The following is a 112811-nucleotide window of genomic DNA, read 5'->3' as shown; positions in this document are numbered from 1 at the left end:
GCGGTCATCGTGCTCAACGACCCGGCCAGCAACTACCCGGTGGCCGTGCTCGAAGGCAGCCTGATCAGCGCCTGGCGGACCGCGGGCGTGACCTGCCTGGCCGCCCGGCACCTGGCGCGCGAGGGGTTCACCGACGTCGCCCTGGTGGGCTGCGGCGTCATCGGCGCCACCCAGATCACCGCGCTGCTGCAGCAGTTCAGCAGCGTCGAGCGGGTCCACCTGCACGACCAGCGGCCGGAGGCGGCGCACGCGCTGGCCGAGCGGATCGACCGCGAGCACCCGGCCGTCAAGGCGCACGTGACCGAGACCGCCGAGGAGTCCGTGCGGGCCGGTGACCTGGTCGTGCCGTGCACCGTCACCAGCGAGCCCTACATCTCCTCCGACTGGCTCAAGCGCGGCGCGCTGCTGTGCAACGTGTCCATCATGGACGTGCACAAGGAGGTCTTCCTCAAGGCCGACAAGGTCGTGGTGGACGACTGGGAGCAGAGCAACCGCGAGAAGAAGATCATCAACCAGCTGGTGCTGGAGGGATCGTTCTCCCGCGAGCAGCTGCACGCCGAGCTCGGCGAGATCCTGGCGGGCACCCGGCCCGGTCGCACCGATGACGACGAGATCATCGTGCTCAACCCGATGGGCATGGCGGTGGAGGACATCGCCTGCGCCGGTGCGGTCTACGAGCGTGCCCGGGAGCGGGGCGTCGGCACCTGGCTGGACCTGTACTGATGCAGGTGGAATCGGCCGAGCTGGTCATGCGCGACCTCGTCGACGTGCTGCTGCAGGAGGAGCTGGTCGAGCTCACCGAGGAGGCGCCGGGCTGGGGCCGGATCCGGCTGGCGACCGGCTCGGTGAGCGTCCCCGTCCGGCCCGGCGGCGCGTTGCAGCGGTACCGCTTCGACTGCGGCCCGGTCCTGCTCGACGGTTCCCGGCCGCTGACCCCGGCGGAGCTCCTCGAGCTGGTCAGCGCGGACTCAGCAGAGGTCGCCGGGGACCTGCGGGCGGCGGTCGAGCACACCGAGGTGCTGCGCGAGCAGCGGGCCTCGCTCGACCTGGCACCGCGCGATGGGCGGTTGCTGGCCGGGGAGCGGCTGGCGGCGACGCGCAACCGGCCGTTCCACCCCACGGCCCGGGCCGCCGCGGGGTGGTGCGCCGAGGACGTCGAGCGGTGCGGGCCGATGCGCGGCGAGCCGCTGGGGCTGGACTGGGTGGCGGTGCGCCGCGACCGGCTCGCCCACGGCGGCGACCCGCTCTCGCACCACCTCGCCGAACTCGTCCTCTCCCCCGCTGAACAGCGGGTCGTCGACGAGGCCGGGGACGACCACCAGGCGATCCCGGTCCACCCGTGGCAGTTCGAGCACGTGCTGGAGAAGTGCTTCGGCGAGGAGCTGGCGGACGGCTCGGTGGTGCCGCTGGCGCGCGGGCTCGGCGGGTTCCACCCGACCTCCTCGATCCGGACGCTGACCAGCGAGCCCGAGTCGGATCGGCACGTCAAGCTCCCGCTCGGGGTGGCCACGCTGGGGGCGACGCGGCTGCTGCCGCCGCGCTACCTGGCCAACGCCGAGCGGGCGCAGCGGTGCATGGCCGACGTCCTGGAACGCGATCCCGCGCTGGCCGGGCGGGTCGCGTTGTGCGACGAGCGGATCTGGGCCGGTTGGCACGACCCGGACGACGAGTTCGGCGACCGGCCCGGCCAGCTCGCCGCCCAGGTCCGGGTCTACCCCGAGCTCGACGGGCTGGTGCTGCCGATGGCGGCGCTGGCCGCGCACGAGTGGGACGTGCTGGCCCCGGCGATCTCCGACCGGTTCGACCCGGCCTGGTTCTTCGGTGACCTGGCGCGCTCGTTCTGCGAGGTGGCGTTCGGCTTCCTGAGCCGAGGGGTGCTGCCGGAGCTGCACGGCCAGAACGTGGTGGTGCAGCTGCGCGGCGGCCGGGCGGAGCGGTTCGTGCTCCGCGACCACGACACGTTGCGGCTGTTCCCGGGCTGGATGCAACGAGCCGGCACTCCCGACCCGAACTACCTCATCAAACCCGGTGCGCCGCAGTCACTTCGGCTGGACTCCGCCGAAGCGCTGGTCGGCTACCTGCAGACCCTCGGGTTCCAGGTGAACCTCTACGGCATCGCCGACGCGCTGTGCCGCCACTTCGGGCTGGACGAACGCGTGCTGTGGGCGCGGCTGCACGAGGCGGTGCTCGATTGCCTGCCCGGGCAACCGGTCGAGGTGCGCGAGGTGCTGCGGGAGCAGCTGCTGCGGGCAGAGGCGTGGCCGAGCCGCCGGGTGCTGGAGCCGCTGCTGCGGCAGGGCCGCTCCAGCGGGGTGAGCATGCCCGCCGGTGCCGGAGCGGTGCCGAACCCGCTGCTCGTCGGGGTGGTGGCGTGATGTTCTCGCCGGGCCGGACCTATCCGGTGCTGTGCCTGGGTCAGTTCGCGGCGACGGCGGGGCTGACCATCGTCGTGCCGCTGCTGCCGTTCTACCTGGCCGGGATCGGCACGCCGCGGAGCGAGATCCCCTGGTGGACGGCTGTTTCGGTGGCCGCTCCGGCGGTCGTGCAGCTGGTCAGCGGGCCGCTGTGGGGCTGGGTCGGCGACCGGTTCGGGCACAAGGCGATGGTGGTGCGCGCGCACGCCGGGCTGGGCCTGGCGATCGCGCTCATGGCGCTGGCCGACACGCCGGAGCAGTTCCTGGCCTGCCGGTTGCTGCAGGGCGCCTGCGGCGGCGTGGTCAGCGCGACCGCCTCCTACGCGAGCGCGGCGGCCTCGACCGACCGGCGCGGTCGTGCGCTCGGGATGCTCTTCGGCGCCACCGCGGCGGGATCGCTGCTGGGTCCGCTGGTGGGCGGGTTGCTGGCGACCCGGCTCGGCTTCGGGCCGCTGTTCGCGGCGGTGGCGGCCATGCTCGCGCTCTCCAGCGTCCTGGCGGCCGTATCGCTGGTGGAACCACCGGCGCAGCGGCGGGAGCGGTCTTCGCCGCGCGCGGTCGCGGCGCTCCTGCTGCGGCGCCGGGAGAGCCGGTTGATGCTGCTGGCCGGGTTCGCCGCGCAGGCCGCGATCTACGCGCTGGTGGTGGTGTTCGCGCCGCAGGTCGAGCGGATCTCCGGTTCGGTCGCGACAGCCGCGGTGTGGGTCGGCGTGCTGCAGGCGGTGACCTGGACGGCGTCGTGCGCGGGAAGCCCGTGGTGGGGTCGGCGCAACGACCACCGGCCCGCGCAGGCGGGTTTCGCCGTGGCGGCGGCCTGCTGCGCGGTCGCGGTGGCGCTGCAGGGAGTCGTGCCCGTGGAGCTGCTGGTGCCGCTGCGGGTGGTGCAGGGCTTCTGCTTCGCCGCGCTGCTGCAGTCGGTGCTGCACGTCAGCTCCGGGCAGGTCCCGGAGCGGGGTTCGGGCACCGCGTTCGGGTTCAGCACCGGGGTCCTCGACCTCGGGCAGGTTTTCGGTCCGTTGGCGGGCGCGGCACTGGCGGTCCTGCTGCCGCCGGCGGTGGTGTTCTCCCTCATCGGCGCGCTGCTGGGGGTGGCCGCGCTGCTGGCGGTGCTGGGGCGGCCGACGTCCGGTGCGGAGGTTCCCGCTGGAACGTCCCTCCCCCACGGCCCGGTCGAGATTGACGAGAAGGTGTTGCGGTGAACGAGGTCATGGCACGTGCAGCGGCGCGACAGCGGCTGCTGAACTCGCTGGTCAGGGAGGTGGGCGGCGAGGTCGGCGCGGACTCGGTGCGAATCCCGCTGCGGTCGGTCGCAGCGGGAACTGCTCGCCACCTGAGCGTGGAGGTCCGGCACCGGTCGGAGATCGGGCACCACGCGTACGGGGCCGAGGTGTTCCGGGGCGGAACCGCGCTGGAGCACGAGGAGTTCGTGGCGCTGGTGGCCGAGGAGCTGGCCGCGCGGTGCACCGCGGTGCCGGCGGGTGCCGTGGAGCGGTTCCGGCGGCAGGTCGCCAACAGCGTGGCGCGGTCGGCGCGGTACCTGGACCGCACCCCACCCGGGGACCCGGTCGCACCGGAGGAGATCACCAGGCGGGCCGAGCAGTCGTTGCTGCTGGGGCACCCGTTCCACCCGACGCCGAAGAGCGCGGAGGGCATCAGCGACGACGACCTGGAGCGATTCGCCCCGGAGCTCGGGGCGTCGTTCCGGCTGCACCACTGGGCGGTGGCGCCGGAGCTGCTGGTGGAGGACCGGGTCGGCGACGGCCCGTGGCTGCCGGACGAGCACCCGTCGGTGCTCCCGGTGCACCCGTGGCAGGACCGTTACCTGCGGGAACACTCCCGGGTCCAGGAGCTGGTCGCGGCCGGTCTGCTGACCCCGCTGGGCCCGGTGGGGGCCGAGGTCTACGCGACGTCCTCGGTGCGCACCGTGTGCGATCCCGGCTTCTCGACGGCGTGGAAGCTGCCGCTGCACGTGCGCATCACGAACTTCGTGCGCAACAACCCCTTCGAGCACCTCCGCCGCGCGGCCGACGCCGGGAGGCTGGTGGCCGCGGTCGAGGAGGGCTGGAAGCACGAGGGCTTCGAGGTGCTGCCGGAAACCGGGTACCGCGCCTTGGACCCGTCGGCCATGGGCGAGCTGACCGCGGACTTCGCGGTGCTGTTCCGGCGAAACCCGTTCGCGGGCACCGGAATCGCACCTCGGGTGCTCGCCGCGCTGCTGGAGGACCGGGTCGACGGGCGCCCGGAGCTGATCGGCCTCGTCGAGCAGGCGGGGCCGCTCACCGCCGAGCACGCCTGCGAGTGGCTGGACCGCTACCTGCGGATCTCGCTGGGCCCGCTGCTGGCGGTGTTCACCGACGACGGCGTCGGCTTCGAGGCGCACGTGCAGAACAGCCTGCTGCACATCGAGGGCGGTTGGCCCAGCAGGTTCTACGTGCGCGACATGGAAGGCACCAGCGCCGACCGCGAGCGCGTGCCCGAGGGCGTCCTGCCGCCGGGCAGCCCGGTGCTCTACGACGATTCCGAAGCCTGGCAGCGGCTCCAGTACCACCTGGTGACCAACCACCTCGGGCACGTGGTCGCGGTGCTCGGCCGGTTCACCCCGGCCGGTGAGCGGCTCCTCTGGTCGGTGGTGCGGGAGTTCCTGCGGGAGCTGCCCGGGCGCTACGCGGCCGAGCTGCGCGGAGCAGCGACCCTGCCCGCCAAGGCGAACCTGCTCAGCCGGTTCGCCGAGCGCGGCGAAACACCGCTCTACGTCGACATCCCCAACCCGATTCGTGAGGAGAGCCGATGACCGCGGAGCTCGTGCGCGCGGCGCTGACCGACTCCCGCTTCCCGGCGGTGCGGCGCCGGGTGTTCCGCCAGCTGGTCGAATCCCTGCTCTACGAGGGCGCTCTGCGCACCGAGCAGGACGGCGACGAGCACGTCGTCGCCGGCACCGGCGGCGGTGGAGCCCCGGTGCGGTACTCGTTCCGCGCGGTGCGCAGGTTCGGCTTCGAGCGGGTGGGGCTGGCCTCGCCGGTGCTGCGCGACGGCGTCGAGGCCGAGTCGATCACCCGGTTCCTGTCGGAGGTCCAGGACTCGCTGGACGCCGATCCGAACCACCTGAGCGGGTTCGCCCGCGAACTGGAGGAAACGCTGTTCAAAGACGCGCTGTCGGAACACCTCCGGGAAGACCCACCGCGCACCGCGGACCACGACGCGCTCGAAACCGCCATCACCGACGGGCATCGCTACCACCCGACCTACAAGTCCCGCCTCGGGTTCGACGTCGCCGACGACCTCGCCTTCGGCCCGGAGTTCGCCAACCCGCTGCGCCCGCTGTGGCTGGCCGCGCACCGCAGCATCACCGAGGTCAGCGCCTCCGCGTCGCTCGACCGGCAGTACGTGGCCGACCAGCTGGGTGGCGAGGCGACCCGCTTCCACCGCCGCGTCGAGGACGTGGGTGACCCGGACGAGTACGTGCTGGTGCCGGTGCACCCGTGGCAGTGGCGGGAGCGCATCGCGCGAGCCTTCTCCGAGCAGCTCGCACGCGGTGAGCTGATCCCGCTGGGGCCCGACCCGCACGAGTTCCTGGCCCAGCAGTCGATCCGCACGCTGACCTGCCGCGACGCTCCCGAGCGCCCGTACCTGAAGCTGTCGCTGTCGATGGTGAACACCTCCACCAGCCGGGGCCTGGCCGCGCACACCGTGCGCAACGCGCCGCGCATCACCGACTGGCTGCGCGAGGTCGTCGCCGGGGACGCCTACCTGTCCGGCGAGCTGCGGCCGATCCTGCTCGGCGAGGAGCTCGGCGTGTCGGTCACGCCGGAGTCCGGCCTGCTGCAGGCCGACACCTACGGTGCGCTGGCCTGCATCTGGCGGGAGAGCCTGCACCCGCACCTCGAACCCGAGGAGCGGGCGATCCCGTTCACCGGGCTGACCTCCTGCCTTCGCGACGGGACCCCGCTGATCGACGACTGGGTGCGCACCACCGGCGTCGAGGACTGGGTGCGCCAGGTCGTGCGGGTCGCGGCGCTGCCGCTGGTGCACCTGCTGTGCGCGCACGGCATCGCGCTGGAATCGCACGCCCAGAACATGGCGCTGGTGCACCGCGACGGGGTGCCGGAACGGGTGGTGCTCAAGGACTTCCACGACGGCGTCCGCTTCTCCCGGCAGCACCTGGCGCAGCCGGCACCGGAGCTGGCCGGGACCCCGGCGCACCACCAGAACCGCAACTCCTTCGTCGAGACCGACGAGCTGAGCCTGGTCACCGACTTCCTGCTGGACGCGTTCTTCTTCATCAACCTCGGCGAACTCGCCATCTTCCTCGCCGACCACTACCGGCTCGACGAGCGGGAGTTCTGGCGCCTGGTGGCCCAGGAGATCCGCAGCTACCAGCGGCGGTTCCCCGAGCTGGCGGGCCGGTTCGAGCTGTTCGACCTGTTCACGCCGGCGATCGAGGTGGAGAAGCTGACCACCCGCAGGCTGCACCCGGACACCGAGCTGCGGCTGCACGCCGTGCCCAACCCGCTCGCGGAGGTGGAGAAGTGCTGAGGACCAACACCGTCAAGCAGCGCCTCACCGGCACCGGCGAGAGCTACGGGCTGTTCTGCTCCATCCCGTCCCCGGCGCTGGTGGAGATGATCGGCTGCGCGGGCTACGACTTCGTCATCCTCGACAGCGAGCACACCCTGGTCGACCCGCAGCAGCTGGAGAACCTCATCCGGGCGGCCGAAGCCGTCGACCTGGTCGCGTTCGTCCGCGTGCCCGAAGCCGACCCGGGCGCGATCCTGCGTGCGCTGGACGCCGGGGCGCTGGGCGTGGTCGTGCCGCACGTGCGGTGCCGGGCCGACGTGGACGCGGCGATCCGCGCCGCGCGCTACGCCCCGGAGGGCATGCGCAGCCTCAACGGCGGCCGGGTGCCGGGTTTCGGGCGCATCGAGCTCACCGAGTACGTGCGCCGCGCCAACGCCGAGACGATGGTGATCGCGATGATCGAGGACGCCGAAGGCGTCGAGGAGCTCCCGTCCATCCTCGCCGGTGGCGGGGTCGACCTGGTGCTGGAGGGCGCGGCCGACCTCTCGCAGTCCTACGGGGTGCCGTGGCAGACGCGGCATCCGCTGGTCCAGGAAGCGCTGTCGCGCGTGCACGCCGAGTGCGACGCCCACCAGGTGCCGTTCTGCGCGATCCCGCGCACGCCCGAGGACCACGAGGAGTGGCGCTCGGCCGGGGTGCGCACCTTCGTGCTCGGCGAAGAACGCGGCCTGGCCGCCCGCGCGCTGCGCGCCCACCTCGATCGGCACCGGGAGGACCGATGACTGAACGACTCGGAGAACTCGTGCGGCAGCGCGTCGGTGGCGACCCGGTGTGCCTGTTCGCCTACGACCTCGACAGGCTGACCGACCACGTCCGCGCCGTCACGGCCACGCTGCCGCGCCGGTGCCGGATGTTCTACGCGATGAAGGCCAACAGCGCGGATCCGCTGCTGCGCGCGCTCGCGCCGCTGGTCGCCGGTTTCGAGGTGGCCTCGGGTGGTGAGCTGGACAAGGCGCGGGCCGTCGGCGCCGACGTGCCGGTCATCTTCGGCGGCCCGGCCAAGACTCCGGCAGAGATCGAGCAGGCCCTCAAGCAGGGCGTGCAACGGCTGCACGTGGAGAGCCTGCTGGAACTGCACCGGGTTTCGGCCGCGGCGACCCGGCTGGGCGTGACGGCGGAGGTGCTGCTGCGGGTCAACCTGGCGGGACCGTTCCCGTCGGCGACGCTGGCGATGGCGGGCAAGCCCACCCAGTTCGGCATCGACGAGTCGGACCTGCCCGCCGCTCTCGACGCCGCGCGCGGCCTGCCCGGTGTGCGGCCGGTGGGGTTCCACCTGCACTCGCTGTCCAACAACCTCTCCGCCGACGCCCACCTGGACCTGCTGGCGCACTACGGTCGCACGGTCACGGCGTGGGAGCGGGAGTTCGGGCTGCGCTGCGAGGTGGTCAACGTCGGTGGCGGCATCGGCGTCGACTACGCCCGGCTGGACCGGCAGTTCGACTGGCCCCGCTTCGCCCGGGGGCTCCCGGCTGTGCTGGCCGAGTTCCCCGCGCAGGTGGCCGAGATCGACTTCGAGTGCGGGCGCTACCTGGTCGCCGAGTGCGGCAGCTACGCCGTCGAGGTGCTGGACGTCAAGCGCAACCACGGGGTGGACTACGTGCTGGTGCGCGGCGGCACCCACCAGTTCCGGCTGCCGTCGTCCTGGCAGCACAGCCACCCGTTCACCGTGCTGCCGGTGGACGACTGGGACTCGACGGCCCCGCGCCCGGAGGTGCGCGGCCCGGTCACCGTCGTCGGCGAGCTGTGCACGCCGAAGGACGTGCTGGCCCGCGACGTGGAGGTGGAGCGCGTTCGCGCTGGTGACGTGCTGGTCTTCAGCCACGCCGGGGCCTACGGCTGGGAGATCTCGCACCACGACTTCCTCAGCCACCCGCATCCGGAGCACGTCTTCTACTGAGGACTTCTCGTCACCGGCTTGGTCGAGCGGGGGTCGGCGGTCATGCTGTGGGCTGCGCCGAAGTCCCTGGAGGTTGATCGTGATGCCGCGTTCGCGGCTGGCCCTCTGCGTGGCCGCCATCGGCCTGGTGCTGGCCGGGTGCGCCGCCGCTCCCCCGCCGCGACCTACCGGCGAGCAGCCGCCGAACATCGTGTTCGTGCTGGTCGACGACATGGATCAGGGCTTGCTGCAGCACATGCCGCAGGTCCGGCGGATGCAGCGGGACGGCGTGACGTTCTCGAACTTCACGGTCACCGACTCGCTGTGCTGCCCGTCGCGGGCGTCGCTGCTGGCGGGCAAGTACCCGCACAACACCGGCGTGTTCACCAACGAGCCTCCGGACGGCGGGTTCGAGGTGTTCCACCGGCGCGACGAGTCCGACACCATCGGCACCCAGCTGCAGCAGGCCGGGTACCGGACGGGTTTCCTCGGCAAGTACCTCAACGGCTACCAGCCCGGCAAGGAGCTCGGCGGCGAGCGGCCGTTCGTGCCGCCGGGCTGGAACGAGTGGGCCGTGGCGGGCAACGGATACCCGGAGTACGACTACAAGCTCAACGTCAACGGCCACCTGGAGCCGCACGGCCACCGGCCCGGCGACTACCTGACCGACGTGCTGGCCGAGCGCGGCAACGACTTCATCCGCACCAACGCCGCTCAGGGCAAGCCGTTCTTCCTGGAAGTGGCGCCGTTCGTGCCGCACGGTCCGTCGACTCCCGCGCCCCGGCACGCCGACACCTTCCCCGGCCTGACCGCGCCGCGCGCGCCCTCGTTCGACGAGCCGGACCGCTCCGACAAGCCCCAGTGGTTGCGCGCGCTGCCGCCGCTGCCCGCGGAGAAGGTCGCGGCGGCGGACGCGAAGTTCCGCAAGCGCGCCCAGTCGCTGCAGGCCGTGGACGAGATGCTCGCCGGGTTCCAGCGCACCCTCGAGGAGACCGGGCAGGCTCAGCGCACGCACGTCATCTTCACCTCCGACAACGGCTTCCACCTCGGTGAGCACGCCCTGCCGGAGGGCAAGCAAACGGCGTTCGACCACGACGTGCGCGTCCCGCTGGTGGCGACCGGGCCGGGTGTGCCCGCCGGTCGGACCGTGCCGGATTCGGTGCAGAACATCGACTTCCGGCCGACCTTCGCCGAGATCGCCGGTGCCCCACCGCGTCCCGACCTGGACGGGGTCAGCTTCGCCGGGCTGCTGCGCGGCGAGAGCGGCAGCGGCCGCGACGTCGCGCTCGTCGAGCACCACGAACCCCGCGTCTCCCGGGAAGATCCCGACCACCAGGAGCGACCCGACGGCGTGCCGCCGACCTACACGGCCATCCGCACCCCGGAGGGCACCTACGTCGAGTACCTCAACGGCGAGCGCGAGTACTACGACGACCGCACGGACCCGCACCAGCTGAACAACAGCTACCAGCGGCTCCCCGCCGACGAGCGCGAACGCCTGCACCGCACCCTCACCGCCCTGGCCGGTTGCCGCGGCGCCGACGCCTGCACCGCCGCGGCCAGCTCTCGGTGAGCGCGCAACAGCCTCAGCAGGGGACCAACGTCGCTGGTCGGTTGACCGGGGCGGAGAGGCCGCGGCGGGTCCTGGCACGCCGGCGGCGTTGTCGGCCCTCGCCGGTCTGCAGCGCCGACACGGCCGCGTCGGCCAGGCCGCCCGCGCGCAACGCGCGCGCCACCGCCGCCGTGGAGCTGAGCACGATCACCTCGGCGTTGCGGTGCGGCGCGTAGGCGCGTGCGGCGCTGATGAGCTCCAGCCCGGCCACGCCGAGGAAGGTGATGCCGGTGAGGTCGAGGACGATCTTGTGCAGGCCGGTCAGCAGCCGGGGCCACAGCAGGGCGGCCATCCGGGGCGCGGTGGCGACGTCGATCTCACCTGTCGCGACGAGCACGACGACGCCGGCTCCGGGGTAGCGGAGGCGGAGCCGCAGCGCGGTGTCGATCTCGGAGCCGCGTGGGCTCGGGGCCTCGGGAGGGGCATCTGCGCGCGCGAGGACGCGGTCTGGTGCCTGGGCGGTCATGGCGGCTCCAATGGGCCTTCTCGACTGGCCGGAACCGCGAAGGCGACCGCGGATCAGTGGGAGCGCGGTGGGAGCGACCTCGTCGGTGCGCCGATGGGATCGGCGTGCTCGTCCAGCTACTAAGCACTCTACGCCTCCTCCGAGCGAAAAGAACGGCCGTGACCAGGGCGGACGCACTCGCTCAGGCCCGGCGCGATGCGGACTGGAGGGGTGGGGCGCGCACCGGACGGCCGCAGTGGACCACCGAGCGGCGCCACTGTTCTGAAACCCCAAGAGAGGAGGGGGGAACTCCACTTCGCGGGCCAGGCCGATGCCCCGAACGGGCCGATCGGTGCGGTAAGTTCGTTGCCGAGCGAACGAGCGAGGAGCAGCATGTCCGAGACGCCTTCATCGGCGCCGAGCTCAGTCCCGGTCGGCATCGACACGACCAAGGCCAGCATCGCCCGCGTCTACGACGCGGCCCTCGACGGCAAGGACAACTTCGAAGTCGATCGCGAGGTGCTGCGCCAGGTCGGCCAGGTCGCGCCCGAGGTCAAGGACCTCGCGTGGTCCAACCGCAGGTTCCTCAACCGGGTGTGCCACTACCTCGCCGACCAGGCCGGGATCGCGCAGTTCCTGGACTGCGGCTCGGGCCTGCCGACCGCGGAGAACACCCACCAGATCGTGCAGCGGGCGAACCCCGACGCCGAGATCGTCTACGTCGACAACGATCCCGTGGTCATCGCCCACGGCAAGGCGCTGCTGGAGGAGAACGAGCGGACCCACTTCGCCGCCGCCGACATCTTCGACCCGGCCGACGTCCTCGCCCACGACACCGTCCGCCGGCACCTCGACTTCGACGAGCCGGTCGCGCTGCTGCACATCGGCACGCTGCACCACTACCTGGGCGACGACGCTCCGGAGCTCATGCGCGCCTACGTCGACGCCCTGGCGCCGGGCAGCTACGTGGCCATCGCGCACTTCTTCGACCCGGAGACGCCCGAGCACAGCGCGCTGGCCCGCAAGATGGAGGAGCTGTTCATCCACAGCCCGATGGGTTCGGGCCGGTTCCGCACCCGCGAGCAGATCCGCGCGCTGCTCCCCGGCTTGGACCTCCTGCCGCCCGGCCTGGACCAAGCGGCCGACGTCGAGCTCTGCGACCTCTGGTGGCCGAACGGGCCGAAGCACCGCCCGCTGAACCGGGCCGAGCACTGCATCGCCGCCCTGGTCGGCCGCAAGAACTAGACGTCAGGGCACGCCTGGTGACGCCGACGGCGCCCGAGGCGCGCACCCGACGGCCTCGGTCAAGTGACTGAGCGGCGGATGCGGGAGTGCGAACGGACGATCGACCGGTCCTGCGGCGCCTCGTAGCGTCTGCTCCGTCGCCGATCCAGGAAGCGGAGTGCGCATGGGCAAGCTCGACGGGCAGGTCGCGTTCATCACCGGCGCGGGGCGCGGGCAAGGACGCAGCCACGCGATCCGGCTCGCCGAGGAGGGCGCGGACATCATCGCCGTCGACGCGCCGGCGGAGGTCGGCACCGTCGCCTAGGACCTCGCGGAGACCGCCCGCGCGGTGGAGGCGACCGGGCGCCGAATCCTGGTGCGCGAGGCCGACGTTCGCGACTCCGCGGCGTTGACGTCCGCCGCGGACGAAGGCGCCGAGCGCTTCGGGCGGCTCGACATCGTGCTGGCCAACGCCGGGATCTTCAGCGCCGCACCGACTTTCACGATGAGACCTGGCAGGACCTGATCGACGTCCACCTGACCGGCGTGTTCAAGTCGCTCAGGGCCTCGGTGCCGCACATCATCAGCGGTGGCCGCGGCGGCTCGGTGGTCATCACCAGCTCGCTGGCCGCCCTGCAGGTCAACGACAACACCGCGCACTACGCGGCCGCCAAGGCGGGCCTGGTCATGATGATGAGGGTGATGGCGAAGGAACTCGCACCGCACAACATCCGGGTCAACACCGTGCACCCGACGACCGTGGCCACCGAGATGATCCTCAACGACTCGACCTACCGCCTGTTCCGGCCCGACCTGGACGAGCCAGGGCGCGCGGACTTCGACGAGGTGCTGCTGTCGATCAACGAGCTGCCGGTCGCCGCGCTGGAAGCCTCCGACGCCACCGACACCGTGCTGCACCTCGTCCGCGACTCGGGCAGGTACCTCACCGGGACGACCCAGGTCATCGACGCGGGCGGTTCGCTGTGATCACCGGAACGGCGCCAGCTCCGGACGTTTGGCGCTGCGCCCGTCACCCGACGAGCGTCCGGTGATCCGGCGCCACACCCACGGGACGAGGAAGACGGCGGCCCAACGGATTTCGGCCCACACCGCGCGCAGCAGGCCCGGTTCGGCGCGTGCGGGCAGCGGCTCGCTCCAGGACCGGTCGCTGCCGGGCAGTTCCAGCGCGCTGGCGGCAGCGGCGGCGAGCAACGCGTGCCCGTCGGGGTTGAGGTGCAGCCGGTCGGAGCTCCAGATCCTGGGGTCGGCGCACACCGGGTGCAGGTCGACCTCGACGAGGGTCGCGCCGTGCTTCGCGGCGATCTCGCGCACCCGCGCGTTGAACTCGGTGATCCGCGGCTGCCAGCGGCGCGCGATCGGGGCCACCTTGCCGATGTCCGGGTAGGTCACGGTGACCACCCGCGCACCGGTCTCGGTGAACGCGGCGATCATCTTCTCCAGGCGGGCTGCGATCGCCTCGCCGTCACACTCGCTGCGGAGCATGTCGTTGAGGCCGGCCACGACGCTGACCAGGTCGGGTTCGAGCTCCAGCGCGGGCTGGAGCTGCTCGGTGAGCACCTGGTCGATCAGCTTGCCGCGGACCGCGAGGTTGGCGTAGCGCAGGTCGGGGTTCAGCGCGGCCAGCTTCTCGGCGAGCCGATCGGCCCAGCCGCGCAGGCCTCGGAGATCGTCGCCGTCACCGACGCCCTCGGTCTGGCTGTCGCCGATCGCGACGTACCTCGCGTACATGCCCCTCCTCGTTCGACCGACCTGACCTCGCGTGCACGATAGGCCACTCCGGGTTGAAAGCGTGCGAGCAGTGCCGACTTTCGCCCGCGCCAAGCGGAGACCGCGTTCACCGACTGCCGTTTCGCTGCGTGACATCGTCACTACGGGCAGTGTTCTTCTTGAGTTTTTGCTCATGCGGCCGACCGGAGCAACCGAGGATGTGTCATGGTCGTCCACATGGGGATGGACGCACTGGCCACGTGGATCCCGGCAGTCCTGGCAATCATCGCCGCCGGCGTCGCCGGATGGCTGCTGTGGTCGGTCCGCAAGACCGCCGAGGAGACCACGCAGCGCGCCGAAGCCGTGCGCCGGCTGGCGGCCGCCGTCGAGGCCAACGCGGACAAGACCGGACGCGCCGCCACGACCGCCACCGAGCAGGCCGAACACGCCTGGGAGCAGGTGAAGCTGTCCCGCAGACAGCTCGACGACGCGCGCCAGGAGCGCCAGGCCAGCACGCAGGCCGAGCAGTGGGAGTGGGCCTACGCGCTGACCACCGCCGCCCGCGAGCTGGTCAGCAGCTGCCACGAGCTCATCCGCGTCTCGCTGGACTCGCAGGTCGCCCCGCACTACCGCACGGCCGCCGACCGCCACTACCGGCAGGCCGGGCAGCGCTGGCAGGACACCATGATCAAGGCGATCGCCCGCACCCAGCCGCCGCTGGAGATGCAGCAGCAGGTCGCCACCTTCGCCGAGGTGCACCAGCGGCTGCACGGTCACATCGGCGTGCTGCTGCGCGCGGTCGAGACCAACACCCTCGGCGAGGGCGACACGCTCACCAAGCAGGTCCACGGCATGCGCCACGAGCTCAACAACGCGCACCGCAACCTCCAGCGCATCGTCAGCTCGAACCTCTCCACCCCGCAGCAGGCGCAGACCAACGCCTCGCAGCAGACCCAGCTCAACCAGGCCGTCGCCGCTCAGCCCACCGGCCCGCAGGAGACCACTGCGCAGGCCACCGGCCCGCAGCCCAAGGCGAGCCCGGCCATCTCGCCGGCGGAACCCCAGACCCAGCAGATCGCCACCCGCCCGGCCCGGGCCTGAATCAGGGCTTGCGCGCTATCGCCGCGTACATGGCGATGTCGGCCTCAGGGACCTGCGGGGATGCGAGGTCGTCGGGGCGCCACTTGTGCATCTGGACCAGGCCGGGGTCGAGGACCTCGAGGCCGTCGAAGAAGCGCAGCGCCGTGCCGTGGTCGCGGAACTTGAGGGTTTCGCCGTGCTCGCGGTACGCGCGGCGGACCTCCGCCAGGAGCTCCGGGGCGTAGTCGTCGGTGGCGATCGTGGCGGCCACGTAGCTGCCCGGGGGCAGCACGTCGACGATGCGGCGGACCACGTCGAGGGCCTCCTCGTCGTCCTCGATGAAGTGCACGACCGCGATCAGCATCAACCCGATCGGCCGGTCGGGGTCGAGGGTCTCGCGGAACTCGCGCGAGCCCAGGATCGTGTCGGGGTCGCGCAGGTCGGCGTCGACGTAGGCCGTCGCGCCCTGGCCGGTGCGCGACATCAGCGCGCGGGCGTGGGCGAGCACGATCGGGTCGTTGTCGGTGTAGACGATGCGCGCGTCCCGCTTCACCTCCTGCACGACCTCGTGCAGGTTCGGGCTGGTCGGGATGCCGGTGCCGATGTCCAGGAACTGGTCGACACCGCACTCCGTGGCCAGGAAACGGCCGGCGCGGTGCATGAACTCGCGGTTGGCGCGCATGTGCACCGGCAGCGCCGGCCAGACCTGCTGGGACGCCTCCGCGGCGGCGCGGTCGACGGCGTAGTTGTCCTTGCCGCCCAGGATGTAGTCGTAGATCCGCGCGCCGTGCGCCACGTCCGTGCGCATTTCCTGAACGCCGTCGCTCATCGTGCTCCTTCGGCAGGCAACCACCCGATTGTTCCAAAGATCAACACCTGGCGTCCAGGAACCCGGTGCACCCGCGGAGGTCACCACCGCGGCCAGGGCCGCCGCGGCTGCGCCGGACGCACCAACTCGCACTGCGACGTCCGGGTGCTCCAAACGTGCGAATTCCGGCCGTTCACCCCACAGGGCGATCCTTTCTTGAGACCGTGTGCCCAACATGGGTTGATCACCAGCGCAGCCGACCGTCCGGCCCAGGGGAACGCCGACGGCACCCTCGTCGCGTGCCCTCGCGAGCGTTGCGCAACCCGAGCACACCACGATGAGGGGCCCGAGATGGACTACGGGATCGACATCAGCCACCACAACGCCGTCGACGACTGGGCGGCCGTCCGCGGCAACAACATCACCTTCGCGAGCATGAAGCTCACCGAGGGCCAGAGCTGGGTCGACGACGCGGCCGGAGGGCACACCGCCGGAGCACGCGGCGCGGGCGTCGTCACCGGCGGCTACCACTTCGCCCGGCCCGGGGCCATCGACCCGCAGGTGGGGCACTTCGCGTGGTGGCTGGGCCAGCACGGGCTCAAGGAGCCCGGCAACATGTGGCCGATGCTCGACATGGAGGACCCCGAGATCCCCGACCCGAACGGCTTCATCGCCGAGTTCGTCCGGCTGCTGCGCATCGCGACCGGGGTCCGGGGCGTGCTGGTGTACTCGAGCCTGAACTGGTTCCAGAACATCATCGACCCCAACCGGTGGGCCGGTGACGACGTGCTGCTGTGGATCGCCCGCTACAACGGCGACCCCGGCAACCCCGGCTGGGGGCACCCGCGCCTCGCGCTGCACCAGCACAGCGACGCCGGGAAGGTTCCCGGAATCCCCGGCGGAGTCGACCGCAACGCCACCGTGGGCGGCTACAACCTGGCTTCCTTCACGCTCTGAACCGCACCGGATTCCCTCGTCGTCGCGCGACGAGGTTGTCCCCGGGCAGACGACTGCGGCGGCCCCCTTCCGCAGGGGACCGCCGCAGTGGTCAACTCACCCGGAGGTGATCAGGCGACGTAGCCGCGAGGCTGGACCAGGGAGGTCAGCTGGTCGAGGCTGAGCCAGTACTCCTTGTTGCCGCCGAAGTTCGCCGGGTCGGCGATCTGGACGTTCTGCTTCTCGGAGTCGTAGCCCACGATCGACACGTAGTGGTAGATCGTCTGGCTCGACGGGTAACCGGGAGGCTGGTTGCCGGGCGGCGCGACGATGTTGGCGACCATCGCCTTGCCGTCGTCGATGTTGCGGACGGTGTCGTCCCACAGCTCCTTGGTCATCTCCGGGGAGACCTCGCGGCTGCTGAGGTCCTTGGCGACGTAGTGCGCGCCGGTGGAGCCGAGCAGCTTGTTCATGCCGTCAGCGACCAGACCGACGTGGTCGGTGCCGTTCTCGGTGGTGCCGAGCACGCTGGCCAGAGCGGTCTGCGACGGCAGGTCGCCGGTCTTGCTGGACATGGCGATCCGCGTCGCCGCGGGGCCGCACCAGTAGCCGGTCTTCTGAGCCTCGTAGTTGACGGGGAGAGACTTCGTGACCGACTGCGGCTTGACTTCCGCGGGCTTCTCCTCGGCCTTCGGGGCGGCCGGCGCTGCGGGGGCAGCGGCGGGAGCCGACGGGGCCAAGGCGACGGGAGCGGGGGCTTCGGGGATTGCCGGGGACAGGGCGGGGGAGGGGCTCTGCACACCGACCGGTTGCGTAGCGGCGTTCACGCTCTGCGGGGTCGATGTTTCGGCGCTTGCCAATGCACCGAGGCCCAGTGCTGCGGCCAATCCGATCGGGACTACCGCAACTGCGAGCCGGGGCATCTAGGTCTCCGTTTCAAGGCGGGATCATTACAACTTCATATCCTTACGCCAAGCGACGATCCTTTAATGGGCCGAATGGAGCAATCTATTGAGGCCCGCGCCACCATCTCACTCCTCGTCACGTGATCGTCTCCCCTGGTCACAGGCACGGCTAACGATCGGCTCGGGGCGATCCACTTCCCCCGGCCAAAACGGTCCGCACACAGCCGGTCACGCGCAGCAATAATTGCGATGCAGTGCGCGAACCCCCAATTAACGCAGCGTGGCATCCGCGAAGAACCGGTGCGTAATCAGCCGAACACGAGTTGTTCGCGAGTAACGAGCGTCACATTTCCAACGCGGGCCGTTCGCCCTTTTCGACCTTTTCGGCGGCCGCTGGAGCGGGCGGGAAATTCCCATTTGATCAGGCCCCGTTGGCGACGAAGGCCGACGCGGCACGCAGCTGGACGGCCTAGCCGCCCTCGGGCCGAGATCATCGAAACGACCACCCACCAGCGACGACGAGACCGGGACCGCACACCGCCGATTCTGGGAAAGACCGCTGGCGAACAGCCGGAACTGACTCGTGGGCAACACGAACGCGAAATCCCGATGACTAGTATCGCCCCGCCGGATGACCTAGCACCGGCGCGAAAACCGCCTGGACGTCGCTTTTCTCCGGCGTGTCCTGGTCACGAAGGGACTTGGTTTCGTGGATTCATCGTTGCGGTCAGGGCCGGACACCCCGCCCACGACCGACGCCGAGGGCTATTCGAAGTCGCTCGGCAACCGCCAGGTGCAGATGATCGCCATCGGCGGAGCGATCGGCGTCGGGCTCTTCCTGGGTGCGGGTGGCAAGCTCGCCACGGTCGGCCCGTCGCTGGTGGTCGCCTACGCGCTCTGCGGTCTGGCCGCGTTCTTCGTCATGCGCGCCCTCGGTGAACTGGTGCTGCACCGGCCGGTCGCCGGCAGCTTCGTGGAGTACGCCCGCGAGTTCATCGGCCCGTGGGCCGGTTTCGCCTCGGGCTGGATGTACTGGCTGAACTGGGCCATGACCGGCATCGCGGAGATCACGGCGGTCGCCATCTACGTGCACCGGTGGCTGCCGGACCTGCCGCAGTGGATCACGGCGCTGATCGCGCTGGGCGTGCTGCTGGCGGTCAACCTGGTGTCGGTGAAGCTGTTCGGCGAGCTGGAGTTCTGGTTCTCGCTGGTCAAGGTGCTGGCGATCGTGGTGTTCCTGGTCGTGGGCCTGGGCCTGGTGTTCACCGCCACCGACATCGGCGGGGCCCCGGCCGGACCGGCCAACCTCACCTCGCACGGCGGGTTCTTCCCCAGCGGCTTCGGCGTCACCCTGATGGCGATGCAGTCGGTGGTCTTCGCCTACTCGGCGATCGAGATGGTCGGCATCACCGCCGGCGAGGCCAAGGAGCCCCACAAGGTGCTGCCGAAGGCCATCAACGGCGTGGTGTGGCGGATCGCGATCTTCTACGTCGGTTCCGTGCTGCTGCTGGCGATGCTGCTGCCGTGGACGGTGTTCAACGCGGACGAGAGCCCGTTCGTCACCGTGTTCTCCCGCCTGGGGATCCCCGGCGTCGGCGACCTGATGAACGCCGTGGTGCTCACCGCCGCGCTGTCGTCGTGCAACTCCGGTCTGTACTCGACGGGCCGGATCCTGCGGGCGCTGGCCAACGACGGCGAGGCCCCGAGGTTCGCCGCGAAGATGAACAAGCGCCGCGTCCCCTACGGCGGAATCCTGTTCACCGCAGCGGCTTTCGTGCTCGGCGTCATCCTCAACGGCATCGTTCCGGAGCAGGCGTTCGAGATCGCCACGGCCATCGCCTCGCTCGGCGTGGTAGCCACCTGGGCGACGCTGGTGATCTGCCAGATGCGGTTGCGCACCAAGGCCCTTCGCGGCGAGATCGAGCGGCCGAGCTACCGGATGCCGGGCGCGCCGTACACGAGCTGGGCAACGCTGGGCTTCCTCGCGCTGGTCATCGTCCTGATGGGCTTCTCCGACGGCGCCGAGCGGGTCGCGTTCTTCTCGATCCCGGGCATCGTCGCGGTCATCGCGGTGGGCTGGTGGCTGATCTCCCGCGGACGCCACAAGCGCGCCAACGCAGAACCGATGGCCACCATCGGTTCGTAGCAGCCACGAACGCGAAGAACGGCTTCCGGGGCGATCCCGGAAGCCGTTTTTCGTCGCTCCGCCGGCGAATCCGCTCAGGACTCGACGGGCTCCAGCAGCACGACGGGGATCTTGCGGTCGGTCTTGGTCTGGTACTCGGCGTAGTTCGGGAACGCGGCGACCGCGCGGTCCCACCACAGCTCCCGCTCATCGCCGTCGAGCTCGCGCGCGGTGTAGTCCCCGCGCACCGGGCCGTCCTGCAGCTCCACGGTCGGGTTGGCGCGAATGTTGTGGTACCAGACGGGGTTTTGCGGAGCACCGCCCAGCGAGGCGATGACGGCGTAGCGCCCGTCGTGCTCGACGCGCATCAGCGGCGTCTTGCGGATCTTGCCGGACTTGGCGCCCTTGGTGGTCAGCAGCACCACCGGGTAGCCGTGCATCGTCGTGCCCTCGGTACCGCCGGAGCTCTCGTACTTCTCGACCTGCTCGCGGACGAACTCGGTCGGGCTCGGCGCGTACTCGCCGGTCAACGGCATCGTCGTAACCTCCATCGCAGAACCGGATGTGACCACGACAACACCACGAGACCGGTGCGCATTCCACGTCGATCACCCCATCGGGGCTCAGCGACGACGCGGTTTGCGGCCCTTCCCCGGCGCCGGTCCACGACGAGGCGGGGGCTTGCGCGTTGCGGGCTTGGCGGGGCCCTTCTTGGCCTTGCGAGCGGGTTCGGGCTGCTGCTTGCCGCGCGTGCTGTTGGCGGTGCGGCCGCGGACGATCCCGATGAACTGCTCCATCAGATCGGTGGTCTCGCCTTCGATCCAGGTCAGCGCGACGGTGGACTCCGGAACGTCGCTGATCGGCCGGTAGGTGAGGTCCTTGCGGTGGTGCAGCCGGGCCAGCGACTGCGGCACGACCAGCAGGCCGACCCCGGCGGCGACCAGCACGATGGCGTCGGCGGTGGTGGCCGGGCGCTCGACCGCCGGAAGTCCCGGCGGGCGCTCCCAGTCGAGGGTGTCGTCGAGCGGGTGCAGCACCACGTCCTCGGCCAGGTCCTCCGGGGTCACCTCGTCGGCGGCCGCGACCAGGTGGTCCTTGGGGACGACGACCACCGTCTGCTCGGTGTAGAGCGGGATGGCGTGCAGTCCGGTGCGGTCGATCGGCAACCGCAGCAGCGCCGCGTCCACCTCTCCCCCGCGGACCGAGCCGGTCGCCTCGGCGGCCGGGGTTTGCAGGAGGTTGAGCGGAACCCGGGGTTCGCGCTCCTGCCACTTGCGCGCCCACTTGTCGGGCGTCACCCCGGGGACGTAGGCGAGGTCGAAGGCGGTGGCCGGGTCGTTCACGGGGCCAGACTACCGACCGGAGTCGCCGGTTACGCTGGTCGGATGACGTCGCGCAAAACCGTCCAGACGATGAAGCCCGCCACGGCGGCCAAGAAGCTGGGTGTGCTGCTGGAAGCCACCCCCGCCGAGTTCCAGGAGGGCGTCGTCTCGCGCGACGAGCTCAACGCGCTGCAGGCCGACCCGCCGGAGTGGCTGCGCGACCTGCGCCGCAACGGCCCGCACCCGCGTCCGGTCGTCGCGGCGAAGCTCGGCGTCTCGATCAGCGGGCTGACCCGCAACGGCTACGCGGACCCGCTGACCACCGAGCAGATCAACGCGATCCGCGACGAGGACCCCGAGTGGCTCCAGCAGGAGCGCACCACCCGCGTCGAAGCGCGCCGCGAGGAGGAACGCGCCCAGGCGCGCAAGGCCGCCAAGGCCGAGAAGGCGGCCAAGACGCGCGAAAAGCCCTGATCGGCTCACCGGTCCTGGCGAGTTCAGAAACAAGAAAATATGGGGTACGGTCGTGTTCCTGTTACTTCCAGTACAACGTAGTGCGCGGAGGTGTGGACATGACCGCCGTCCAGGACGTGGAGCACGACTTCTCCAGCCGACTGCTGGAGTCGTCGCAGATGTTGTCCTACGACCCGATGACCGAGATCGACTGGGACGCTCCGCTCCCGCCCGACCAGTACGGGTTGAGCCCGGAGTGGAGCACCCTGTACGGCACACCCCTCTGGGACGAGCTGAGCGAAGCGCAGCGGATCACGCTGACCAGGCACGAAGTCGGCTCTATCATGAGCACCGGCATCTGGTTCGAGATGATCCTGCAGCAGATGCTGCTGCGCGATCAGTACGTGAAGAACCCGGCCAACTCCGAGTTCCAGTTCGCGCTCACCGAGATCGCCGACGAGTGCCGGCACTCGATCATGTTCGCCCGCATCTGCCAGAAGCTGGAGCTGCCCCTCTACCTGCCGCACAAGGCGGTCGTCGAGCTGGCCCGCGTCTTCAAGAGCGTCGCGGGTGGTGAGGTCGCCTACGCGGGCACGCTCGTCGCCGAGGAGGTGCTCGACGTGATGCAGCGCGACTTCATGCGCGACGACCGGGTGATCGACGTCGTGCGCACCAGCTCCAAGATCCACGTGGTCGAGGAATCCCGGCACATGAAGTTCGCCCGGGAGGAGACCAAGGCGCACGTGCAGGGCATCGGGCCGCTGCAGCGCCAGGCCAGCGCGCTGCTGATCGCCGGCGTCGCCTACGCGATCATCACCAGCCTGGTCAGCCCGCACGTCTACAAGGCGGTCGGGATCCGACCCCGGGACGGCGTTGCGGCAGCGGCAGCCAACGAGCACCGGAAGTCCATGCTGCGCAACGCCTGCGCGGGCCTGATGGGATTCCTCGACGAAGCAGGCCTGCTCACACCGCCCGCAGTGTCGGTCTACAAGCAGGCGCACATGCTCTGAGCGGTCAGCTCTCGGCTGGATCCGCTTCTGCCAGCGGCAGATCCGGGTCCAGCTCGAGGCCGTAGACCTGCAGCGACTGGTCGAGCAGCTGCCAGGTCCAGTCGCAGAGCCAGTCGGTGAGCTCGTCCAGGGTGAGCCCGTCCGGCTCCTGCAGCCAGCTGCCCGCAGTGGACTCGACGAGCCCGACGATGCCGAAGGCCAGCGGCTGCACGACCGGGATCTGGATGCCGAACTGGTCCAGGAAGTGCTGGAACAGCCCTGTCACCTGGCGGGCGATGACCGTCTTGACGTCGGCGACGACGTTCTGCCCGGACTCGCCGGTCGCCGAGTTCATGCTCAGGTACCGGTAGAGGTTGCCGTGCTCGGCGAGCCAGTTGGTGTGCGCGCCGATCGCGGCGCGGATCATCTCCCTCGGCGTGCCGCGCGGGTTGAACATCGGCGCGAGCTCGGCGGTGACCATCTCGGCCACCCGCTCGGCGATGGCCGCGCCCAGGTCCGCGGTGTCGTTGAAGTACTTGTACAGCCGGGGCCGCGCCACGCCGGCTTCCTCCGCCATCAGCTCGACCGACACGTCGGGGCCGTGCTTGGCGATGGCTTTCAGCGCCGCATCGACCAGCTCTTTCCGCCGCTTCTCCCGGTACCCGGCCCACCGGGCGCTGCGCCCGTCCACCTGCCCTGTCGTTGATGCGGTCACCCACGAAGTCTATCCGCCGGAAAAGAGGGGCTCCGCAACCGCGCATTTATGGGGTACAGTCTGTTCCTGTTACTTCGAGTACGACGAACTGCGGAGGTGCGCAATGACCGCCGTCGGTGTTGCCGGCCAGAGCGCCGAGCAGGACTTCTCCAGCCGCCTGCTGGAGTCCTCACAGACGCTCTCCTACGATCCGAGCACGGAGATCGACTGGGAGAGCCCGCTTCCCGAGGACCAGTACGGCCTCAACCCCGAGTGGAGCACGCTCTACGGGACCAAGCTGTGGGATGAGCTCACCGAGCAGCAGCGGATCGCGCTGACCAGGCACGAAGTCTGCTCGATCATGAGCACCGGCATCTGGTTCGAGATGATCCTCCAGCAGATGATCCTACGGGACCAGTACGTCAAGGACCCCGCGAACTCCGAGTTCCAGTTCGCCCTGACCGAGGTCGCCGACGAGTGCCGGCACTCGATCATGTTCGCCCGCATCTGCCAGAAGCTCGAGGTCCCGGCGTACTTCCCCAGCAGGTTCGTCATCGAGCTCGCGCGGGGGCTCAAGAGCCTCGCGACGGGCGAGGTGGCCTACGGCGCCGGACTGGTCGCCGAAGAGGTGCTCGACGTGATGCAGCGCGACTGGATGCGCGGCGACAACGTCCTCGACATCGTGCGCACCAGCTCCAAGATCCACGTGGTCGAGGAATCCCGGCACATGAAGTTCGCCCGGGAGGAGATCAAGGAGCACATGCAGAGCGTCGGGCGGGTCAAGCGCCACGTCAGCGCCGCGATCATCAGCATTGCCGCCTACGTCATCGTCAACGCCCTGGTCAGCCCGAAGGTCTACGCCGCGGTCGGGATCGACACCAAGCGCGCGCTGGCGGAGGTCAAGTCCAACCAGCACCGCAAGTCGCTGATGCGCAACGCCAGCGCCGGTCTGATGGAGTTCCTCGACGACGCCGGCCTGCTCACCCGTACCTCCACCGCGCTGTACAAGCGCGTGCACATGATCTGAGCCCACGGCGATGACCTACGCGATCACGCAATCCTGTTGCGCCGACGCATCGTGCATCTCGGTGTGCCCGGTCAACTGCATCCACCCCACCCCGGACGAGCCCGACTTCGGCACCACCGACCGGCTCTACATCGACCCGCGCGCCTGCATCGGTTGCGGCGCCTGCGCCGATGCGTGCCCGGTGGACGCGGTGTTCCCGATCGACAAGCTCACCGGTGAGCTGTCCGTGCACGCCGACATCAACCGGGAGCGGTTCTCCGAGGTCCCGGCTGACTACCCCTGGGGAAAGCCGCAGTTCCCACGATCGCTGCCGACGCACGCCGCTGCGCCGAGCGTCGCGGTCGTGGGAACTGGGCCTGCCGCCGGCTACGCGGTGCAGTCCCTGCTGCGCTCGACCGACGCGGAGATCACGCTGATCGACCGGATGACGACGCCGGGCGGCCTGATCAAGTTCGGCGTCGCGCCGGACCACCCCAGCACCAAGCAGATCGAGCACACCTTCGCGACCAGCTACAAGCACCCCCGGGTGCGCATGCACCTGGGCGTGGAAGTGGGGCGCCAGATCAGCCACGCCGAGCTGACCGAGCACCACAACGCGGTGATCTACGCCGTCGGCGCGCCCGGTCACCGCGAGCTCGGCCTGCCCGGTGAGCACCTGCCCGGCACGCTCGCCGCGCGCGAGTTCGTCGGCTGGTGCAACGGGCACCCGGACATGGCTGCCGACGCAGTGGAGCTGTCGGCCGAGCGGGTGGTGATCGTGGGCAACGGCAACGTCGCGCTGGACGCGGCGCGGCTGCTGCTCAGCGACCCCGACGAGCTGGTCGGCACCCCGATCGCCGAGCACGCGCTCGCCGCGCTGCGCAAGAGCAAGGTCCGCGAGGTCGTGCTGCTGGCGCGGCGGGGTCCTGAGCACGCGGCGTTCACGCGCTCGGAGTGGGTCGGCATGCAGCAGCGGTTGAACGGTCGCATCGTGGTCGACGGCCACGGCGGTGCGGGCGCGGCGATCGCCGCCGCCGAGGACGGCTCGACCGCCGCGCTGCTGCGCGGGCTGCCGGTCGAGGACATCGACTGGGGCCGGTCCCCGGCCGGGGACCGCCGCCTGGTGCTGCGGTTCTCCTCCGCCCCGGTGGAGGCGGTCGGTGATCCGCAGGTGCGGGCGCTCCGGGTCGGTGACGGCTCGGGCGAGGTGGACGTGGAGACCGGCATGGTGCTGTGGTCGGTGGGCAGCCGCGGAGTGCCGATCCCGCAGCTCCCGTTCGACGAGGACACCGGGGTCATCCCGAACACGAGCGGCCGGGTTCAGCCGGGCACCTACGTTGTCGGGTGGGCCAAGCGCGGTGCGGCGGGCGGGATCGGCGCCAACCGCGCGTGCGCGTCGGAGACGGTCGACGCCCTCATCGACGACGCGGCAGCCGGACGCCTGCACCACCCCACCAAGGACGGCAAGGCGTTCGCCAAGCTGCTGCGCTCCCGGAAGTAGAACTCCCTGGAGCAGGCCGGTCCTGGTGTGCGGAGCGCACTCCGCTTGAGACGAGAAAAACGCCGGGGGCGCGTGGTGGTCCACGCGCCCCCGGCGTTCGTGCGTTGCGGTCAGTGGGCCGCGGCCGCCGAGGCGCCCTGCCCGTCGGACTTGCGGATGAACAGGGCCGTGACGAAGGCGATCACGCCGACCACACCGGCCACGACGAACGCCGTGCGCAGGCCCGCCGCGTCCGGGATGCCGGCCGGGTTGGCCGAGGTCAGCGACGAGACCGTCACGAACACCGCGGTGCCGAAGGCACCCGCGACCTGCTGCAGCGTGCCCAGGATCGCGCTGCCGTGCGAGTACAGGTGATCCGGGAGCGCGCCCAGCGAGGAGGTCATCAGCGGCGTCATCATCAGGCTCAGCCCCAGCATCAGCAGCACGTGGAAGCCGATCACCGCGCCCAGCGGCGATTCCGGGGTCAGCGTGGCGAACAGCCACAGCGACACGGCCATCGCCGCCGCACCGGGGATCACCAGCGGACGCGGGCCGATGCGGTCGAACAGCCGCCCGACCGGCCGGCCCATCAGACCCATCAGCAGACCTCCCGGCAGCACCGCGAGACCGCTGACGAACGTGCTGGTCTTGAGCACCGTCTGCAGGTACAGCGGCAGCAGGATCGCCGCCGCGCCCAGCAGGCACATGAACAGCAGCGCGGCCAGCACCAGCGACACCACGAACGCGCGGTTGCTGAAGGGCCGCAGGTCCAGCAGCGCCTTGTCGTCGCGCTGCAACCGCAGCTGCCGGGCCACGAACACCGCCAGCGACGCGGCACCGACGACCAGCGGCACCCACGGCGGGACGGCGTGCGAGCCGCCCGACTCACCGATCGCCGACAGCCCGTAGAGCAGGCCGCCGAAACCGATCGCCGACAGCAGCACCGACAGCACGTCCAGCGGCACCGAGCGGGTCTCGCTGTCCAGGCGCATCCACACCGCGCCGATGGCCAGCGCGATCAGCGCCAGCGGCAGCACGATCCAGAACATCCAGCGCCAGCCCAGCGAGGACAGCACCGCGCCGCCGATGGTCGGGCCCACGGCCGGGGCGACCGCGATGACGATCGTGATCGTGCCCATCGTGGCGCCGCGCTTGTGGACCGGGACCAGCCGCATCGCCGAGGTCATCAGCAGCGGCAGCATCACCGCGGTGCCGGATGCCTGCACGATGCGGCCGAACAGCAGCATCCCGAACCCGGGTGCCACTGCGCTGAGCAGCGTGCCGATGCTGAACAGGGTCATCGCGGCCAGGAACACCTGGCGCGGGGTGAAGCGCTCCAGCAAGAACCCGGTGATCGGGATGACCACCGCCATCGTCAGCAGGAAACCGCTGGTCAACCACTGCACGGTCGTGGTGGACACGTGGAGGTCGACGGTGAGGTCGCGCAGCGCGACGCTCAGGATCGTCTCGTTGAGGATCATCACGAACGCCGAGGCGACCAGCACGGCGAGCAGCACGTTGGCTCTCGGCGGCGTGGTCTGCCGGTCAGGATCCGCGATCGCGGCCGTCTCGGACATGGGTTGTCGTGCACCTCGCTCGTGTGGGGCCTGGTCGCGGCCGGTGTTCCTCCCGGCCGGGGTGCCGGCCGGGTTCGCCGCGCTGACGGCGATGTGAGATGAAGTTCTGCGCGCTCGGGTTGCGGAAGCGGATCGCACGCCGGGTCGACCCACGCAACGGGTGGGGTCCGCGACGACTTCGGGTTCGACCGGTTCGGCCGGTCAGATGATCCGGTGCCGGGGAGTCACGTGAACTGTCCCCTTCACAAGCATGCTCGTCCCCCAAGAGCTCCGATCCAGCTTAACGTCCCGTCCGGACGAAAGTTCCCGTCGCGATCTGACGCGACCGCGCGGACGTCGGCATCAACGCACGCGACACCTTCAATCATCCAGGCTGGTCAAGCTGTTTTTCCCGGGGAAGATCGAGGAGCCGTGAGCGCAGGCGGGTTTCGCGAAGCGGATGACGAACGTCACGTTAGCGGAGCGCGCGCCACCGCCCCACCGCCACGTCGATCAGGACGAACACCAGCAGCGAGATGCCCAGCAGCGGCAGAAAGAAGGCCACCGCCAGCGCCACCGCGACCAGCGGCAGCAGCACGCGCAGCGGGACCTGGCGCCAGGCGCCGCGCGCGACCGGGGCACCGAAGGTCCCGGCCGGGCGGCGGCGCCACCACATCCGGTAGCCGAGGACGATCGCGGTCAGCAGCGCCACCACCAGCGCGGCCAGCACCAGCTGGTTGACCAACCCGAACAGCAGACCCATGTGGGCGTCGACGCCCCAGCGCGCGAGCTTGGCCATCAGCGGCCAGTCGGCGAAGCGCAGCGTCTCGGTCACCTGGCCGGACGCGGCGTCCACCGCGACCGAGTCCTGCTGGGTCGGCCAGTGCCGCTGCACCTGCTGCACCACGTAGGCGCCGCCGGAGGTGGGCGGGGTGAGCTCGACGGGCCCGGTCACGCCCTGCGCCTCGGCCGCGCGCAGCACCCGGTCCGGGCCGACGTCCGCCCCGGTGTGCGCGGCGTGGCCGCCGTGACCGTGGTGCCCCTGGTGCTCGGAGGAGGTCGAGACCGTCGGCGTCTCCCACGCCAGCGCCTCGCGCAGCGCGGTGACGTTGGCGCCCGCGTGGGCCGACCAGGTCAGGCCGGTCGCCGACAGGAACAGCAGGCCAAGCGCGGTCCACGTGCCCAGCGCGCCGTGCCAGGACAGCAGCCGTTTCCGCCCGGTGGCGCCGGTTTCGGGCACCAGGAGGTTCTTGCGGGAGCTGCGGCGGCGCCGGAACCACAGCAGCAGCCCGCCGAGCGCCACCACCCACAGCCAGCTGGCGGCCAGTTCGCTGTAGAGCCTGCCGAACTCGCCCAGGTGCAGTCCGCGGTGCAGGTTGTCGATCCACGCGCGCAGCGGCAGCGCCTGGTTGCTGCCGTAGGTCTCCAGGATTCCGCGCACCTCGGCGGTGTGCGGGTCGACGAACACCGTGCGGCGGAAGCTCTCCGGCAGGTCGGGCGCGGCGAAGATGACCTGCGTGGTGTCGGTCGGCGTGGCCGCCGGCCGGATCGACATCAGCGAGGCGCCGGGCTGCGCGGCCCGGGCGACCGCGAGCTGGTCGTCCACCGAGACCGCGCGCGGGCTCGCGGGCACGTGCAGTTCGCGGTCGTAGACCAGCTGCTCCAGCTGCGGGGTGAACACGTACAGCAGCCCGGTGGAGGCGGCCACGACCAGGAACGGGGCGATGAGCAGTCCCGCGTAGAAGTGCAGCCGCATGACCAGCGGCCGCAGCGCCGCCCAGGTTCCCGCGGTCCCGCCGCGCTGCTCGGTGGCCGGGGTGGCCTCGGTGCTCATCTCGTCTCCGTCCGTGGGGCGTCCGGTTGAGATGTCGGTGCCGGGACCGCCCCGGTTCCCGGGCGTTGCCGCCGTCACACCCGCCGCCGCTCCCGGCGGCTCGCGCGCGGGTAACGTCGTCGCGCAGCGCAAGACGAGTGCGGGAGGTGTGGCGAGTGGCGAGCTGTTGCCCTCCGCCGCGTTCCGGTCCGGCGGCCGGAACGGAGCAGCAGATCACCCGGGGCAGCGGTGATCTGGAAGGCATGGTCGTGCTGCCCGGCGGCGTGTTCCGGATGGGCACCGAGGATCCCGACGGCTTCCCCGACGACGCCGAGGGACCGGTCCGCGAGGTCCGCGTGCCCTCGTTCGCCATCGACCCCTGCGCGGTGTCCAACGCGCGCTTCGCCGAGTTCGTCGACGACACCGGCTACGTCACCGAAGCCGAGCGGTTCGGCTGGACCTACGTGTTCGCCAAGTTCCTGCCGGGGCACCTGCGCAAGGAGTCACCGCGCCCGGAGCAGACCCCGTGGTGGTGCGGGGTGAGCGGCGCCTGGTGGCGTCACCCGGAAGGCCCCGGCAGCGACCTCGACGGGCGCTGGGACCACCCGGTGGTGCACGTGTCGTGGCACGACGCCGCCGCGTACTGCAAGTGGGCGGGCAAGCGGCTGCCGACCGAGGCCGAGTGGGAGTACGCGGCGCGCGGCGGACTCGACCAGGCCCGCTACCCGTGGGGCGACGAGCTCACGCCGGGCGGTGAGCACCGCTGCAACATCTGGCAGGGCCAGTTCCCGGTGCGCAACACCGCCGAGGACGGGCACGTGGGCACGGCACCGGTGGACGCCTTCGAGCCCAACGGTTTCGGGCTGCACAACGTCTCGGGCAACGTGTGGGAGTGGTGCGCGGACCGCTTCGCCGAGGGCACCGACAACCGGGCGATGCGCGGCGGTTCCTACCTGTGCCACGACTCGTACTGCAACCGCTACCGGGTCGCGGCGAGAACGTCGAACACCCCGGACAGTTCGAGTGGAAATCTCGGTTTCCGCTGCGCCGCGGACGCCTGAGGGAATTCTTCCGGAAACGCGAACGGCGCCCAATCGGAAGAATTGTTTCCGATTGGGCGCCGAGCGCCTGACTCACATTCCGGTGACGATGACTTCCGCCGGGACTTCGCTGTCGTTGGCGAGCGCGCCGAACAGCGTTTCCGCCTTGTCCTTGTCCCACTTCACGACCGAGGCGCCATCGCTGCTCTCGCCGAAGCCGGACATCGGGACCGTGGTGGTCACGCCCTGGCCGGAGGCGATGCCGTTCATCGCGAACGCCAGGCCGGCGAGGTGCCACACGTGGTCGCCGTTGTCGACGATGAAGGCGCCCGAGGTGTCCAGGATCAGCGGGAACAACCGCAGCGGGTTGAGGAAGACCTCCGGGGAGGAGGCCTTCTCGGTCAGCGCGGCGAGGAACTCGCGCTGCCGCTCCACCCGGTCCAGGTCGCCGCGGGCGGAGGCGCGGGTGCGCACGTAGCCCAACGCCTGCGGACCGGTCAGCTCCTGGCAACCGGCCTGCAGGTCGAGGTTGGCCTTCGGGTCCTGCATCGGCTCCTTGACGCAGATGTCCACGCCGCCGATCGCGTCGGTCATGTCGGCGAAGCCGCCGAGGCCGATCTCGGCGTAGTGGTCCACGCGCAGGCCGGTGGAGGCCTCGACGGTCTGGGTCAGCAGCTGCGGACCGCCGTAGGCGAAGGCCGAGTTGAGCTTGTCCTTGCCGCGCCCGGGAATCGTGACGTAGGAGTCGCGCGGCAGGCTGACCATCGTGGGCTTGCCGCCGCCCTGCGGGATGTGCACGAGCATGATCGTGTCGGTGCGGCGGCCCGCGGTGTCGCCGGTGCCCAGTTCGGCCTGGCGTTCGGAGTCGAGGCCTTCGCGGCTGTCGGAGCCGACCAGCAGCCAGTTGGTGCCGGGACCGTCGGCGGGGCGCTCACCCGACGTGGGCAGCCCGGCCTCGCGCTTGAGCGAGAAGTCCACGTAGATCAGGAAACCGACCAGCGCCAGCACCAGGATCAGCAGCACGGCGAGAATCTTCTTGCCCGCGCTGCGGCGTTTCGGCCGATGATGAGGTGGCCGTGCGTGTACCATTTGTTGCTGAGCGTAATTCATCTGCCATCCGAAGAAGTTGGTTGTCAGGCACGGTTTTTCGCACTCCCCGACCTGCCGCGGCGGGCGAGCATGGCAGATGATCATGCCTCGCGAATAGGACCAATCCCACAGGGTTGAGCAACGATGCGAACACGCCGGAATCACGTGGGAACAACGTTCAGTTTCCGCCGCTAAATTGTTTGGGCGGGGCAACTAATCGAAATTCCAGGTCCCCCTGCGTTGCCGAGGCCCATTCACATTCCCGCGGCGTTGTTCGTGGGGTTCCTCTCAACGCCGCGCATTCATCGCGGGGTTGTTTCCGCCGCATCGGAATGGCCACAATCCGGCACCATGAATTACCCGCCGCCGCAAGGCCACGGCCCGTACCCGCCCCACCAGGGCGGCCCCTACCCGCCGCAGGGCCACGGCTATCCCCCGCACGGCCAACCCCCGCACGACGACTACTACGAGGAGCGTCGCCGCCGCGACGAGAGCTCCGCGCGCGTCGCGCACATCGTCCGCGTCGTCCTCGGCGTGGTGCTCACGATCTTCCTGCTGCACGTGCTGTTCGTCGTCTTCGACGCCAACCAGGGCAACGAGTTCGTCTCGATCGTCTACGTCCTGGCCAAGACCCTGGTCCTGGGCCTGGGTGACGTCTTCACCCCCGACGACGCGCTGCTGGGCGTCGTCCTCAACTACGGCCTCGCCGCCCTGGTCTACGTCGTGATCGGCCAGCTGATCATCAAGTCGCTGCGCCGCTGAGGCACGCACCCCCGCGACCGCGCCGGCCCTCGGTGCGGTCGCGGGAGGCGGCTCAGGAAGCCGGGGTCGGCGCCCCCGCGAAGGGGATGCTCGCCGGAGCGGGTTCGGCCTCGGCTCGCGCGGGGTGCCGCCACAGGCCCTTGCGCTCCAGGACCGGCAGCACTCCCTCGCCGAACCAGTACGCCTCCTCCAGGTGCGGGTGCCCGGACAGGACGAACTCGTCGATGCCCAGCGCGTGGTACTCCTCGATGCGCTCGGCGACCTCGGCGTGGCTGCCCACCAGCGCCGTGCCCGCTCCCCCGCGCACCAGGCCGACACCGGCCCACAGGTTCGGGTAGATCTCGAGCTCGGAGGTGGAGCCCCGGTGCAGCTCCAGCATCCGCTTCTGCCCCTCGGACTCGCTGCGCCCCAGGCCCGCCTGGACCTGCTCGATGACCGACGGGTCCAGGGCGTCGAGCAGCCGCTGCGCCTCGGCCCAGGCCTGCTCGCTGGTGTCGCGGCTGATCACGTGCAGCCGGATGCCGAAGCGCGGCGCGCGGCCCTGCGCGGCGGCGAGCTGGCGGATCCACTGGATCTTCTCGGCGACCTTGGCGGGCGGTTCTCCCCAGGTCAGGTACACATCGGCGTGCTTGGCGGCGACGTCTCCGGCGGCCGGTGAGGAGCCGCCGAAGTACACCTGCGGCACCGGGTCGGGCACCCGGGTGAGCTCGGCGCCCTCGACGCGGACGTGCTCACCGGCGAAGTCCACCCGCTCGCCGCGCCACAGCCCGCGCACGACCTCCAGGAACTCGTCGCAGCGCGCGTAGCGGGCGTCCTTGTCCAGGAAGTCCCCGTAGGCGCGCTGCTCGTGGCTCTCGCCGCCGGTGACGACGTTGAGCAGCAGCCGCTGCCCGGAGTGCCGCTGGAAGGTCGCGGCCATCTGCGCGCCGAGGGTCGGCGAGAGCAGGCCCGGCCGGAAGGCGACCAGGAACTTCAGCCGCTCGGTGACCTCGGCCAGCATCGCGGTGGACAGCCACGCGTCCTCGCACCACGCGCCGGTCGGCGTCAGCGCGCCCTCGAAGCCGAGCTGCTCGGCGCTGCGCGCGATCTGCCCCAGGTAGGCCAGCGTGGCCGGGCGGGCGCCACCGGCGGTGTGCGTGGGCGTGCCGTGCCCGCCGCCGACGAGGTAGCGGCTGTCGCCGTAGGTGGGCAGGAACCAGTGGAAGGTCAAGGACATCTGCTTCTCCAAAAGTCCGATGTGGATTCGATGATCCGGTTTCGAGCGGCGGGAGAAGTCAGCTGGGACATGCCTGCGCGACCACGCGCTGGAGGTCCACGTGGCGACGACGGGTCAGGAGTTGCACGCACGTCATCGTTCGACAGCGGTCCGAGCGAAGTCAACGACCGGACACCAGATCCCACACTGCGGAAGGACTCTCCCATTCACCCTTGACCGCGTCGGAGCGCGGCGGCGAAGCTCTTCCGCGTGCTCGTCCCCGCACTGCTGACCACGCGCCACCACGTCGACCTGCTCCGGGTGGTGTCCGGGTGCCTGACCCCGACACCCGTTTTCAACCGGCCGGGCCCCGGCCTCGGAGGCAGTGATGACCGCGGGCCTGCAGCCTGCTCCGGACGTGCGCGCCGTGTCGCGCAAGGACGTTCGCACCGTGATCACGTCGAGCCCGATGGGCACGACCGTCGAGTGGTACGACTTCTTCCTCTACAGCACCGCGGCCAGCCTGGTGTTCGACGAGCTGTTCTTCCCCACCGACGACCCGGCGGTGTCGACGATGCTGGCCTTCGTGACGTTCTTCGTCGGGTTCGTCGCGCGCCCGCTCGGCGGGGTGCTGTTCGGGCACGTCGGCGACCGGATCGGCCGCAAGCGCACCCTGGTCGATGCTGCTGATGGGCCTGTCCACGGCGGCGATGGGCGCGCTTCCCACCTACGAGCAGGTGGGACTGCTCGCGCCCGCGCTGCTGGTGCTGCTGCGCGTGGTGCAGGGCCTGGCGATCGGCGGTGAGTGGGCGGGCGCGGTGCTGATGGCCGTCGAGTACGCGCCTCCCGGCTAGCGCGCCTGGTACGGCGCGTGGCCGCAGGTGGGTCTCGCGCTCGGGCTCGGCCTGGGAACCGGGTTGTTCGCGCTGCTCGGCAACGTCCTCGACGACGAGCAGTTCCTCGGGTACGGCTGGCGGATCGCGTTCGGCGTGAGCATCCTGCTGGTGTTCATCGGCCTGATGATCCGGTTGCGGGTGGCCGAAACCCCGGCGTTCGAGCGGATGCGGGAGACCGAGGGCGCCGCGAAGGCCCCGCTGGTGGAGCTGTTCCGCGACCCCACCGCCCGGCGGAACACGCTGCTGGGCCTGCTCTCGCGCTGGGCGGAGGGCGCGGCGTTCAACACCTGGGCGGTGTTCTTCCTGCCCTACGCGACCTCGACGCTGCACCTGCCGCGCAACGGCGTGCTGATCTCGGTGATGGTCGCCTCGGGTGCGCTGGCCGTGCTGCTGCCGGTGTTCTGGCGCGTCAGCGACCGGATCACGCCGCGCCGCGCCTACGCGCTCGGCGCCGGGCTGTTCGGGCTGTCGGTGTACCCGGCGTTCCTGGCCTTCCAGACCCGAGACCTGCTGCTGTCCGGGCTGGTCATCGTGCTCGTGCTGGGCGTGGTGCACGCGCTGCTCTACGCACCGCAGGGCACCCTCTACGCGCAACTGGCACCAGTGCGCTCCCGGTACACCGGGATGTCGTTCGTCTACCAGTTCTCCGGCATCTACGCCTCGGGCCTGACAACGCTGGTCATCACCGCGCTCATCGCGGCCGGCGGTGGTTCGCCGTGGCTGGCGTGCGGCTACCTGGTGCTCACCGGTCTCGTCGGCCTCGCCGCCACCGTCGCGCTGCGCCCCGGCGACCTGCACCCGGCCAGAGCGGACTGAGCCTGCCCGCCACGGCTTCTCGTGGTGAGGTGGGGAGCGATGGGAACGCAGCAGCACCGCGCGGTGGCCGTCGGGGTCGACGACTCCGACGCCGGTCGGCTCGCGATGCGCTGGGCCGCCCGGGAGGCGTTGTCGCGCGACCAGCCGCTGCTGCTGGTGCGCGCAGTCCCGGTCCCGCTGGAAGAGCTGACCCGCATCCACCTGCCCACCGAGCATCCCGCGATGCCGCACGGCAGCGCGCAGCAGCAGCTGGCCGTGCTGGCCACCGAGTGCCGCCGGATGTTCCCGCAGGTGCTGGTGCGCACCAGGGTGCAGGTGGGACATCCGGCGACGGTGCTGCGCGAGGAGACCGGCGAGGCGGACGTGCTGGTGCTGGGACCTCCGCCGCTGAGCCGCACCCGGCGCGTGCTGCTGGGATCAACCGCGGGCGAACTCGTGCGGTCCGCGCACCTGCCGGTGGTGGTCGTGCGGGGCCGTGAAGCCGACGGGCCGCTCCGCCGGATCGTGGTCGGTGTGGACGGTTCGCCGACGAGCACCGAGGCGATCGCCTTCGCCCACGACCTCGCCCGCCGGCACGGCGCGACGCTCACCGCGCTGCTGGCCGATGCCAAGCGCGCGCCGGACGCGCTGCCGCCGAACCGCGGCTGGCAGTACGAATCCGACGTCGTCGACGCGAACCGGCGGCTGCTCGCCGAATGCCTCGCGGGCGTGGAGCAGGCCGCTCCGGACGTCGACGTCCGCCAGCGGATCAGCCTGGAACTCCCGACCGAAGCCCTGCTCCACGCCTCGGAGGACGCCGATCTGCTGGTGATCGGGTCCTGCGGGCGCAACATCGTGCGCGTCACGACGCTCGGCTCCACCAGTCATGCCCTGGTGCACTACGCCGACTGCGCGGTGGCGGTCGTCCGATGAATCACAGACCCGTTCGATAGGTGAAACGCGCCTTGCCGACCCAGATCTCGTCGCCCTCGTGCAGCTCTGCGCTGTCCACCGGCAGCCGGTTGAGGTAGGTGCCGTTGAGCGAACCGCCGTCGACGAGCACGTAGGAGTGACCCCGGCGCCGGATCTCGGCGTGCGACTTGGAGACGGTGATGTCGTCGACGACGATGTCGCAAGCGGTGTCGCGACCTATCGTCGTGCGGTCGTTCTCGAGCACGAACCCGCTACCCACCGCGTTCCCGCGGTTGATCATCAGGCGCGGTTTCCCGCTGAGCTCGTCGGCGGAGCGAGGCGCCGGAACCTCATGAGGAGCGGACGCCCGGGCAGCCTCGTCTTGCTTCTCGACTCCGTTCGAAGCGGACGCGCCGATCCTGGCCTGTTCCATGTTCGTCTCCTTGGCCAACAAGCGTGAAACCTCCGTGAGCACCTCCCGTAACCGGGCGGCTACAGACAGCATGCCGAAGGAATGACCACGACCGCTAGGACCAACGTCCTCGATTCACCAGACCTGATGCCCGATGTGAGCGAAATCCCCGCCGAATCGAAAAGCATTTACCGGAAAGGGCCGCCGAAATGTGCGAGTTTTCGACGGCCCACCACTTCCGGATTACTTGACCGCACCCATCGACAGACCCCGCACCAGGTGGTTCTGCGCGACCCAGCCGATGACCATCACCGGCAGCGAGGCCAGCAGCGCCGCCGCCGACAGCTGCGCCCAGTAGAGGCCCTCGCTGGTGATGAAGCCGACCAGGAACACCGGCACCGTGCCCGCCTGGGCGGCGGTGAGGTTGACCGCGTAGAAGAACTCCGTCCAGGAGAAGATCACGCAGATCAGCGCCGTCGCCGCGATGCCGGGCGCCACCACCGGCAGGATCACCCGGAACAGCAGCACCGGCAGCGGCGCGCCGTCGACCCGCGCGGCCTCGACCATCTCCTTGGGCACCTCCAGGAAGAAGGAGCGCATCATCCACACCGCCAGCGGCAGGTTCATCGCGGTGTAGAGGACGACGAGCGCCCAGACGTTGTCCAGCAGGCCGATGTTCTGCGAGATGACGTACAGCGGGATGATCGCCGCCACGATCGGAAGCATCTTGGTGGACAGGAAGAATCCGAGCACGCCCTGCGTTCCCGGCACCGCCGCGATGGACAGCGCGTAGGCCGCTGGGACCGCCAGCAGCAGCACCAGCAGCGTCGAGACCACCGTGACGAACGCCGAATTGCCCAGGTACGGGAGGAAACCGCGCTCCAGGATGCCGGCGAACTGGCTCAGCGTCGGGGTGAACAGCAGCCGCGGCGGATCGGTGTAGGCGTCGGCCTCCTCCTTGAAGGAGGTCAGCACCATCCACAGCAGCGGGAAGACGAACAGGATCGCCACGACCCAGGTGAACGCGGTCAGCGCCCACCGGCCGATCGGGTTCGCGGTAGGCATCAGCGCACCTCGCTCAGGCCGAAGGTCCGGAACATCAAGCGCAGCGCGAAGTTCGCCACGATCAAGGTCAGGATGACCACGACGACGCCCATCGCCGAGGACTGGCCGATGTCGAAGCCCTCGAACGCGCGCTGGTAGATGTAGTACGGCAGGTTGGTGCTCGCGGTGCCCGGACCTCCCTGCGTCATCAGGAAGATCGCGTCGAAGCTGTTGACGATGTAGATCGCCCCCAGCAGACCCGCCAGCTGCAGGTACCGGACCAGCTGCGGCAGCGTGATGGACGCGAACGTCCGCCACCGCCCGGCGCCGTCGACCGCGGCGGCCTCCAGCACCTCCTTGGACTGCGCCTGCAGGCCCGCCAGGATCAGCAGCATCATGAACGGCGTCCACTGCCAGATCACCTGCGTCATCACCGACGCCAGCGGGAACTCGGCCAGCCAGTCGGTGTCACCGCCGAAGACGAAGTTCAGCAGCCCGTAGGTCGGGTCGAACATCGTCGTCTTCCACAGCAGCGCGCCGGCCGCGGGCAGGATCAGGAACGGCGTGATCAGCAGGGTGCGGACCACGCCGCGTCCCACGAACTTCCGGTCCAGCAGGATCGCCAGGCCCAAGCCCAGCAGCATCGAGATGAACACGCACACCACGGTCAGCACCACGGTGTTGAGCAGCGCGCCGCGGAACTGGCTGTCGGCGAACACGTCGACGTAGTTGCGCAGGCCCACGAAGTGCCGCGAGCCGGGCCGCACCAGGTTCCAGGACTGGAACGAGTAGAACACCGTCATCAGGAACGGGATCTGGGTCACCAGCACCGTGAACAGCAGCGCGGGCAGCAGCGGCGCGCGGCGCAGCCAGGCGCTCGACGACGAGGTCGCCCGCTTCGGCGCGACCGGCGCCTGGACTTCTTCGACCACCGTGTGGCTCATCGCGTCTCCCGGTAGGCCTCGCCGACGGATTCGGCGTACTCCTGGGACTGCTCCAGGGCCTCGTCGACGGTGATCCGCCCGGCGATGGCCGCCGACAGCTGCTGGCTGATCCGCGTCCCGAGGTCCTGGAACTCCGGGATGCCGACGAACTGGATCCCCGGGTACGGCACCGGGTTCACCATCGTCTTGGCCTGCTGCGCCTTGTCGATGCCGTCCAGCGTCGGCTTGGCGTAGGCGGAAGCGGCCTGCTGGTACTCCGGGATCTCGTAGGTCGACCTGCGCACGCCCGGCGGGACCCGGTTCCAGCCGAAGGTGCCGCCGACCTGCTTGACGAACTGCTTGGAGGTCATCCAGCTCATGAACTGCCAGGCCGCGTCCTTGTCCTTGGCGACCTTGGGCATCGCCAGCGACCAGGTGTAGAGCCAACCGGCTTCGGGCGTGCGCTCGACCGGGGCCGAGACGTAGCCGTTCTTGCCCACGACCTTGCTCTCGGCCGGGTCCTCGTTGGTGCCGGCCATGACCGTCGCGTCGTACCACATCGCGGCCTGGCCCTGCGCGTAGTGCGTGCCGCACTCGGAGAACCCGGCGCTGGAGGCGCCGACCTCGCCGTGCTCGCGGACCAGGTCGACGTAGAAGTTGGCTGCCGCCTTGAACTCCGGCGAGGTGATCTGGGCGTTCCAGTTCTCGTCGAAGTAGCGGGCGCCGAAGGTGTTGGCGACCGTGGAGAACGGCGCCAGGCTCTCGCCCCAGCCGGGCTTGCCGCGCAGGCAGATCCCGGACACGCCGGCGGCGGGGTTGTCGAGCTTGGCGGCGAAGTCGGCGATCTGCTGCCAGGTCGGGTGCTCCGGCATGGTCAGCCCGGCCTGCTCGAACAGGTCCTTGCGGTAGGTCAGGAACGACGACTCGCCGTAGAACGGCACCGCGTGCATCGAACCCTGGTACGACAGCGACTCCCGGATGCTGGGGATGAAGTCGTTCGCGTCGTAGCCGGGGGTCTTGTCGATGTAGGGCTGCAGGTTCTCCAGCCAGCCGTTGGCCGCCCACTGCGGGGTCTCGTAGTTGCTGATCATCACCACGTCGAACTCGCCGCCCTGGGTGGCGGTGGAGGCGGTGATCTTCGCGCGCGCCTGGTTCTCCGGCAGCTGCACGAACTTCAGCTTGATGCCGGGGTTCTCCTTCTCGAACTCGCCCTTGAGCGCGACCGCGTCCTCCATCTGCGGGTTGGACACGATCGCGATCACCAGGGTCCGGCCGCCGGAGCCGATGGCACCGGCCCCGGCGCAGCTGGTCAGCAGCAGGCTGACCATCGCCAGCAGCGCCAGCCGCACCCGGCCGCGCCGTAAGGACTTAGGCATCCCCACCTCCGGGCAGGACCTGGACCTTCAGACCGGCGCCGCTGCGCATGAGTTCCAGCGCCTTGCCGAACTCCTCGAGCGGCAGCGCGTCGGTGAGCAGCTCGTCGCTGTCGATCGCGCCCATCGCCATCAGGTCGAGTGCGGGACCGAAGCTGTGCAGAACCGCCATCGAGCCGACGACCTTGATCTCGTCGTTGTAGATCCGGAAGGGCGACAACGAGATTCGCGCCTCTGCGGGGGCGACGCCGAAGACCAGCAGTCGCCCGCCGCGACGCAGCTTGTCGAAGGCGGTCTCGATGGCCGGAGCAGCACCCGTGCAGTCCACGGCGGCGTCGAAGTTCGCCTCCAGCTCGCCGGCGTCCTCGACGACGGCGACGGCGCCCAGCCGCTGCGCGCGCGGCAGCCGCGCCGCGTTGCGGTCGGCGACGGTGACCTGCGCGCCCGCGCGCTGCAGCAGCTGCTGCATCAGCAGGCCCATCGTGCCCGCGCCGATGACCAGGAACTTCTCCCCGGCTTCGACGCCGATCTGGCGGACGCCGTGCACGGCGCAGGAGACCGGCTCGACCAGCGCGCCCTGCTGCCAGCTCAGCTCGTCGGGCATCCGGTAGCAGTTGGCCGAGGGCACCGCGACGTACTCGGCGAACGCGCCGTCGACGGTGTCGCCGGTGGCGCCCCAGTTCGCGCACAGGTTGCCGTGCCCGTTGCGGCAGGGCGTGCAGTAGCCGCAGAACAGCGACGGGTCGACCGCGACCCGGTCGCCGACCTCCCACTCTCCCGGGACGTCGGGGCCCACCTCGACGACCTCGCCTGCGAACTCGTGGCCCGGCACGATCGGGTAAGGCGTGGGCGGGAAGTGCCCGTCGGCGATGTGCACGTCGGTGCCGCAGATGCCGGTGGCGCCGACCTTCACCACCAGTTGCCGCTCCTTCGGTACCGGATCCGGTACGTCGCCAACCCGGATGGAACCGGGCTCGTCAATGATCGCGGCGCGCATCACACCTCCGCCTCCAGAGCGCTCATCTGAGCGAACTGCGCTGTACTCTGCCCTGAACTTGCCACGAATTGAAGAGGTTCACTGGTGATGACGTCAACCTTTCATTCAGATTTCGCGATATAGTGCTCATATGAGCACTTCTCGGCCGCGAAGCGGGCTGATCGACACCATGACGGCGGCGTCCATCGCGCACCGGTTCTTCGTGGCAGGCCACTCGAAGCTGGAGATCGCCGAGGAGTTCGGCATCAGCCGCTTCAAGGTCGCCAGGATTCTGACATCCGCGCAGGAGAACGGCTTGGTGAAGATCTCGTTCGAGCTGCCGTTCCCGGTCGACGTGGAGCAGTCCGAACGGCTCCGGACGGCCTACGGGCTGCGCCGCGCGCTGGTGCTCAATCGAGCGCAGTCCAAGGCCGAACGGCCGGAACTGCGCCGCCGAGTGGGCGTGCTGGCCGCGCAACTCCTCTCCGAGATCACCGTTCCGGGCGACGTCATCGGCCTGTCGTGGGCGCGGTCGGTCAACGCGATGGCGGAGGCGATCCGCAGCCTGCCGAAGTGCCCCATCGTCCAGCTGTGCGGCGTCCAAGCGGGCATGGACATGCGGGACCGCTCGGTGGAAACGGTGGGCCGGGTGGCGGCGGTCAGCGGCGGCGAGTCCTACCCCATCTACGGACCGCTGGTGCTCCCCGACCGCCGCACCACCGAGATCCTGCGCAACCAGCCGGGCATCGCCGAGACCTTCGAGCAGTACCAGCACCTGACCAAGGCGGTGGTGAGCATCGGCGCCTGGCAGGAGAACGAGTCCACCGTCTACGACGCGCTCAGCCCGGACGAGCGCGAGTCGATCCGCGAGCGCGGGGCCACCGCCGAGATCGCCGCCCGGCTCTTCGACGCCGACGGCAACGCCCTGTCCACCGGCCTGGCCCACCACGTCCTGGCCATCCCGCACGAGCAGCTGCGCGCGGTGCCCGAGGTGATCGCCGTCGGCTACACCACCCCGAAGGCCCGCGCCATAGACGCGGTGCTGCGCTCGGGCATCGTCACCAGCCTCATCACCGACGCCGAGGTCGCCGACATCCTCCTGCAGCTCGTCACCGAACGCCCCGTGCGCTGAGGGGCGGAGCGAGACCCCCAGCCTCGCTCCGCCCCCTTCTCACCCGTTTCCCGTCCACGCAACGACGGGAAACGGGAAACCGGACCAATCGTCCGCCGCTCAGTTCGGCTCGCGGTCACAATCCGTCGGTGAACGCAGCGCAGCTGACGCGAGCCTGAAGGTCTCCCTCCAGGCCTCGACGGTGACGAGGATTGCGGCGGACATGATGACGACGAGAGCCACCAGGACCGTTCCGGAGGAGTTCAACGAGGCGAGCTCGAAGAGCGCCCATAACTGGACAGCGGTGAATCCCAGCGTCATCGCCACGCCACCGAGCAAACGCCCGGGTGACGCGCTGCGCTGTTCGGGTGTCAATTCGCGGGAGAGGTCGTCGGTCAACATCACTTCTCCTATGGTCAGGCGGAGTTCCAGTCGTGCGACTGGATCCGCACCACCCACCATGTGCGGTGGTCGGCGTTTCCGACCACCCGTTTCCCGGTGCCGGGAGAATCGGGAAACGGGCAACCCGGAGGACGAGTTGACCCAGCGGCCCACACTGTTCGGGGCGGAGCTTCGACGACTGCGGATCGAGGCCGGATTGTCGCTCTCTCGGCTTGCCGGGCTTCTGCACTACAGCAAGGGTTATCTCAGCAAAATCGAAACCGGCGGCAAACCACCGACTCCCGAATTCGCGCGTCGCTGCGACGCCGAACTCAACGCCGAGGGAAGGCTTTCCGCACTCGTTCCCGAGCAGACGCCGGGAGCACCTCCGCCATCCGAAATCACGACCAGCGGTGATGAGGTGTGGGTGTTGCGACTCGATTCGAGCGGAAGCAGTTCGTTCCAACCGGTGGACCGCCGGAGCATGCTGTCGGCCGGGGCCGCCTCGGTGGTGGCCTTCGGCATGGGAGGCACGCACGCGGTCGCGGAAACCGGTTCTGCGGAACCGTTCCGGGTGATGTTCGACCAGTTGCGCAAGCTCGGGCAGACCGCGAGCCCGTCGCTGGTGCTGCCGAGCCTGGTGGCGCAGACGCACTCGCTGCGCGAGATGGCCCGCAACGCCAAACCCGCCCAGACCGCCGAGATCCTCGCCTTGACGGCCCGCTACGCGGAGTTCGCGGGCTGGATGACGCAGGAGGCCGGCGACGATCGCGCGGCGATGTGGTGGACCGACCGGTCCGTGGAGCTGGCCGAGGCCGGCGGCGACCGCAGGCTCGGCGCGCACGCGCTGGTGCGCCGGGCGCTGGTCGCGCTCTACCGCCACGACGCCAGGCAGACCGTCGAGGTCGCCCAGCTGGCGAGGCGGCAGGCGCTGACCGACCGGATCCGCGGCTGGGCCGCCCTGCACGAGGCCCAGGGCCACGCGCTGGCCGGCGACCACGCCAGGTGCATGCGCACCCTGGACGTGGCCCGCGAACACCTCAGCGCCGCGCGGCCGGAGCCCGGACCGACGCTGGGCGCCTCCCACCTCAGCGATCCGGCCACGATGATCGCCGGCTGGTGCCTGCACGACCTGGGGCGACCGCGGGCGGCCACCGAGGTCCTGGACCGCGAGGTCAGCGCGCTGCCCGAGCAGGCGCTGCGCTCCAGAGCCCGCTACGGCCTCCGCCGCGCCCTGGCCCACGCCGCGGCGGGCGAGATCGAGCACGCCTGCGCGCTGACGACCGAGGCACTCCCGGGCGTCGACGCCGTCACCTCGGCGACCGTGCTCACCGACCTGCGCAAGCTCAGCCAGCTGCTGACCCGCCACCACCGCGTCCCGGCGGTCCAAGCCCTCCAACCCGCGCTGGTCGCCTCCCTGCACCACCGGTCCGCGTGAATCCCGCCGCTACTGAACGGATTGCTGTCATGCCCGAGATCTTCGTCAACTACCGCACCGGGTTCGGCGAGCAGGCCGCCGCCCACCTCGAAGACCACCTGTCCCGGCACTTCGGCAGCGAGCGCGTGTTCCGCGACGCCACATCGATCGACCCAGGGGTGAACTTCCAGGAGCGGCTGCAGGCCGCCTCCAGCAGCGCGCGCGTGCTGCTGGCCGTGATCGGCGAGGGCTGGGCGGGGGCCGTCCGCAACGGCCGCATCGCGCTGGAGGACCCCGCCGACTGGATCCGGCGGGAGATCCTCAACGCCCGCGAGGCCGGTGCGCGGATCATCCCGGTCCTCTGCGGGCACAACATGGAGCCACTGCGGTCGTCGGAACTCCCGCCGGAACTGGACTTCCTCGCCGACAACCAGGCCCTGCGCTTGGACCACCGCAACTCGGGCGACGACCTCGACCAGATCACCCGAAAGCTGGGAGAGATCGTGTCCGGGCTGGAGAAGCCGGAGGGTCGAGTGCGCAACATCAACCACGGCTCGGTGAACACGCTGATCCAGAGCGAGCGGGTCGGCGACGTGACCATCGGCGACACGTCGTCGACCACGCACTTCCACGGCACCGTCACCGGGCCGCTGCACACCGGCTCCGGTCCCCTCCACGTCGATCGCACCCGCGAGGAGGAGAAGTGACCGAGGAACCGGGCGAGGAAGTCCCACCGGCGCCTCCCACGTGGACCACGCAGTCCGAGATCGACGGTGACGTGCACGGCCCGCTGCACACCGGCACCGGCGATCTGAACGTCTACTTCAGCACGCACGAGAGCGTGCTCGCGCAGGCGCGCGGTCCGCGACTCACCCACCGCGACGACCTGCACTGGCTGCGAGCGCGCTTCGTGGAACCGCCGAACCTGGGCCACGCGCGGGAGAAGCTGAACTCCACGGGCGCGGTCCTGCTGACCGGCCCGCCCGGCAGCGGGCGCGCGACGGCGGCGAAGATGCTGGTCGACGAATCGGCCGGCGCCCAGAGCCCGTTCAGCGTCCTGGCCGAGGAGGCGGTCGACCTCCAGGAACGGCTGTCGCAGGTCAAGGTCTACCCGGACCACCGGTTCGTGCTCGACCTCTCGGGCAGCGAGCAGGGCGTGTTCACCGCGCGCATGCGCGAGCTCCCCGCGTTCCGCACCACCCTGGCCGAGCACCGCGGCTACCTCGCGGTGGTGGTCCCCGACGAGTTGGCGCACCACCTCGACTCGGAGCTCAAGCAGTTCGTGGAGCGCATCGGACGGCCTCCGGGGCGTCTCGTGCTCCGCAGGCACCTGCGTCCCGCCGACCTCAACCCGAGCGACGACCAGCTCAGCGACGCCGCTGTCGAGGCGTGCCTCGACGCGCCGATGGCGGAGATCGCGGGCGTGGCCGAGCGGGTCGTCGAGGCCCGTGCCGCCCTCCCGGAGCACGACCTCACCCGGTGGCTCGAGGAGGCGGCGACCGCGAAGGCCCAGCGCCGAAAGGAGATCGCGGACAAGCTCCGGGAGAACTCCTCCGGTCGGCAGCGCGCGGTGCTGCTGGCCTCGGCGATGTGCCGCGGTGCCTCCAGCGACGCGGTGTTCTTCGCCTCCCACCGGCTGGTGCGGATGATGGGACTGGACGAGGCCGAGAAACCGCGCCTGGAGCAGGACGGCTACCGCTGGCAGCTGCAGCGGCTCCAGGTCGACGTCTCACCGCGCGACAGCATCGAGTTCCGCAAGCTCTCCTACGACGAAGCGGTCCTGGAGCACTTCTGGGACAACTTCCCCGACCTGCGCGTGGAGTTCCGCCGCTGGGTGGAGCAGCTGATCGCGCTGCCGCAGCTGACGGGCCGGGATCGGCTGAACCTGGTCGACAGGTTCACCGCGCAGGCGCTGCGGACCGGTTCGCCCGAGCAGGTCGGTCTCCTGGTCGAGAAGTGGGTCTTCCCGCGCGACGGCGGAGCGAGCCCGCTGCAGGACTTCGGGGTGCGGGCGCTGATCACCGGCTTGAAGGACGCTCGCCACGGAACGCACTTCCGGCGCATGGTCTACGAGTGGTCGCGCGCCCAGGAGCTGCCCGAGCCGGTCGGCCAGATCCTGGTCGAGGTGTGCACCGAGGTCATCGCGCCGAACTACCCGGGCCAGGCGCTGGTGCGGCTGCACCACCGGGCGCGCCGGGAACCCGGGAGGCTCGCGCGGCAGGCGCTGCTCGACCTCGTCCAGCGCAGCGCGCTCCAATACCGGCTGCTGCTGGAAAGACTGGCCGCGGATCTGCTGAAAACCCCGCAGTGGCAGGTGGATCTCCTGCTGTTCGTCGAGCTGGCCGATCCGCTGCTGCTGTCCGACACCGCCCAGCGCGCCCGGCCGCTGGTCACCGACCGGCAGGTCCGCGCTCAGCTGGTCACCTGCTGGCGCCAGCTGATGCTCGCCAGGAACGACCTGGTCGAGCAGCGGCTGTTCCAGTGGCTGGCCACCGCCGCCCGCGCTCCCCACCCGGACCAGCTGCTGGGCGTTCTCGTCGAGGCGGCGAGCGCCTCGGTGGACCTGCTGGGCGCGCTCTACGCGGCGGCCAGGGATTGGGCGGAGACGCCGGAAGGGCATCCCGAGGTCGCGATCCGGTTGTCGCAGTTGATCGACCAGGCGCAGGGCCTGCAGAGCCAGGACTACTCGTACCCGCGACCGGAGGAGTTCGTGCGATGAGCAGGGAGAATCGGATCCTCTACATCGGACTGGGGATCGCTGCGCTGATCCCGGTGGTGTTCGGGTGGCTGCTGGAATGGCCGGTGTGGGTGGTGGTTCCGCTGCTGGTGGCGGTCGGGTGGGGCGTGTTCCAGAAGTTGGCCGGTGGTCTGCCGACGCCGTCGGACCACGTGGGTATGCTGCTCGATCAACTCGGGTTGCACGGTGAGCGCAACGCGGTTCGGCGGTTGACCGCGCACCGCTTCGCCAAGCTCATCGAGGCGGCCGGGCACCAGCAGGTGGCCGAGGACGTCCGGCGACGTTTCGACTCACCCGATGGACCCTGAAGCGGAAGGTGAATTGGGCACTTCGCACGCTTGACGCGATCGTGATCTTGATCCCGGGCCGATCCGTTGACCTGTTGAACGTTCAACGTTACAGTTCCGCTGTTCGAACGGCCTGAGGAGCTCATTTTCCCAGGTCACGCCCATGATTCCGGCTGCCGGAACCGCGGATGCGTCCGGCGGAAGGGGACCGAGATGACGACCGCAGACCGATCCTCACCGCCCTCTTCGCGGCCCGCCGATCCCCACGCCGCGGAACCCCGGACCGTGGGGCGTCGCGGTTTCCTCGGTTACGTGCTGGCCGCGCCGACGCTGGTGGCCGCCGCCGACCTGAACCTGCGCGCGCCCGCTGCGGAAGCCCAAGGGCTGCCACCGGTTCCGTCGCCCGCGATCGCCGAGATCGCCGACCTCAGCGACATGCTGGAGTACTCGGCCGTGCCCACCGCGAACCTCATCACCGTCACGGTCAACACCGACGGGACGGTGTCCTTCGAGCTCCCGCGCGCCGAGGTCGGCCAGGGCATCACGACTTCGACCGCGATGCTCATCGCCGAGGAGATGGACGTGCCGGTCGAGCGCGTCCACGTCTCCCTCGCCGACGCCCGGCCGGAGCTGCTGTTCAACCAAATCACCGGCGGTTCCGGCACCACGCTGTCGACCTACACCCCGATCCGGGTCGCCGCCGCGGTGGCCCGAGGGCGGCTGCTGCAGGCCGCGGCGATCGAGCTGGAGCAGGCCGTGTCGACGCTGCGCCTCAAGCAGGGCGTCGTCACCGACCTGCTGGGCAACACCATCGGCATCGGCGCGCTCGCGACGAAGGCGGCCAGCGTGCGCACCGAAGAGGTTCCGGTGCAGCTCAAGGCGAACGAGGACTTCTCGGTCATCGGCAAGCCGCACAACCGGGTGGACGCGCTCGCGGCGGTGACCGGCGAGAAGAAGTTCGCGATGGATCTCAAGATCCCCGGCGCGCTGCCCACGATGGTGTGCCGACCGCCGACGCTCAACGGCAAGGTCGGCACGGTGCACAACCTCGACGAGGTCTCGACGATGCCGGGCGTCACCGACGTCGTGGCGATCTCCACTGGTGTTGCCGTGCGCGCCGCGACCTTCGGGCAGTGCATCGACGCGGTGCGGGCGCTGAAGGTCGACTGGGGCCCCGGAACGGTCGAGGGCAAGTCCGACGAGGCGGTGCTCGAGGAGCTGCAGGCGGCCGAGGTCCCGCTGGCCGCGCCGAAGGGCGAGTCCAGCGTGGAGGGTGATTTCACCTTCTACTTCCGCAGCAACAGCGCGCTGGAGACCAACTGCGCGATCGCCGACGTGCGCAGCAACCGGGCGGAGATCTGGTCGGCGCAGAAGAACCCGATCGTCACCAAGGAGACCATCTCCGCCCAGTACGGCATCCCGATCGACGCGGTGAAGGTGCACGTCACCGAGGGCGGTGGTTCGTTCGGGCGCAAGCTGTTCAACGACGGCGCGATGGAAGCCGCCGAGATCTCCCGCAAGATCGGCAAGCCGGTCAAGCTGATGTGGCACCGCGCCGACGACTCCCGGCAGGGGCGCACCCACCCGATGGCGACCTCGCGGGTGCGGGTGGGCGTCGCCGGGGACGGTGTGCTCAGCTACGAGCAGCGGCACACCAGCGTGTTCACCGACTTCAGCCACGGGTTCGGCGAGATCATCACCGCCAGCGCGGCGAAGCTGCCGGTCGCCGACGCGTCGTTCTCGCAGACCATCTTCACCTACACCCAGACCATGCCCTACGGGTTCGGGGCGACCACGCAGCTGCTCAACGAGACCGACCGCGGTTTCAACACCGGCAGCATGCGCAACATCTACTCCCCCGACGTCACCACCGCGCGCGAGCTGATCGTCGACCAGCTGGCCGCGAAGATGGGCGAGGACCCCCACCGGTTCCGGCAGCGGTTCCTGCAGGAGGAGCGGCTCAAGGCCGTGCTGGACCAGGTGGCCGAGTCCGGCGAGTGGGGCCGGTCGATGCCTGCGAACACCGCCCAGGGCATCGCGGTGCACACCGAGTACCGGGCGGCGATCGCGACGCTGGTGGAGATCGACTGCACGCCGGAGACCGTGAACCGGCCGATCCGCGACGGCGTGGCCGGGCCGCGGGTCACCAAGGCGGTCTGCGCGGTGGACATCGGGCTGGCGGTCAACCCGCGCGGCCTCCAGGCCCAGATCATGGGCGGCATCAACGACGGCATCGCCAACGCGCTGACCTCCAGCCTGCACCTGACCGACGGGTACTTCCTGGAAGCCAGCTGGGACAACTACTTCTACACCCGGCAGTGGAACTCGCCGCCCGAGCTGGAGATCATCATCATGCCGCCGACGACCGGCAATCCCGGTGGCGCCGGTGAGCTGGGGGTCGCCTCGGCCCAGGCGGCGGTGGCCTGCGCCTACGCCCGCGCGACCGGGTCGATGCCGACGAGCTTCCCGATCAACCACGGCACGCTGTCGTTCGAACCGAAGCCGAACGTGCCGCCGATCCCGCAGTCGCCCACCGACGGCCTGCGCTACGCGCAGTGACGACCTGGAGGATTTCTCGTGCCTGAGCACACTTTTCGACTCAACGGCGAACAGGTCACCGTCGACGTCGCCGACGACGTGCGGGTGCTGTGGGTGCTGCGCGACCTGCTGGGCGTGACCGGGCCGAAGTACGGCTGCGGCATCAACGTCTGCAAGGCCTGCACCAGCCACATCAACGGCAAGGCGTTCAACCCCTGCTCGGTCCAGGTGGGCGACATCTCCGCCGAGGACGAGATCACCACGATCGAGGGCCTGCCCGCCACGGCCAACGCCGAGCTGCACCCGATGCAGGAGGCGTGGCTGGAGCAGGACGTCGCGCAGTGCGGGTACTGCCAGCCGGGCCAGATCATGGCCGCGGTGGCGCTGGTCCGCCGCGCCTCGGCGGAGGGGCGGCAGGTCACCGAGGCCGACCTCGACACGATCCGCAACATCTGCCGCTGCGGCACCTACTTCCGCATCCGCGAAGCCATCAAGGCGGGCGCCGAAAAGATGTGACCCGCGCACGTCCAGCTCTGGACGAAACCGCAGGTGGGAGAGTTATCCTGGTGGTGCCGGCGGGCGCTCCGCGCTGGCACGTGGAGCATTCGATCCCCGCGCGGCGGAGCCTCCGGTCCGAGCGACCGGAGGCTTCCGCTGCGGTGGGTCAGCCGCCGAGCAGCTTGTCGATCTGCTGGTGGACGGTCAGGACCGCCAGCACTCCGAAGAGGATGATCGACCAGACCAGCGCGCCGAGGCGGACGCCGGAGACGCGGATCGGGGCGGGCAGCATCTTGCGGTTGATGGCGATCAGCAGTCCCGAGTAGATGAACATCATGACGCCGTTGGTGCAGGCCGAGATGATGGCCAGCAGCAGCGGCTGCCCCATGCCGACGGCGATGACGACCACCCCGACGGCGCACAGGCTCCACACCAAGATCGCGTAGATCTTGCTCTCGGAGGCGTCCGGGATGTAGCTCGTCTTGAGCACGTCCGCAGCGAGCCGGCAGGTGTAGTCAACGATGCCCAGGGCCGCCGCGAACAGCGAGAACGCGCCCACGACCCAGAAGAAGTAGCCGAACCAGCCGCCGACCATCGCCGACATCTTCTCGCCCTGGATGCGCAGGAACGACACGTCGTTCTCCAAGCCGGGGTGGCCGAAGACGGTGCCGTAGGCCAGCAGCGACATGAACATGATGGACAGGAACGTGATGGCCACGAAGGTCATCAGCTGTTCCTTGTTGGCGAAGCGCCACCACGCCTTCCAGCGGTCCAGGTTCTCGTCGGTGGACGGGAAGATGAACCCGGCCTGCCCGCGCGCCTCGGCCTGACCGGTCAGCGGGGAGACGATCTTCGGGACGTAGTGGCCCATCCCGAAGCCCTTCTCCCGGATCCAATTGCTCTGCACGAGGTTCTGACCACCACCGGCACCGGCGAAGGCAAGCGCGCCCATCAGCACCGCGAAACCGAGTTCGGCCGCCGGGAATCGGGGTTGCGTGACCACGGTGGGCAGCGCCTGCCAAGTATCGGCGCCGATCACGAACAGCGCGCCGATCGCGATGAGCACCACGATCGCGGCGACCTTGAGCATCTCCGCGCGCTCCAGCGCCGTGTAGACGGCCGGTGCGAGAGTGAGGATCAGCGCCACCACCAGCAGGATTCCTACGGCGACCAAGGATTTGTCCCCACCGACCGCGTAGGTGATCAGTGTTGCCGAGCTCGTCGCCCACGCGGGCCACAGGTTGGCGAACAGGGCCATGCTCGCGAACACCAGGCCCCAGTGCTTCCACAGCCTGCTGAAGCCGGTCACCGCGGTCTCACCGGTGGCCAGCGTGTAGCGCTCGATCTCCATGTTCAGGAAGTACTGCGTGACCAGGCCCAGCAGCGCCGCCCACACGAAGGTCAGCCCGACCTGGGAGGTGATGTAGGGGAAGAGGATGAACTCACCGGTGGCCAGGCCGACGCCCGCCGCGACGATGCCCGGGCCGATCAACCGCCACTGGTTGCGCGGCGGCGCCGGCAGGTCGCGCACCTGCGGTTGCGGGATGTACTTGTCGGGGAACGCCTTCGCCGGGCTCACCGGGCTCGCCTCGTTGCGATCTGCCATCGTCGGCACCCTTGCTCGTGGTTGTGCTTGTCGTACGAGAAGGGCCAAAAGTAAGGGCCCGAACAGCACCCGCGCCGAAAAGTAATGCTTTCGTCGCCTACGCCGGTTCCTTCGAGATCTCCGGTGTCGCCACCACCCCGACGGGGCGTCCGACCAGGAGGGCGTAGCTGAGGGCGGCGAGGATCGCGATGCCGCTGGCCGCCAGCAGCGCCATCACGTACGGTCCCGTCTGGTCGACGATGATGCCGGTGATCAGCGGTGCGAAGGCCCCGCCGAAGTAGCCGCCGAAGTTCTGCAGGCTTCCCAGCGACGCGGTGATCCGCTCGCTGCCCGCGGTGGCCGCCAGCGACCAGGCGCCCGCGCTCGCGGAGTTCATGAAGAACTGCGCCAGCGAGATGCACACCAGCGCCAGCGTGGTGCTGGGGGTCAGCGCCACCGGGATCGTGCAGAGGCCGCCGACGAGGAGCCCGGTGCAGATCGGGACCTTCCGCGCAGTCATCGTCGAAACACTCCGGCGCACCAGCAGATCGCCGAAGGCCCCGCCGACGAGCATGCCGAGGGTCCCGGCCAGGTACGGCACGACCAGCGCGATGCCGGTGTCGGCCACGCTGAGCCCGCGCTCGCTCTCCAGGTAGGCGGGCAGCCACGTCAGGTAGAGGTAGATCGAGTAGATGATGCCGGTGAAGCCCAGGACCATGCCCCAGGTCGTGCGGTGCCGCAGCAGCCCCGCCCACTCCCGCACCGACACGGGCACCGGCTGCTGCTCGTCGGCCGCCGGGCCTCGGTCGCGGTGAACGGCGAACCAGATCAGCGCGAGCACGATGCCTGCCACGCCGGCGACGACGAACATCGCGCGCCACCCGTAGGCCAGCATCAGCCAGGTCAGCAGCGGCGGCGCGATCGCGGGCGCGATGGTGGAGGCGGCGTTGAACAAGCCGACGGGAAGCCCGCGCGATTCGCGCGGCCACCACTCCGAGACCACCTTCGCCCCGCCGGGAAAGGCCGGGGCTTCACCGAGCCCGAGGACGACGCGGCCGAACAGCATCTGCTTGAAGTTCACGGCCAGGCCGCAGAACGCCTGCGCCACCGACCACAGCAGAAGGCCTCCGCCGAGCACCCGCCGCGTCCCGAACCGGTCGAGCAGTCCACCGGCGGGCAGCTGGGCGAAGGCGTAGGCCCAGGAGAACACCGACAGCAGCAGACCCATCTCGGTCGGCCCGATGCCGAAGTCGTGCTGCACGCTGTGGTTGGCGATGGCCAGCGTGCTGCGGTCGATGTAGTTGACGATGCCGATGAGCAGCAGCATCACCATCAGCACGATCCGCATCCGCCGGATTCCGGCTGGTGCTCCCAAGGTCCACCTCCTGGACGACGTTGTCCACGCGGCGCGACCATAAGCACCCGAACACCAACCCGGAGACGACCTTTCAGGCGTTCGGGCGGGTTTTCGCCGGGACGACCGGACAAAAGCGACCAGGACTCGGACGTTTCGGGCGGATCACCGCTCCCCCAGCGCCTTCGACGCCGATTCGTTCCGCTTCACCGCGCGCTCGTGCTCCTGGCGCGCGGCCTTGAGGTCCCGGCGCCGGTCGCGCAGCTCCGACTCGGCGTCGGCCAGCTCCTCGCGCAGGCGTTCGCAACGCTCCTGCGCCTCCTGGCAGGCCGCTTCGGCGCTCCGCAGGGATTCCGCCGAGGCGTCGAGGTGCTGTTCGGTGTCCCGCAACCGGTTCCGCAGTTCCAGCAGCTCCGCTTCGCCGGTGTCCTTCTCCTTCTTGGCGGGGCGTTTCGGGCTCGACCCCTGCCCGGTGGCCTGGCGGCGGATCGCTGCCACGGCGAGGTCGTCGAGGCCGAAGCCGCTGTACTCGAGGGGCTTGGTGAGGGTCGCCTCCTGGACCTCGGCGGCGGCTTCGGGGGCGGACAGGGCGGCGGTGAGCGTCTGGGAGATCTGCTCGCGGCCGGATTCGGCGATCTTGTGGCCGCGTTCGGCCGCGAGGTTCATCGCCAGGCCGGTGAGGTGGTCGAGCAGCCGGGTGCGTTCGGCGGCCAGTTCGCGCAGCTCGTCACCGCGCAGTTCGCGCTGGGCGTTGCGGAGCCGTTCGCCGAGGTCGAGCAGGGCGCGCAGCTCGTCGGGCTCGCGGTCGGCGAGGAGGTTCACCGCCCAGGCGGCGGTGGTGGGTTTGCGCAGCTTCTTGATCCGCTCGGCCAGGTCGGCATCGCCGGACTCGCGGGCGCGCGCGGCGGCGGAGTCGCGGGCGGTGATGAATTCCACCGGGTCGCCGGTGAGCAGTTCGCGTGCCACTTTCCGCAGGTCCACACCCCCCAACCTGCCACCGCCGGGGCTCGCGCGCGAGGTGCGCGTTGGCGAGATCGTCGGCGCGCGGGCAGGCTGGGGACATGACGGCATTGGAGCGTCCTCGCAACGGAAAGATGATCGCCGGCGTGTGCGCGGGCCTCGCCCACCGGTTCGGTTTGCCCGTGTTCCTGGTGCGGCTGGCCTTCGTGGTCTCGTGCATCCTGCCCGGCCCGCAGTTCGTGCTCTACATCCTGCTGTGGATCTTGCTGCCGAAGGCCCGGTGAAGCTCACAGCCGCCTGCCGGAATCTCTGGTTCCGGCAGGCGTTGCACGTGAGGTGACTCCTCGCCTGTCCGTGCTGGACCGCTCGCACATCCCCGTCGGCGGCAACGCCCAGGAGGCGCTGCGGGAGACGGTGCGCTTCGCGCAGGAGGTCGAGCGGCTCGGCTACCACCGGTTCTGGGTCGCCGAGCACCACGGCGTGCCCGGCGTCGCCGGGGCCGCCCCCACCGTGCTCGCGGCCGCGGTCGACGTCGCGGTGGTGGCTGGAGTCGAGCTGCCAGGGCACGCTGACCACCGCCACGCCGGGTTCGAAGCGCAGCCGCCAGGTCAAGCGCAGGGCGCTCTGGTTGTGCAGCAGCCCCTCCCACCAGTGCCCGACGACGTAGTCCGGGATGCAGACGCACACCAGGTCGCGCGGGCCGGAACGGCGGAGCTCCTTGATGCGGCGCACGACCGGCCGGGTGATCTCCCGGTACGGCGACTCCACGACCTCCAGCGGGACGTCGATGCCGAGGCGCTCCCACTCGCTGCGCAGCAGGTGCGTGTCGGCCTCGTCGACCTCGACGGTCAGCGCGGTCAGCGTGTCGGGACGGGTGGCGCGGGCGAAAGCCAGCGCGCGCAGCGTCGGTTTGTGCACCGTGGACACCAGCACGACGGCGTGCACCCGGTTGGGCTCGATCAGCTCGCCCGACTCCGGTTCCAGCTCGCGCCGCACCTGCCGGTAGTGCCGGTGGATGCCGCGCATCAGCAGGAACAGCAGCGGGATCGCCAGCACGACCAGGTAGGCGCCGTGGGTGAACTTGGTGACCAGCACGACGCACAGCACCGTCGCGGTCAGCGCCGCGCCCACGGCGTTGATCAGCCGGGACCGGTGGATCCGGGCGCGATCACCGGACTCGCGCAGCTCGTGGTTCCAGTGCCGCACCATGCCCACCTGGCACAGCATGAAGGACGCGAACACGCCGACGATGTAGAGCTGGATCAGCGCGGTCACCGAACCGCCGAAGGCCGCGATCAGGGCGATCGCGACCGCGCCCAGCAGGATGATGCCGTTGGAGTGCGCCAGCCGGTCGCCGCGGGTGTGCAGCTGACGCGGCAGGTAGCGGCGCTGGGCCAGCAGCGACCCGAGCATCGGGAAGCCGTTGAAGGCGGTGTTGGCCGCCAGCACCAGGATCAGCGCCGCAGCGGCCTGCACCACGTAGAACATGACGCTGCCGTCGCCGAACACCGCGGCCGCCAGCTGCGCGATCACAGTCCGCTGACCGCTGCTGCGGCAGTCACCGGGGAAGCCGATCAGGTCGCACGGGTTCTCCGCGACCCGGACCCCGGAGATCACGGCGAGCGCCATGACGCCGCTGAACAGCCCGATCGCCAGGCCGCCCACGACGAGCATGGTGCGCCCGGCGTTGCGCTCCTTGGGGCGGCGGAAGGCCGGGACTCCGTTGGAGATCGCCTCGACACCGGTCAGCGCGGTGCAGCCGGAGGCGAACGCGCGCAGCAGCAGGAACACCAGCGCGAGTCCGGTCAGGTCGGTCTGCTCGGGCCGGATGCCCCACCCGGCGCTCTCGGCCACCGGCGGATGACCGGCCGCCGTCTGCACGAGCCCGACCAGCACCGTCAGCCCCATCGCGGTGACGAACAGGTAGGTCGGCACGGCGAAGGCGCGGCCCGACTCGCGCGCGCCGCGCAGGTTCAGCGCGGACAGCAGCAGCACCACGCCGACCGCCAGCCACACCCGCGACGGGTGCAGCGCGGGCACGGCGGAGACCAGGTTGTCCACGCCCGCGGCGACCGAGACGGCCACCGTCATCACGTAGTCGACCATCAGCGCGGCGGCCACCACCAGGCTCGCGTTGCGGCTGAGGTTGCGCGCGGCGACCACGTAGGACCCGCCACCGCTGGGATAGGCGTGCACCACCTGCCGGTAGGAGGCAACCACGACCGCCAGCAGCAGCACGACGCCCAACCCCACCCACGGCGCCAGGTGCAGCACCGCCAGCCCGCCCAGGGACAGGATCAGCAGGTCTCCTGGGTGGCGTAGGTGACCGAGGACAGCGGGTCGCTGGCGAAGACCGGCAGCGCGAGCCGCTTGGGCAGCAACGTCTCGCGCATCCGGTCGCTGCGCACCGGAGGCCCGAGCACGAGGCGCTTGACCACCTGCCGGAACGACGCCACCGACGCAGGCTAGGTTCGCGCTCGCCACCCCACCGACGGACTACTCCGTGCGAGTGGTCTTCCGGATTTCAACGGAAGTCGAGAACCCGATTTCAATGGAAATCGGGTCCCTGATTTCCATTGAAATCCGGTCGCCTCCGGCGGGACCGGTGCAGGGGGAAGTCATTTGCGTTCGAGGACGGCTTTAAGGAAGCGCTGGGTTCGTTCGTGCTGGGGGTTCTGCAGGATCTGCGACGGGGGTCCGGATTCGACGACCGAGCCGGAGTCGAACATCAGCACGCGGTCGGAGATCTCCTCGGCGAAGCGCATCTCGTGGGTGACCAGCAGCATCGTCATGGCCGTGGTGTGCGCGAGGTCGCGGATGACCGCGAGGACCTCGCCGATGAGCTCCGGGTCGAGCGCGGAGGTGACCTCGTCGAAGAGCATCACCTTGGGCCGCATGGCCAGGGCGCGGGCGATGGCGACGCGCTGCTGCTGCCCGCCGGAGAGCTGGCCGGGCTTGTGCGACATGTGCTTCTCCAGCCCGACTAGCTGCAGCAGCTCGACGGCGCGCTGAGCGGCCTCGTCGCGGCTCATGCCCAGCACCTGCACCGGCGAGAGCGTCACGTTGTCCAGCACGGTCATGTGCGGGAACAGGTTGAAGTGCTGGAAGACCATGCCGATCGTGCGCCGCACCTCGGCCTGCTCCTTGGCGTTGAACCGCGCGCCCTCGCGGCAGTCCCACAGCGGCTTCCCGTCGACCTCGATCAGCCCGGTGTCGGGGTTCTCCAGCGTCATCAGCAGCCGCAGGATGGTGGTCTTGCCGGAGCCGCTGGGGCCGATGATCGACACCTTCTCCCCCGGCGCCACCGTCAGGTCGAGTTCGCGCAGCACGTGGTTGTCCCCGAAGGACTTCCCCACGCCTGCGAAGGAGATCATCGCCTCATCTGGGGTGGGCAAGACGCAGCTCCAATCGTTTGATCAGCCTCGCGGCGGGCAGGCTGACCGCCAGGAACAGCAGGGCGGCGATCGTCATCGGCTCCAGGTAGCGGTAGCTGCTGGATCCGATGGCGGTCGCGTGCCCGAGCAGTTCGAAGACCGTGATGGCGTGCAGGATCGCGGAGTCCTTGAACATCTGCACCAGGTAGTTGCCCAGCGCCGGGATGACGTCGCGGATCGCCTGCGGCAGGATCACGAACCGCCAGCGCTGCCAGTTCGACAGGCTCAGCGCGCTGCACGCCTCCCACTGCCCGACCGCCACGCCCTGGATGCCGGCGCGGTAGACCTCGGCGGTGTAGGCGCTGTAGTTGAGCCCGATCACGACGATGCCGGTGATCATCGGCGAGAACTGCACGCCGACGCTCGGCAGCACGAAGAACGCGAAGTAGGCCTGCACCAGCAGCGGCGTGCCGCGCACGAACAGCACGTAGAAGGTGAACAGCTTGCTGATCACCGGCACCTCGGAGTAGCGCACCACGGCCACGAACAGGCCAACGACCAGCGCGATCGCCATGCCCACCAGCGTGATCTGCACGGTGACCCACAGGCCCTGCAGCAGGAACGGCACGATCTGCGCCGCGAACGACCAGTCCCAGATCACGACATCACCCGCCGATCCGGCAGCACCCGCTGCCAGAAGGTCCGCGCCCGCGCGGGCCTGGTCGGGTCCACGCGCCGCTCCAGCCACGAGGAGCCGAGCGACAACGCGTAGGCGACGACGAAGTAGAGCACCAGGATCGTGCCGAACACCGCGGCGGTGGCGCCGGTGGTGTTGCGGACCATCTGCGCGGTGAAGGTCAGGTCGGCGACGGTCACCAGCGACACCAGCGAGGTGTTCTTGAGCAGGTCGACCATCACGTTGCCGAACGGCGGGATCATCGCCGGAACCGCCTGCGGCAGGATGACGAACCGCATCCGTTGGTAGGGGCTCAGGCTCAGCGCGATGGCGCCTTCCCGCTGACCGCGCGGCAGCGCGGTGATCGCGCCGCGCACGATCTCCGCGCCGTAGGCCCCCTCGTTGAGGCCGAGCGCGAGGATCGCCGCGGCGAACGGCACCAGCTGGATCCCGAAGAACGGCAGGGCGAAGAACAGCCAGAACAGCTGGACCAGCATCGACGTGCCCCGGAATACCTCGGTGAACACCGCCGCGGGCCAGCGCAGCCAGCGGCGAGGTGACATCCGGGCGATGCCGGCGGCGAAGGCGACCACCACCGCGAGCACCATTCCGGCGATGGTGAGCGCGATGGTGATCAGCAGACCTTCGCCGAGCAGCGGGAGGTACGGGAGGATCTCCGACATGGGCGGCTAGCCCGCTACGGAGCAGAGCTGGTCGCGGTTGACCGACCGCACCGCATCCCCGGAGAAACCCCACTTGGCGAGGATCTGGTCGAACTCGGGGGTGGCCTTGAGCGCCTTGAGCTGTTCGTCGTAGGCGGCGACCACGTCGGCGTCGGCTTGCCGGAAACCCGCCCCGGACCCGGTTTGCTGCACGTCGGTGATGGCGCCGGTGATCTCGATGCCCTCGGTCTTGAGGGCGTTGAGCGACAGGGTCGGCAGGAAGAACGCGTCGGCGCGGCCTGCCTGCACGGCTTCGATCCCGCTGCGGCCGTCGGGGATGTTGACGACCTGCGAGGCCGGAACTCCGGCGGTTTTGAGCGCGCCGTCTTCGAATCCGCCCGGCAGCACCGCGATCTTCAACGCGGGATCGGCTTTCACCGCCGCGACTCCGGTGAGCCTCTTCGGGTTCCCGGCCGGGACGGCGAACGATTCGGTGGACACGATTTGCGGTTCGGAGTACCGGATCTGGCTGCATCGGGACTGCTTCATGAACAACCCGGCGGCGATAATGTCCCACCGGCTCGCGTTGAGCCCCGGGATCATCGATTCGTAGGGGGTGACGATCCCTTCGATCCGCGGCACGCCCATCCGCTTGAGCACGGCGGCGACCACGTCCGGTTCGGCTCCGGTGACGCTGCCGTCCGGGTTGATCTGCGTGTACGGCGGTTCGTTGGCGATCGCGATCCGCGCGTAACCCTGCTGCTTGAACCTGTCCAAGGTGGACCCGGTCGGTTCTCCGGTTCCGGGTTGGGTGAAGGTGCATCCGTTGAGCAGTCCGGCGGCCGGCAGGGCGAGTGCCGCCGCTCCACCGGCGCGGAGCAACTGTCGTCGGGACATTTCGGTCCTGCGCATCGGCCCAAACCTCCCCTAGTGCATCGCCCATTAGAGTGATGCTGTTGGGCAGTGACCGTAAGACGCCCATTTGTCCGTGTCAACGCGAAAACGGACGGTCACGCGTAACCGATCGGTTTCTTAGAATTGCGCGCAGATGCCGACCAGCACCGCATTTCCAGCGCAAACACGGGAACGCCGAACCCCGCTCCAGAAGCGGATGGGAGTCGTTCACATCGCGATTCAACACGGACGGGTGAAGGTCGGAGCGTCACCCGAAGACGGCGACCGCGACGCGCGATTGCCGCGCGATCTCCAGGTCTTCCCGCGCCCGCACGACGACGCTGCGCGCGGCGGCGCCCGCGGCGCTGATCTCTCCCTCCTGCGCGTGGATGTTGCGCGCCGGATCGATCGCCGCCCCGGCGAACACCAGGGCCGATCCGACCGCCGCGCGCACCGGCGGCTGGTGCTCGCCGATCCCGCCGGTGAACACCAGCAGGTCCAGCCCGCCGAGCACCGCCAGCATCGCCCCGGCGTGCCGCACCAGGCTGTGCCGGTGGACGTCGAAAGCCGTTGCCGCGTCGGCGTCCCCGTTCTCCCTGGCCTCCAGCACCTCGCGGAGGTCGCCAGATCCCCCGGACAGCCCGGCGATTCCGGAACGCCTCGCGAGCGTCTCGAAGACCTCTTGCGGCTCAACGCCTTTGGCGTCGATGAGCCAGCCGATGAGCCCGGGGTCGATGCTGCCGCTGCGGGTGTTCATCACCAGCCCCTCCTCGGGGGTGAAGCCCATCGTGGTGTCCACGCAGCGACCGTCGAGCACCGCCGCCATCGACGCCCCGGCCCCCAGGTGGCAGCTCAGCACCTTCCCGCGCCCGGGTTGCAGCCCGGCCAGCTCAGCCCCCCGCTGAACCGCGTAGGAGTGCGAGAGACCGTGAAAACCATAGCGGCGCAAGCCGTATCGCTCGTTCCACGCGCGCGGCAGCGCGTAGGTGGCGGCTGCGGTGGGCAGCCGCGCGTGGAAGGCGGTGTCCACGCACGCCACCGAAGGCACCCCGGGCGCGATCCGCCGCGCCACCCGGATCCCCTCGAGCGCGCGCGGCTGGTGCAGCGGTGCCAGGTCGGTCAGCGAAGCCAGGTACTCCTGCACCTCGTCGTCGACGACCGTCGCCTCGGTGACCCGGTCGCCGCCGTGCACCACCCGGTGCCCGATGACCTCGGCACCGTGCTCGTCGAGGAATTCCGCGATCGGCTCCGGCTCACCGCCCCAGCTCTCGACCTGCTGCTCTTCGACGAGTTCGTCGCCGTCGAGCAGTGCGAGCTTGAGGCTGCTGGACCCCGCGTTGACCGTCAGCACCCTCACCGGCCCGGCCACACCCACTCCCGGATCTCCGGCATGTCCTCGCCGTGCGTGGAGACGTAGTGCCGGTGCTCGATCAGCTTGGTCTTCAACGCCTCCCGCGCGTACGCGGCGCGCGGGCCGAGCCGGGGAACCCGGTCGATGACGTCGATGGCCAGGTTGAAACGGTCGATCTGGTTGAGCACGCACATGTCGAACGGCGTGGTCGTGGTGCCCTCCTCCTTGTAGCCGCGCACGTGCATGTTCTCGTGGTTGCGGCGCCGGTAGGTCAGCCGGTGGATCAGCCACGGGTAGCCGTGGTAGTTGAAGATCACCGGGCGGTCTCGGGTGAACAGGCTGTCGAATTCGGCGTCGGACAGGCCGTGCGGGTGCTCGCGCTCGTCCTGCAGCCGCATCAGGTCGACCACGTTGACCACGCGGATCCGCAGGTCCGGGAACTCCCGCAGCAGCAGGTCCACGGCGGCGAGGGTTTCCATCGTGGGCACGTCGCCCGCGCACCCCATCACCACGTCGGGGTCGCCGTCGGCGTCGCTGGAGGCCCAGTCCCAGATCCCGATCCCCTTGGTGCAGTGCACCACCGCCGACTCCACGTCCAGGTACTGCGGAGCCGGCTGCTTGCCCGCGACGACGACGTTGATGTAGTCGCGGCTGCGCAGGCAGTGGTCGACCACCGACAGCAGGGTGTTGGCGTCCGGCGGCAGGTAGACCCGCACCACCTGGGCCTTCTTGTTCACCACGTGGTCGATGAATCCCGGGTCCTGGTGCGAGAAACCGTTGTGGTCCTGCCGCCACACGTGCGAGGTCAGCAGGTAGTTCAGCGACGCGATGGGCTGCCGCCAGGCCAGCCCGCCGGTGACCTTCAGCCACTTGGCGTGCTGGTTGACCATCGAGTCCACGATGTGCGCGAAGGCCTCGTAGCAGGAGAAGAACCCGTGCCTACCGGTGAGCAGGTAGCCCTCCAGCCAGCCTTGGCAGGTGTGCTCGGAGAGCACCTCCATGACCCGGCCGTCGCGGGAGAGCGAGTCGTCACCGGGCAGGGTCTCGGCCGCCCAGGTGCGCGAGGTGGCCTCCAGGATCGCGCCCAGCCGGTTGGAGTTGTTCTCGTCGGGCGCGAAGACCCGGAAGTTGCGCTCGCTCTCGTTCAACCGCATCACGTCGCGCAGGAACCGGCCGAGCACGCGGGTGGCCTCACCCGTCGTCGCGCCCGGTTGTTCGACCTCCACGGCGTAGTCGCGGAACTCCGGCAGCCGCAGCGCCCGCAGCAGGTGACCGCCGTTGGCGTGCGGGCTGGCGCTCATCCGCCGGTCACCGGCGGGGTTGTGCTCGCGGATCTTGCGCACCGGCGCGCCCGAGGGCTCGAACAGCTCCCCGGGCTCGTAGCTGCGCATCCAGGATTCCAGCAGCCACAGGTGTTCGGGGTTTCCGCGCGGATCGGTGATCGGGACCTGGTGCGCCCGCCAGGTCCCGGCGACGTGCTTGCCGTCGACGGTGTCGGGCCCGGTCCAGCCCTTCGGGGTGCGCAGCACGATCATCGGCCACCGCGGCCGCTGGCCGACCCCTTCGCGCCGGGCGCGCCGCTGGATGGCGCTGATCTCGTCGAGGCAGCGGTCCAGCGTCGCGGCGAACAGGTGGTGCATCGGCACCGGTTCCTCGCCCGCGACGAGGTAGGGCTCGTAGCCGAAACCGCGCAGCATGCTGAGCAGTTCTTCGTCGGGGATGCGCGCCAGCACAGCGGGATTGGAGATCTTGTAGCCGTTGAGGTGCAGGATCGGCAGCACCGCCCCGTCGGTGACGGGGTTGAGGAACTTGTTGGCGTGCCAGCTGGTCGCCAGCGGCCCCGTCTCGGCTTCGCCGTCGCCGATGACGCAGGGCACGATCAGGTCCGGGTTGTCGAACACCGCCCCGAACGCGTGCGACAGCGAGTAGCCGAGCTCGCCGCCCTCGTGGATGGAGCCCGGCGTCTCCGGCGCGACGTGGCTGGGAACGCCGCCGGGGAAGGAGAACTGGGTGACCAGCCGCTTCAGGCCCTCGTTGTCCTGGGCGACGTCGGGGTAGATCTCGCTGTAGGTGCCCTCCAGCCACGCCGCCGCAACCAGCCCCGGACCGCCGTGGCCGGGGCCGATCACGTACATCATGGCCACGTCGCGCATCCGGATCACGCGGTTGAGGTGCGCGTAGATGAAGTTCAGCCCCGGCGTGGTCCCCCAGTGCCCGAGCAACCGCGGTTTGATGTGCTCGGGACGCAGCGGTTCCCGCAGCAGCGGGTTGTCCATCAGGTAGATCTGCCCGGCCGACAGGAAGTTGGCCGCCCGCCACCACAGCTGCAACCCGTCGAGCTCCTGCGGATCCAGGTGCTCGGTCACCGCGGGCGTCATGGTCCACCCGGCCTCGGCGACCTCAGCGTCACTGCTCATTCCCGCCCCCGAACGTCGGCCCACACCACTCAGCGTGGTGGTCCGGCACGAGCGCGCAACTCGGGGTGACGGTGAACGGCCGCCGAGACGTGCGGGTCAGAGGAGGCGTTCGACGGTGTGGTTGTCAGCCGAGCGCTGAGCTGCGGCGATGATCTCCAGCGCGGTCACCGCGTCGGCGGGGTCCACCGGGGCCGGGGCGCGGGCGGTGAGGGCTTCGACGACGCCGTCGTAGAAGGCCTGGTAGGCACCGGGTTCGCTGGGGACCGTGCGGGTGGTCTCGCCGTCGCCGAGTTCGCCCCAGATCTCCTCGGGCTCGCGGCCCCAGGTGTCGTCGACGGGACGCCTGCCCGCGCGGAGGGCGTCCTCCTGCGGATCGGTGCCGTGCTTGGTGAACGTGCCCTGGTCGCCCAGGACGCGCAGGCGCGGTCCGGGCACCGCCGCGAGCTTGCTCATCCACAGGTGCGAGCGGACGCCGTTGGCGTGGGTCAGCGAGACGAACGAGTCGTCGTCGGCGCGCACTCCCGGCCTGCGGCGGTCGATCTCGGCGTAGACCGAGGCGACCGGGCCGAACAGCTGCAGGGCCTGGTCGATGAGGTGGCTGCCCAGGTCGTAGAGCAGGCCGGCCACGTCCTCGGCACCGCCGGAGTCGCGCCAGGTCGGCTTGGGCTTCGGCGACCAGCGGTCGAAGCGGGACTCGAACCGGTGCACCCGCCCCAGCTCCCCGCTGGCCAGCACCTTGCGGACGGTGCGGATGTCGCTGTCCCAGCGCCGGTTCTGGAACACCGTCAGCAGCAGGCCCCGATCGCGGGCGTGCTCGATGAGGTCGCGGCCTTCCTCCGCGGTCGGGGTGAACGGCTTGTCCACCACGACCGGCACGCCCGCGTCCAGCGCGGCCCTGGCCAGCTCGGCGTGCGTGCGGTTCGGGGTCGTGATGACCACCAGGTCCGGTTCGCGCGCGAACAGCGCGTCCATGTCCGGCACCGGCTCGGTGCCCGGGAGGTCGGCGCGCACCTGCGCCTGCCGTTCCGGGTTGGAGGTGACCACCGCGTCCAGCCGCAACCGCGGGTGAGCGGCGATCAGCGGCGCGTGGAAGATCGCCCCGCCGGAGCCGTAACCGACGAGTCCGACCTTCAGTTCTTGCTGTTCCGAGCCGTGCATGTCCCCATTAGACACGCCGCTCCACACGTCGCCCCGGGCCGGGGCGCTACGCCGAGACCTCGGTCGGCGGGCGGGCGTTGTCCTGACCCGGGCAGACCAGGCCGGTCTCGTAGGCGAGGATCACCAGCTGGGTGCGCGAGGAGATCTGCAGCTTCTGCATCACGTGGTACAGGTGCGACTTCACGGTCAGCTCGGCCAGCCCGAGGTTGCGGGCGATCTCGGCGTTGGAGCCGCCCCGCGCGACCTCCAGCAGCACGTCCACCTCGCGCTCGGTGAGCACCGACAGCTCGCTGCGCGCGTCGCGCACGCCCAGCGCGGCGAAGCGCTGCAGCAGCCGCTTGGTCACCCGGGGCGCGAGCAGCGCTTCCCCCGCTGCGACCGTGTGCACGGCCTTGACCAGCTCTTCCGGGCTGGCGTCCTTGAGCAGGAAGCCGCTGGCCCCGGCGCGCAGCGCGCCGTAGACGTACTCGTCGAGGTCGTGCACGGTCAGCATGATCACGGCCGTCTCGCCGCCCGTCTCGGCGAGGATCTCCTGCGCCGCGGCGATGCCGTCCTTGCCCGGCATCCGCACGTCCAGCAGCACCACGTCCGGACGTCTGCGGCGCACCGCCGCGACCGCCGAGTCGCCGTCCGACGCTTCGGCGAGGACCCGCAGACCCGGTTCGTTGGACAGCAGCGCGACCAGTCCGGCGCGGATCATCGCTTGGTCATCGGCAACCAGGACGGTCGTCTCCGCAGTCCCCACCGAAGCCTCCTAGGTCCTGGCGGCCTGCCATTTACGGCTCAGGCCAGGTCCGAATTTTCCGGGCACGGTAACACGGCCTCGAGGCGAAAACCGTTCATGACGGGATGTGCTGTCAAGGTTCCGCCCAGCAGCGCAACGCGTTCCCGCAGCCCGATCAACCCGTGACCCGACTGTTGGAACGCAGGCCGCTGCACCTGCTCGTCGAACGCGCTCAGCTCGTTGGTCACCTCGATGCGCAGAGTCGTCGCGCAGTACTCCACCAGCACCCGCGCGCGCCCCTCCCCGGCGTGCTTGAGCACGTTGGTCATCGCCTCCTGGACGATGCGGTAGGCCGTCATCTCGACACCCGGCCCGAGCTCGCGCACGGGGCCGCGCCGATCCAGCTTCCAGGTCACCTGCCCGCCGCGCACCGAATCGACCAGGGCGTCCAACCCGTCCAGGGTGGGCGTGGGCTGCCAGTCGATGGTCTCCTTGCCGCTGGAATCGCGTTCGCGCAGCGCGGTGAGCATGTCGCGCATCTCCCCCAGCGCGCCCCGCGAGCTGCTCTCCAGCTCCTGCAGCGTCTGCCTGGCGTGGTCGGGGTCGCGGTCGATCACCGCCCGCGCGACGCCCGCGCGCAGCGCCACCACCGACAGGTTGTGCGAGACGATGTCGTGGAACTCCCGGGCGATGCGGGCGCGCTCGATCGACGCGGCGTCGGCCGCCAGCTGGTCCCGCGCGTCGTCCAGCAGCGCCAAGGTGCGTTCCAGCTGCTCGGCGCGCCTGCGCCCGATCTGCACCGCGTAGGCCAGGCCGACGACGATCACCAGGTTCACCACCGCCCCGACGACCCGCAGGGCGCCCATCAGCGGGCCCATCCCGTAGGCGATCGCGTCCGAGACCGGGTAGCACATCGCCAGCGCGGCGGCGGCCACCATCATCGGCGGGGTGCTGCGCACGCACACCGAGTACACCGCGACCTGGATGACCAGGTTCAGCGCGCCGATGCTCAGCTGGAAGGCGGTCAGCCCTACCGTCGTCGCGATCAGCACGAACAGCACCGTCCACGGCGCCCGGCGGCGCAGCGTCAGCAGCAGGCCGGCCGGACCGCCGATGGCCATCGGCACCCACCAGGGGATCGACGGCGGGTGCTCGGCCAGCGCTGCGTCGAAGACGTAGAGCAGCGAGGCCGCCAGCACGAACGCGACCTCGAAGAGCGTGACGCGATGGGTCAGCACCCACTTCCAGAGCCCCGACCGGGAGCGGGTGAACACCAGCCTGCCGACGACCTGATCGACCATCGCACCTGCCTGTCTGCAACGGGGCTCGCGGAACCGCGCACGGCTCCGCCGGCAACGCGTACCGCGGACACCGGGTCGGGGTCCCGGCCTCCGCCGCACGCCGCACCCGCCACACCGGCAAACCGGACGGCGGGCACACGATCTTGCCCGTCGTCCGGCATCGACTCATCAGTCGAAGGTGGGAGTCTAGAACGCTGCGTGTAGTACTGGCGACTGATCAGTGCCCGCGTGCCACCCATTCGTCGAATTGCGGACGCACTTCACCAATGGTCGTCGACTCTCCGTGTCCAGGACGGACCTCGGTCTCCGGTGGCAGCGGCAGCAGCCGGTCCCGGATCGACCCGGTGATCACCCCGAAGTCCGAGTAGGACCGCCCGGTCGCGCCCGGACCACCGGCGAACAACGTGTCGCCGGTGAACACCACGCCCAGCTCCGGGGCGTGGAAGCACACCGCACCGGGCGCGTGCCCCGGCGTGTGCAGCACGTGCAGCTCGCCGCCGCCGACCTCGATCACCTGGCCGTCGGCCAGCTGCCGGTCCGGCTCGCGATCGGCGTGGGTCATGTTCCACAGCACCAGGTCGTCCGGGTGCAGGTGGATCGGGGCGCCTACGGCGTCGGCGAGCTCCGGAGCCTCGCGCACGTGGTCGTCGTGGGCGTGCGTGCACAGCACGGCGCGCACGGCGCGGTCACCGATCAGCTCTCGGATCGCGGCCACGTCGTGCGGCGCGTCGAGCACCACGCACTCGGTGTCGTCACCGACGACCCAGACGTTGTTGTCCACGTCGAAGGTCTGGCCGTCCAGCGAGAACGTCCCGGACGTCACCGCGTGGTCGATTCGCAGGGTCATGTTCACCACCGGGTTTCGGGTGCGGGGATCAGAAGTTCACCACGGAGCGGAGGACCTCGCCGCGGTGCATCTTCTCGAATGCCTGCTCCACCTGGTCGAGGGCGATCTCCTCGGTCACGAACTTCTCCAGCGGCAGCCTGCCCTGCTGGTGGAGCTCGACGAGCATCGGGAAGTCGCGCTCCGGCAGGCAGTCGCCGTACCAGGAGGACTTGATCGCCCCGCCGCGGCCGAAGACGTCCAGCAGCGGCAGGTCCAGCGTCATCTCCGGCGTCGGGACGCCGACCAGCACCACCGTCCCGGCCAGGTCGCGGGCGTAGAAGGCCTGCTTGAAGGTCTCCACCCGGCCGACCGCGTCGATCACCACGTCGGCGCCGAAACCACCGGTGAGCTCGCGGATCGCCTCGACGCTGTCCTGCTCGGCGGCGTTGACCGTGTGGGTGGCGCCGAAGTCCTCCGCCCAGCTCAACTTCTTCGGGTCGGTGTCCACGGCGATGATGCGCCGCGCTCCGGCCATCGCCGCACCGGCCACGGCGCCGTCCCCGACTCCCCCGCAGCCGATGACCGCGACGGTGTCGCCGGGCCCGACACCTCCGGTGTTGACCGCCGAGCCGATGCCCGCCATCACACCGCACCCCAGCAGACCCGCCACCGCGGCGCTGGCCGAGGGGTCCACCTTCGTGCACTGCCCGGCGTGGACCAGGGTCTTCTCCGCGAACGCGCCGATGCCCAGAGCCGGCTCCAGCGGGGTGCCGTCGGCGAGCGTCATCGGCTGCGCGGCGTTGTGGGTGTCGAAGCAGTACTGCGGCCTGCCGCGCTTGCAGGCCCGGCACACGCCGCACACCGCTCGCCAGTTGAGCACCACGAAGTCACCCGGCGCGACGTCGGTGACGCCCGCGCCGACCTGCTCGACGACGCCCGCGGCCTCGTGACCGAGCAGGAACGGGTAGTCGTCGCTGATGCCGCCCTCCCGGTAGTGCAGGTCGGTGTGGCAGACCCCGCAGGCCTGGACGCGCACCACCGCTTCACCCGGGCCCGGGTCCGGGACCTTGATCGTCACCACCTCGACCGGCCTTCCCCTGCCGGTCGAAACCACCGCCTGCACGTCGGACACGACTGCCTCCCGGGACCGCATCGTCTGGGTTTGGAGTGAAGGGCGCAGGCACATCGTCATATGCGCGCCCGGCCATCACAAGGCCTCCGTTGATCATTGCCCCCGATAGGCGTGAACACTCTCCGTGACATTTCGATTACTGTATGATTTTCGCGTAGAGGGAGGACGAGCATGGTCGACACGCGCAGCACGACTGTCCGGGAGATGGACATCGGCCGTCCCGCCGCGGCCCGGATGTTTGACGCGTTCCTCGGGGGTTGCCACAACTTCGGCGTGGAACGCTCGATCGTGGAGCGCATCGAGACGGCCCTGCCCGGCATCGCCGGCACGTACCGGGAGAACCGCGCGTTCCTGCGGCGCTCGGTGGAGTACCTGCTCGCGCACGGTGTGCGGCAGTTCCTCGACCTCGGCTCGGGGATCCCGACCATCGGCCACGTGCACGAGGTGGCACGCCGACGCACCCGCCACTTCCGGGTGGTTTACGTCGACAACGAACCGCTGACGGTCGCGCACAGCAAGCCGTTGCTCGCCGCCGACCTCAACGCGGCCATCACCTGCGCCGACATCCGCGATCCGCGGTCGGTGCTGGAGTCCGACGAGGTCCGGGCGCTGCTGAACCTCGACGAGCCGGTCGCGCTGCTGATGTCGGCGGTGCTGCACTTCATCCCCGACTCCGACCGCCCGGACGACCTGGTCGCGCAGTACCGGGACCGCCTCGTCCCGGGCAGCCACCTGTTGATCTCGCACGTCACCGACAGCCACGACCCGGTGCAGGCGCGCACCCTCGCGGACTTCTACGCGGAGACCGCGGACCCGCTGCACCTGCGCGACGTCGGGCGCATCGATTCCTTCTTCGGCGACTTCACCCCGGTCCCGCCGGGAGCGACCCACCTCGCCGACTGGCGCCCCGACCCGGGCTCGCCCACGCCCTCGCCGTACCACCTCCTGCACGGCGGCATCGCCCGCAAGTGACCGGGCGCCTCGCGCGAAACGCAGCTGGTCAGCGGCGGACGAAGACGAGGAGCACGGCTGCCGTGATGGCGCAGGCGCCCGCGGCGATCCAGGCGCCGGTGAGGCCCGCGTGCTCGGCGATGAGGCCGAAGAGCAGCGGGCCGAGACTGCCGCCGAAGTAGATGCCGGTCTGGGTGAACGAGGTCGCGCTGGCGACCCGGTCCGGGGCGATCTTGGCGACCGCGAAGTTCAGCAGTCCCGGCCACGCCCAGCCCGCGCCGAAGCCGACCGCCACGCCGATCAGGAACACCGGCGGTGAGTCCACCGCCATCAGGCCGAAGCCCAGCGAACCGATCAGCAGCATCACCGTGATCACGCGGATCAGGTCGGGGTTCTTGCGGTCGGCGACCACGCCCGCGGCCAGCCGGATCGTCAGCCCCACCGCCGAGCCGAGCGACAGCACGAGCCCGGCCGCCCAGGGGCTGAAGCCGACCTCAACGGCCGTGGTCGTGACGAACGCGCCCAGCGCGTTGGCGGCCGCCGAGCCGAGACCTCCCGCGATCGCGATCAACAGCAGTGCGGTGAAGTTCCCGCCGGTGCCGCCCGCGCCGGGCCGGGTGGGCTCGGAGCGCTCCGCCTGCGGCAGCTTCGGCACCGCCACCGCCGCGAGCAGGCCGATCGCGCCTCCGATCAGGAAGACCCAGCGCCAGCCGATGGTGAGCGCGATGCCCGGCACCGCCACGCCCGCCAGCAGCGTCGCGACCGGGATCGACGACTGCTTCACGCCGAAGCCCATGCCCCGGTGGTGCGCCGGAACGCCCTGCGCGATCAGCAGGTTCGACGCCGGCTGCGCCAGCGAGTTGGGCAGCCCGGCCAGCCACAGCAGGCCCATCAGCCACACCGCGTTCGGTGCGGCCGACAGCCCGAACAGGCACAGCGAACTGCCCAGCACGCCGATGCGCATGCCGAGCCGGGCGCCGATGCGCTCGACGACCCAGCCCATGCCGCGCGAGGACACCGACGCCACGCCGAAGAACCCGGCCGCGCCCACGCCCAGCAGCGCCGCGCCGAAGCGCAGGTCCTGCTGCAGCTGCACGCCCAGTCCACCGACCAGGAACACCGGGAAGACACCGACGGTCACCACCGCGGCCACCGACGAGAGCACCCGCGGGATCCCGACGCTGCGCTGTCCGACCGCCACGGCTGACATCAAGACCCCCTAGTCCCAGGTCTGGTCAGCCTCCGACGCCGGACAATCCTTAGCAAGGCTAAGGTGACGAACGCGTCATCCCCGGAAGGCGGGAATCCCGGTCAGCGCCTGACCGATGGTCAGCGCGTGCATCTCGCTGGTGCCCTCGTAGGTCAGCACCGATTCCAGGTTCGTCATGTGCCGGATCACCGGGTACTCCAGCGAAATCCCGTTGGCGCCCAAGATGGTCCGCGCCGTGCGCGCGACCTCCAGCGCGCCGCGGACGTTGTCCAGCTTGCCGAAGCTGACCTGCTGCGGGCTCAGCTGACCGGCGTCCTTGCGCTTGCCCAGGTGCAGCGCCAGCAGCCGGCCGTTCTGCACCCGCACGGCCATGTCGGCGAGCTTGGCCTGGGTGAGCTGGAAACCACCGATCGGCCGGCCGAACTGCTCCCGGCTCGTGGCGTAGTCCAGCGCCGCCTCCAGGCAGCTGCGCCCGGCCCCGACCGAACCCCACACGATGCCGTAGCGGGCCTCGTTGAGGCAGGACAGCGGGCCGCGCAGGCCGGTAACCTCGGGCAGCACGGCGTCGGCGGGCAGCCGGACCTCGTCGAGCACCAGCTCGGCGGTCACCGAGGCGCGCAGCGACAGCTTGTGCTTGATCTCCGGAGCCGAGAAGCCGGGCGTGTCGGTGGGCACCACGAAGCCGCGCACGCCCTCCTCGGTCTGCGCCCAGACCACCGCGACCGAGGCGATGCTGCCGTTGGTGATCCACATCTTTCGACCGTTGAGGACCCAGTCGGAGCCGTCGCGGCGGGCCGCGGTGCGCATCGACGACGGGTCGGAGCCGTGGTCGGGCTCGGTCAGGCCGAAGCACCCGATCGCCTCACCGGCGGCCATCTGCGGCAGCCAGCGCTGCTTGTGCTCCTCCGACCCCCACCGCCAGATCGCGAACATCGCCAGGGACCCCTGCACCGACACCAGCGAGCGCAGGCCGGAATCGCAGGCTTCCAGCTCCTCGCAGGCGATTCCGTAGTCCACAGCGGACAGCCCGGCGCAGCCGTAGCCCTCCAGGTGCATGCCCAGCACGCCGAGCTTGCCCAGCTCGCGGGCCAGTTCGCGCGCCTGCGGGAACTCGCCGTTCTCGTACCACTCGGCGACGTGCGGCTGCACGTGGTCGCGGCACAGCGCGCGGACGCTGTCGCGGATCGCCAGCTGTTCCGGCGTGAACTCGGCGTCGATTCCCAGCGGGTCGTACGGGTCGAACTTGGGGCGGTTTCCACCGGCGCTCATTGCGGGTCCCTCCTGGACGAGATCGGGGGAAGCTGTTGTCCGGGGTCCTCCAACCACGCGAGGACCTCCTTGTCGTGCTGGCCCAGCAGCGGCGGCGGGGTCACCTCGGCGCTGCCGTGCCCGGAGAAGTCGATGGGCATCCGCACCTGCATCGCCGCTCCCCCGCCGGGATCGACCATCGGGCTCAGCCCCAGCGACTCGGCGTAGTGCACCGCCCGGGAGAGGTCGTTGACCTGCCCGCACGCGATGCCAACACCCTGCAACCGCTGCTGCCAGTCGGCGGCGGGACGCGCGCCGAGCACGTTCTCCAGCCGCCGCACCATCTCCTCGCGGTGGGCGACGCGCTGGGCGTTGGTGGCGAAGTCCGGGTCGTCGGACATCGACACCAGACCCAGCGCCTCGCAGAGCTTGCGGAACTGCGCGTCGTTGCCGACGGCGACGGCCAGGAAGGCGTCCTCGCAGCGCAGCGTCTCGTAGGGAGCGATGCTCGGGTGCTGGTTGCCCATCCGCTGCGGCGCGACACCGGTGGTCAGCAGGCTCGACATCTGGTTGGCCAGCGACCCCAGCAGGCTCGACATCAGGTTGACCTCGACGTGCTGGCCCTCACCGGTCCTGTCCCGGTGGCGCAGCGCGGCCATGATGCCCAGCGCCGCGTCCTTGCCGGTGAGCACGTCGACCACGGCGACGCCGACCTTCACGGGTGGGCGCTCGGGCTCGCCGGTGATGCTCATCAGCCCGCCGAGCGCCTGGACCACGAAGTCGTACCCGGGCAGATCGGCGCCCTGCTTGGAGCCGAAGCCGGAGATCGAGGTGTAGACCAGCCGCGGGTTGAGCTCGCGGGCGGAGTCGAAGTCCAGGCCGTGCTGGGCGAGCGAGCCGACCTTGAAGTTCTCCACCAGCACGTCGGCCCGCCGCACCAGCTCTCGTGCGGACTCCCGGTCCGCCGGGTCGGACAGGTCGAGGGCGATGCTGCGCTTGCCGCGGTTGACCGATTCGAAGTAGGCGGAGCTGTTCTCCGTCCAGGGCGGACCCCAGAAACGCGTGTCATCGCCCGACCCGGGCCGCTCCACCTTGATCACGGTGGCTCCGAGGTCGGCCAGCAGCATCGTCGCGTACGGCCCGGCCAGCACCCGGCTGAAGTCCGCGACGACCACGCCGTCCAGCGGCAGCGTTTCCATGATCCCACCTTTCCGACGGCGCGCGCAGCAACTCGCTTGCGCGTCCGGAAATTTGGATCCAATATACAGTTGATCGATACGCGGTCAAGCCGTCCCGGCGCCCGCGTGTCCGCAGCCGACGTTGGAGACCGTGATGCGCAGACCGCCCACCACTCAGGAGTACGTCCTCGATGAGCTGCGCAAATCAATCGTGTCGGGTGACCTTACGCCGGGTCAGCCGATCCGCCAGGACTCGATCGCGGCGGGCATGGGAGTCAGCCGCGTACCGCTGCGCGAAGCGCTCAAGACGCTCGAGGCCGAGGGGCAGGTCGTCTACCAGCCGCACCGGGGCTACTCGGTGGCCGAGCTGTCGCTGGCCGACCTGCTGGAGGTCTACCGGATGCGCGAGCTGCTGGAGTCCGAGGCGGCGAAGGTGGCGGCGGAGCGGCTCACCGACGCCGACCTGACGCGCATCACTGACGCCGGCCAGGACGTGGAGAAGGCGGCCGAGGATGGCGACCTGGTGGCGATGATCTCGGCCAACCGCCGGTTCCACTTCGCGCTGCTTGAACCCGCCGGGATGCCGCGCCTGCTGCGCGTGGTGCGCACGCTCTGGGACGCCACGGACGCCTACCGCGCCGTCTACTACAACTCCGGCACCAACCGCGCCCGCGTCCGCCGCGAGCACGAGGCCATCATCGCCGCGGCCGAGGACCGCCGCGCCGACGACCTGATCCGGTTGCTCGCCGAGCACCGCGACCACGCGGTCGACGCGCTGCGCGGCACCATCGGCGAGCAGGAGTGAGTCCGGACCGGCCCGACGAGCGCGACCGGTCCGGACCTGCGATCACTCGTAGCTGTAGAAGCCCTGACCGCTCTTCTTGCCCTTCAGGCCGGCGTCCACCATGCGCTTGAGCAGCGGCGGAGCGGCGTAGGTGGGCTCGGCGTACTCCTCGTGCATCGAGTCGGCGATGGCCTTGACGGTGTCCAGGCCGACCATGTCCGACAGCGTCAGCGGGCCCATCGGGTGAGCGCAGCCCAGCACCATGCCGTTGTCGATGTCCTCGGCGCTGGCGTGACCGGCCTCGAACATCCGGATCGCGGACAGCAGGTAGGGCACCAGCAGCGCGTTGACGATGAACCCGGAGCGGTCCTCGGCGCGGATGGTCTGCTTGCCCAGCTGCTCGGTGGCGAACCGGCCCGCCCGCTCGATGGTGTCGTCGCTGGTCAGCAGCGACGGGACCAGCTCGACGAGCTTGAGCACCGGCACCGGGTTGAAGAAGTGCACGCCGATGACCTTCTCAGGGCGCTTGGTGGCGCCGGCGATCTTGGCGATCGGGATCGACGAGGTGTTGGAGGCCAGGATCGCCTCCGGGTCGGTGACGATCTCGTCGAGCTCGGCGAAGGTCTTGAGCTTGAGGCCCTCGTCCTCGGCGATCGCCTCGATCACCATCTCGCGGTCGTCGAGGTCGGCGAGCGTGGTGGTGAAGTGCAGGCGCTCCTGGGTGGCGTCGCGCTCCGCCTCGGTCATCTTGCCCTTCTGGACCGCGCGGTTCAGCGACTTCCACAGCCGAGAGCGAGCGGCCCGGGCGGCGTCGTCATCGATCTCGCGGACGATCACGTCCAGACCCGCGCGGGCGCCGACCTCGGCGATGCCCCCGCCCATCTGCCCGCCACCGACGACTCCCAGACGTTCGATCTTGGTCACCACACACGTTCCTTCCGCTGCCGGCCGCACTGCCGCTACGCGACGTCATCCGCGTCGGATCATGCCAAAAACCGCCGAGGGTGACCGATCAACAGTGCGCGGGCACACATACACGGGGAGCCGGGCGCGCGTGCGCACCCGGCTCCTCCGGTCGTCCCCCGACTGCCGACCCTGACCCCCTTGCGCCGTCGAGACTACCGCACTGTCCGTGTTCGGGCGCATGCGCTCCGGTCATGCACTGTGGACGATCATTTCGGTCCGGCAACGCAACTACCTGCACGAACGATGGCACGTGTGGGGGACTGCAATAATCCGCGACCATGAGCAAGCAGATGCCGCCGCTGCGTGGCCGGATGGTCGCACGCGATCCTGAGGAGTCCCACCGGGCGGCGACACCGCTGGAGCTGTTGTTCGACCTGTGCTTCGTGGCCGCGGTCGGCCAGGCCGCCGTGCAGCTGCACCACGGGCTCGCCGAGGGGCACTTCACCCCCGCGGTTCTCGGCTACATGATGGTGTTCTTCGCGATCTGGTGGGCGTGGATGAACTTCACCTGGTTCGCCTCGGCCTACGACGTCGACGACGCGCCCTACCGGTTGCTGACGCTGCTGCAGATGGGCGGCGTACTGGTGCTGGCCGCCGGTGTGCCCGCGACGTTCCACGACTACGACTTCACCGTCGTCACCATCGGCTACGTGGTGATGCGGGTGGCGATGATCGCGCAGTGGCTGCGCGCCGCCGCCGAGCACCCCGAGGGGCGCGCCTGCACGCTGCGCTACGCCGGCGGCATCGCGCTGGTCCAGGTCGGCTGGCTGCTGCGCCTGCTGCTGCCGCACCCCCTCGGCGAGATCGGGTTCCTGGTCCTGGTCGTGGCCGAGCTCGCGGTGCCGGCCATCGCCGAGCGGCACTCGCCCACCACGTGGCACCCGCACCACATCGTCGAGCGCTACGGCCTGTTCACGATCATCGTGCTGGGCGAGGTCGTGCTGGCGGTGACCGCGGCGATGCAGGAGGACGTCGCCGACGGCGGCTGGTCGGCCGGGCTGCTGGAGATCGGCGTCGGCGGCCTGCTGATGATCTTCGCGATGTGGTGGATCTACTTCAAGCACTCCGTCGTCGAGCACCTCCGCGATAGCCTGCGAAGCGCGCTGACCTGGGGATACAGCCACCTCTTCGTGTTCGCCTCGGTGGCGGCGGTCGGTGCCGGGCTGGAGGTCGCCATCGACGCCGACGCGCACAAGGCGCACCTCGGCGAGGTCTCCGCCGCGCTCACCGTGGCGGTGCCGCTGGTGGTGTACCTGCTGCTGACCGGGCTGCTGCACGCCGGGTACTCCGACGCGGGCAAGTCCCCGGCGGTGATCTCGGTGGTGGGCTCGGTGCTGCTGCTGGCCACGGCGCTGCTGGCGCACACCATCGGCGTCTCGATGGCGGTGCTGCTGCTGGGCGTGCTGATGGCGCTGCTGCTCACGATCGGGCTGGCCAGCCAGCGGGAACAGGTCAGCGGAGCGGCGTGAGCGCGGTGCGGGCGGCTGCGGTGAGGTCGTCGACGGCCTTGCCGTAGCCGACCGAGCTGGGTTGGGCGCTGAGCAGCGCGACGACGTAGCGCTTGCGGTCGGGATCGATGACGCCCGCGCTGTGCACCCACACCTTGTCCTGCTGGCAGCACATCCAGCCGGACTTCACGGCCTGGGCGTTGACCGCCATCAGCCCGAACTTCTGGTTGACGCCGTCCGCCGCGATCTCCGGAGCCGCGTGCAGCGCGCGGAGGACGAAGTCGCGGTCGCCGGGCGGCGTCTTGCCTAACAGGTGCTGGAAGACGGCGGCGATGTCGCGGGCGGAGGTGATCGTGTCGCCCCAGCGCCCGGGTTCCTCCGGTGGCCGGGTCTGCTGGAGGTTCATCCGCTCGGCCCCGGTGGTGATCAGCGATGTCCCGCCGTGGCGGTCCCAGAGCGCGTTCATGGCCTCGTCGTCGCTCGGCCCGAGGGCGCGCTGGATGAGCAGCCTGTCCTGCTGCGTGGCCCGGCCGCGTTCGAGCAGCTCCACCGTCACGATGATCTTGGACAGGGACGCGGAGTACATCGGCTGCTGCCCGTTCCGGCCTAACGAGAGCTCGCCGGTCGCCCGGTCCAGCACCGCCACGCCCAACGCGTTCCCCTGAGCGGCCGCCTGCTGGTCGACCGCGCTGACAGCGGCTGCCGGAGCCCCGGTGGGCCGGTTCAGCGTCTCGTAGGTGCTGGGCGGGTCGTGGGTGCGGAGCTGGTCGTGCAGCGCCACGGCCGAGGGCGCGCAACTGCCGAGCACCAGCGCGGCACCGGCCAGCGCCGCCGCGCGACGGCGCGGCAGACGCGCGAAACCCCAGTGCCAGCTGAACACGAAACCCCCGAATGCCGTGACCTGGCCGAACGGCACGCGAACCGAACTCGCGAAGTGCCGTCGAACTCACGACAACACAACCGGGGGAATCCCGCAGCGGGGATCAACCACCACCCAGGAGCGAGGATCGCGGTGTTCGCACTGACGAACACCGCGGTTCTCGCCCCTGGCGACGGGTCACTCGGGTGGGTTCTGGCAGCTGGGGTTGAGGAGCTTCTGGATCTCCGGTGAGTCCAGGTTCTCCTTGGTGATCAGGGTGGCGCCGGTGTCGGTGCTGGGGTTCTGCTCGCCGCTGCCGCGGATCTTGGTGACGGCCGCGTTGACCGCCGCGTAGCCCATCTTGAACGGGTTCTGCGCGATGAGACCGGTGATCACGCCGTCGCGCAGGGACTGGATCTGCCCCTCCGAGGTGTCCCAGCCGATGATCTTGACCTGGCCGCTCTTGCCGGACTGGCGGACCGCCTCGGCGGCGCCGAGCACGCTGGGCTCGTTGGCCGCGTAGATGCCGTTGAGGTCCGGGTTGGCGGTCAGGATGTCCTGCGTGACCTGCAGGGCCTTGTTGTAGTCGCTGTCGCTGGACTGCTGCGCCACCAGCTGCAGGCCGGGGTGCTTGGCGAGCCCGTTCTTGAAGCCCTGGCCGCGGGTCTCGTTGGTGCTCGTGCCGGCCTGGAACTCGATGAAGGCCACCTTGCCCTTGCCGCCCAGCTGCTTGGCGAGCTCGTCGGTGCCCTGCTCGGCGGCGGCGACGTTGTTGGTGGCGAACACCGGCACGTCCGGCGGCTGCGGCGTGGTGCCGGAGTCCATGTTGACCACCGTGGTGCCCTGGCCCTGCGCGGTCTTGGTGACGTCCGACAGCGCCTTGGCGTCGGTGGCCGCGTAGACCAGGCCCTTGACGTTGCCCTGGGCGAGCATGTCCTGCAGCAGGCTCTGCTGGCCGCTGACGTCGCTCTCCGCGCTCACGCCGTCCCACTGCAGTTCGACGCCCTGCTGCTTGGAGCCGGCGCACTCGGCGCCGACGCGGACCTTCTCCCAGAAGTCGAAGCCGATCGCCTTGGGCACCACCGCGATCTTGATCGGGCCACCGGCCTGCTGGCCGCCGCCGGTCTGCTCGCGCACGCCGACGCTGCACCCGGTGGCCGCCAGCGTCAGCATCACGCACGTTGCGGTCAGAACCTTCTTCATCGCAGAGCTCCTTTGCTCATCGCGAGAGTGGCTACCCGGCGTCGCCGCCGAGCTTGCGGCGCTGGTAGTAGTCCCACCAGACGGCCAGCCAGATGATCACGCCGATCAGCACGTTCTGGTAGAAGGTGCCGATGTTGAGCTGCACCGCCCCGTTGCGGATGACCGCGACCAGGAAGGCCCCGATCAGCGAGCCGAGCACGGTGCCGCGCCCGCCGAAGAGGCTGGCGCCACCGATGACGACCGCCGCGATCACGTCCAGCTCCAGGCCCTCGCCGAAGTTCGGCTGACCGGAGTTGATCCGCGACGCCGCGATCATGCCGCCGAGCCCGGCCAGCGCACCGGAGAGCACGTACACCGAGGTGATGTAGCGCTTGACCGGGACACCGGACAGCCGGGCGGCCTCCATGTTGGAACCCATCACGTACGCGTAGCGGCCCAGCCGGGTGCGGGTGAGCACCACGTACCCGAGCAACGCCACCACGATGATCAGCAGCACCGGGATCGGCAGGATCCCGATGACGCCCTGCCCGAGCAACCGGAACGAGTCCGGCGCGCCGAACACCGCGACCGCCCCGGTGGCGATCAGCACCAAGCCTCGCCCCACGCTGAGCATCCCGAGCGTGGCGATGAACGGCGGCAGCCCGACCACCGACACCAGCAGCCCGTTGACCAGCCCGGCCAGCGCACCGACAGCCAGTCCGCCGACGACGCCCAGCAGCGGGTTGAACCCGTAGTCGGCCATCAGCAGCACGCCGATCACGCCGGACAGCGCGGCCACAGAACCCACCGACAGGTCGATGCCGCCGGTGATGATCACCAGCGTCACGCCCACCGCCATCACCGCGTTCACCGAGGTCTGCGACCCGAGGTTGAACAGGTTGTCGGCGGTGAGGAACGACGGCGCGATGATCGACAGCGCGATGAACACGACGATCAGCGCGCCTGCCGCCGCGACCTGGGAGACCGCGCCGGAGAGCCGGTCGCTCAGCCCGCCCAGCAGTCCACCGTCCCCATTGGACGGTTTCTTGGTCTGCTCAGTCATGGTTGCCCTTCGCTCCGGTCGCGAGTGCGACCACGCGTTCTTCGGAGAACTCCGTCCGCTGCACCTCTCCGGTGATCTGGCCGCCGCGCATCACCAGGATCCGGTCGCACATGTTCAGCAGCTCCGGCAGGTAGCTGGAGATCAGCACGACCGCTTTCCCCTGCTGGGCGAGGGAATCCATCTGCTGGAACATCTCCGACTTGGCGCCGACGTCCATGCCGCGCCCGGGTTCGTCGAAGAACAGCACGTCGGCCCCGGTCTCCAGCCAGCGCGCCAGCACGACCTTCTGCTGGTTGCCACCGGAGAGCGTCTGGGCCTGGCGCCCCACGCGGGGGACGCGGATGCGCAGCACGTCGCGCTGGCGCTCGGCGATGCGCCGCTCGCCCTGCAGGTCGATCAGCCCGTAGCGCAGCATCGGCAGCTTGGCCAAGGTGATGTTCTTGTCCACACCCAGCTGCATGGCCAGCCCGTCGGTCTTGCGGCTCTCAGTGAGGTAGCCGATCCCGGCGGCGATGGCGTCGGCCGGACCGCGGATCCGCAGCGCGCGACCGTCCATTGTGATCGTTCCGCGCTCGGGCGGTTCGGCGCCGAAGACCGCGCGCGCCAGCTCGGTCCGCCCCGCGCCGACCAGCCCGGCCAGACCCACGATCTCGCCGGCGCGGACCTCGAAGGACACGTCGCGCACCCGCTCGCCGCGGGTGAGGCCGTCGACCTTCAGCCGCACCTCACCGGGTGCCTGGTGGGTGCGCGGGTAGAGGTTGGAGACGTCGCGGCCGACCATCAGCTGGACCAGCCGGGCCTCGTCCAGGCCCGCCACCGGGCTGGTCTCCACCACGGCCCCGTCGCGCATCACGGTGACGCGGTCACCGATCTCGAAGATCTCGTCCAGCCGGTGCGAGATGTAGAGCACCGCGATGCCCTGGTCGGTGAGCTCGCGGACGATGCCGAACAGCTCCTCGGCCTCGCGTTCGGTGAGGCTCGCCGTCGGCTCGTCGAGGATGAGCACTTTCGCCCGCACCGCCAGGGCTTTGGCGAGCTCGAGGCGCTGCTGCTCCGCTGTGGACAGCTGCGAGACGCGCCGCCCGGGGTCGATGTCCAGGCCGACGCGGACGAGCAGGTCCCGCGCCGCGCGGCGCTCGGCGGTGCGCGAGATCCAGCCACCGCGACCGGGTTCGTGGCCGATGAACAGGTTTTCAGCCACCGACAGGTCGGGGGCGAGCGCGAACTCCTGGTGCACCATCGACACGCCGAGCCGCCGAGCCGAACCGGGCCCCTGGTAGGTGACCGGCGCGCCGTCCAGTTCGATCCGGCCGCTGCTGGGCTGCTCGATCTGGGCGATCATCTTCATCAGCGTCGACTTGCCGGCACCGTTCTCACCGGCGAAGACGTGCACCTCGCCGGGATCGATCTCCAGCGTGACGTCGTCGACGGCCACCACCCCGGGGAACCGCTTGCCGACACCGCGCAGCGCCACTGCCGGGCGTTGTCCGCTGGCTGTCACGGCGTGCCTCCCTCGATCTGCGGTGATCGTGCTCCAGGTCACGGTGCGCCGGATCATACCCACAGCGCGGCGCATCGTGAAAGGGCTGGAATGAAGCCAAGTAACCGATTACCGAAGTGACGCTTCGGACGTTCCCCGGACACCGCGGCCGCGGGTACGTAAGCTTTGACCGGGACAGCGCTAACGCGACTTCCGACGAACTAGGGGGCGAAGACGCCGTGCAGCCGTTGCTGGCCAGCGACCCGACCAGGGTCGGCGACTACCGGCTGCTGGCCCGCCTGGGCCGCGGTGCGATGGGCGGGGTCTACCTCGGCCGCTCGCGCGGTGGCCGGGTGGTCGCGGTCAAGGTCATCCGGGCCGACCTCGCCGAGGACCCCGAGTTCCGCGAGCGGTTCCGCCGCGAGGCCGACGCCGCGCACGCCGTCGGCGGGTTCTGGACGGCCGCGGTCGTCAACGCCGACCCGGACGCCGAGCAGCCCTGGCTGGCCACCGAGTACGTGCCCGGGCCGACGCTGCACCAGGCCGTCGCCGACCACGGCCCGCTGCCCGAGGCCACCGTGCGCAGCCTCGGCGCCGGGCTCGCCGAGGCGCTGGTGGCGATCCACAAGGCCGAGCTGGTGCACCGCGACCTCAAGCCGGCCAACGTGCTGTTGGGCCCGGACGGTCCGCGCGTCATCGACTTCGGCATCTCGCGGGCGATGACCGGGCACTCCCTGACCGCCACCGGCATCTTCCTGGGCACACCGGGCTTCTTCTCGCCGGAGCAGACGCTCGGCGGCGAAGTGGGCCCGGCCAGCGACGTGTTCTCGCTGGGTGCGGTGCTGGTGTTCGCCGCGACCGGCTGCGGCCCGTTCGGCGAGGAGAGCACCGCGGCACTGCTGTACAAGGTCGCCCACGCCGAGCCCGAGCTGGAGAAGGCACCCGAAGGGCTCCGGCCGCTGCTGGCCGAGTGCCTGCACAAGGACCCGGCGGCCCGCCCGACCCCGGCGCAGATGCTGGACCGGATCGGCGAGACGAGCCCGCAGGGCAGCGGCTGGCTGCCGCAGCCGATCACCGCGGTGATCGCCCAGCACGCCACCGAGCTGCAGCGCACCGCGCAGGCGCCGGACACTCCCCCGCCGCAGCCGGTGCCCGCCGCGGCGCAGGCGGCCCCGAAGCCGGTCACGCAGGCCTACACCCAAGCTCCGCCGGCCGCCGACGCGCCCCCAGCCGCTCCCGCACCGGCGATGCGGGACAAGATCGCGCCCTCGCCGCCGCAGAAGCGCCAGACGCAGGCCCACGAACAGCGCGCGCCCCGCGTGCGGCGGGACGGGCCGGGACCGGAGTTCCGCACGCGCGGGCGGGTGGCGGCCGCGATGTGGACCGCGACCTTCGCGCTGCTGCTGGTGGCGGTGACCTACCTCGCCGACAGCGTGGACATCCCCTTCTACCGGGGGAGCTTGACGAGCTCGCTCACCAAACCGGACCAGCTGGCGGTCTTCCGGCTCGGCGCGCTGCTGCTGCTGTTCGGCGCGGTCTGGTCGTTCTGCCGGATGCTGGCGCCGAGCCTGCGGCTGAAGGTCAACAACGACGGCATCCTCGTCCGCCGCATGGGCTTGACCAGGGAGTTCACCTGGGGTGAGGTGTCGCGCGTCGGCGTGGTCGGCCGGGGCAAGTCGTCGTCGCTGGCGGTGTGGCTGGCCGACGGATCGGCGCCGCGGTCGAGGCCGTGGCACCGGGTTCGCAGCTACCACGGCGGCGGGCGGATCTACCCGATCGGCGCGACCGGCGGGTTCATCTCCCGCAGGCAGGAGGGCCGGCGGCTGCGCACCGCGCTCGAGCAGTACGCGCGGGGCAGCTACGACTCGCGCATGCTGTGAGCCCGAACAGCACAACGAAGCTTCGTTCTCACTCGAATGAACGCAACGAAGCGACGCGAGAAGCAAGGCTCGGCGACTGAAATCCACTGGACCACCGACATAGCCTTGTGCTCATGGCTACCGTCCACTCGCAGCTCGACACCGAGTCCCGCGCCGCCGAGTTCCTGGCGCTCGACGACCGCTTCAGCGCGCACAACTACCACCCGCTCCCGGTCGTGATCGCCGAGGCCGACGGCGCCTGGATGACCGATGTGGACGGTCGTCGCTACCTGGACTTCCTGGCCGGGTACTCGGCCCTGAACTTCGGCCACCGGCACCCCGAGCTGGTCGCCGCCGCCACCGAGCAGCTGGGCAAGCTGACGCTGACCAGCCGGGCGTTCCACCACGACCAGCTCGGGCCGTTCAGCCGCGAGCTCGCCGAGCTCACCGGCACCGACCGGGTGCTGCCGATGAACTCCGGCGCCGAAGCCGTCGAGTCGGCGATCAAGATCGCCCGCAAGTGGGCCTACCAGATCAAGGGCGTGCCGGAGAACCAAGCCGAGATCATCGTGGCCGGGTCGAACTTCCACGGCCGCACCACGACCATCGTCTCCTTCTCCACCGACCCCGACGCCCGCGCCGAGTTCGGCCCCTACACCCCCGGCTTCACCATCACCGACTACGGCGACGCCGCCTCCGTGGAGGCCGCGATCAGCGAGCGGACCGCGGCGGTGCTGGTCGAGCCCATCCAGGGCGAGGCGGGCGTGATCGTGCCGCCCGCCGACTACCTGCCCCGGCTGCGACGCGCGTGCGACGAGCACGGCGCGCTGCTGATCTGCGACGAGATCCAGTCCGGCCTGGCCCGCACCGGCGAGCTGCTGGCCAGCGCCCACGACGGCGTCCGCGCGGACCTCTACACGCTGGGCAAGGCGCTGGGCGGCGGCATCCTGCCGGTGTCGGCCGTGGTGGGCCGCGACGACGTCATCGGCGTGCTGCAGCCCGGTCAGCACGGCTCGACCTTCGGCGGCAACCCGCTGGCGGCGGCGGTGGGCCGGGCGGTGATCCGGCTGCTGCGCACCGGCGAGTTCCAGGAGCGCTCCCGCGAGCTGGGCGCGCACCTGCACGCCCGCCTCGGCGACCTGGTCGGCAACGGCGTCGCCGAGGTGCGCGGGCGCGGGCTGTGGGCGGGCGTGGAGATCGCGCCCGGCGGTCCCTCCGGCCGCCAGGCCAGCGAGGCCCTGGTCGCCAAGGGCGTGCTGTGCAAGGAAACGCAGGCCACCACGCTGCGCATCGCCCCGCCGCTGACCATCAGCCGCGAGGACCTCGACATCGGTATCGACGCCATCGCCGAAGTCCTCACGAAGTGATGGCGGCGGGCAAGGTCCCGCGGGAACTCCGGTTCGTCAGGACTTGGTGAGGTCGCGGGAGAGGGCTGTGAGGCGGCTGATCGCGCGGAGGTACTTCTTGCGGTAGCCGCCCTGCAGCATCTCCTCGGTGAACAGGCCGGACAGCGGTGCACCGGAGACCCGGACCGGGATCGCCCGGTCGTAGAGCCGGTCGGCCAGCGCCACCAGGCGCAGCGCCACGTCCTGGTCCGGGGCCGCGTGCACGCCGGAGAGGTGCACCGCGGTGACCCCGTCGACGAGGCGCCCGTACTTCGAGGCGTGCAGCCCGGCGAGGAACCCGCAGAGCTCGTCGAAGTCGTCCAGCGTCGACCCGTCGGTGGCCTCGGCGAGCCGGGACAGCTCGTCGTCGGCCATCGGCGGCGGCGCCTCGGGCAGTCCGCGATGCCGGTAGTCCGGCCCGTCGACCCGCACCACGCTGAAGCGGGCGGACATCGCGTGGATCTCGCGCAGGAAGTCCACCGCCGCGAACCGGCCCTCGCCGAGCTTGTCCGGCAGCGTGTTGGACGTGGCCGCCACGTGCACACCCGCGTCGGTGAGCTTCGCGATCAGCTGCGTGACCAGCATCGTGTCGCCCGGGTCGTCCAGCTCGAACTCGTCGATGGCCAGCAACCGGTGCTGCAAGAGCCGCTGCACGGTCTCGGCGAACCCGAGCGCGCCCACCAGGTTGGTGATCTCGACGAAGGTGCCGTAGGACTTGGTGCCCTCGGTGGCGTGCCACAGCGAGGCCAGCAGGTGCGTCTTGCCGACGCCGAACCCGCCGTCGAGGTAGAGCCCGCGCTTGTCGCCGTCGGTCTTCTTCTTGCCGCCGAACATCCCGCGCAGCCAGCCGCCGCCACCGCTCGCGGAGGCGTTGATGCGCTCGGCGAACGCCGAGCACTCCCGCACCGCCTGGGCCTGGCTGGGTTCCTCGGGGTTGGGGATGTAGGTCTCGAAGCGCGCCGCCTCGAAGCGGGGCGGCGGCGTCATCGCCTGGACCAGCTCGTCCGGGGTGATCTCTGGACGGCGGTCGACCAGACGGGCGAAATTCATGCGCCCGACTCTATAACCGGACACCGCCGAGCCAGGTCCTCCCGGCACGTGCTCCTGCTCACCCGTGGTGGGATGGATCCGTGGTCGACGAACTCTGGCCAGTGGACGGCGCGCGAGACGTGGGCGATCGACTGGAAGCCCACTACGCCTTCCCCGAGACGCTGCAACGCCCGTGGGTGCGGGTCAACTTCGTGTCCAGCTTGGACGGCGCGGTCACCTCCGGCGGCAGTTCCCGGGCGCTGTCGCACCCGGTGGACCAGGAGGTGCTGGGCCTGATCCGCAGCCTCTCGGACGTGGTCCTGGTCGGCCTGGGCACCGCGCTGACCGAGGGCTACCGGGGCGTCAAGCGCCACGAGGTGCGCGCCGAGCTCCGCGGCCGCCTGGGCTTGTCCGAGGTGCCACCGATCGCGCTGGTCACCGCGCGGGCCGCGCTGCCGCTGGATTCGCCGCTGCTGACCGACACGCTGGTGCCGCCGATCGTCATCACCTGCGGGTCGGCTCCCGCCGAGCGCAGGGCCGCGCTCGCCCACGCCGGCGCCGACGTGGTGGTCGCGGGCACCGATCGGGTGGATCTAGCCGCCGCGCTCGACGCGCTGGATCAGCGCGGGCTGCGCCGGATCGGTTGCGAGGGCGGCCCTCAGCTGTTCGGCAGCCTGGTCGACGACGACCTCGTCGACGAGCTGTGCCTGACCCTCTCCCCCATGCTGGCCAGCGGCGACGCCGGTCGCATCGCCAACGGCAAGGGCGCGGAACAGCTGCGCGCGATGCGGCTGGAGTCGGTGCTGCACTCGGATTCGCTGCTGTTTTTGCGTTACGGAAGAATGCCCGAGTGACGGGTGGGGCGAACCGCTCCCACCCGATCTCACGCACCGAATGGTGCCGCGATCGCACCTGGGACACCCTCGGACCAGGTGCGGGCACACCTCGCGCCACATCTCGCCGAAGTGCTTCGGCGTTACCGGGAAGGAGCTGGATCTCATGGCCCAGAACAGCGGCACGCCCTCCGGTCAGGCCACCCAATCGGGTGCGCAGAGCGCCGAGCGGCGCATCCCGGAGACGCGCACCGGCGGTTCCCCGGCGCGTCTGGCCGACGAGACGTCGCAGGGCAAGACGACCATCGCCGCGTCGGTGGTGCAGAAGATCGCCGGCATCGCCGCGCGCGAGGTCTCCGGGGTCTACGCGATGGGCGGCGGTGTCTCGCGCGCCTTCGGCGCCCTACGGGACCGGATTCCGGGCGGCAGCGGCACTTCCTCCACCTCGGGCGTGCAGGTCGAGGTCGGTGAGAAGCAGGCCGCGGTGGACCTGGACATCGTCGTCGAGTACGGGGCGTCCATCGTGGACCTCTCGCGGGCGGTGCGGCGCAACGTGATCACCGCGGTGGAGCGCATGACCGGCCTCGACGTCATCGAGGTCAACATCGTCGTCAACGACATCCACCTGCCCAGCGAGGACGAGGAGGAGACGACTCAGGCCGCGCCGTCGCGCGTGGAGTGAGCTCGTCCCTTCCCACACCGCCTAGGAGGCCCAGTTGCCGGAGCAGCCGTCCGCCAGTGAGCTCGCCGACCAGGTGCTCGCGCACCCGTCGGTGGCTCGGCTGCACGGGGGCGCGTTCGGTGAGATCGCGTCCTACTTCCCCGGCCACCGGGTGACCGGCGTGCGGATGCCCGAGGACGGGCCGGTGGAGATCGGGGTGGTGCTGCGCCTCGACCGCCCGCTGCAGGAGACCGTCGCCGAACTGCGCGGCGCGCTGTCCGAACAGCTCGGCGAGACCCCGGTGGACATCTACGTCTCTGACGTGGAAACGGCCGAGGATCCGCAGGAAACCGGATGAGCGGTGGGGAGGCGCAGAATGGTGGCGTGCACCAGGACCCGGCGACGCGCGCCGAGATCCGCGCGTTCATCCGGGCCAACCACCCGGACGTGGGGGGAGATCCGGAGGCGTTCGCCGCCGGGCTCGCCCGGTTGCGCGCCCGCCCGGTCGATCCTCGCTTCGACGCGCCGGTCGTGGTCGAGGTCAGGCCGAACGGGGTGCGGGGACTGCTGCACCGCGCCCGCTGCCGGTGGCGGCGCCGCCACGCACCGCCCCGCGTTCGATGACCCGCTCGTTTCGTCACAGGAGGCTCGGAGATGAATGCGACGCAGACCGGACTGATCTCCGGACTGATCCTCGGCACCGCGGCGGTGGTCGGAGGCTTCAGCGGGTTCCTGATCGCCCTGCTGATCGGCGCGGTCGGACTGGTGGTCGGCCGGATCCTCGACGGTGAGCTGGAGATCGGCGACCTGCTCGGCCGCGCCAAGGACCGCCGATGACCGCAACCGCCACCCGGCCCGAGGAGGCCGTTTCCGGCGAGGAGGTCGAGGAGCGCGGCAGCCTGCACGTCCACCGCTCGGTGCTGCGCAAGATCGCCGCGCACGCCGCTGACGTCGACCCGGGCAGCGCGCGCAGCGGCCGCAAGCACACCGCGGGAGCCGAGGTCAGCGGGACCGACGACGCGCTGCGGGTCCGGCTGACCGTGGCGCTGCGCTACCCGAACCCGGTGCGCGACGTCGTCGCCTCGATGCGCGAGCGCGTGAACGCGGAGCTGTCCCGCATCGCCGGCTGCCAGGTGCGCAGCGTTGACGTGACCGTGTCCGCCCTGGTCCCGCCGGCCGCGCCGCCGCGGGTGGAGTGAACGATGCGCCTGTTCGTACGACTGATCACCGCCGTCGCCGGCCTCGTGGTGGCCGCAGCCGCAGCGCTGCTGGCCATCGAGTCCGCGTGGAGCCTGATCCGGCCGGACTCGCGCGGCCTGATCCTCGGCCCGGCCGGGATCCGCGACGCGCTGAGCGGCTTCTCGTGGGACGACAGACCGGTGCAGATCTTCGCCATCGCCCTGGTGGTGCTCGGCGTGGTGCTGCTGATCGCGGCGGTCACCTCGGGACACCGCGAGCTCCGGCTGCACGACCCGGCCCCGGAAGTCACCGTCACCACCGACCGGCGGTCGTTGGCGCGACTGGTCGGCCACCAGGTCCGCGACCAGGACGGGGTCGCCGCAGCGACCGTCACCGCGGGCGCCAAGCGGGTGCGCGTCAAGGCGTCCGCCCGCTTCCGGGAGAGCGGTGATCTGCGGGAACGCCTGACCTCCACGGCCGAGCACGCCGTCGGGGACCTGCCGCTGCCGAGCACGCCGAAGGTGCTGGTGTCGGTGGCCGCGCCGAAGGAGCGCCGATGACCGAGATCAAGCCGAGCAGCACGCCGATCGGTCGCGGCGCCGCTTTCGAACGCGGCGTCGTGGTCCTGCTGGGCCTGCTGTCGCTGCTGGTGGGAGCTGCGGCGCTGGTGGTGGGTTCCGGCGCGCTGGGCGTGTTCCGCGGGCAGCGCCCGGTCGCCGACCCGCTGGTCGTGCAGTGGCTGCGGGACAACGCGCAGCTCGCGGCCGTGATCGGTCTCCTCGCCGGGTTGGTGCTGTTCGTGCTGGGGCTGTGGTGGCTGGTGCAGGCGATGCGTCCCGAGCAGCACCCGGACGTGCGCCTGGAGCACGCCGACTCCGGCGACCTGCACGTCACCTCGGGCGCGCTGGCCAACGCGGTGCGCGCCGACGCCGAGCAGGTCTCCGGCGTCAAGCGGGCCCGGGTGCGGATGGCCGGAACCGACCGGTCCCCGTCGCTGCGCCTGACCCTGTCGCTGCAGGAGGGCGCCAACGTCCGGCACGTGTGGGAGGAGCTGGACGAGAAGGTCCTCGCCCGCGCCCGCCGAGCGCTGGGCCGGGAAACGCTGCCCACGGCGATCCGGCTGCGCCTGGACCGAGCCCCCAAGCAACGCGTCCGCTAGGAGGCCGTCGTGCTGCCGCTGCAACCTCCGGTGAAACCGATGCTGGCCAGTCCCGTCGACGGCGTCCCGCACCGGGAGGGGTTGCTGTTCGAGCCGAAGTGGGACGGTTTCCGCTGCCTGGTGTTCGTCGAGCCGGGTTCGCCGGCGATGCTGCAGTCGCGGACCGGGCGCGGGCTGGAGCGCTACTTCCCCGAGGTGCAGGCGACGCTCGCGCAGCAGCTGGAGCGGCCTGCGGTCCTCGACGGTGAGCTCGTGGTGATCCACCGCGACGAGGACGGCGACCGCCTCGACTGGAACCTGCTCAGCGAACGCATCCACCCCGCCGCCAGCAGGGTCAAGGCGCTGGCCGAGCGCACACCGGCCACGTTCATCGCCTTCGACCTGCTCGCCCTCGACGACCAGGACCTCACCGGTTCGCCGCAGTCCGAACGCCGCGAACTGCTGGCCGACCTGGGCCTGGACCGTCCCGGGTTGCGCACCACGCCGGCCACCGAGGACCCGGAGCTGGCCGAGGAGTGGTTCCGGCTGTTCGAGGGCGCCGGGCTGGACGGTGTCATCGCCAAGCCGCTCGACGGCCCGTACGTGCCGGGCAAGCGGACGATGTCCAAGATCAAGCACTCGCGCACCGCTGACTGCGTGGTCGCGGGCCTGCGCTGGCACGCCAACACCGAGCCCGGCACCGCGGTCGGGTCGCTGCAGCTGGGGTTGCACGACGAGCACGGGGTGCTGCACCACGTCGGCGTGGTCGGCGCGTTCTCCGCCGCGCGGCGCCGCGAGCTGGCCGGGGAGCTGACCGAGCTGATCACCGACGGCGAGCACCCGTGGGTCGGCGAGAACGCGACCGGGCGGCGGCTCCCCGGCTCGGTGAACCGCTGGAACAGCAACGAGCAGCCGTGGGTGCCGCTGCGGCCGGAACGGGTCGTGGAGGTCTCCTACGACCACACCGAAGGCGGGCTTCCGGCCCGGTTCCGGCACACCACGCAGTTCGTGCGCTGGCGCCCCGACCGGGACCCGGAGTCCTGCGACTACGCCCAGCTGGAGGAGCCGATGCGCTACGACCTCGACTCCGTGCTGTTCGGCGCCGTGCACCGAACGGATCGTTCGGACGGGTAATCTTCGCTCCCGTGGTGGCACAACGGATTGCGGTGATCGGTTCGGGTGGCATCGGCGGAGTGATCGCCGAAGCGGCGCACGCCGCGGGCCACGAGGTGACGATGTGCGTGCGCACGCCGTTCGGGCGGCTGGTGCTGGACACGCCCGAGGGGACGTCCGAGGTCCCGGTGTCGGTGGCCACCGAACCCGGTGCCGTCGGCGAGTTCGACTGGATCGTGCTGACCACCAAGGTCCACGACGTGCCGAGCACGGCTCCCTGGCTGCACAAGCTCGACGACGGCCGCACGCCGCTCGTGGTGGTGCAGAACGGGGTGGAGCACCGCGAGTCGATCGCCGAGCTGCGGTTGCAGGCCCCCGTGCTGCCGGCGCTGATCTACGTCGGCGCCGAGCGGACCAGCCCGGGCCAGGTCGTGCGTCGCTCCCCGGCCACCATGCAGGTCGCGGGCGGTGAGCTCGGCTCCCGCTTCGTGTCGCTGCTGGAGGGCTCGGCGGTGAAGCTGCGCGCGACCGACGACTTCCACACCGCGGCCTGGCGCAAGATGCTCACCAACGTGGCCCCGAACCCGATCACGGCGCTGACCCTGCGCCGCCTGGACGTCCTCGCCGACGCCGAGGTCCAGCAGCTGTGCGAGGGGATCCTCGCCGAGGCGATCGCCGTCGCGCAGGCCGAGGGGGCGTCGCTCACGGAGCAGGACGCGGACAAGGTCCTCTCCGACTACACGGCGCGGATGCCCCCGACCAACGGCACGTCGATGCTCTACGACCGGATCGCCGGGCTCCCGCTGGAGCACGAGCACATCACGGGAACCCTCGTCCGCGCGGCCGACCGGCACGGCATCCCGGTCCCGCTCAACCGCACGCTGCTCACCCTGCTGCGCGCCATCGAGCCCGCGCCCATCCCGGGCGCCTAGTTGGCCGGCGGGTCGCCGGATTCCGGTGTCTGCCGGGTGGTGGCGACGGAGCCGACCGAGGCGATGACGACGCAGCAGATGGCCAGCCACTGCCAGCCGGTGAGGAGTTCGCCGAGGACGACCAGGCCCGCGAGGGCGGCGACGGTGGGTTCGGTGCTCATGAGGATGCCGAAGACGCGCGGCGGCATGCGGCGCAGCGCCTCGAGTTCGAGCGTGTAGGGCACCACCGAGGACATCAGCGCCACCAGCAGGCCGATGACCAGCACAGCCGGGTCCAGCAGCGCGGGACCGGAGTCGACGGCGCCGATCGGGATCGCGACGAGCGCGCCGAAGGCCATCGCCAGCGCCAGGCCGGAGGTCCCGGTGGTGCGGCTGCCGAGCTTGGCGCCCAGCAGGATGTACCCGGCCCAGCAGGCGCCCGCCGCCAGCGCGAACACGACGCCGACCCAGTCGAGACCGCCTTCGACGCGGGACAGCAGGAACACCCCGGTTCCGGCCAGCAGCGCCCACACGACGTCGAGCTTGCGGTGCGATCCGAACAGCGCCACGGTCAGCGGGCCGAGGAACTCGATGGTCACCGCCGCACCCAGCGGGATCCGCTCGAACGACTGGTAGATGCACATGTTCATGCCGGCCAGCACGAGGCCGTAGCCGGCGACGACGCGAAGCGTGGGCCAGTCCATCCGCAGCGCCGGGCGGAACACGGCCAGCAGGATCAGGGCGGCGAACACCAGCCGCAGCGTCACCACCCCGGAAGCTCCGGCAACGCTGAACAGCTGCTTGGCGAACGCGGCCCCCACCTGGACGCTGATCACGCCGACCAGCACCAGCATCGGCGGCGGCACAGCCCCCAGCGCAGCAGCCGAAACCCGGCTAGCGCTGAACCGACGTTCCTCCCCCGGCCCCCAGGCGACCTGCACGAACGCTCCTTAACGCCTCAACGAACCCAACCCCGAGCACGCTATCCCACGGAACAATCCGCAAAAAACAACACCGCCAGGCAAGCGACCGGAGGTGCTTTCTCACCGCCCCACCCGAGGCGCTGGCACCGCCGCGGGGTGCTGAGCGGCTCTGCCCCGTGTACTGGCTGGCAAGAGGACCGCAGCGCAGTTGGCACTCCCCCAGCCCACAACACGGCGGAACGTCCCCTCACCGGCGTCACACCTCGATCATGGGAAGCTAAGAACGAAGTTCGTCGACTAGGAGTTCTCGTGCCGCGCACCATCAACCGGGCCGGAGCCGTGCTGCTGCCGTTGCTCCTGCTGGTGGCCGCCGGTTGTTCGGTCGGGCCTTCGCAGCGGCCCGCGGTCGCCTACCACGACAGCGAGCAGCAGGTGGCGCCCGCGCCGCAGCCTCCGAAGCCGCAGCCCGTGCCGCCGCTCGGCGCCGCGCCGACGGACTCGCTGAACTGGCAGGACTGCACCGAGCAGACCCGCGCCGAGCTGGGGTCGCTGCCGCCCGGGATGACGTTCTCCTGCTCGCGCCTGCTGTCGACGCTCGACGCCCCGGAGGCGCCGGAGCGCGGCACCGCCCGGAACTCGCTGATCCGCACCGGTTCGGGCCGGGTGCCGCTGGTCGTGGTCGGCGACGTCGGCGGCGAGCCGGGAACCACCTTCGCGGCGCGGCTGGCGACCCAGCTGCCGCCGGAGATCCGGAACACCTTCGACATCGTCGGCATGGACCGGCGCGGCACCGGCGAGTCGGAACCGGCCGACTGCGTGCCGCCGCAGCAGCGCGAGCAGATCCTCGGTTTCGATCCGCGCGCCACGCAGCGCGCGGACGTGGACCGGCTGCTGGACTCGGTGCTGTCGGCCAGCCAGGAGTGCCTGCTCAAGCTGGACGAGCGGCTGCAGGCCTACGACACCTGGCGCACCGCCTCCGACCTGGAAGAACTCCGCCTGGAACTGGGCGTGCCGAGGCTGCACGCGATCGGTCGCGGTGAGGCCGGCCGGCTGTTGACCACCTACGCCGAGCGCTACCCGGGCGCGGTGGGACGGTTCGTCATCGACGGCGCTCCGGACCCGACGCGCGATTCGATGGGGCAGGCCGAGTACCAGGCGCAGGCCGCGGAGCAGACGTTCGACGTCTTCGCCGCCGACTGCGTCAGCCGCGGCTGCCCGCTGGGCCCGAACCCCCGCCAGGCGGTCGGCGACCTGGTGGAGCGCACCCGCACGGCTCCGCTGCCGGCTGCGGGCACGACCGTGCCCGCAGGACGGGTGACGCAGGCGCTCCTGCAGGGCCTGGCCGATCGCAACGGCTGGCCCGCGCTGGCCGACGCGCTGGCCGCGGGCAACCGGGGCGACGGCGCACCGCTCGCAGCGCTCACCGCACCGCTGGTGACGCCGCAGGGCGTGAACCCGCCGTGGTTCGACGGCGACCTCATCACCAGCTGCAACGACACGACGTTGCGCGTGCCGCCGCAGCGCAGCAGCGAACTCGCGCAGGACTGGGTGAACCGCTTCCCGCTGTTCGGCGGGGTCGCGGTTCAGCGCGTGGTGTGGTGCGGTTCGTGGCCGGTGCCGCAGCAGCCGCTGCCGTCACCCCGTCGTGCGGACCTGCCGCCGATCCCGGTGATCACCACCGCCAACGACCCGAAGGCGCTGGCGCTGGGCACCGATCACCTGGCCGACGAGCTCCCGACCGGGGTGGCGATGCGCTGGCAGGGCGCCGGGCACGGAGCGATCGCCCGCTCGGCGTGCGTCACCGACGCGATCAGCCGATTCCTGGTCCAAGGGGTCGTGCCCACCGAGGGCATGGCCTGCCCGGAGTGATCCCGCAACACCCCGGGCAGGCCACCGCCGCTTCAGCCGCAGCTGGAGCAGCAGCCACAGGAAGGACCGCTGCAGCTGGAGCAACAGCTGCAACCGCCCTGTCGCGGTGCTTCGGTGCCGACCATCTCCGACCTCCGATCGGTGTTGGATACCAGCACCTGTCGATGTTCCTCGCCGCTCCAGCGGGCGGAACACCGCTGCTAGAGCGAACCGATGTCGCCCAAGGAGCGGAACCCAGCAGCTGCGATCAGTGACCGCGACCGGTGGCCGGTCGATCAACCGGCGTAGTCGTACTGGTACTCGTACGAGTGCGGCTGCTGGGTCGATTGCACCACGCCGTTGCCGATGAGCGCGAGCGCGCCGAGCACGATGAACGCGATCAGCATGATCCGGCCGCCCTTGGACATCACCAGCGGCCGGGTCCCGGCGGGAACCTGAGCCGGTTCGCCCTCTTCGCGGGCGTCGCCGAACAGCCGCTTCGGGTAGGCGCCGGTGAGCAGGTAGACGTAGGCGTTGGTGCGCATCGTGTAGCGCAGCGCGGCCGTCGAGGCGTCGAAGACAGGGCGCGGGTTGCGTCCGATGACCAGGATGATCAGCCACAGGAAGAACGCCAGGACGCCGAACCCGTAGGAGACGACGGCGGCCACGATCGCCGCCGGGATCAGCAGGACGAACCGGAACAGCACGGCCCAGCGGTTGAGCCTGCCGGTCCGGATGTCGACGTCGACGGGGAACTGCGGATCGCCGACCACGAACGGCGGGTACCGGTCGACCAGCAGCCACGCGGAGGCACCGACGCGGGTGTTGTAGGCGATGTAGAGGGTGAGGAATCCGGAGATCCACTCCGGCAGCCTGCCCAGGACCAGCGCGGCGAACCACCCGATGAACGCCACCACGGCCGCCGCGATGCTCAGCGCCCACAGCACGATGAAGTGCGGGATCAGCAGCAGCACCCGCAGCAGCACGGTCCAGCGGCGCTGCCGTTGCGGCGGGGTGATCTGCAGTTCCGGCAGGAACCGGCCGTCCTCGACTCCAGCTGACTCGCTCATCGCCGCCCTCCGATGCCTCCAAAGTGGAATTTTCCAAGCCTATTTGATGAGCGGCGGCGACGAGCGATTTCGCCGCACCCCGTCGGGTGGACGTGGCGATTCCGCTGCACCCGAGTAGGCGATACGGTGTGCCGATGCAGCGCCGTGAATCGGACGAACCGGCTCGCTTCGGCGACCTCGAGGACCTCGACCACGACGATCCCGAGGTCCGCGCGTTCGCCGAGCACCGCGCGCGGATGGACCGCCCGCACTCCGAGGCGACCGTCGAGGGCATGTTGCGCGGCGTCGACGAGTTCGCCCAGAGCGCCAACCGCACCGGCGGCCACCGCAGGCTGGTGGCGGTGGCGGTCGTGGTGCTGATCCTGTTCGGCGTGCTGTTCACCGTGTGGAACGCGGTGGGCTACATGCTCGGCACGTTCTTCGGCTGATCGTGGCCCGGACCTCGATCGGGACCGGCCGCTTAGCAATCGATCTTCGATCGCATTAGCGTGGAAGCATGGATCCGGTTGCAGGCACTCCCCAGGTCACCAAGAGCGAGCAGGAGTGGCGGGAGCAGCTCACCCCGAACGAGTACGCGGTGCTGCGCCAGGCGGCCACCGAACCCGCGTGGGTGGGCGAGTACGTCGACACCAAGACCACCGGCGTCTACGAGTGCCGGGGCTGCGGCGCGGAGCTGTTCCGCAGCGAGACCAAGTTCGAGTCGCACTGCGGCTGGCCGTCGTTCTACGACCCGAGCGACTCCGATGCGGTGATCCTCCGCGAGGACCGCAGCATGGGCATGGTCCGCACCGAGGTCCTCTGCGCCGCCTGCCACGGCCACCTCGGACACGTCTTCGAGGGCGAGGGCTACGCCACCCCCACCGACCAGCGCTACTGCATCAACTCGATCGCGGTCCGCCTCGTCGATTGTTGTCGCGGCCGGTTGGGGGCCGGGTGCGCCGGGGAGCCCGGGGCCGCTCGGCTCTCGTGGCTACGGAAGCCGGGTGACCAGGTCGGTGACGTCGACCCGGTGGCCGGTGTAGAAGGGGATCTCCTCGCGGACGTGGAGGCGGGCCTCGGTGCCGCGCAGGTGGCGCATCAGGTCGACGATCCGGTGCAGCTCGTCGGCCTCGAAGGCCAGCACCCACTCGTAGTCGCCCAGCGCGAAGGACGCGACGGTGTTGGCGCGCACGTCCGGGTAGTCGCGGGCTTCCTTGCCGTGGTCGGCGAGCATCTTGCGGCGCTCGTCGTCGGGCAGCAGGTACCACTCGTAGGACCGCACGAAGGGGTACACGCAGATGTACTTCTTCGGGTCCTCGCCGGCCAGGAACGCCGGGATGTGGCTCTTGTTGAACTCCGCCGGGCGGTGCAGCGCCACGTTGCTCCAGACCGGCTCGGAGGCCTGGCCGAGCGGCGTCTCGCGGCGGAAGCCGGTGTAGGCGGCCTGGACGGCTTCGACGTCCTCGGCGTGCCACCAGATCATGAAGTCCGCGTCGGCGCGCAGACCCGAGACGTCGTAGACACCGCGGACCACGACACCGGATCCGGCCAGCGACTCCAGGTACTCCTGGGTCACCTGCGCGGCCTTGGTCCGGTCCTCGGGCAGTTCGCCCTGCCTGATCCGGAAGACCGACCACATGGTGTAGCGGATGGTGTCGTTGAGCTCGTCGTAATTCAGCCGCGCCATACCTTCATCGTCCCACTTCTCGAGGTCCGGCCTGCAGCAGGTCCCGCGTGATGCTGGTCGCTGCCGCCTCGCCGGTCGCCACGCAGGCGGGAACGCCGACGCCGTGCAGCGCGGCCCCGGCGATCGCCAGCCCCGGCACGCCAGCCACCTCGCGTTCCACGTCGGCGACCAGGTCCAGGTGCCCGGGGCCGTACTGCGGAAGCCCGCCGCCCCAGCGCAGCACGGTGGAATCCACCGGCTCGGCGGTGATCCCGGTCAGCTCGGCGAGGTCCGCGCGGACCCGGCGCAGCAGTTCCTCGTCGTCCAGGCGCAGGTCCTCGGTCTCGCCGAAGCGGCCGACCGAACCGCGCACCAGCACCTCTCCCCCGGCTCCGCGCAGGTGCGCCCACTTGGTGCTGGAGTAGGTGAACGCCTTGGCGGTGAACGGGGTTCCGCCGGAGTGCCGCTCGCCGCGCGCGATCAGCGTGCCGGAGGCCGGTTTTCCGCCGTGCTCGGGCACTTCGGTGCCGGGCGGCAGCGCGAGACCGACCACGACCATCGACGCCAGCTCGACCTCGGCGAGCTTCGCGGACGCGCCGGGAACGGGATCCTGCAACAGCTTTCGGGCGGCGGGCGCGGGCACCGCGAGCACGACCGCGTCGACGTCGAGGTGCTCCGGGGCGGGCGCCGAGCCGATCTCCAGCCGCCAGCCGCTTCCGGTGCGCGCCAGCGCGCGGACCGGCAGGCCCAGCCGCACTTCGGCGTCGGCGGCGATCAGCAGCCGGTCGAGCAGCTCCCGGTAGCCGCTCTGGAAGGCACCGAAAACGGATTGCGGCGCACCGGGTTTCGGCACCGGCAGCGCCGACCTGGCCGCCGCGGTGATCCAACCCGCGCCGTCGTCGAGGGCCTTGGCCAGCGCGGGGATCGTCGCGCGCAGGCCCAGCCGGTTGGCGTCCCCCGCGTAGACACCGCCGAGCAGCGGCTCCACCAGGCGGTCGACGACCTCGTCGCCGACGCGGGCGCGCAGCAGGTCCCCGACGGAGATGTCGGCGCCGCCCAGCTCGATCGGCGGCATGTCGGTTTCGGCGCGCACGGCGTCGATTCCGGCCTCGGAGAGCACTCCGGCGACCGAGTCGGCTTCGGCGGGAACGCCCATCACGGTGCCGCCGGGCAGCCGCTGGGTCCGCCCGCCGGCCCGCACGGTCGCGGCCGCACCGGCCGGGTGCACGACTTCGGTCCGAACGCCGAGCTCCTCGGCCAGGTCCAGCACCTCGGGTCGCCGCGCCAGGAACGCTTCGGCGCCGAGGTCGTAGGGGCGGCCCGCCAGCTCGACGGTGCGCAGCTTGCCGCCCAGCCGGGAGGTCTGCTCCACCAGCACGATCTCGGCGTCGGCGCCCAGCTCGCGGCGGAGCCGGTGCGCGGCGGTCAGCCCGGCGACACCGCCGCCGACGACCGCGACACGCGGGGCCATCAGCTCTGCGCGGTCGTGGTGTGCACCAGCTCGACGACCCGGGTCAGGATCTCCGGATCGGTGGTCGGCAGCACCCCGTGACCGAGGTTGAAGATGTGCCCGCCGGCTTCGCGGCCCTCCTCGAGGATGCGGAGCACCTCACGCTCGACGGCGTCCCAGCCGGCGAACAGCACGGCCGGGTCGAGGTTGCCCTGCACGACCGGCTTGGCCGCGCCCGGTTCGGCGGCGCCCAGGCGGGCGACGGCGGTGTCCAGCGGCACCCGCCAATCCACGCCGACCACGTCCGGTCCGGCGTTGCGCATCGCACCGAGCAGCTCACCGGTGCCGACCCCGAAGTGGATCTTGGGGATGTCGGAGAACTCGGCGACGCCCTCGAAGATGCGGCGGCTGTGCGGCAGCACGAACTCGCGGTAGTCGCGCAGCGACAGCGCACCGGCCCACGAGTCGAACAGCTGGATCGCGTCGACCCCGGCGCCCACCTGCACGCGCAGGAACTCCAGCGTGGTGTCGGCGAGCTTCTCCAGCAGCGAGTGCCAGGTCTGCGGGTCGGAGTGCATGAGCGCCTTGGTGCGCTCGTGGTTGCGGCTGGGGCCGCCCTCGACGAGGTAGGAGGCCAGCGTGAAGGGCGCGCCCGCGAATCCGATCAGCGGCGTCTGGCCGAGCTCCTGGACCAGCAGGCCCACCGCGTCGGCGACCGGCTTGACCTGCTCGGCCTCCAGCGCGGGCAGCGCGGCGACGTCGGCCGGACCGCTGATCGGGTTGGTCACCACCGGGCCGGTCCCGGCCACGATGTCGAGCCCGATGCCCGCGGCGTAGAGCGGCAGCACGATGTCGCTGAACAGGATCGCGGCGTCGACGCCGTGCCTGCGGACCGGCTGCATGGTGATCTCGCTGACCAGCTCCGGCGTCAGGCAGGCCTGCAGCATCGGGATGCCTTCGCGGACCTGGCGGTACTCGGGCAGCGATCGCCCGGCCTGCCGCATGAACCAGACCGGCGTGTGCCGGGGCTTTCCGCCGCGAGCGGCCACGAGCAGAGGGGCGTCGGCGAGGTCCCGGCGAGTGGAGACCGGTGCGGAGTTCGTCATCGAAGGTCGGTGTCCGTACGTCGAATCGTCGGATCCCGGTGCGGTCTGCGGGCGGCCTTGGAGCGGATCTGCCACGACGGACGGCCGGGCTTGCGCCGACAATCTTCGCACGACGCCCGCACTCCCACGTGAAGCGGCCGCCCTTCCCGGCGTGCCTCCACCCACGCTCCGGGCCCGGCGCCTAGAGTCGTCGGCGTGACGGAGATGTCGGCGGCGCCCGAAGTTTTCCGGCAGGCGGTTGCCGCGTTGACGTCGCCTCAGCCGCGTGCGGAGATCGAGCTCAGCGAGGTCGGTCCACCCAAGCGCCTGGCCCCCTGGGCCCACGCGCTGGCCGCGGAGGCGAACGGACCGGCCGGGGAGCTGGCCACCGCGCGTTTCGTGCTACTGCACGACCCGGAAGGCCAGGAGGCCTGGGACGGCGTGCTGCGACTGGTGGTCTACCTGCGGGCCGAGCTCGATCCCGAGGTCGCCGACGATCCGCTGCTGCCCGCGGTCGGCTGGTCGTGGCTGACCGACGCGCTGGAGAACGCGGGAGCTTGCTTCACCGCCCTGGGCGGCACGGTCACCCTCACCTCGTCGGCGAGGTTCGGCGACATCGCGGGGCCGTCGCGGAGCCACGATCTGGAGCTGCGCGGGTCCTGGACCCCCACACCCTCGGTGTTCGGCGCCGAAGAAGCCGATCTGCGGCCGCACGCGGACGCGTTCCACGAACTCATGGCCAGCGCTGCCGGGCTTCCGCCGGAAGGCGTTGCGCTGCTCGGCAGGCGCCCGAACGGCGCAGTGCGACAGGACTGATCGGGGTCGCCCGATCATCGGCTGCGACGGGTCGCCGCAGCGCGTAGCGTTCGGACCGCTCCCGCCTCGCACACCCCTCGAATGCGACACGCCGAAGCGCGACACGCCGATGTCCGATTTTCATTCGCGAAGTTCGTTCAGCTTCGTCGAGGTGCTTGTTCGTGCAAGATTTTCACCATGCGCATTCGAAATATGTCGCTTGGCCACGCTCCGCCGTTACGGCAGTAGCTCTGAGTCACCCGAAAGTGCGACAAAAGTATGGTGTCGTCACAACTCGATCGGGATAGATACCCGATTGATCGTCCCGCTGACCCGCTTGGGCGGTTACGCTCACCCCGACGACACCACTTTCGGTCGATCAGTGGCGCGGCTGATTGGTCGAGAGTCCCGGTGCCGGTCGGGGGGCACGACCGACTCCAGGGAGGTAGTGACGTGGCTGCCGTCGGCTTAGGTCAGGCCGCTCGAACCACGCCTGCCGGCGCTTTGCCGGCCAACATGGTCCCGCACCCGCGGGAAGAGCTGTTCACGGTGCTCGTGGTGGATGACCATCCGCTGCTCCGAGAGGCGATCGCCGCTCGGCTGCTGCAGATGGGCGCCGGCACGGTGCACGAGGCCGCATCGATGGCCGAAGCCAGGGCTCGCGCTCTGGCGACCGGTCCTTGCGACCTCGCAATCCTCGATCTCGGGCTCCCAGACGGGACCGGCATCGAACTGGTCACCGAACTCCGGAGCCAGGGCTGGCCGCGGATCGTGGTGCTCGCTTCGTCCGATGACCCCTACGCGGTCCGAGCCGCCTTCCAAGCAGGTGCCCAGGCGTACCTGCTGAAGTCGGCCTCACCGATGGTGGTCACCGACGGCGTGCGCCGCGTGCTCGACGGCGGTGTGTACGCCGATCCCAGCGTGGCTCCGGTGCTCGCCGCCGGAACCCGCGTGCCGGGAACCGACAACACACCTCGCGAGCTGTCCGGGCGTGAGGTCGAAGTTCTCCAGTTGGTGGCCGATGGCCGCTCCAACAAGGAGATCGGCGAGGCCCTGAACCTGTCCGCGCTCACGGTGAAGTCTCACCTGTCGCGGATCGGGCGCAAGCTGGGCACCGGCGACCGGGCGCAGATGGTCGCACTGGCCATGCGCGCCGGCGTCATCCGGTGACGGATCGCTGACGAACACCAGCACCGGCGCGGCCGGACCCGACGACGTCGGGCGTACCAGCCACACGACACGGGCCAAAGCACGTAAGGTCTGTTAGCCGTGGAAGCTGCAAGCCCCGAGACCGTCGGATCCGGCCGCCCGGAGCCGGTGTTGCTGACCGAACCCGTCGACGGCGTGCCGCCGGTGGTGAACACCCCGGCCGCGCTGGACGCGGCCGCGAAAGCGCTGGCCGCGGGAACCGGGCCGGTCGCGGTGGACACCGAGCGCGCCTCGGGTTACCGCTACTCGCAGCGCGCCTACCTGGTGCAGCTGCGTCGCGAAGGATCGGGCACCGTGCTGGTGGACCCGATCGCCCTCAAGGGGGCGCTGGACCCCCTGATCCCGGCGCTGGCCGACACCGAATGGGTGCTGCACGCCGCATCGCAGGACCTCCCGTGCCTGGCCGAGCTCGACCTGCACCCCTCGAAGCTGTTCGACACCGAACTGGCCGGCAGGCTGGCCGGGTTCGACCGGGTCTCGCTGGGCGCCCTGGTGGAACGCATGCTCGGCTACCGGCTGGAGAAGGGCCACAGCGCCGCCGACTGGTCAAGACGGCCGCTGCCCGAGGACTGGCTGGTCTACGCGGCGCTCGACGTGGAACTGCTGGTCGCGCTGCGCGACGAGATGCACGAGGAGCTCGAGCGCCAGGGCAAGCTGGACTGGGCGTTCGAGGAGTTCGAGGCCGTCCGCACGGCCGAGCCCGCTCCCCCGCGCGCCGAGCCGTGGCGCCGGACCTCGGGGATCCACAAGGTGCGCAGCCCGCGCCAGCTCGCCGCGGTGCGGGCGCTGTGGCAGACGCGGGACGAATTCGCCCGCGAGCGCGACATCGCGCCGGGCAGGGTGCTGCCGGACTCCTCGATCGTGCTGGCCGCGCAGTCCAATCCGAAGTCCGAGGGCGATCTGGTGGCGATGCCGGTCTTCGGCGGGCGCCAGCAGCGCCGCCGCGCCTCGATGTGGTTGCAGGCGCTGCGCTCGGCGCGTCGGCTCAGCAACGACGAGCTCCCGGCCGCTTCGACGCCGAACGAGGGGCCGCCGCCGACCAACCGCTGGGCCGATCGCGACCCCGCCGCCGCGGCCCGGCTGACCGCGGCCCGCGCGGCGTTGAACGAGATCGCCGAGGAGCACGCGCTGCCAGTGGAGAACCTGCTGCTGCCCGACCTGGTCCGGCGCACCTGCTGGACCCCGCCGGAGGACCTCGGCGTCCCGGCGGTCACCGAGCTGCTGCGCTCCAAGGGCGCCCGCGAGTGGCAGATCGACCTCACCGCGGAAACCCTCTCCAAGGCCTTGCAGGCGACTCCGGACGAGGAGTCCTGAGCAGCGGGCAGTCCTTGCCCGAACCGTCCGGGCGAATGCGACATCGATCGTGGACGGTTCGGGCAGGAACTGCCCGCTGCCTCGTCGAGCGCGAGGCCATCTCCTCGGGAAAGATCGGCCGCGCTGGGTTCGGGCTGGTCAGCATGTGAGACAACCGACAGTGGCAGGCACGTGGTTACCGGTGGGTAATAAGCGCTAGAGTGCGGTTACCGGTCGGTAAGGCGCCGCTGCTCGCGGACCCCGGCCGAGCACCATCCACCAAGCCAGTGAGGAGCACGCCGTGGCCGCACCTGCGTCGGCACCCGCCGACAGCCGCAGCCGCCAAGCGGTTCGGGACGTGGTCTTCGTCGACGGCGTACGCACGCCGTTCGGCAAGGCCGGCTCGAAGGGGCAGTACGCCCAGACGCGAGCGGATGACATGGTCGTCAAGGTCATCCGGGAACTGCTGCGCCGCCACCCGGAACTTCCGGCGGAGCGCATCGACGAGGTCGCCATCGCCGCGACGACCCAGATCGGTGACCAAGGCCTGACCATCGGCCGCACCGCGGCGCTGCTGGCCGGACTGCCGAAGTCCGTGCCCGGCTTCGCCATCGACCGCATGTGCGCCGGCGCCATGACCGCGGTGACCACCGTGTCCAGCGGCATCGCCTTCGGCGCCTACGACGTCGTCATCGCCGGCGGCGTCGAGCACATGGGCAACCACCCGATGGGCGAGGGCGCCGACCCGAACCCGCGCTTCGTGTCGGACAAGATCGTCGACCCGTCCGCGCTGGTCATGGGCTCCACCGCGGAGAACCTGCACGACCGCTACCCGTCGCTGACCAAGGAGCGCACCGACGCGTACGCGGCCCTGAGCCAGCAGCGCTACGACGAGGCGCAGCGGGCGGGCAAGATCGCCCCGGACCTGGTCCCGGTCTCCACCCACTCCGACGAGGGCTGGGGCCTGGCCACCACCGACGAGCCGCCGCGCCCGGGCACCACGGTCGAGAGCCTCTCCGGCCTCAAGACCCCGTTCCGCCCGCACGGCCGGGTCACCCCGGGCAACGCCGCCGGCCTCAACGACGGCGCCACCGGTGCCCTCCTGGCCGACGCCGAGACCGCCGAGGAGCTGGGCCTGCCGGTCGGCATGCGACTGGTCGGTTACGCCTTCGCCGGTGTCGAGCCCGAGGTCATGGGCGTCGGGCCGGTCCCGGCCACCGAGAAGGCCCTCAAGCGCGCCGGGCTGACCATCGACGACATCGGCCTGTTCGAGATCAACGAGGCCTTCGCCGTGCAGGTGCTGGCCTTCCTGGAGCACTTCGGCATCGCCGACGACGACCCGCGGGTCAACCCGTGGGGCGGCGCGATCGCCTGCGGTCACCCGCTGGCCTCCTCCGGCGTGCGGCTGATGACGCAGCTGTCGCGCCACTTCGAAGAGCACCCCGAGGTCCGCTACGGCATCACCACCATGTGCATCGGCATCGGCATGGGCGGAACGGTCATCTGGGAGAACCCGAACTACAACGCAGGAGGCGAGCAGTGACTGACTTCGCGGCGCTGTTCCCCGACGAGGTCGTGACCAAGGCGTTCACCCGCCTCGTCGACGTTCCCGGTCTGACCGGCAAGCTCGCGCTGATCACCATCGACAACGGCCACGACCACACCCGGCCGTCCACCTTCGGCCCGGGCGGTCTGACCAGCCTGAACGCCGCGCTGGACGAGGCGTTCGCCGCCGAGCCGGCCGCGATCGCGGTCACCGGCAAGCCGTTCGTGTTCGCCGTGGGCGCGGACCTCTCCGGCGTCGGCCAGGTGTCGCAGCGCGAGCACGCGCACGCCATCGCGCAGAACGGCCACGACGTGTTCCGCCGGCTCACCGAGTCGAAGATCCCGACGTTCGCCTTCGTCAACGGCGCCGCCCTCGGCGGTGGCCTGGAGCTGGCGCTGTCCTGCCACTACCGGACCGTGGCCTCCAACGCGGGCGCCATCGCGTTCCCGGAGTGCTACCTGGGACTGTTCCCGGGCTGGGGCGGCACGCAGCTGCTGCCGAACCTGATCGGCCCGGACGCGGCCGTGACGGTGATCATCGAGAACGCGCTGAGCCAGAACAAGATGCTCAACCCGAAGAAGGGCCTGCAGCTGGGCATCTTCGACGAGCTGCTGGAAGGCGCCGACTTCCTCGAGGAGTCGCTGCGCTGGCTGGTCCGCGTGGTCAACGGTGAGAAGACCGTCGAGCGCCCGGAGATCGACCGCGGCAAGGGCTGGGACGACGCCGTCGCCCGCGCCGAGCAGATCGTCGAGTCCAAGACCCACGGCGCGTCGCCCGCGGTGACCAAGACGGTCGAGCTGATCGAGCTGGCCCGCAACAACGACATCGACGCCGGCTACGCCGCCGAGACCGAGGCGCTGACCGACGCGCTGATGTCCGACGAGCTGCGCGCCGGGCTGTACTCGTTCGACCTGGCCCAGAAGCGCGCCAAGAAGCCGGCCGGTGCACCGGACAAGGGCCTGGCCCGCCCGGTGAACAAGGTCGGCGTGGTCGGTGCCGGCCTGATGGCCGGTCAGCTGGCGCTGCTGTTCGTGCGCCGCCTGCAGGTGCCGGTGGTCATCACCGACATCGACCAGGAGCGCATCGACAAGGGCGTGGCCTACATCCACGGCGAGATCGACAAGCTCGCGGGCAAGGGCCGCCTGTCGCCGGACGCCACCAACCGCCTCAAGGCGCTGGTGACCGGTGAGCTGGACAAGAAGTCCTTCGCCGACGCCGACTTCGTCATCGAGGCCGTCTTCGAGGAGATGACGGTCAAGCAGAAGGTCTTCGCCGAGCTGGAGGAGCACGTCTCCCCCGAGGCGATCCTGGCGACCAACACCTCGTCGCTGTCGATCACCGAGATGGCCTCGAAGCTGAAGAACCCGGAGCGGGTCGTCGGCTTCCACTTCTTCAACCCGGTCGCGGTGCTGCCGCTGCTGGAGATCGTGCGCGGGGAGAAGACCGACGACGCCTCGCTGGCCACCGCCTTCGCGGTCGGCAAGCAGCTGAAGAAGTCGTCCGTGCTGGTCAAGGACGCCCCGGCGTTCGTGGTCAACCGGCTGCTGACCCGCTTCATGGGCGAGGTCATCGCCGCCGTGGACGAGGGCACCCCGTTCGAGGTGGCCGACAACGCGGTGCAGGAGCTGGGCCTGCCGATGAGCCCGATGGTGCTGCTGCAGCTGGTCGGCCCGGCCGTCGCCCAGCACGTCAACGGCACCATGCACGCTGCCTTCCCGGACCGCTTCGGGATCAGCGACAACCTGCAGAAGTTCGTCGACGCGGGCAAGACCGCGGTGTGGACGTTCGACGAGTCCGGCAACGTGGTCGTCGACCCCGAGGTCGTCGAGCTGTGGGAGCAGGGCGACAAGCCCTCCACCAGCGAGGAGGTCCGCGACCGCGCGCTCGACGCGCTGGCCGAGGAGATCCGGATCATGCTGGACGAGGACGTCGTCGCCGAGGCGCAGGACATCGACCTGTGCATGATCCTCGGCGCCGGCTGGCCGTTCTGGCTGGGCGGCATCACGCCGTACCTGGACCGCGCGGGCGTGTCCGAGCGGGTCAACGGCAAGCGGTTCCTCGCCCCGGGCGTGGCCTCTCTGCCCGCCTGACGCGAAACCCGAACCGGGGGCCGGAGCACACCGCTCCGGTCCCCGGTTTCGCTTCTCAGCATCCGGATGGCGCGGGGATCTGGGAGGTTTCTGCCATCATGGTCGTGACGGAGATGAGGTGATGTCCGGTGACCGCGCTTGTTCAGCACGAACTGGGGCCGTTCACGATCGCCGACTGGCACGCCCTGCCCGCTCGCGAAGACGGGTCACGGCTGGAGCTCATCGAGGGAAACTGGCTCGTGACGCCACCGCCCAGCGGCTACCACCAGTGGGCCGAGAAGCGGATCATCGCGGCGTTCGACCGCGCGATCGAGCAAGCGGGCCGTGCCGCCGAGCTCTTCGCCGTCTCCGGCGTGGGCGTGGAGATCAGCACCACCTACCGCTCCGCGCTCATCCCCGACTTCGTCGTCCTCGATCGCCCACCGGCGGGGAACACCTTCCAGGCCGCGAACGTGCTGCTCATCGGCGAGATCTGGTCCCCGGGCAACACCCACACCGAACAGCAGGAGAAGTTCCACGCGTGCGAACGCGCCGAGGTGCCGCACTTCTGGAGCGTCGCCCAGGACGTCGGGGGACCGTGCGAGCTCGCGGCGTACAGCCTGGACAACGGTCGCTACGCGCTCGCCGCGACCGCAGCCCGCGGCCGAGGAGCGGTGCACCTCGACGCCGCGCCCATTCCCCTCTCCCTCGACATCGACGCCCTGCGCCTCTGAGAGCTCACGGCGCGGCCGGGAGTTGGACCATGATCGCGAGGCCGCCCGCGGGCAGCGCGGTGGCGTGGATCTTGCCGTGGTGGGCCGTGGTGGCGGCCTGGACGATCGACAGGCCCAGACCGGTGCCGTTGCGGGCCGTGCGCTCAACGCCCGCCCGCCGGAACGGTTCGAAGAGGGCCTCCACCGACTCCGCGGGGATCTCCGGGCCGGACGAGGCCACCCGCAGCGTCGTCCACCGCGGATCGCCTCCGGTGCTGACCTCCAGCCAGCCGCCGTCGACGTTGTGCCGGACGGCGTTCTCCAGCAGGTTCCCCGCGACGCGTTCCAGCAGGGCCGGGTCGCCGACGGCGAAGGCGGGCTCGGTGCAGCGCTTCACGCGCAGCCCGCGCCTGCGCGCTTCGGGTTCGACCGCGCGCAGCGCTCGGCCCACGACGTCGGTGAGGTCGACCGGTTCCCGGACCGCCAGTTCCACGCCTTCGGTGCGGGCCAGCAGCAGCAACGCCTCCACCAGGCGTTCGGCGCGGGCGGTGGCCTCGCGGACGACGTCGGCCATCCGGCGCAGCTCGGCCTCGTCGGCGTCCGGGTCCGACAGCGTCACGTCGAGCTCGGTGCGCACCACCGACAGCGGGGTGCGCAGCTCGTGGCTGGCGTTGGCGACGAAGCGGCGCTGGGCGTCGAAGGCGGCCTGCAGCCGGTCCAGCATCGCGTCGAAGGTATCGGCGAGCCTGGCGACCTCGTCGCGCGGCCCGCTCAGGGCGATCCGCTCGTCCAGCGACTCCGCCGACAGCCGCTGCGCGGTCTCGGTGACCTCCTGCAGCGGGCGCAGCACCCGGCCGGTGACCAGCCAGGCCAGCAACGCCGCGGCGGCCACCACGGCGACGAACGCGAACCCGCCGATGACCAGCACCTGCTGACGGGCCGAATCCCGCAGCGCCTCGCCGAGCAGTTCCGAGGGCACCTCCACTCCCCCGACCCGCACCGGCGTGCCCGCGGGCAGCCGCGGGACGGCGGCGACGACGTTGCCGACCAACACCCAGCCCAGCCACAGCAGCACGGCGCTGACCAGCGCGACCAGCGAGGCCGACAGCAGCGTCAGCCGGACCCGCAACCCCGGTCCGCGCCGGGTGAGCGCGCCCACGATCAGTCCCTTGCGTGTTCGGCGGGGGCCGCCGAGGGCACCCGGTATCCGGATCCGACCACGGTTTCGATGATGCCGGGCTCGCCCAACTTCTTGCGCAAGGTCATCATCGTGACCCGCACGGTGGTGGTGAACGGGTCGGCGTTCTCGTCCCAGACCCGCTCCAGCAGCTCCTCGGAGCTGACGACCGCCCCGCCGGCCGACAGCAGCACCTCCAGCACGCCGAGCTCCTTGCGGGTCAGCTCGACCTCACCGCCGGAGCGGGTGACGGTGCGGCGGGCCGGGTCCAGCTCCAGGTCGTGGGCGGTCAGCAGCGGCGGCTGGGCGGGCGTGGCGCGGCGGCCCAGCGCGCGCACCCGGGCGATCAGCTCGGGGAACGCGAAGGGCTTGGCCAGGTAGTCGTCGGCGCCCAGGGACAACCCGGCGACGCGGTCGGCCACCGTGCCCGAGGCCGTCAGCATGATGACCCTGGTCAGCCCGCCGGAGCCGACGAGGTCCCGGCACAGCTCGTCGCCGGACATGCCGGGCAGGTCGCGGTCGAGCACGACGACGTCGTACCGGGTGATCGCGGCCTTCTCCTGACCGCTCTCGCCGTCGTAGGCGACGTCGACGGCCATGCCGTCCCTGCGCAGCCCTCTCGCGACCGCCTCGGCCAGCGGTTTCTCGTCCTCCACGACCAGGATTCGCACGAATCCACCCTGCCACAGCAGGCGCCCGCACCAGTCGAGGTCAGCGCCGGGGTGCCCGGATTTCAAGGGAAATCCGACTCCCGATTTCCATTGAAATCAGAGTTCTGACTTCAATGGAAATCGGGGAAGCGGGTCAGCCGTGGGCGGCTTCGGCCTCGGTGGCGACGCGGAGCTGGGCGCCGCGCCGGGACGAGAACCAGTCGTTGACCTTGGCGGCGATGTCGGTCTCGGTGAGGCCGAGGTCGGCCAGGACCTCCTCGCGCGAGGAGTGGTCGAGGAAGTTGTTCGGCACCGCCAGGTCGCGCAGCGGCACGTCCAGCTCCGCGTCGCGCAGCGCCGCGGCCAGCGACGAGCCGAACCCGCCGTGCCGTCCGCAGTCCTCCAGCGAGACCACCAGCCGGTGCTCGGCGGCCATCTCCACGACCTTCGACGGCACGGGCACGACCCAGCGCGGGTCGACCACGGTCACGCCGACGCCCATCGCGGACAGCCGCTCGGCGGCGGCCACGGCGAGCTTGCCGAACGCGCCGACGGCCACCAGCAGCACGTCCTTGCGCTCGGCGGCGCGCAGCACGTCCACACCACCGGTCCGCTCCACCGACGGGACCTCTTCGATCACCGAGCCCTTGGAGAAGCGCAGCACGGTCGGCCCGTCGTCGACGGCGACCGCCTCGCGCAGCTCCTCGCGCAGCGTCACGGCGTCGCGCGGTGCGGCGACCTGGATGCCGGGGACCAGGCCGAGGATCGACAGGTCCCACATGCCGTTGTGGCTGGCCCCGTCGTCGCCGGTGATGCCGGAGCGGTCCAACGTCACCGTGACGGCCTGCTTGTGCAGGGCGACGTCCATCAGCAGCTGGTCGAAGGCGCGGTTGAGGAACGTCGAGTAGACAGCGAACACCGGGTGCAGGCCGCCCATCGCCAGACCTGCCGCGGAGGTCATGCCGTGCTGCTCGGCGATGCCCACGTCGAAGCAGCGGTCCGGGTAGGCCTCGGCGAACTTCTTCAGCCCGGTCGGTCCCAGCATCGCGGCGGTGATGGCCACGACATCGGAGCGCTCGGCACCGATGTTGACCAGCTCGTCGGCGTAGACGTCGGTCCAGCTCTTGGGCGCGGGCTTCTTCGGCAGGCCGGTTTCCGGATCGATGACCTTGACCTGGTGCATCTGCTCGGCCTCGTCGTTCTCCGCCGGGGCGAAGCCGTTGCCCTTGCGGGTGACGGCGTGCACGATCACCGGCCCGCCGAAGGACTTGGCCATCTGCAGCGCGTGCTCCATCGCGCGCATGTCGTGGCCGTCGACCGGGCCCAGGTACTTCAGGCCGAGGTCGGAGAACATGACCTGCGGGCTGATCGCGTCCTTTATGCCGCTCTTGGCGGCGTGCAGGCCGGTGTAGAGCGAACGGCCCACGACCGGCATCTTGCGCAGCGTGCGCTTGCCGGACTCCAGGGCCTTCTCGTAGCTCGGGTTCAGCCGCAGCGCGGCCAGGTGCTCGGCGAGCCCGCCGATGGTGGGCGCGTAGGAGCGGCCGTTGTCGTTGACAACGATGACCACCGGGCGCTCCGGGTCGGCCGCGATGTTGTTCAGCGCCTCCCAGCACATGCCGCCGGTGAGCGCGCCGTCACCGACGACCGCCACCGCGTGCCGCTGGGCCCCGGTGACCTGGAAGGAGCGGGCCAGCCCGTCGGCGTAGGACAGCGCGGTCGAGGCGTGGCTGTTCTCGACGAAGTCGTGCTCGCTCTCGGCGCGCGAGGGGTAGCCGGACAGGCCGTCCCGCTTGCGCAGCTGGTCGAATCCGTCCTGGCGACCGGTGACGATCTTGTGCACGTACGCCTGGTGCCCGGTGTCGAACAGCAGCGCGTCGTTCGGCGAGTCGAAGACCCGGTGCAGTGCGAGGGTCAGCTCCACCGCTCCCAGGTTCGGTCCGAGATGCCCACCGGTCCGCGACACCTTCTGGATGAGGAACTGCCTGACCTCTTCGGCCAGCTCCGCCAGTTCGGCGTGCGTCAGGCGCTTGACGTCGGCCGGACTGCGCACGGACCCCAGCAGCGTCACCGTGTTCCACCTCGCTTGTCGTGCCGGTCGGTCACAATCGCAATCCCGGGGCCTGGCCGGCAACCTGGCTCCGTCTGCATAGTGCGCCCCAGTCTACGGAGGGGCCATGCGGCCACCGGGTGTGGTCGGACACCTGCGGCGATGGCCAACCGCCTGCGACGAGCTGCTTTCACCCCGCGTGTGAGGTTCCCGTCGCGAGTACCACCTGGACAGCGGTGTTGCTACCTTTCGTCTGATCCCAGGGGAGGCGACATGACTGGTCCGGACGGCCGCAAGGCGGAGCTCGAGGCGCGCAACGCCGCGATGCGCGAACAGGTGAGCTCGATGCTCGAGGGGTTGCAGCGGCAGACCGCCCAATTGCAGGAGGCTCAGGCCAGCGCGCTGGCCGCGACCGGCGAGGCGACCTCGCCCGACGGTCTGGTCACGATTCGGGTCAACGCAGCCGGCGTGGTCACCGACACAACCCTGTCGCCGTCGGCGCTTCGCTCGAGCACACCGGAGAAGCTCGCCAGGAGCTTCACCCAGGCGGCCCAGGCGGCTGCCCGCGATGCCCGCACCAAGGCCGACGCGGCCGTGGCGCCGCTGCAGGAAAACGTCCCCGACCTGCCCGATCTGTTCCCGAACGCGCCCTCGTTGGCGCAGCTCATCCCGTCGGCTCCGGAATTGCCGGAACCGAACACCCCTCCTGCTGCGTCGAACCCGTCGGCAGAGGAGGACTGGGACGACTTCGAACCCCGGTCCCGTTTCCGGAAGGACCGTTGGTGATGGGATTCGAGGTCAACCCCGAGGCGCTGCTCGGCGCCTCACCGAAGTTCGACGCCTCGTCGGACAAGTTGCAGTCCGCGCTCGACAAGCTCAACGGCGTCCTGCAGGCGGAGGGCGAGTGCTGGGGCGGCGACGAGGCCGGCCAGGAGTTCGCCAAGAACTACGTGCCCGGTTCCAAGCAGGGCACCGACGGCATGAAGGGCCTCGTCCAGGCGCTGCACCAGGTCCGCGGCGAGCTCGACGCCACCGCCCGGACCTGGGACGACGTCGATCAGGCGAACGCCGACGGCATCAAGAGCCAGGGCTGAGGGGGACGACGTGGGCATCGAGATTCCGGGCGAGGTCAGCTGGCTGTTCCCGATCGTGGTCGGCGCGAGCTGGCCCGAGGGCGACGAGACGGCGCTGCGCAGGGTCGCCGAGGCGTGGACGCAGTGCGGCGTGGACATCGACGGCGTGATCAGCGAGACCGAGGGCGCGGTCAAGTCGGCGCTGGGCACGATGAAGGGCGACACGCACGACGCCTTCGAGAAGTTCATGAAGGACTTCTGCAACGGCGACGCCGGTCACCTGCCGGAGTTGAAGAAGCTCTGCGAGGCGCTCGGCGAGGGAGCCGACAACGCCGCGCTGGAGATCGAGTACACCAAGTACAGCATCATCGCCGCGCTGGTCATCCTGGCCGCGCAGATCGCGGCGATGATCGCCTCGGCGGTGGCGACCTTCGGCGCCAGCACAGCGGGCATCCCGATCGCCCAGGCAGCCACGCAACTCACGGTGCGGACGTTCTTCCAGCAGCTGCTGACCAAGATCGGTCAGCAGATCCTGCTGAACGTCGGGATCAACATGGGCGTCGACGCGGCGATCCAAGGCATCCAGTTCGCCAAGGGCGACCGGCAGAGCTGGGACTGGTCCAACACCGGCAACGCAGCGGTGTCCGGTGTCGCGGCGGGCCTGGCCGGTGGCCTGGTGGACGGCGTCGCGCCCGGCATCGGCCAGCAGGTCGGCAAGGACCTGGCGGGCAACGCCACCAAAAACTTCACCGAGGCCGCCGCTTACGGCGCTGCGCGGGGTTCGATCTCGGGCGTGCTCGGCAACACCATCAACCAGGGCCTGCACGGTCAGGCACCGGGGATCAACGACATCACCTCCGGCGCCATCTCCGGCGGCATCAGCGGGGCGACCGGTGGGATGCAGAGCAGGCACGAGGGGCTCAACGCGACCTGGGAGGGCAACGGGCGCGGCGCCACCAGCGACGGCAGCGGCGAGTGGGTTTCGGGCTCCAACACGCAGGGTTGGCGCTTCGAGACCGACGAGGGCGCCGTGACCGGGGCCAATGTGGACAGTCCCTACACCAGGGACGTCAACTCCTCGACCGTCGGCCAGCACGCCAACATCGACGGCGGCCCGAACAACGTCAACAACAACTCCTACGGCGATGTGGGCGCCCAGGAGCAGAAGTCCCCGGAGAAGCTGAACCTGCCCGACGGTCCGGGCTAGGCCCAGGGACGCCAGCTGGTGAGCGGGGCGACCTCGGGTCGCGGGTCGCCCCACGACGGGCTGTTCGGCGGGAGCGACTGGAGCTCGGCGTGGGCCAGGCGGGTTCGCTGCCGCAGCCAGCTGACCACGAAGAACGCGCCGATGAGCAGCATCGCCGCGGCGGCGAGCCAGGTGCTCGGGGCCGCACCGCTCCCGGCAATCTGCATCGTGAGCAGCATCAGGCCGAGCACGCCGGAGAAGACGCCGACCAGCGGGCGGAACACGCGGTAGGACTGGGACTTCTTGCCGTTGCGGAAGGTCGTGGTCTGGGCCGTGGCCCACTTGCGCAGCGCGTGCCAGGAAGCGAGGTCCTGCGGCCCGGTCCGCTGCGACCACGCGGCGCTCTGCCGCCTGCGCAGGATCGCCCCGACCAGCCGCGGGTCCTCGACGTTGACGACCCACTGCTGCTTGCCCGCCACCACGCGCACAGCGGGTCCTTCGACCAGCCGTACCGCCATCGCGCCCGGCAGCGGCCACGAGTCGCCACCGACGATCTCGCCGGGCTGGGCCGAGGAGACCTCGGCGAGCGGGATCGCCTGGTCCACGTGCCCGCCGCCCGCCATGCGCTTGAGCGACAGCACGGCCCGGTCGCGCTCGATCCGCAGGCGCGCGGACTGGTGGCGGTAGATCTCGAACCCCACTTCGACGTCC

The 112811-nt window shown here is 70.5% G+C and carries 105 protein-coding genes and 5 pseudogenes (2 of these 110 running past the window's edge); 60 read left to right on the top strand and 50 right to left on the bottom strand.

Annotated elements, in window-relative coordinates:
• The 8 genes from sbnB to R4I43_RS14535 form a co-directional block, all read left to right on the top strand.
• Nucleotides 1-723, top strand: partial view of a 2,3-diaminopropionate biosynthesis protein SbnB gene (gene sbnB, locus R4I43_RS14570; protein WP_324266144.1) — the 3' portion only. The gene continues 297 nt to the left of window position 1, outside the view; the window shows 723 of its 1020 coding nt (coding positions 298-1020); the start codon falls outside the window, past its left edge; its stop codon occupies nucleotides 721-723.
• Entirely contained in the window at nucleotides 723-2375 is a 1653-nt protein-coding gene (locus tag R4I43_RS14565) for an IucA/IucC family protein (RefSeq protein ID WP_324266143.1), read from the top strand. Before sbnB ends, R4I43_RS14565 begins: the two co-directional genes overlap by 1 nt.
• Complete coding sequence (locus R4I43_RS14560; protein WP_324266167.1) at nucleotides 2375-3613, top strand: MFS transporter; 1239 nt, start codon at nucleotides 2375-2377, stop codon at nucleotides 3611-3613. The genes R4I43_RS14565 and R4I43_RS14560 overlap by 1 nt, the downstream gene beginning before the upstream one ends.
• Entirely contained in the window at nucleotides 3610-5205 is a 1596-nt protein-coding gene (locus R4I43_RS14555; protein WP_324266142.1) for an IucA/IucC family protein, read from the top strand. The genes R4I43_RS14560 and R4I43_RS14555 overlap by 4 nt, the downstream gene beginning before the upstream one ends.
• On the top strand, nucleotides 5202-6947 hold the full coding sequence (locus R4I43_RS14550) for an IucA/IucC family protein (RefSeq protein ID WP_324266141.1): 1746 nt from the start codon (nucleotides 5202-5204) through the stop codon (nucleotides 6945-6947). The genes R4I43_RS14555 and R4I43_RS14550 overlap by 4 nt, the downstream gene beginning before the upstream one ends.
• The gene (locus tag R4I43_RS14545; RefSeq protein WP_324266140.1) at nucleotides 6941-7711 is read left to right on the top strand and encodes an HpcH/HpaI aldolase family protein; all 771 of its coding nucleotides are present in this window, start codon (nucleotides 6941-6943) and stop codon (nucleotides 7709-7711) included. Before R4I43_RS14550 ends, R4I43_RS14545 begins: the two co-directional genes overlap by 7 nt.
• Nucleotides 7708-8886 carry a type III PLP-dependent enzyme gene (locus tag R4I43_RS14540; RefSeq protein WP_324266139.1) on the top strand — a complete coding sequence of 393 codons (1179 nt, stop codon included), beginning with the start codon at nucleotides 7708-7710 and terminating at the stop codon, nucleotides 8884-8886. The genes R4I43_RS14545 and R4I43_RS14540 overlap by 4 nt, the downstream gene beginning before the upstream one ends.
• A gap of 82 nt (nucleotides 8887-8968) precedes the next feature.
• Nucleotides 8969-10438, top strand: coding sequence for a sulfatase family protein (locus R4I43_RS14535; protein ID WP_324266138.1), 1470 nt, complete (start codon nucleotides 8969-8971; stop codon nucleotides 10436-10438).
• Between the two features lie 13 nt (nucleotides 10439-10451).
• On the opposite strand, the gene R4I43_RS14530 is transcribed toward R4I43_RS14535, so the two are convergent.
• Complete coding sequence (locus tag R4I43_RS14530; protein WP_324266137.1) at nucleotides 10452-10943, bottom strand: STAS domain-containing protein; 492 nt, start codon at nucleotides 10941-10943, stop codon at nucleotides 10452-10454.
• Nucleotides 10944-11315: 372 nt separating this feature from the next.
• Here R4I43_RS14530 and R4I43_RS14525 point away from each other — a divergent pair, with 372 nt between their 5' ends.
• The 3 genes and pseudogenes from R4I43_RS14525 (at nucleotide 11316) to R4I43_RS14510 (ending at nucleotide 13133) form a co-directional block, all read left to right on the top strand.
• Entirely contained in the window at nucleotides 11316-12167 is an 852-nt protein-coding gene (locus R4I43_RS14525; RefSeq protein ID WP_324266136.1) for an SAM-dependent methyltransferase, read from the top strand.
• Nucleotides 12168-12330: 163 nt separating this feature from the next.
• On the top strand, nucleotides 12331-12471 hold the full coding sequence (locus R4I43_RS14520; protein WP_324266135.1) for a hypothetical protein: 141 nt from the start codon (nucleotides 12331-12333) through the stop codon (nucleotides 12469-12471).
• Nucleotides 12472-12495: 24 nt separating this feature from the next.
• Nucleotides 12496-13133 (top strand): annotated as a pseudogene (locus R4I43_RS14510) (SDR family oxidoreductase).
• Here R4I43_RS14510 and R4I43_RS14505 read toward each other — a convergent pair.
• Nucleotides 13134-13895, bottom strand: coding sequence for an SGNH/GDSL hydrolase family protein (locus R4I43_RS14505; RefSeq protein ID WP_324266133.1), 762 nt, complete (start codon nucleotides 13893-13895; stop codon nucleotides 13134-13136).
• 204 nt (nucleotides 13896-14099) lie between these two features.
• Here R4I43_RS14505 and R4I43_RS14500 point away from each other — a divergent pair, with 204 nt between their 5' ends.
• Nucleotides 14100-14975, top strand: coding sequence for a hypothetical protein (locus R4I43_RS14500; protein ID WP_324266132.1), 876 nt, complete (start codon nucleotides 14100-14102; stop codon nucleotides 14973-14975).
• Between the two features lies 1 nt (nucleotide 14976).
• On the opposite strand, the gene R4I43_RS14495 is transcribed toward R4I43_RS14500, so the two are convergent.
• Nucleotides 14977-15783: an SAM-dependent methyltransferase gene (locus R4I43_RS14495; RefSeq protein ID WP_324266131.1), complete on the bottom strand. Its 807-nt coding sequence runs from the start codon at nucleotides 15781-15783 to the stop codon at nucleotides 14977-14979.
• A 330-nt stretch (nucleotides 15784-16113) separates the two neighbouring features.
• Here R4I43_RS14495 and R4I43_RS14490 point away from each other — a divergent pair, with 330 nt between their 5' ends.
• Entirely contained in the window at nucleotides 16114-16719 is a 606-nt protein-coding gene (locus R4I43_RS14490) for a glycoside hydrolase family 25 protein (protein ID WP_324266130.1), read from the top strand.
• Between the two features lie 110 nt (nucleotides 16720-16829).
• Here the strand turns inward: R4I43_RS14490 and R4I43_RS14485 are convergent, their stop codons facing one another.
• The gene (locus R4I43_RS14485; protein WP_324266129.1) at nucleotides 16830-17525 is read right to left on the bottom strand and encodes a C39 family peptidase; all 696 of its coding nucleotides are present in this window, start codon (nucleotides 17523-17525) and stop codon (nucleotides 16830-16832) included.
• Between the two features lie 787 nt (nucleotides 17526-18312).
• Between R4I43_RS14485 and R4I43_RS14480 the strand changes: the two genes are divergently transcribed.
• Nucleotides 18313-19749, top strand: a complete 1437-nt coding sequence (locus tag R4I43_RS14480) for an amino acid permease (RefSeq protein WP_407691248.1) — start codon at nucleotides 18313-18315, stop codon at nucleotides 19747-19749.
• Between the two features lie 74 nt (nucleotides 19750-19823).
• Here R4I43_RS14480 and R4I43_RS14475 read toward each other — a convergent pair whose 3' ends face one another.
• Together R4I43_RS14475 and R4I43_RS14470 are read right to left on the bottom strand one after the other, a co-directional pair.
• A complete protein-coding gene (locus tag R4I43_RS14475) occupies nucleotides 19824-20264 on the bottom strand; it encodes a nitroreductase family deazaflavin-dependent oxidoreductase (protein WP_324266128.1) in 441 nt (146 codons plus the stop codon).
• Nucleotides 20265-20351: 87 nt separating this feature from the next.
• A complete protein-coding gene (locus R4I43_RS14470) occupies nucleotides 20352-21071 on the bottom strand; it encodes a LysR family substrate-binding domain-containing protein (protein WP_324266127.1) in 720 nt (239 codons plus the stop codon).
• 42 nt (nucleotides 21072-21113) lie between these two features.
• Here R4I43_RS14470 and R4I43_RS14465 point away from each other — a divergent pair, with 42 nt between their 5' ends.
• Both R4I43_RS14465 and R4I43_RS14460 read left to right on the top strand, forming a co-directional pair.
• Complete coding sequence (locus tag R4I43_RS14465) at nucleotides 21114-21524, top strand: DUF5997 family protein (protein ID WP_324266126.1); 411 nt, start codon at nucleotides 21114-21116, stop codon at nucleotides 21522-21524.
• A 98-nt stretch (nucleotides 21525-21622) separates the two neighbouring features.
• On the top strand, nucleotides 21623-22513 hold the full coding sequence (locus R4I43_RS14460; RefSeq protein WP_324266125.1) for an AurF N-oxygenase family protein: 891 nt from the start codon (nucleotides 21623-21625) through the stop codon (nucleotides 22511-22513).
• A gap of 4 nt (nucleotides 22514-22517) precedes the next feature.
• Here R4I43_RS14460 and R4I43_RS14455 read toward each other — a convergent pair whose 3' ends face one another.
• Entirely contained in the window at nucleotides 22518-23207 is a 690-nt protein-coding gene (locus tag R4I43_RS14455; protein ID WP_324266124.1) for a TetR/AcrR family transcriptional regulator, read from the bottom strand.
• Between the two features lie 103 nt (nucleotides 23208-23310).
• On the opposite strand from R4I43_RS14455, the gene R4I43_RS14450 reads away from it, so the two are divergent.
• Nucleotides 23311-24213: an AurF N-oxygenase family protein gene (locus tag R4I43_RS14450; protein WP_324266123.1), complete on the top strand. Its 903-nt coding sequence runs from the start codon at nucleotides 23311-23313 to the stop codon at nucleotides 24211-24213.
• Between the two features lie 10 nt (nucleotides 24214-24223).
• Nucleotides 24224-25693 carry a 4Fe-4S binding protein gene (locus R4I43_RS14445; RefSeq protein ID WP_324266122.1) on the top strand — a complete coding sequence of 490 codons (1470 nt, stop codon included), beginning with the start codon at nucleotides 24224-24226 and terminating at the stop codon, nucleotides 25691-25693.
• Between the two features lie 110 nt (nucleotides 25694-25803).
• On the opposite strand, the gene R4I43_RS14440 is transcribed toward R4I43_RS14445, so the two are convergent.
• Nucleotides 25804-27249 (bottom strand): DHA2 family efflux MFS transporter permease subunit, encoded by a 1446-nt coding sequence (locus R4I43_RS14440; RefSeq protein ID WP_324266121.1) that lies wholly within the window; start codon nucleotides 27247-27249, stop codon nucleotides 25804-25806.
• Nucleotides 27250-27703: 454 nt separating this feature from the next.
• Entirely contained in the window at nucleotides 27704-29062 is a 1359-nt protein-coding gene (locus R4I43_RS14435) for a PepSY-associated TM helix domain-containing protein (protein ID WP_324266120.1), read from the bottom strand.
• Nucleotides 29063-29217: 155 nt separating this feature from the next.
• On the opposite strand from R4I43_RS14435, the gene R4I43_RS14430 reads away from it, so the two are divergent.
• Complete coding sequence (locus tag R4I43_RS14430) at nucleotides 29218-30102, top strand: formylglycine-generating enzyme family protein (RefSeq protein ID WP_407691247.1); 885 nt, start codon at nucleotides 29218-29220, stop codon at nucleotides 30100-30102.
• Nucleotides 30103-30174: 72 nt separating this feature from the next.
• Here the strand turns inward: R4I43_RS14430 and R4I43_RS14425 are convergent, their stop codons facing one another.
• On the bottom strand, nucleotides 30175-31170 hold the full coding sequence (locus R4I43_RS14425; protein ID WP_324266119.1) for an LCP family protein: 996 nt from the start codon (nucleotides 31168-31170) through the stop codon (nucleotides 30175-30177).
• Nucleotides 31171-31521: 351 nt separating this feature from the next.
• Here R4I43_RS14425 and R4I43_RS14420 point away from each other — a divergent pair, with 351 nt between their 5' ends.
• Nucleotides 31522-31932 carry a DUF3824 domain-containing protein gene (locus R4I43_RS14420; RefSeq protein ID WP_324266118.1) on the top strand — a complete coding sequence of 137 codons (411 nt, stop codon included), beginning with the start codon at nucleotides 31522-31524 and terminating at the stop codon, nucleotides 31930-31932.
• Nucleotides 31933-31984: 52 nt separating this feature from the next.
• Here the strand turns inward: R4I43_RS14420 and R4I43_RS14415 are convergent, their stop codons facing one another.
• The gene (locus tag R4I43_RS14415) at nucleotides 31985-33148 is read right to left on the bottom strand and encodes an LLM class flavin-dependent oxidoreductase (RefSeq protein ID WP_324266117.1); all 1164 of its coding nucleotides are present in this window, start codon (nucleotides 33146-33148) and stop codon (nucleotides 31985-31987) included.
• Between the two features lie 367 nt (nucleotides 33149-33515).
• On the opposite strand from R4I43_RS14415, the gene R4I43_RS14410 reads away from it, so the two are divergent.
• The 3 genes from R4I43_RS14410 (at nucleotide 33516) to R4I43_RS14400 (ending at nucleotide 35751) form a co-directional block, all read left to right on the top strand.
• Complete coding sequence (locus tag R4I43_RS14410) at nucleotides 33516-33932, top strand: hypothetical protein (protein ID WP_324266116.1); 417 nt, start codon at nucleotides 33516-33518, stop codon at nucleotides 33930-33932.
• 76 nt (nucleotides 33933-34008) lie between these two features.
• Nucleotides 34009-34839 carry an MFS transporter gene (locus R4I43_RS14405; RefSeq protein WP_324266115.1) on the top strand — a complete coding sequence of 277 codons (831 nt, stop codon included), beginning with the start codon at nucleotides 34009-34011 and terminating at the stop codon, nucleotides 34837-34839.
• 39 nt (nucleotides 34840-34878) lie between these two features.
• Complete coding sequence (locus tag R4I43_RS14400; RefSeq protein ID WP_324266114.1) at nucleotides 34879-35751, top strand: universal stress protein; 873 nt, start codon at nucleotides 34879-34881, stop codon at nucleotides 35749-35751.
• Nucleotide 35752: 1 nt separating this feature from the next.
• On the opposite strand, the gene R4I43_RS14395 is transcribed toward R4I43_RS14400, so the two are convergent.
• From R4I43_RS14395 to R4I43_RS14375, 5 genes are all read right to left on the bottom strand, one after another.
• Nucleotides 35753-36163 carry an FHA domain-containing protein gene (locus R4I43_RS14395; RefSeq protein WP_324266113.1) on the bottom strand — a complete coding sequence of 137 codons (411 nt, stop codon included), beginning with the start codon at nucleotides 36161-36163 and terminating at the stop codon, nucleotides 35753-35755.
• Nucleotides 36164-36385: 222 nt separating this feature from the next.
• Nucleotides 36386-37207 carry a carbohydrate ABC transporter permease gene (locus R4I43_RS14390; RefSeq protein ID WP_324266112.1) on the bottom strand — a complete coding sequence of 274 codons (822 nt, stop codon included), beginning with the start codon at nucleotides 37205-37207 and terminating at the stop codon, nucleotides 36386-36388.
• Entirely contained in the window at nucleotides 37207-38130 is a 924-nt protein-coding gene (locus R4I43_RS14385; protein WP_324266111.1) for a carbohydrate ABC transporter permease, read from the bottom strand. Before R4I43_RS14385 ends, R4I43_RS14390 begins: the two co-directional genes overlap by 1 nt.
• Nucleotides 38127-39485 carry an ABC transporter substrate-binding protein gene (locus R4I43_RS14380; RefSeq protein WP_324266110.1) on the bottom strand — a complete coding sequence of 453 codons (1359 nt, stop codon included), beginning with the start codon at nucleotides 39483-39485 and terminating at the stop codon, nucleotides 38127-38129. Before R4I43_RS14380 ends, R4I43_RS14385 begins: the two co-directional genes overlap by 4 nt.
• Nucleotides 39478-40479, bottom strand: a complete 1002-nt coding sequence (locus R4I43_RS14375) for a zinc-dependent alcohol dehydrogenase family protein (protein WP_324266109.1) — start codon at nucleotides 40477-40479, stop codon at nucleotides 39478-39480. Before R4I43_RS14375 ends, R4I43_RS14380 begins: the two co-directional genes overlap by 8 nt.
• Before the next feature lie 130 nt (nucleotides 40480-40609).
• Between R4I43_RS14375 and R4I43_RS14370 the strand changes: the two genes are divergently transcribed.
• Nucleotides 40610-41590, top strand: coding sequence for a sugar-binding transcriptional regulator (locus R4I43_RS14370; protein WP_324266108.1), 981 nt, complete (start codon nucleotides 40610-40612; stop codon nucleotides 41588-41590).
• Between the two features lie 99 nt (nucleotides 41591-41689).
• Here the strand turns inward: R4I43_RS14370 and R4I43_RS14365 are convergent, their stop codons facing one another.
• Nucleotides 41690-41971 (bottom strand): hypothetical protein, encoded by a 282-nt coding sequence (locus tag R4I43_RS14365; RefSeq protein WP_324266107.1) that lies wholly within the window; start codon nucleotides 41969-41971, stop codon nucleotides 41690-41692.
• Between the two features lie 10 nt (nucleotides 41972-41981).
• On the opposite strand from R4I43_RS14365, the pseudogene R4I43_RS14360 reads away from it, so the two are divergent.
• The 7 genes and pseudogenes from R4I43_RS14360 to R4I43_RS14330 all read left to right on the top strand — a co-directional run.
• A pseudogene (locus R4I43_RS14360) lies at nucleotides 41982-42287 on the top strand (helix-turn-helix domain-containing protein); the annotation flags it as partial.
• A 132-nt stretch (nucleotides 42288-42419) separates the two neighbouring features.
• Complete coding sequence (locus tag R4I43_RS14355; protein WP_324266168.1) at nucleotides 42420-43388, top strand: transcriptional regulator; 969 nt, start codon at nucleotides 42420-42422, stop codon at nucleotides 43386-43388.
• A 29-nt stretch (nucleotides 43389-43417) separates the two neighbouring features.
• The gene (locus tag R4I43_RS14350) at nucleotides 43418-44074 is read left to right on the top strand and encodes a toll/interleukin-1 receptor domain-containing protein (RefSeq protein WP_324266106.1); all 657 of its coding nucleotides are present in this window, start codon (nucleotides 43418-43420) and stop codon (nucleotides 44072-44074) included.
• Nucleotides 44071-46086, top strand: coding sequence for a hypothetical protein (locus tag R4I43_RS14345; protein ID WP_324266105.1), 2016 nt, complete (start codon nucleotides 44071-44073; stop codon nucleotides 46084-46086). The genes R4I43_RS14350 and R4I43_RS14345 overlap by 4 nt, the downstream gene beginning before the upstream one ends.
• On the top strand, nucleotides 46083-46412 hold the full coding sequence (locus R4I43_RS14340; protein WP_324266104.1) for a hypothetical protein: 330 nt from the start codon (nucleotides 46083-46085) through the stop codon (nucleotides 46410-46412). The genes R4I43_RS14345 and R4I43_RS14340 overlap by 4 nt, the downstream gene beginning before the upstream one ends.
• A gap of 192 nt (nucleotides 46413-46604) precedes the next feature.
• Nucleotides 46605-48950, top strand: a complete 2346-nt coding sequence (locus R4I43_RS14335; protein WP_324266103.1) for a molybdopterin cofactor-binding domain-containing protein — start codon at nucleotides 46605-46607, stop codon at nucleotides 48948-48950.
• 18 nt (nucleotides 48951-48968) lie between these two features.
• A complete protein-coding gene (locus R4I43_RS14330) occupies nucleotides 48969-49445 on the top strand; it encodes a (2Fe-2S)-binding protein (RefSeq protein ID WP_324266102.1) in 477 nt (158 codons plus the stop codon).
• Between the two features lie 148 nt (nucleotides 49446-49593).
• Here R4I43_RS14330 and R4I43_RS14325 read toward each other — a convergent pair whose 3' ends face one another.
• Both R4I43_RS14325 and R4I43_RS14320 read right to left on the bottom strand, forming a co-directional pair.
• Nucleotides 49594-51033, bottom strand: a complete 1440-nt coding sequence (locus R4I43_RS14325) for an Nramp family divalent metal transporter (RefSeq protein ID WP_324266101.1) — start codon at nucleotides 51031-51033, stop codon at nucleotides 49594-49596.
• Between the two features lie 97 nt (nucleotides 51034-51130).
• Nucleotides 51131-52387 (bottom strand): MFS transporter, encoded by a 1257-nt coding sequence (locus R4I43_RS14320; RefSeq protein WP_324266100.1) that lies wholly within the window; start codon nucleotides 52385-52387, stop codon nucleotides 51131-51133.
• Nucleotides 52388-53427: 1040 nt separating this feature from the next.
• On the opposite strand from R4I43_RS14320, the gene R4I43_RS14315 reads away from it, so the two are divergent.
• Both R4I43_RS14315 and R4I43_RS14310 read left to right on the top strand, forming a co-directional pair.
• Complete coding sequence (locus tag R4I43_RS14315; RefSeq protein WP_093416368.1) at nucleotides 53428-53610, top strand: PspC domain-containing protein; 183 nt, start codon at nucleotides 53428-53430, stop codon at nucleotides 53608-53610.
• A 52-nt stretch (nucleotides 53611-53662) separates the two neighbouring features.
• Nucleotides 53663-53893 (top strand): annotated as a pseudogene (locus R4I43_RS14310) (LLM class flavin-dependent oxidoreductase); the annotation flags it as partial.
• Nucleotides 53894-54475: 582 nt separating this feature from the next.
• Here R4I43_RS14310 and R4I43_RS14305 read toward each other — a convergent pair.
• The 13 genes and pseudogenes from R4I43_RS14305 to R4I43_RS14245 all read right to left on the bottom strand — a co-directional run.
• Nucleotides 54476-55546, bottom strand: a pseudogene (locus R4I43_RS14305) (APC family permease); the annotation flags it as partial.
• A 77-nt stretch (nucleotides 55547-55623) separates the two neighbouring features.
• On the bottom strand, nucleotides 55624-55782 hold the full coding sequence (locus tag R4I43_RS14300) for a hypothetical protein (RefSeq protein WP_324266099.1): 159 nt from the start codon (nucleotides 55780-55782) through the stop codon (nucleotides 55624-55626).
• Nucleotides 55783-55944: 162 nt separating this feature from the next.
• On the bottom strand, nucleotides 55945-56700 hold the full coding sequence (gene ehuA / locus R4I43_RS14295) for an ectoine/hydroxyectoine ABC transporter ATP-binding protein EhuA (RefSeq protein ID WP_324266164.1): 756 nt from the start codon (nucleotides 56698-56700) through the stop codon (nucleotides 55945-55947).
• Between the two features lie 4 nt (nucleotides 56701-56704).
• On the bottom strand, nucleotides 56705-57361 hold the full coding sequence (gene ehuD, locus R4I43_RS14290) for an ectoine/hydroxyectoine ABC transporter permease subunit EhuD (RefSeq protein ID WP_324266098.1): 657 nt from the start codon (nucleotides 57359-57361) through the stop codon (nucleotides 56705-56707).
• Complete coding sequence (gene ehuC, locus R4I43_RS14285; protein ID WP_324266097.1) at nucleotides 57358-58059, bottom strand: ectoine/hydroxyectoine ABC transporter permease subunit EhuC; 702 nt, start codon at nucleotides 58057-58059, stop codon at nucleotides 57358-57360. The genes ehuD and ehuC overlap by 4 nt, the downstream gene beginning before the upstream one ends.
• A gap of 6 nt (nucleotides 58060-58065) precedes the next feature.
• Nucleotides 58066-58950: an ectoine/hydroxyectoine ABC transporter substrate-binding protein EhuB gene (ehuB, locus tag R4I43_RS14280; protein ID WP_324266096.1), complete on the bottom strand. Its 885-nt coding sequence runs from the start codon at nucleotides 58948-58950 to the stop codon at nucleotides 58066-58068.
• Nucleotides 58951-59200: 250 nt separating this feature from the next.
• A complete protein-coding gene (locus R4I43_RS14275) occupies nucleotides 59201-60301 on the bottom strand; it encodes an acetate/propionate family kinase (protein ID WP_324266095.1) in 1101 nt (366 codons plus the stop codon).
• Nucleotides 60286-62661, bottom strand: a complete 2376-nt coding sequence (locus R4I43_RS14270; protein ID WP_324266163.1) for a phosphoketolase family protein — start codon at nucleotides 62659-62661, stop codon at nucleotides 60286-60288. The genes R4I43_RS14275 and R4I43_RS14270 overlap by 16 nt, the downstream gene beginning before the upstream one ends.
• Nucleotides 62662-62796: 135 nt before the next feature.
• Nucleotides 62797-63858 (bottom strand): Gfo/Idh/MocA family protein, encoded by a 1062-nt coding sequence (locus R4I43_RS14265; RefSeq protein WP_324266094.1) that lies wholly within the window; start codon nucleotides 63856-63858, stop codon nucleotides 62797-62799.
• Nucleotides 63859-63904: 46 nt separating this feature from the next.
• Complete coding sequence (locus tag R4I43_RS14260) at nucleotides 63905-64603, bottom strand: response regulator transcription factor (RefSeq protein ID WP_324266093.1); 699 nt, start codon at nucleotides 64601-64603, stop codon at nucleotides 63905-63907.
• A 38-nt stretch (nucleotides 64604-64641) separates the two neighbouring features.
• Entirely contained in the window at nucleotides 64642-65883 is a 1242-nt protein-coding gene (locus tag R4I43_RS14255; protein WP_324266092.1) for a sensor histidine kinase, read from the bottom strand.
• Between the two features lie 217 nt (nucleotides 65884-66100).
• On the bottom strand, nucleotides 66101-66730 hold the full coding sequence (locus tag R4I43_RS14250; RefSeq protein ID WP_324266091.1) for an MBL fold metallo-hydrolase: 630 nt from the start codon (nucleotides 66728-66730) through the stop codon (nucleotides 66101-66103).
• Nucleotides 66731-66758: 28 nt separating this feature from the next.
• On the bottom strand, nucleotides 66759-67841 hold the full coding sequence (locus R4I43_RS14245) for an S-(hydroxymethyl)mycothiol dehydrogenase (protein ID WP_407691246.1): 1083 nt from the start codon (nucleotides 67839-67841) through the stop codon (nucleotides 66759-66761).
• A 171-nt stretch (nucleotides 67842-68012) separates the two neighbouring features.
• Between R4I43_RS14245 and R4I43_RS14240 the strand changes: the two genes are divergently transcribed.
• Complete coding sequence (locus tag R4I43_RS14240) at nucleotides 68013-68813, top strand: SAM-dependent methyltransferase (RefSeq protein ID WP_324266089.1); 801 nt, start codon at nucleotides 68013-68015, stop codon at nucleotides 68811-68813.
• A gap of 28 nt (nucleotides 68814-68841) precedes the next feature.
• Here the strand turns inward: R4I43_RS14240 and R4I43_RS14235 are convergent, their stop codons facing one another.
• From R4I43_RS14235 to R4I43_RS14225, 3 genes are all read right to left on the bottom strand, one after another.
• Entirely contained in the window at nucleotides 68842-70002 is a 1161-nt protein-coding gene (locus R4I43_RS14235; RefSeq protein ID WP_324266088.1) for an MFS transporter, read from the bottom strand.
• A gap of 75 nt (nucleotides 70003-70077) precedes the next feature.
• On the bottom strand, nucleotides 70078-71271 hold the full coding sequence (locus R4I43_RS14230) for an acyl-CoA dehydrogenase family protein (protein WP_324266087.1): 1194 nt from the start codon (nucleotides 71269-71271) through the stop codon (nucleotides 70078-70080).
• Nucleotides 71268-72449: a CaiB/BaiF CoA transferase family protein gene (locus tag R4I43_RS14225; protein ID WP_324266086.1), complete on the bottom strand. Its 1182-nt coding sequence runs from the start codon at nucleotides 72447-72449 to the stop codon at nucleotides 71268-71270. Before R4I43_RS14225 ends, R4I43_RS14230 begins: the two co-directional genes overlap by 4 nt.
• A 133-nt stretch (nucleotides 72450-72582) precedes the next feature.
• On the opposite strand from R4I43_RS14225, the gene R4I43_RS14220 reads away from it, so the two are divergent.
• A complete protein-coding gene (locus tag R4I43_RS14220) occupies nucleotides 72583-73233 on the top strand; it encodes a GntR family transcriptional regulator (RefSeq protein WP_324266085.1) in 651 nt (216 codons plus the stop codon).
• Nucleotides 73234-73275: 42 nt separating this feature from the next.
• Here R4I43_RS14220 and R4I43_RS14215 read toward each other — a convergent pair whose 3' ends face one another.
• Nucleotides 73276-74136, bottom strand: a complete 861-nt coding sequence (locus R4I43_RS14215; RefSeq protein ID WP_324266084.1) for a 3-hydroxybutyryl-CoA dehydrogenase — start codon at nucleotides 74134-74136, stop codon at nucleotides 73276-73278.
• A 320-nt stretch (nucleotides 74137-74456) separates the two neighbouring features.
• Here R4I43_RS14215 and R4I43_RS14210 point away from each other — a divergent pair, with 320 nt between their 5' ends.
• On the top strand, nucleotides 74457-75647 hold the full coding sequence (locus R4I43_RS14210; protein WP_324266083.1) for a low temperature requirement protein A: 1191 nt from the start codon (nucleotides 74457-74459) through the stop codon (nucleotides 75645-75647).
• On the opposite strand, the gene R4I43_RS14205 is transcribed toward R4I43_RS14210, so the two are convergent.
• The 4 genes from R4I43_RS14205 to R4I43_RS14190 form a co-directional block, all read right to left on the bottom strand.
• Nucleotides 75631-76542 carry a serine hydrolase gene (locus R4I43_RS14205; protein ID WP_324266082.1) on the bottom strand — a complete coding sequence of 304 codons (912 nt, stop codon included), beginning with the start codon at nucleotides 76540-76542 and terminating at the stop codon, nucleotides 75631-75633. The two genes, R4I43_RS14210 and R4I43_RS14205, sit on opposite strands and share 17 nt — an antisense overlap.
• A 141-nt stretch (nucleotides 76543-76683) precedes the next feature.
• The gene (locus R4I43_RS14200) at nucleotides 76684-77688 is read right to left on the bottom strand and encodes a substrate-binding domain-containing protein (RefSeq protein WP_324266081.1); all 1005 of its coding nucleotides are present in this window, start codon (nucleotides 77686-77688) and stop codon (nucleotides 76684-76686) included.
• A gap of 31 nt (nucleotides 77689-77719) precedes the next feature.
• Nucleotides 77720-78730, bottom strand: a complete 1011-nt coding sequence (locus tag R4I43_RS14195) for an ABC transporter permease (protein ID WP_324266080.1) — start codon at nucleotides 78728-78730, stop codon at nucleotides 77720-77722.
• Nucleotides 78723-80231, bottom strand: a complete 1509-nt coding sequence (locus R4I43_RS14190; protein ID WP_324266079.1) for a sugar ABC transporter ATP-binding protein — start codon at nucleotides 80229-80231, stop codon at nucleotides 78723-78725. The genes R4I43_RS14195 and R4I43_RS14190 overlap by 8 nt, the downstream gene beginning before the upstream one ends.
• Before the next feature lie 218 nt (nucleotides 80232-80449).
• Here R4I43_RS14190 and R4I43_RS14185 point away from each other — a divergent pair, with 218 nt between their 5' ends.
• Nucleotides 80450-82090, top strand: coding sequence for a serine/threonine-protein kinase (locus R4I43_RS14185; RefSeq protein ID WP_324266078.1), 1641 nt, complete (start codon nucleotides 80450-80452; stop codon nucleotides 82088-82090).
• Between the two features lie 113 nt (nucleotides 82091-82203).
• Complete coding sequence (rocD, locus tag R4I43_RS14180) at nucleotides 82204-83436, top strand: ornithine--oxo-acid transaminase (protein WP_324266077.1); 1233 nt, start codon at nucleotides 82204-82206, stop codon at nucleotides 83434-83436.
• A 36-nt stretch (nucleotides 83437-83472) separates the two neighbouring features.
• On the opposite strand, the gene zapE is transcribed toward rocD, so the two are convergent.
• Nucleotides 83473-84504, bottom strand: a complete 1032-nt coding sequence (gene zapE, locus R4I43_RS14175) for a cell division protein ZapE (RefSeq protein WP_324266076.1) — start codon at nucleotides 84502-84504, stop codon at nucleotides 83473-83475.
• A gap of 80 nt (nucleotides 84505-84584) precedes the next feature.
• On the opposite strand from zapE, the gene R4I43_RS14170 reads away from it, so the two are divergent.
• From R4I43_RS14170 to R4I43_RS14125, 10 genes are all read left to right on the top strand, one after another.
• Nucleotides 84585-85337, top strand: coding sequence for a pyrimidine reductase family protein (locus R4I43_RS14170; protein WP_324266075.1), 753 nt, complete (start codon nucleotides 84585-84587; stop codon nucleotides 85335-85337).
• A 145-nt stretch (nucleotides 85338-85482) separates the two neighbouring features.
• Nucleotides 85483-85998 carry an Asp23/Gls24 family envelope stress response protein gene (locus tag R4I43_RS14165; RefSeq protein WP_324266074.1) on the top strand — a complete coding sequence of 172 codons (516 nt, stop codon included), beginning with the start codon at nucleotides 85483-85485 and terminating at the stop codon, nucleotides 85996-85998.
• Between the two features lie 34 nt (nucleotides 85999-86032).
• On the top strand, nucleotides 86033-86335 hold the full coding sequence (locus tag R4I43_RS14160; protein WP_324266073.1) for a hypothetical protein: 303 nt from the start codon (nucleotides 86033-86035) through the stop codon (nucleotides 86333-86335).
• Nucleotides 86332-86601 (top strand): hypothetical protein, encoded by a 270-nt coding sequence (locus R4I43_RS14155; RefSeq protein ID WP_324266072.1) that lies wholly within the window; start codon nucleotides 86332-86334, stop codon nucleotides 86599-86601. Before R4I43_RS14160 ends, R4I43_RS14155 begins: the two co-directional genes overlap by 4 nt.
• 30 nt (nucleotides 86602-86631) lie before the next feature.
• A complete protein-coding gene (locus R4I43_RS14150; RefSeq protein WP_324266071.1) occupies nucleotides 86632-86814 on the top strand; it encodes a hypothetical protein in 183 nt (60 codons plus the stop codon).
• Nucleotides 86811-87176 (top strand): Asp23/Gls24 family envelope stress response protein, encoded by a 366-nt coding sequence (locus R4I43_RS14145; protein ID WP_324266070.1) that lies wholly within the window; start codon nucleotides 86811-86813, stop codon nucleotides 87174-87176. Before R4I43_RS14150 ends, R4I43_RS14145 begins: the two co-directional genes overlap by 4 nt.
• 3 nt (nucleotides 87177-87179) lie before the next feature.
• The gene (locus tag R4I43_RS14140) at nucleotides 87180-87716 is read left to right on the top strand and encodes a DUF6286 domain-containing protein (protein ID WP_324266069.1); all 537 of its coding nucleotides are present in this window, start codon (nucleotides 87180-87182) and stop codon (nucleotides 87714-87716) included.
• Entirely contained in the window at nucleotides 87713-88315 is a 603-nt protein-coding gene (gene amaP, locus R4I43_RS14135) for an alkaline shock response membrane anchor protein AmaP (protein ID WP_324266068.1), read from the top strand. The genes R4I43_RS14140 and amaP overlap by 4 nt, the downstream gene beginning before the upstream one ends.
• A 9-nt stretch (nucleotides 88316-88324) precedes the next feature.
• The gene (locus tag R4I43_RS14130) at nucleotides 88325-89428 is read left to right on the top strand and encodes an ATP-dependent DNA ligase (protein WP_324266067.1); all 1104 of its coding nucleotides are present in this window, start codon (nucleotides 88325-88327) and stop codon (nucleotides 89426-89428) included.
• 14 nt (nucleotides 89429-89442) lie between these two features.
• Nucleotides 89443-90339, top strand: a complete 897-nt coding sequence (locus R4I43_RS14125) for a 2-dehydropantoate 2-reductase (RefSeq protein ID WP_324266066.1) — start codon at nucleotides 89443-89445, stop codon at nucleotides 90337-90339.
• On the opposite strand, the gene R4I43_RS14120 is transcribed toward R4I43_RS14125, so the two are convergent.
• Complete coding sequence (locus R4I43_RS14120) at nucleotides 90336-91259, bottom strand: EamA family transporter (protein ID WP_324266065.1); 924 nt, start codon at nucleotides 91257-91259, stop codon at nucleotides 90336-90338. The two genes, R4I43_RS14125 and R4I43_RS14120, sit on opposite strands and share 4 nt — an antisense overlap.
• A gap of 291 nt (nucleotides 91260-91550) precedes the next feature.
• Here R4I43_RS14120 and R4I43_RS14115 point away from each other — a divergent pair, with 291 nt between their 5' ends.
• Entirely contained in the window at nucleotides 91551-93110 is a 1560-nt protein-coding gene (locus R4I43_RS14115; protein ID WP_324266064.1) for an alpha/beta fold hydrolase, read from the top strand.
• 275 nt (nucleotides 93111-93385) lie between these two features.
• On the opposite strand, the gene R4I43_RS14110 is transcribed toward R4I43_RS14115, so the two are convergent.
• A complete protein-coding gene (locus R4I43_RS14110) occupies nucleotides 93386-94159 on the bottom strand; it encodes a DUF4389 domain-containing protein (RefSeq protein WP_324266063.1) in 774 nt (257 codons plus the stop codon).
• 134 nt (nucleotides 94160-94293) lie between these two features.
• On the opposite strand from R4I43_RS14110, the gene R4I43_RS14105 reads away from it, so the two are divergent.
• Both R4I43_RS14105 and msrB read left to right on the top strand, forming a co-directional pair.
• Complete coding sequence (locus R4I43_RS14105) at nucleotides 94294-94587, top strand: hypothetical protein (protein ID WP_324266062.1); 294 nt, start codon at nucleotides 94294-94296, stop codon at nucleotides 94585-94587.
• 68 nt (nucleotides 94588-94655) lie between these two features.
• A pseudogene (msrB, locus tag R4I43_RS14100) lies at nucleotides 94656-95063 on the top strand (peptide-methionine (R)-S-oxide reductase MsrB); the annotation flags it as partial.
• A gap of 66 nt (nucleotides 95064-95129) precedes the next feature.
• Here the strand turns inward: msrB and hemQ are convergent.
• From hemQ to hemE, 3 genes are read right to left on the bottom strand one after another with little or no spacing between them, the layout of a single operon-like run.
• A complete protein-coding gene (hemQ, locus tag R4I43_RS14095; protein ID WP_324266061.1) occupies nucleotides 95130-95825 on the bottom strand; it encodes a hydrogen peroxide-dependent heme synthase in 696 nt (231 codons plus the stop codon).
• 4 nt (nucleotides 95826-95829) lie between these two features.
• Nucleotides 95830-97275, bottom strand: a complete 1446-nt coding sequence (hemG, locus tag R4I43_RS14090; RefSeq protein ID WP_324266060.1) for a protoporphyrinogen oxidase — start codon at nucleotides 97273-97275, stop codon at nucleotides 95830-95832.
• Nucleotides 97275-98360 carry a uroporphyrinogen decarboxylase gene (gene hemE, locus R4I43_RS14085; RefSeq protein WP_324266059.1) on the bottom strand — a complete coding sequence of 362 codons (1086 nt, stop codon included), beginning with the start codon at nucleotides 98358-98360 and terminating at the stop codon, nucleotides 97275-97277. Before hemE ends, hemG begins: the two co-directional genes overlap by 1 nt.
• 195 nt (nucleotides 98361-98555) lie before the next feature.
• Between hemE and R4I43_RS14080 the strand changes: the two genes are divergently transcribed.
• From R4I43_RS14080 to R4I43_RS14055, 6 genes are all read left to right on the top strand, one after another.
• Nucleotides 98556-99155 carry a DUF3000 domain-containing protein gene (locus R4I43_RS14080; RefSeq protein ID WP_324266058.1) on the top strand — a complete coding sequence of 200 codons (600 nt, stop codon included), beginning with the start codon at nucleotides 98556-98558 and terminating at the stop codon, nucleotides 99153-99155.
• 432 nt (nucleotides 99156-99587) lie between these two features.
• Nucleotides 99588-100304 (top strand): response regulator, encoded by a 717-nt coding sequence (locus R4I43_RS14075; RefSeq protein WP_093264979.1) that lies wholly within the window; start codon nucleotides 99588-99590, stop codon nucleotides 100302-100304.
• 99 nt (nucleotides 100305-100403) lie between these two features.
• Complete coding sequence (locus R4I43_RS14070; RefSeq protein WP_324266057.1) at nucleotides 100404-101657, top strand: ribonuclease D; 1254 nt, start codon at nucleotides 100404-100406, stop codon at nucleotides 101655-101657.
• Nucleotides 101658-101937: 280 nt separating this feature from the next.
• Nucleotides 101938-103179, top strand: coding sequence for a thiolase family protein (locus R4I43_RS14065; protein ID WP_324266056.1), 1242 nt, complete (start codon nucleotides 101938-101940; stop codon nucleotides 103177-103179).
• Nucleotides 103176-105272, top strand: coding sequence for a 3-hydroxyacyl-CoA dehydrogenase NAD-binding domain-containing protein (locus R4I43_RS14060; protein ID WP_324266055.1), 2097 nt, complete (start codon nucleotides 103176-103178; stop codon nucleotides 105270-105272). The genes R4I43_RS14065 and R4I43_RS14060 overlap by 4 nt, the downstream gene beginning before the upstream one ends.
• 128 nt (nucleotides 105273-105400) lie before the next feature.
• Nucleotides 105401-105985, top strand: a complete 585-nt coding sequence (locus tag R4I43_RS14055) for a Uma2 family endonuclease (protein ID WP_324266054.1) — start codon at nucleotides 105401-105403, stop codon at nucleotides 105983-105985.
• 4 nt (nucleotides 105986-105989) lie between these two features.
• On the opposite strand, the gene R4I43_RS14050 is transcribed toward R4I43_RS14055, so the two are convergent.
• From R4I43_RS14050 to dxs, 3 genes are all read right to left on the bottom strand, one after another.
• The gene (locus tag R4I43_RS14050; RefSeq protein WP_324266053.1) at nucleotides 105990-107123 is read right to left on the bottom strand and encodes a sensor histidine kinase; all 1134 of its coding nucleotides are present in this window, start codon (nucleotides 107121-107123) and stop codon (nucleotides 105990-105992) included.
• 2 nt (nucleotides 107124-107125) lie between these two features.
• Nucleotides 107126-107812, bottom strand: coding sequence for a response regulator transcription factor (locus R4I43_RS14045; RefSeq protein WP_324266052.1), 687 nt, complete (start codon nucleotides 107810-107812; stop codon nucleotides 107126-107128).
• 133 nt (nucleotides 107813-107945) lie between these two features.
• Nucleotides 107946-109862: a 1-deoxy-D-xylulose-5-phosphate synthase gene (dxs, locus tag R4I43_RS14040; protein WP_324266051.1), complete on the bottom strand. Its 1917-nt coding sequence runs from the start codon at nucleotides 109860-109862 to the stop codon at nucleotides 107946-107948.
• A 252-nt stretch (nucleotides 109863-110114) separates the two neighbouring features.
• On the opposite strand from dxs, the gene R4I43_RS14035 reads away from it, so the two are divergent.
• The 3 genes from R4I43_RS14035 to R4I43_RS14025 are packed head-to-tail and all read left to right on the top strand — an operon-like array spanning nucleotide 110115 to nucleotide 112121.
• Nucleotides 110115-110627, top strand: coding sequence for a YbaB/EbfC family nucleoid-associated protein (locus tag R4I43_RS14035; protein ID WP_324266050.1), 513 nt, complete (start codon nucleotides 110115-110117; stop codon nucleotides 110625-110627).
• The gene (locus R4I43_RS14030) at nucleotides 110627-110935 is read left to right on the top strand and encodes a WXG100 family type VII secretion target (RefSeq protein WP_324266049.1); all 309 of its coding nucleotides are present in this window, start codon (nucleotides 110627-110629) and stop codon (nucleotides 110933-110935) included. Before R4I43_RS14035 ends, R4I43_RS14030 begins: the two co-directional genes overlap by 1 nt.
• 10 nt (nucleotides 110936-110945) lie before the next feature.
• A complete protein-coding gene (locus R4I43_RS14025; protein ID WP_324266048.1) occupies nucleotides 110946-112121 on the top strand; it encodes a WXG100-like domain-containing protein in 1176 nt (391 codons plus the stop codon).
• Here R4I43_RS14025 and R4I43_RS14020 read toward each other — a convergent pair.
• Nucleotides 112118-112811, bottom strand: partial view of a hypothetical protein gene (locus tag R4I43_RS14020; RefSeq protein ID WP_324266047.1) — the 3' portion only. 437 nt of this gene lie beyond the right edge of the window; the window shows 694 of its 1131 coding nt (coding positions 438-1131); its start codon lies off the right edge, out of view; the stop codon is at nucleotides 112118-112120. The genes R4I43_RS14025 and R4I43_RS14020 overlap by 4 nt on opposite strands.

The organism is Saccharopolyspora mangrovi, from assembly GCF_035320975.1.
Taxonomy (GTDB): domain Bacteria; phylum Actinomycetota; class Actinomycetes; order Mycobacteriales; family Pseudonocardiaceae; genus Saccharopolyspora; species Saccharopolyspora mangrovi.
Note: the sequence above shows the minus strand (reverse complement) of the source record. Positions and strands in the feature narration are given on the sequence as shown.

What these genes read in the sequence shown, in the direction of transcription:
- R4I43_RS14565 (WP_324266143.1), top strand. Translation starts at nt 723, where the DNA reads ATGCAGGTGGAATCGGCCGAGCTGGTCATGCGCGACCTCGTCGACGTG.
- R4I43_RS14560 (WP_324266167.1), top strand. Translation starts at nt 2,375, where the DNA reads ATGTTCTCGCCGGGCCGGACCTATCCGGTGCTGTGCCTGGGTCAGTTC.
- R4I43_RS14550 (WP_324266141.1), top strand. Translation starts at nt 5,202, where the DNA reads ATGACCGCGGAGCTCGTGCGCGCGGCGCTGACCGACTCCCGCTTCCCG.
- R4I43_RS14540 (WP_324266139.1), top strand. Translation starts at nt 7,708, where the DNA reads ATGACTGAACGACTCGGAGAACTCGTGCGGCAGCGCGTCGGTGGCGAC.
- R4I43_RS14535 (WP_324266138.1), top strand. Translation starts at nt 8,969, where the DNA reads ATGCCGCGTTCGCGGCTGGCCCTCTGCGTGGCCGCCATCGGCCTGGTG.
- R4I43_RS14530 (WP_324266137.1), bottom strand. Translation starts at nt 10,943, where the DNA reads ATGACCGCCCAGGCACCAGACCGCGTCCTCGCGCGCGCAGATGCCCCT.
- R4I43_RS14525 (WP_324266136.1), top strand. Translation starts at nt 11,316, where the DNA reads ATGTCCGAGACGCCTTCATCGGCGCCGAGCTCAGTCCCGGTCGGCATC.
- R4I43_RS14520 (WP_324266135.1), top strand. Translation starts at nt 12,331, where the DNA reads ATGGGCAAGCTCGACGGGCAGGTCGCGTTCATCACCGGCGCGGGGCGC.
- R4I43_RS14505 (WP_324266133.1), bottom strand. Translation starts at nt 13,895, where the DNA reads ATGTACGCGAGGTACGTCGCGATCGGCGACAGCCAGACCGAGGGCGTC.
- R4I43_RS14500 (WP_324266132.1), top strand. Translation starts at nt 14,100, where the DNA reads ATGGTCGTCCACATGGGGATGGACGCACTGGCCACGTGGATCCCGGCA.
- R4I43_RS14495 (WP_324266131.1), bottom strand. Translation starts at nt 15,783, where the DNA reads ATGAGCGACGGCGTTCAGGAAATGCGCACGGACGTGGCGCACGGCGCG.
- R4I43_RS14490 (WP_324266130.1), top strand. Translation starts at nt 16,114, where the DNA reads ATGGACTACGGGATCGACATCAGCCACCACAACGCCGTCGACGACTGG.
- R4I43_RS14475 (WP_324266128.1), bottom strand. Translation starts at nt 20,264, where the DNA reads ATGCCGTTGACCGGCGAGTACGCGCCGAGCCCGACCGAGTTCGTCCGC.
- R4I43_RS14465 (WP_324266126.1), top strand. Translation starts at nt 21,114, where the DNA reads ATGACGTCGCGCAAAACCGTCCAGACGATGAAGCCCGCCACGGCGGCC.
- R4I43_RS14460 (WP_324266125.1), top strand. Translation starts at nt 21,623, where the DNA reads ATGACCGCCGTCCAGGACGTGGAGCACGACTTCTCCAGCCGACTGCTG.
- R4I43_RS14450 (WP_324266123.1), top strand. Translation starts at nt 23,311, where the DNA reads ATGACCGCCGTCGGTGTTGCCGGCCAGAGCGCCGAGCAGGACTTCTCC.
- R4I43_RS14445 (WP_324266122.1), top strand. Translation starts at nt 24,224, where the DNA reads ATGACCTACGCGATCACGCAATCCTGTTGCGCCGACGCATCGTGCATC.
- R4I43_RS14440 (WP_324266121.1), bottom strand. Translation starts at nt 27,249, where the DNA reads ATGTCCGAGACGGCCGCGATCGCGGATCCTGACCGGCAGACCACGCCG.
- R4I43_RS14435 (WP_324266120.1), bottom strand. Translation starts at nt 29,062, where the DNA reads ATGAGCACCGAGGCCACCCCGGCCACCGAGCAGCGCGGCGGGACCGCG.
- R4I43_RS14425 (WP_324266119.1), bottom strand. Translation starts at nt 31,170, where the DNA reads ATGGTACACGCACGGCCACCTCATCATCGGCCGAAACGCCGCAGCGCG.
- R4I43_RS14420 (WP_324266118.1), top strand. Translation starts at nt 31,522, where the DNA reads ATGAATTACCCGCCGCCGCAAGGCCACGGCCCGTACCCGCCCCACCAG.
- R4I43_RS14415 (WP_324266117.1), bottom strand. Translation starts at nt 33,148, where the DNA reads ATGTCCTTGACCTTCCACTGGTTCCTGCCCACCTACGGCGACAGCCGC.
- R4I43_RS14410 (WP_324266116.1), top strand. Translation starts at nt 33,516, where the DNA reads ATGACCGCGGGCCTGCAGCCTGCTCCGGACGTGCGCGCCGTGTCGCGC.
- R4I43_RS14400 (WP_324266114.1), top strand. Translation starts at nt 34,879, where the DNA reads ATGGGAACGCAGCAGCACCGCGCGGTGGCCGTCGGGGTCGACGACTCC.
- R4I43_RS14395 (WP_324266113.1), bottom strand. Translation starts at nt 36,163, where the DNA reads ATGGAACAGGCCAGGATCGGCGCGTCCGCTTCGAACGGAGTCGAGAAG.
- R4I43_RS14390 (WP_324266112.1), bottom strand. Translation starts at nt 37,207, where the DNA reads ATGCCTACCGCGAACCCGATCGGCCGGTGGGCGCTGACCGCGTTCACC.
- R4I43_RS14385 (WP_324266111.1), bottom strand. Translation starts at nt 38,130, where the DNA reads ATGAGCCACACGGTGGTCGAAGAAGTCCAGGCGCCGGTCGCGCCGAAG.
- R4I43_RS14380 (WP_324266110.1), bottom strand. Translation starts at nt 39,485, where the DNA reads ATGCCTAAGTCCTTACGGCGCGGCCGGGTGCGGCTGGCGCTGCTGGCG.
- R4I43_RS14375 (WP_324266109.1), bottom strand. Translation starts at nt 40,479, where the DNA reads ATGCGCGCCGCGATCATTGACGAGCCCGGTTCCATCCGGGTTGGCGAC.
- R4I43_RS14370 (WP_324266108.1), top strand. Translation starts at nt 40,610, where the DNA reads ATGAGCACTTCTCGGCCGCGAAGCGGGCTGATCGACACCATGACGGCG.
- R4I43_RS14365 (WP_324266107.1), bottom strand. Translation starts at nt 41,971, where the DNA reads ATGTTGACCGACGACCTCTCCCGCGAATTGACACCCGAACAGCGCAGC.
- R4I43_RS14350 (WP_324266106.1), top strand. Translation starts at nt 43,418, where the DNA reads ATGCCCGAGATCTTCGTCAACTACCGCACCGGGTTCGGCGAGCAGGCC.
- R4I43_RS14340 (WP_324266104.1), top strand. Translation starts at nt 46,083, where the DNA reads ATGAGCAGGGAGAATCGGATCCTCTACATCGGACTGGGGATCGCTGCG.
- R4I43_RS14335 (WP_324266103.1), top strand. Translation starts at nt 46,605, where the DNA reads ATGACGACCGCAGACCGATCCTCACCGCCCTCTTCGCGGCCCGCCGAT.
- R4I43_RS14325 (WP_324266101.1), bottom strand. Translation starts at nt 51,033, where the DNA reads ATGGCAGATCGCAACGAGGCGAGCCCGGTGAGCCCGGCGAAGGCGTTC.
- R4I43_RS14315 (WP_093416368.1), top strand. Translation starts at nt 53,428, where the DNA reads ATGACGGCATTGGAGCGTCCTCGCAACGGAAAGATGATCGCCGGCGTG.
- ehuA (WP_324266164.1), bottom strand. Translation starts at nt 56,700, where the DNA reads ATGATCTCCTTCGCAGGCGTGGGGAAGTCCTTCGGGGACAACCACGTG.
- ehuC (WP_324266097.1), bottom strand. Translation starts at nt 58,059, where the DNA reads ATGTCGGAGATCCTCCCGTACCTCCCGCTGCTCGGCGAAGGTCTGCTG.
- ehuB (WP_324266096.1), bottom strand. Translation starts at nt 58,950, where the DNA reads ATGCGCAGGACCGAAATGTCCCGACGACAGTTGCTCCGCGCCGGTGGA.
- R4I43_RS14270 (WP_324266163.1), bottom strand. Translation starts at nt 62,661, where the DNA reads ATGACGCCCGCGGTGACCGAGCACCTGGATCCGCAGGAGCTCGACGGG.
- R4I43_RS14265 (WP_324266094.1), bottom strand. Translation starts at nt 63,858, where the DNA reads ATGCACGGCTCGGAACAGCAAGAACTGAAGGTCGGACTCGTCGGTTAC.
- R4I43_RS14255 (WP_324266092.1), bottom strand. Translation starts at nt 65,883, where the DNA reads ATGGTCGATCAGGTCGTCGGCAGGCTGGTGTTCACCCGCTCCCGGTCG.
- R4I43_RS14250 (WP_324266091.1), bottom strand. Translation starts at nt 66,730, where the DNA reads ATGACCCTGCGAATCGACCACGCGGTGACGTCCGGGACGTTCTCGCTG.
- R4I43_RS14240 (WP_324266089.1), top strand. Translation starts at nt 68,013, where the DNA reads ATGGTCGACACGCGCAGCACGACTGTCCGGGAGATGGACATCGGCCGT.
- R4I43_RS14235 (WP_324266088.1), bottom strand. Translation starts at nt 70,002, where the DNA reads ATGTCAGCCGTGGCGGTCGGACAGCGCAGCGTCGGGATCCCGCGGGTG.
- R4I43_RS14230 (WP_324266087.1), bottom strand. Translation starts at nt 71,271, where the DNA reads ATGAGCGCCGGTGGAAACCGCCCCAAGTTCGACCCGTACGACCCGCTG.
- R4I43_RS14225 (WP_324266086.1), bottom strand. Translation starts at nt 72,449, where the DNA reads ATGGAAACGCTGCCGCTGGACGGCGTGGTCGTCGCGGACTTCAGCCGG.
- R4I43_RS14220 (WP_324266085.1), top strand. Translation starts at nt 72,583, where the DNA reads ATGCGCAGACCGCCCACCACTCAGGAGTACGTCCTCGATGAGCTGCGC.
- R4I43_RS14210 (WP_324266083.1), top strand. Translation starts at nt 74,457, where the DNA reads ATGAGCAAGCAGATGCCGCCGCTGCGTGGCCGGATGGTCGCACGCGAT.
- R4I43_RS14200 (WP_324266081.1), bottom strand. Translation starts at nt 77,688, where the DNA reads ATGAAGAAGGTTCTGACCGCAACGTGCGTGATGCTGACGCTGGCGGCC.
- R4I43_RS14195 (WP_324266080.1), bottom strand. Translation starts at nt 78,730, where the DNA reads ATGACTGAGCAGACCAAGAAACCGTCCAATGGGGACGGTGGACTGCTG.
- rocD (WP_324266077.1), top strand. Translation starts at nt 82,204, where the DNA reads ATGGCTACCGTCCACTCGCAGCTCGACACCGAGTCCCGCGCCGCCGAG.
- zapE (WP_324266076.1), bottom strand. Translation starts at nt 84,504, where the DNA reads ATGAATTTCGCCCGTCTGGTCGACCGCCGTCCAGAGATCACCCCGGAC.
- R4I43_RS14165 (WP_324266074.1), top strand. Translation starts at nt 85,483, where the DNA reads ATGGCCCAGAACAGCGGCACGCCCTCCGGTCAGGCCACCCAATCGGGT.
- R4I43_RS14155 (WP_324266072.1), top strand. Translation starts at nt 86,332, where the DNA reads ATGAGCGGTGGGGAGGCGCAGAATGGTGGCGTGCACCAGGACCCGGCG.
- R4I43_RS14150 (WP_324266071.1), top strand. Translation starts at nt 86,632, where the DNA reads ATGAATGCGACGCAGACCGGACTGATCTCCGGACTGATCCTCGGCACC.
- R4I43_RS14145 (WP_324266070.1), top strand. Translation starts at nt 86,811, where the DNA reads ATGACCGCAACCGCCACCCGGCCCGAGGAGGCCGTTTCCGGCGAGGAG.
- R4I43_RS14140 (WP_324266069.1), top strand. Translation starts at nt 87,180, where the DNA reads ATGCGCCTGTTCGTACGACTGATCACCGCCGTCGCCGGCCTCGTGGTG.
- amaP (WP_324266068.1), top strand. Translation starts at nt 87,713, where the DNA reads ATGACCGAGATCAAGCCGAGCAGCACGCCGATCGGTCGCGGCGCCGCT.
- R4I43_RS14110 (WP_324266063.1), bottom strand. Translation starts at nt 94,159, where the DNA reads ATGAGCGAGTCAGCTGGAGTCGAGGACGGCCGGTTCCTGCCGGAACTG.
- R4I43_RS14105 (WP_324266062.1), top strand. Translation starts at nt 94,294, where the DNA reads ATGCAGCGCCGTGAATCGGACGAACCGGCTCGCTTCGGCGACCTCGAG.
- hemQ (WP_324266061.1), bottom strand. Translation starts at nt 95,825, where the DNA reads ATGGCGCGGCTGAATTACGACGAGCTCAACGACACCATCCGCTACACC.
- hemG (WP_324266060.1), bottom strand. Translation starts at nt 97,275, where the DNA reads ATGGCCCCGCGTGTCGCGGTCGTCGGCGGCGGTGTCGCCGGGCTGACC.
- hemE (WP_324266059.1), bottom strand. Translation starts at nt 98,360, where the DNA reads ATGACGAACTCCGCACCGGTCTCCACTCGCCGGGACCTCGCCGACGCC.
- R4I43_RS14035 (WP_324266050.1), top strand. Translation starts at nt 110,115, where the DNA reads ATGACTGGTCCGGACGGCCGCAAGGCGGAGCTCGAGGCGCGCAACGCC.
- R4I43_RS14030 (WP_324266049.1), top strand. Translation starts at nt 110,627, where the DNA reads ATGGGATTCGAGGTCAACCCCGAGGCGCTGCTCGGCGCCTCACCGAAG.